The 112,884-nt window shown below is 71.6% G+C and carries 105 protein-coding genes (1 of these 105 only partly in view); 37 read left to right on the top strand and 68 right to left on the bottom strand.

The features are described 5' to 3' along the window. Nucleotides 1–378 carry the 5' end (the start) of a DUF5107 domain-containing protein gene (locus CG740_RS12705; protein WP_100575193.1) on the bottom strand. It extends 1,590 nt beyond the left edge of the window, so 378 of the gene's 1,968 nt are visible here — the first part of the coding sequence; its start codon is at nt 376–378; the stop codon falls past the left edge of the window. Between the two features lie 102 nt (nt 379–480). Beyond that, the gene (locus tag CG740_RS12700; protein ID WP_100575423.1) at nt 481–1,377 is read right to left on the bottom strand and encodes an arginase family protein; all 897 of its coding nucleotides are present in this window, start codon (nt 1,375–1,377) and stop codon (nt 481–483) included. Between the two features lie 191 nt (nt 1,378–1,568). Between CG740_RS12700 and CG740_RS12695 the strand changes: the two genes are divergently transcribed. Continuing rightward, on the top strand, nt 1,569–1,910 hold the full coding sequence (locus tag CG740_RS12695; RefSeq protein WP_100575192.1) for a DUF6204 family protein: 342 nt from the start codon (nt 1,569–1,571) through the stop codon (nt 1,908–1,910). Here the strand turns inward: CG740_RS12695 and CG740_RS12690 are convergent. Further along, nucleotides 1,907–2,563: a GNAT family N-acetyltransferase gene (locus CG740_RS12690; RefSeq protein ID WP_100575191.1), complete on the bottom strand. Its 657-nt coding sequence runs from the start codon at nt 2,561–2,563 to the stop codon at nt 1,907–1,909. The two genes, CG740_RS12695 and CG740_RS12690, sit on opposite strands and share 4 nt — an antisense overlap. A gap of 31 nt (nt 2,564–2,594) precedes the next feature. Beyond that, on the bottom strand, nt 2,595–2,834 hold the full coding sequence (locus CG740_RS12685) for a LapA family protein (protein ID WP_100575190.1): 240 nt from the start codon (nt 2,832–2,834) through the stop codon (nt 2,595–2,597). 226 nt (nt 2,835–3,060) lie between these two features. Here CG740_RS12685 and CG740_RS12680 point away from each other — a divergent pair, with 226 nt between their 5' ends. Further along, nucleotides 3,061–3,792 (top strand): GntR family transcriptional regulator, encoded by a 732-nt coding sequence (locus CG740_RS12680; protein WP_100575189.1) that lies wholly within the window; start codon nt 3,061–3,063, stop codon nt 3,790–3,792. Between the two features lie 44 nt (nt 3,793–3,836). Beyond that, complete coding sequence (locus CG740_RS12675; RefSeq protein ID WP_100575188.1) at nt 3,837–4,937, top strand: adenosine deaminase; 1,101 nt, start codon at nt 3,837–3,839, stop codon at nt 4,935–4,937. Here CG740_RS12675 and CG740_RS12670 read toward each other — a convergent pair. The 5 genes from CG740_RS12670 to CG740_RS12650 form a co-directional block, all read right to left on the bottom strand. Next, nucleotides 4,918–6,717: a CocE/NonD family hydrolase gene (locus tag CG740_RS12670; protein ID WP_199846425.1), complete on the bottom strand. Its 1,800-nt coding sequence runs from the start codon at nt 6,715–6,717 to the stop codon at nt 4,918–4,920. The two genes, CG740_RS12675 and CG740_RS12670, sit on opposite strands and share 20 nt — an antisense overlap. Before the next feature lie 112 nt (nt 6,718–6,829). Continuing rightward, nucleotides 6,830–7,765 (bottom strand): S66 peptidase family protein, encoded by a 936-nt coding sequence (locus tag CG740_RS12665; protein WP_100575187.1) that lies wholly within the window; start codon nt 7,763–7,765, stop codon nt 6,830–6,832. Further along, a complete protein-coding gene (locus CG740_RS12660; RefSeq protein ID WP_100575186.1) occupies nt 7,762–9,741 on the bottom strand; it encodes a prolyl oligopeptidase family serine peptidase in 1,980 nt (659 codons plus the stop codon). The genes CG740_RS12665 and CG740_RS12660 overlap by 4 nt, the downstream gene beginning before the upstream one ends. Before the next feature lie 22 nt (nt 9,742–9,763). Then, the gene (locus tag CG740_RS12655) at nt 9,764–11,095 is read right to left on the bottom strand and encodes a M20/M25/M40 family metallo-hydrolase (RefSeq protein WP_100575185.1); all 1,332 of its coding nucleotides are present in this window, start codon (nt 11,093–11,095) and stop codon (nt 9,764–9,766) included. Further along, on the bottom strand, nt 11,088–11,921 hold the full coding sequence (locus CG740_RS12650) for a M55 family metallopeptidase (RefSeq protein ID WP_100575184.1): 834 nt from the start codon (nt 11,919–11,921) through the stop codon (nt 11,088–11,090). The genes CG740_RS12655 and CG740_RS12650 overlap by 8 nt, the downstream gene beginning before the upstream one ends. Nucleotides 11,922–12,038: 117 nt before the next feature. Between CG740_RS12650 and CG740_RS12645 the strand changes: the two genes are divergently transcribed. Next, nucleotides 12,039–12,644: a flavin reductase family protein gene (locus CG740_RS12645; RefSeq protein ID WP_100575183.1), complete on the top strand. Its 606-nt coding sequence runs from the start codon at nt 12,039–12,041 to the stop codon at nt 12,642–12,644. Nucleotides 12,645–13,060: 416 nt separating this feature from the next. Here the strand turns inward: CG740_RS12645 and CG740_RS12640 are convergent, their stop codons facing one another. Further along, nucleotides 13,061–14,245 carry a hypothetical protein gene (locus CG740_RS12640; RefSeq protein ID WP_199846424.1) on the bottom strand — a complete coding sequence of 395 codons (1,185 nt, stop codon included), beginning with the start codon at nt 14,243–14,245 and terminating at the stop codon, nt 13,061–13,063. Nucleotides 14,246–14,476: 231 nt separating this feature from the next. On the opposite strand from CG740_RS12640, the gene CG740_RS12635 reads away from it, so the two are divergent. Both CG740_RS12635 and CG740_RS12630 read left to right on the top strand, forming a co-directional pair. Beyond that, nucleotides 14,477–15,196 carry an alpha/beta hydrolase gene (locus CG740_RS12635; protein WP_100575181.1) on the top strand — a complete coding sequence of 240 codons (720 nt, stop codon included), beginning with the start codon at nt 14,477–14,479 and terminating at the stop codon, nt 15,194–15,196. A gap of 319 nt (nt 15,197–15,515) precedes the next feature. Next, nucleotides 15,516–15,908: a hypothetical protein gene (locus tag CG740_RS12630; protein WP_159030284.1), complete on the top strand. Its 393-nt coding sequence runs from the start codon at nt 15,516–15,518 to the stop codon at nt 15,906–15,908. Between the two features lie 79 nt (nt 15,909–15,987). On the opposite strand, the gene CG740_RS12625 is transcribed toward CG740_RS12630, so the two are convergent. The 4 genes from CG740_RS12625 to CG740_RS12610 form a co-directional block, all read right to left on the bottom strand. Then, a complete protein-coding gene (locus CG740_RS12625) occupies nt 15,988–16,710 on the bottom strand; it encodes a class I SAM-dependent methyltransferase (RefSeq protein WP_100575179.1) in 723 nt (240 codons plus the stop codon). A gap of 186 nt (nt 16,711–16,896) precedes the next feature. Then, nucleotides 16,897–19,323, bottom strand: a complete 2,427-nt coding sequence (locus CG740_RS12620) for an ATP-binding SpoIIE family protein phosphatase (protein ID WP_100575178.1) — start codon at nt 19,321–19,323, stop codon at nt 16,897–16,899. A 134-nt stretch (nt 19,324–19,457) separates the two neighbouring features. After that, nucleotides 19,458–21,872: an MFS transporter gene (locus CG740_RS12615; protein ID WP_100575177.1), complete on the bottom strand. Its 2,415-nt coding sequence runs from the start codon at nt 21,870–21,872 to the stop codon at nt 19,458–19,460. Between the two features lie 188 nt (nt 21,873–22,060). Beyond that, nucleotides 22,061–22,504: an SRPBCC family protein gene (locus tag CG740_RS12610; protein ID WP_100575176.1), complete on the bottom strand. Its 444-nt coding sequence runs from the start codon at nt 22,502–22,504 to the stop codon at nt 22,061–22,063. Nucleotides 22,505–22,665: 161 nt separating this feature from the next. Here CG740_RS12610 and CG740_RS12605 point away from each other — a divergent pair, with 161 nt between their 5' ends. Further along, entirely contained in the window at nt 22,666–23,703 is a 1,038-nt protein-coding gene (locus CG740_RS12605) for an Rv2578c family radical SAM protein (protein WP_100575175.1), read from the top strand. Between the two features lie 68 nt (nt 23,704–23,771). Beyond that, nucleotides 23,772–24,182 (top strand): RidA family protein, encoded by a 411-nt coding sequence (locus tag CG740_RS12600; RefSeq protein WP_100575174.1) that lies wholly within the window; start codon nt 23,772–23,774, stop codon nt 24,180–24,182. Between the two features lie 46 nt (nt 24,183–24,228). On the opposite strand, the gene CG740_RS12595 is transcribed toward CG740_RS12600, so the two are convergent. Next, complete coding sequence (locus tag CG740_RS12595) at nt 24,229–24,810, bottom strand: adenylosuccinate lyase (RefSeq protein ID WP_100575173.1); 582 nt, start codon at nt 24,808–24,810, stop codon at nt 24,229–24,231. A gap of 93 nt (nt 24,811–24,903) precedes the next feature. Between CG740_RS12595 and CG740_RS12590 the strand changes: the two genes are divergently transcribed. The 10 genes from CG740_RS12590 to pssA all read left to right on the top strand — a co-directional run bounded on the left by CG740_RS12590 (nt 24,904) and on the right by pssA (nt 37,649). Further along, nucleotides 24,904–26,376, top strand: a complete 1,473-nt coding sequence (locus tag CG740_RS12590) for a hypothetical protein (protein ID WP_100575172.1) — start codon at nt 24,904–24,906, stop codon at nt 26,374–26,376. Between the two features lie 428 nt (nt 26,377–26,804). Next, nucleotides 26,805–28,586 (top strand): 3-hydroxyacyl-CoA dehydrogenase family protein, encoded by a 1,782-nt coding sequence (locus CG740_RS12585; protein WP_100575171.1) that lies wholly within the window; start codon nt 26,805–26,807, stop codon nt 28,584–28,586. A gap of 91 nt (nt 28,587–28,677) precedes the next feature. Beyond that, nucleotides 28,678–29,484 carry a TetR family transcriptional regulator gene (locus CG740_RS12580; RefSeq protein WP_234376214.1) on the top strand — a complete coding sequence of 269 codons (807 nt, stop codon included), beginning with the start codon at nt 28,678–28,680 and terminating at the stop codon, nt 29,482–29,484. A 402-nt stretch (nt 29,485–29,886) separates the two neighbouring features. Beyond that, nucleotides 29,887–31,224 (top strand): crotonyl-CoA carboxylase/reductase, encoded by a 1,338-nt coding sequence (gene ccrA / locus CG740_RS12575; RefSeq protein ID WP_100575169.1) that lies wholly within the window; start codon nt 29,887–29,889, stop codon nt 31,222–31,224. 14 nt (nt 31,225–31,238) lie between these two features. After that, entirely contained in the window at nt 31,239–33,266 is a 2,028-nt protein-coding gene (locus CG740_RS12570) for a protein meaA (RefSeq protein ID WP_100575168.1), read from the top strand. Beyond that, nucleotides 33,263–34,231: an HpcH/HpaI aldolase/citrate lyase family protein gene (locus CG740_RS12565; protein WP_100575167.1), complete on the top strand. Its 969-nt coding sequence runs from the start codon at nt 33,263–33,265 to the stop codon at nt 34,229–34,231. The genes CG740_RS12570 and CG740_RS12565 overlap by 4 nt, the downstream gene beginning before the upstream one ends. Nucleotides 34,232–34,236: 5 nt before the next feature. Continuing rightward, nucleotides 34,237–34,761: a MaoC family dehydratase gene (locus tag CG740_RS12560; RefSeq protein WP_100575421.1), complete on the top strand. Its 525-nt coding sequence runs from the start codon at nt 34,237–34,239 to the stop codon at nt 34,759–34,761. Between the two features lie 2 nt (nt 34,762–34,763). Next, complete coding sequence (locus tag CG740_RS12555; protein WP_100575166.1) at nt 34,764–35,978, top strand: acyl-CoA dehydrogenase family protein; 1,215 nt, start codon at nt 34,764–34,766, stop codon at nt 35,976–35,978. A gap of 173 nt (nt 35,979–36,151) precedes the next feature. Next, nucleotides 36,152–36,808, top strand: a complete 657-nt coding sequence (locus CG740_RS12550; protein WP_100575165.1) for a phosphatidylserine decarboxylase — start codon at nt 36,152–36,154, stop codon at nt 36,806–36,808. Further along, the gene (gene pssA, locus CG740_RS12545) at nt 36,795–37,649 is read left to right on the top strand and encodes a CDP-diacylglycerol--serine O-phosphatidyltransferase (protein WP_199846421.1); all 855 of its coding nucleotides are present in this window, start codon (nt 36,795–36,797) and stop codon (nt 37,647–37,649) included. Before CG740_RS12550 ends, pssA begins: the two co-directional genes overlap by 14 nt. A gap of 646 nt (nt 37,650–38,295) precedes the next feature. On the opposite strand, the gene CG740_RS12540 is transcribed toward pssA, so the two are convergent. Further along, nucleotides 38,296–39,831 carry an MFS transporter gene (locus CG740_RS12540; RefSeq protein ID WP_100575163.1) on the bottom strand — a complete coding sequence of 512 codons (1,536 nt, stop codon included), beginning with the start codon at nt 39,829–39,831 and terminating at the stop codon, nt 38,296–38,298. 165 nt (nt 39,832–39,996) lie between these two features. Beyond that, nucleotides 39,997–41,151: a glycerate kinase gene (locus CG740_RS12535; protein ID WP_100575162.1), complete on the bottom strand. Its 1,155-nt coding sequence runs from the start codon at nt 41,149–41,151 to the stop codon at nt 39,997–39,999. 142 nt (nt 41,152–41,293) lie between these two features. On the opposite strand from CG740_RS12535, the gene CG740_RS12530 reads away from it, so the two are divergent. Genes CG740_RS12530 through CG740_RS12520 form a run of 3 tightly spaced genes read left to right on the top strand, consistent with a single transcriptional unit; the run spans nt 41,294 to nt 44,351 of the window. Continuing rightward, the gene (locus CG740_RS12530) at nt 41,294–43,009 is read left to right on the top strand and encodes a BCCT family transporter (protein ID WP_100575161.1); all 1,716 of its coding nucleotides are present in this window, start codon (nt 41,294–41,296) and stop codon (nt 43,007–43,009) included. Nucleotides 43,010–43,068: 59 nt separating this feature from the next. Then, nucleotides 43,069–43,563 (top strand): NUDIX domain-containing protein, encoded by a 495-nt coding sequence (locus CG740_RS12525; RefSeq protein ID WP_100575160.1) that lies wholly within the window; start codon nt 43,069–43,071, stop codon nt 43,561–43,563. Between the two features lie 59 nt (nt 43,564–43,622). After that, nucleotides 43,623–44,351 carry an SIR2 family NAD-dependent protein deacylase gene (locus CG740_RS12520; protein ID WP_100575420.1) on the top strand — a complete coding sequence of 243 codons (729 nt, stop codon included), beginning with the start codon at nt 43,623–43,625 and terminating at the stop codon, nt 44,349–44,351. Nucleotides 44,352–44,419: 68 nt separating this feature from the next. Here CG740_RS12520 and CG740_RS12515 read toward each other — a convergent pair whose 3' ends face one another. The 4 genes from CG740_RS12515 to CG740_RS12500 all read right to left on the bottom strand — a co-directional run bounded on the left by CG740_RS12515 (nt 44,420) and on the right by CG740_RS12500 (nt 48,547). After that, on the bottom strand, nt 44,420–44,965 hold the full coding sequence (locus CG740_RS12515) for a methylated-DNA--[protein]-cysteine S-methyltransferase (RefSeq protein WP_199846420.1): 546 nt from the start codon (nt 44,963–44,965) through the stop codon (nt 44,420–44,422). After that, a complete protein-coding gene (locus tag CG740_RS12510; protein ID WP_100575419.1) occupies nt 44,962–46,431 on the bottom strand; it encodes an AlkA N-terminal domain-containing protein in 1,470 nt (489 codons plus the stop codon). Before CG740_RS12510 ends, CG740_RS12515 begins: the two co-directional genes overlap by 4 nt. Nucleotides 46,432–46,598: 167 nt before the next feature. After that, nucleotides 46,599–47,126, bottom strand: a complete 528-nt coding sequence (locus CG740_RS12505; RefSeq protein WP_100575158.1) for an O-acetyl-ADP-ribose deacetylase — start codon at nt 47,124–47,126, stop codon at nt 46,599–46,601. Then, complete coding sequence (locus CG740_RS12500) at nt 47,123–48,547, bottom strand: phytoene desaturase family protein (RefSeq protein WP_199846419.1); 1,425 nt, start codon at nt 48,545–48,547, stop codon at nt 47,123–47,125. The genes CG740_RS12505 and CG740_RS12500 overlap by 4 nt, the downstream gene beginning before the upstream one ends. An 80-nt stretch (nt 48,548–48,627) precedes the next feature. Here CG740_RS12500 and CG740_RS12495 point away from each other — a divergent pair, with 80 nt between their 5' ends. Then, complete coding sequence (locus CG740_RS12495) at nt 48,628–49,446, top strand: nucleotidyltransferase domain-containing protein (protein WP_107488362.1); 819 nt, start codon at nt 48,628–48,630, stop codon at nt 49,444–49,446. A gap of 29 nt (nt 49,447–49,475) precedes the next feature. On the opposite strand, the gene CG740_RS12490 is transcribed toward CG740_RS12495, so the two are convergent. Next, entirely contained in the window at nt 49,476–50,300 is an 825-nt protein-coding gene (locus CG740_RS12490; protein ID WP_100575156.1) for an inositol monophosphatase family protein, read from the bottom strand. 121 nt (nt 50,301–50,421) lie between these two features. Between CG740_RS12490 and CG740_RS12485 the strand changes: the two genes are divergently transcribed. Continuing rightward, on the top strand, nt 50,422–51,477 hold the full coding sequence (locus tag CG740_RS12485; RefSeq protein ID WP_199846418.1) for a lipoate--protein ligase family protein: 1,056 nt from the start codon (nt 50,422–50,424) through the stop codon (nt 51,475–51,477). Between the two features lie 56 nt (nt 51,478–51,533). Here the strand turns inward: CG740_RS12485 and CG740_RS12480 are convergent, their stop codons facing one another. From CG740_RS12480 to ggt, 11 genes are all read right to left on the bottom strand, one after another. After that, the gene (locus CG740_RS12480) at nt 51,534–53,048 is read right to left on the bottom strand and encodes an NCS1 family nucleobase:cation symporter-1 (protein ID WP_100575154.1); all 1,515 of its coding nucleotides are present in this window, start codon (nt 53,046–53,048) and stop codon (nt 51,534–51,536) included. A gap of 66 nt (nt 53,049–53,114) precedes the next feature. Then, nucleotides 53,115–54,116, bottom strand: a complete 1,002-nt coding sequence (locus tag CG740_RS12475) for a TIGR03842 family LLM class F420-dependent oxidoreductase (protein WP_100575153.1) — start codon at nt 54,114–54,116, stop codon at nt 53,115–53,117. 12 nt (nt 54,117–54,128) lie between these two features. Continuing rightward, complete coding sequence (gene hydA / locus CG740_RS12470) at nt 54,129–55,532, bottom strand: dihydropyrimidinase (RefSeq protein ID WP_100575152.1); 1,404 nt, start codon at nt 55,530–55,532, stop codon at nt 54,129–54,131. 83 nt (nt 55,533–55,615) lie between these two features. After that, nucleotides 55,616–56,899, bottom strand: coding sequence for an aspartate aminotransferase family protein (locus CG740_RS12465; RefSeq protein WP_100575151.1), 1,284 nt, complete (start codon nt 56,897–56,899; stop codon nt 55,616–55,618). After that, nucleotides 56,896–57,738, bottom strand: a complete 843-nt coding sequence (locus CG740_RS12460; RefSeq protein ID WP_100575150.1) for a nitrilase-related carbon-nitrogen hydrolase — start codon at nt 57,736–57,738, stop codon at nt 56,896–56,898. Before CG740_RS12460 ends, CG740_RS12465 begins: the two co-directional genes overlap by 4 nt. 135 nt (nt 57,739–57,873) lie before the next feature. Then, nucleotides 57,874–58,413, bottom strand: a complete 540-nt coding sequence (locus CG740_RS12455; RefSeq protein WP_100575149.1) for an HAD family hydrolase — start codon at nt 58,411–58,413, stop codon at nt 57,874–57,876. Nucleotides 58,414–58,486: 73 nt separating this feature from the next. Then, nucleotides 58,487–59,737 carry an alginate lyase family protein gene (locus CG740_RS12450; protein WP_234376213.1) on the bottom strand — a complete coding sequence of 417 codons (1,251 nt, stop codon included), beginning with the start codon at nt 59,735–59,737 and terminating at the stop codon, nt 58,487–58,489. Nucleotides 59,738–59,822: 85 nt separating this feature from the next. Further along, entirely contained in the window at nt 59,823–60,338 is a 516-nt protein-coding gene (locus CG740_RS12445) for an NUDIX hydrolase (protein ID WP_100575148.1), read from the bottom strand. Continuing rightward, on the bottom strand, nt 60,335–60,595 hold the full coding sequence (locus CG740_RS12440) for a helix-turn-helix domain-containing protein (protein ID WP_100575147.1): 261 nt from the start codon (nt 60,593–60,595) through the stop codon (nt 60,335–60,337). The genes CG740_RS12445 and CG740_RS12440 overlap by 4 nt, the downstream gene beginning before the upstream one ends. Before the next feature lie 79 nt (nt 60,596–60,674). Next, the gene (locus CG740_RS12435) at nt 60,675–61,394 is read right to left on the bottom strand and encodes a glycoside hydrolase family 75 protein (RefSeq protein ID WP_100575146.1); all 720 of its coding nucleotides are present in this window, start codon (nt 61,392–61,394) and stop codon (nt 60,675–60,677) included. Between the two features lie 179 nt (nt 61,395–61,573). Then, nucleotides 61,574–63,388, bottom strand: coding sequence for a gamma-glutamyltransferase (ggt, locus tag CG740_RS12430; RefSeq protein WP_100575145.1), 1,815 nt, complete (start codon nt 63,386–63,388; stop codon nt 61,574–61,576). A 104-nt stretch (nt 63,389–63,492) separates the two neighbouring features. On the opposite strand from ggt, the gene CG740_RS12425 reads away from it, so the two are divergent. Then, nucleotides 63,493–64,236 carry a hypothetical protein gene (locus CG740_RS12425; RefSeq protein WP_100575144.1) on the top strand — a complete coding sequence of 248 codons (744 nt, stop codon included), beginning with the start codon at nt 63,493–63,495 and terminating at the stop codon, nt 64,234–64,236. Here the strand turns inward: CG740_RS12425 and CG740_RS12420 are convergent. The 8 genes from CG740_RS12420 to CG740_RS12385 form a co-directional block, all read right to left on the bottom strand. After that, complete coding sequence (locus CG740_RS12420; protein ID WP_100575143.1) at nt 64,233–65,465, bottom strand: cytochrome P450; 1,233 nt, start codon at nt 65,463–65,465, stop codon at nt 64,233–64,235. The two genes, CG740_RS12425 and CG740_RS12420, sit on opposite strands and share 4 nt — an antisense overlap. A gap of 11 nt (nt 65,466–65,476) precedes the next feature. Further along, entirely contained in the window at nt 65,477–66,250 is a 774-nt protein-coding gene (locus tag CG740_RS12415) for an alpha/beta fold hydrolase (RefSeq protein WP_100575142.1), read from the bottom strand. 115 nt (nt 66,251–66,365) lie between these two features. Further along, nucleotides 66,366–66,968 (bottom strand): hypothetical protein, encoded by a 603-nt coding sequence (locus tag CG740_RS12410; RefSeq protein WP_159030283.1) that lies wholly within the window; start codon nt 66,966–66,968, stop codon nt 66,366–66,368. Between the two features lie 154 nt (nt 66,969–67,122). Continuing rightward, complete coding sequence (locus CG740_RS12405; protein ID WP_100575140.1) at nt 67,123–67,617, bottom strand: hypothetical protein; 495 nt, start codon at nt 67,615–67,617, stop codon at nt 67,123–67,125. Beyond that, the gene (locus CG740_RS12400) at nt 67,614–69,080 is read right to left on the bottom strand and encodes a sensor histidine kinase (protein WP_100575139.1); all 1,467 of its coding nucleotides are present in this window, start codon (nt 69,078–69,080) and stop codon (nt 67,614–67,616) included. Before CG740_RS12400 ends, CG740_RS12405 begins: the two co-directional genes overlap by 4 nt. Beyond that, the gene (locus tag CG740_RS12395) at nt 69,077–69,766 is read right to left on the bottom strand and encodes a response regulator transcription factor (RefSeq protein WP_100575138.1); all 690 of its coding nucleotides are present in this window, start codon (nt 69,764–69,766) and stop codon (nt 69,077–69,079) included. Before CG740_RS12395 ends, CG740_RS12400 begins: the two co-directional genes overlap by 4 nt. Nucleotides 69,767–69,800: 34 nt before the next feature. Next, nucleotides 69,801–71,441 (bottom strand): murein biosynthesis integral membrane protein MurJ, encoded by a 1,641-nt coding sequence (gene murJ / locus CG740_RS12390; RefSeq protein WP_100575137.1) that lies wholly within the window; start codon nt 71,439–71,441, stop codon nt 69,801–69,803. Continuing rightward, the gene (locus CG740_RS12385; RefSeq protein ID WP_100575136.1) at nt 71,438–72,598 is read right to left on the bottom strand and encodes a lipid II:glycine glycyltransferase FemX; all 1,161 of its coding nucleotides are present in this window, start codon (nt 72,596–72,598) and stop codon (nt 71,438–71,440) included. The genes murJ and CG740_RS12385 overlap by 4 nt, the downstream gene beginning before the upstream one ends. A 179-nt stretch (nt 72,599–72,777) precedes the next feature. Between CG740_RS12385 and CG740_RS12380 the strand changes: the two genes are divergently transcribed. Both CG740_RS12380 and CG740_RS12375 read left to right on the top strand, forming a co-directional pair. Continuing rightward, a complete protein-coding gene (locus CG740_RS12380) occupies nt 72,778–74,097 on the top strand; it encodes a L,D-transpeptidase (protein WP_100575135.1) in 1,320 nt (439 codons plus the stop codon). A 111-nt stretch (nt 74,098–74,208) separates the two neighbouring features. After that, a complete protein-coding gene (locus CG740_RS12375) occupies nt 74,209–75,828 on the top strand; it encodes a CocE/NonD family hydrolase (protein ID WP_100575134.1) in 1,620 nt (539 codons plus the stop codon). Between the two features lie 36 nt (nt 75,829–75,864). Here the strand turns inward: CG740_RS12375 and CG740_RS12370 are convergent, their stop codons facing one another. The 11 genes from CG740_RS12370 to CG740_RS12320 all read right to left on the bottom strand — a co-directional run bounded on the left by CG740_RS12370 (nt 75,865) and on the right by CG740_RS12320 (nt 85,591). Then, nucleotides 75,865–76,737, bottom strand: coding sequence for an amino acid ABC transporter permease (locus CG740_RS12370; protein ID WP_100575133.1), 873 nt, complete (start codon nt 76,735–76,737; stop codon nt 75,865–75,867). Further along, nucleotides 76,734–77,378: an amino acid ABC transporter permease gene (locus CG740_RS12365; protein WP_100575132.1), complete on the bottom strand. Its 645-nt coding sequence runs from the start codon at nt 77,376–77,378 to the stop codon at nt 76,734–76,736. Before CG740_RS12365 ends, CG740_RS12370 begins: the two co-directional genes overlap by 4 nt. Before the next feature lie 7 nt (nt 77,379–77,385). Next, a complete protein-coding gene (locus CG740_RS12360) occupies nt 77,386–78,291 on the bottom strand; it encodes a glutamate ABC transporter substrate-binding protein (RefSeq protein WP_100575416.1) in 906 nt (301 codons plus the stop codon). A 19-nt stretch (nt 78,292–78,310) separates the two neighbouring features. Beyond that, entirely contained in the window at nt 78,311–79,054 is a 744-nt protein-coding gene (locus tag CG740_RS12355) for an amino acid ABC transporter ATP-binding protein (RefSeq protein ID WP_100575131.1), read from the bottom strand. 165 nt (nt 79,055–79,219) lie between these two features. Then, nucleotides 79,220–79,654 (bottom strand): DUF6278 family protein, encoded by a 435-nt coding sequence (locus CG740_RS12350; protein ID WP_100575130.1) that lies wholly within the window; start codon nt 79,652–79,654, stop codon nt 79,220–79,222. Between the two features lie 84 nt (nt 79,655–79,738). Further along, nucleotides 79,739–80,518: an exodeoxyribonuclease III gene (locus CG740_RS12345; protein ID WP_100575129.1), complete on the bottom strand. Its 780-nt coding sequence runs from the start codon at nt 80,516–80,518 to the stop codon at nt 79,739–79,741. Nucleotides 80,519–80,548: 30 nt separating this feature from the next. Then, nucleotides 80,549–81,187 carry an MBL fold metallo-hydrolase gene (locus tag CG740_RS12340; protein ID WP_100575128.1) on the bottom strand — a complete coding sequence of 213 codons (639 nt, stop codon included), beginning with the start codon at nt 81,185–81,187 and terminating at the stop codon, nt 80,549–80,551. Between the two features lie 44 nt (nt 81,188–81,231). Then, the gene (gene pcaDC / locus CG740_RS12335) at nt 81,232–82,596 is read right to left on the bottom strand and encodes a bifunctional 3-oxoadipate enol-lactonase/4-carboxymuconolactone decarboxylase PcaDC (RefSeq protein WP_100575127.1); all 1,365 of its coding nucleotides are present in this window, start codon (nt 82,594–82,596) and stop codon (nt 81,232–81,234) included. Nucleotides 82,597–82,972: 376 nt separating this feature from the next. Beyond that, nucleotides 82,973–83,590 carry a helix-turn-helix domain-containing protein gene (locus CG740_RS41725; protein ID WP_107488363.1) on the bottom strand — a complete coding sequence of 206 codons (618 nt, stop codon included), beginning with the start codon at nt 83,588–83,590 and terminating at the stop codon, nt 82,973–82,975. Nucleotides 83,591–83,976: 386 nt separating this feature from the next. Next, the gene (locus CG740_RS12325; protein ID WP_234376212.1) at nt 83,977–85,248 is read right to left on the bottom strand and encodes a hypothetical protein; all 1,272 of its coding nucleotides are present in this window, start codon (nt 85,246–85,248) and stop codon (nt 83,977–83,979) included. Between the two features lie 34 nt (nt 85,249–85,282). Then, a complete protein-coding gene (locus CG740_RS12320; protein ID WP_100575124.1) occupies nt 85,283–85,591 on the bottom strand; it encodes a chaplin family protein in 309 nt (102 codons plus the stop codon). A 458-nt stretch (nt 85,592–86,049) separates the two neighbouring features. Here CG740_RS12320 and CG740_RS12315 point away from each other — a divergent pair, with 458 nt between their 5' ends. From CG740_RS12315 to CG740_RS12300, 4 genes are all read left to right on the top strand, one after another. Further along, nucleotides 86,050–86,847, top strand: a complete 798-nt coding sequence (locus tag CG740_RS12315) for a hypothetical protein (RefSeq protein WP_100575123.1) — start codon at nt 86,050–86,052, stop codon at nt 86,845–86,847. A gap of 7 nt (nt 86,848–86,854) precedes the next feature. Further along, nucleotides 86,855–87,589, top strand: coding sequence for a class F sortase (locus tag CG740_RS12310; RefSeq protein ID WP_100575122.1), 735 nt, complete (start codon nt 86,855–86,857; stop codon nt 87,587–87,589). 23 nt (nt 87,590–87,612) lie between these two features. Next, nucleotides 87,613–88,281, top strand: coding sequence for a hypothetical protein (locus CG740_RS12305; protein ID WP_100575121.1), 669 nt, complete (start codon nt 87,613–87,615; stop codon nt 88,279–88,281). Between the two features lie 90 nt (nt 88,282–88,371). Continuing rightward, complete coding sequence (locus tag CG740_RS12300) at nt 88,372–88,791, top strand: cupredoxin domain-containing protein (RefSeq protein ID WP_100575120.1); 420 nt, start codon at nt 88,372–88,374, stop codon at nt 88,789–88,791. 100 nt (nt 88,792–88,891) lie between these two features. Here CG740_RS12300 and CG740_RS12295 read toward each other — a convergent pair whose 3' ends face one another. The 3 genes from CG740_RS12295 to trpS form a co-directional block, all read right to left on the bottom strand. Then, nucleotides 88,892–89,554: a pyridoxamine 5'-phosphate oxidase family protein gene (locus tag CG740_RS12295; protein ID WP_100575119.1), complete on the bottom strand. Its 663-nt coding sequence runs from the start codon at nt 89,552–89,554 to the stop codon at nt 88,892–88,894. A gap of 67 nt (nt 89,555–89,621) precedes the next feature. Continuing rightward, on the bottom strand, nt 89,622–91,430 hold the full coding sequence (locus CG740_RS12290; protein WP_100575118.1) for an FUSC family protein: 1,809 nt from the start codon (nt 91,428–91,430) through the stop codon (nt 89,622–89,624). Continuing rightward, nucleotides 91,430–92,512: a tryptophan--tRNA ligase gene (gene trpS / locus CG740_RS12285; RefSeq protein WP_100575117.1), complete on the bottom strand. Its 1,083-nt coding sequence runs from the start codon at nt 92,510–92,512 to the stop codon at nt 91,430–91,432. Before trpS ends, CG740_RS12290 begins: the two co-directional genes overlap by 1 nt. Nucleotides 92,513–93,077: 565 nt before the next feature. Here trpS and CG740_RS12280 point away from each other — a divergent pair. Further along, complete coding sequence (locus CG740_RS12280) at nt 93,078–94,403, top strand: peptide MFS transporter (protein ID WP_100575116.1); 1,326 nt, start codon at nt 93,078–93,080, stop codon at nt 94,401–94,403. A gap of 8 nt (nt 94,404–94,411) precedes the next feature. On the opposite strand, the gene CG740_RS12275 is transcribed toward CG740_RS12280, so the two are convergent. Next, entirely contained in the window at nt 94,412–95,167 is a 756-nt protein-coding gene (locus tag CG740_RS12275; RefSeq protein ID WP_159030282.1) for a GntR family transcriptional regulator, read from the bottom strand. 330 nt (nt 95,168–95,497) lie between these two features. Between CG740_RS12275 and CG740_RS12270 the strand changes: the two genes are divergently transcribed. Genes CG740_RS12270 through CG740_RS12260 form a run of 3 tightly spaced genes read left to right on the top strand, consistent with a single transcriptional unit; the run spans nt 95,498 to nt 98,723 of the window. After that, the gene (locus tag CG740_RS12270) at nt 95,498–96,151 is read left to right on the top strand and encodes a response regulator transcription factor (protein WP_100575114.1); all 654 of its coding nucleotides are present in this window, start codon (nt 95,498–95,500) and stop codon (nt 96,149–96,151) included. After that, nucleotides 96,142–97,410 carry a sensor histidine kinase gene (locus CG740_RS12265; RefSeq protein WP_100575113.1) on the top strand — a complete coding sequence of 423 codons (1,269 nt, stop codon included), beginning with the start codon at nt 96,142–96,144 and terminating at the stop codon, nt 97,408–97,410. Before CG740_RS12270 ends, CG740_RS12265 begins: the two co-directional genes overlap by 10 nt. 38 nt (nt 97,411–97,448) lie before the next feature. Continuing rightward, complete coding sequence (locus CG740_RS12260; protein WP_100575112.1) at nt 97,449–98,723, top strand: COG4705 family protein; 1,275 nt, start codon at nt 97,449–97,451, stop codon at nt 98,721–98,723. A gap of 521 nt (nt 98,724–99,244) precedes the next feature. On the opposite strand, the gene CG740_RS12255 is transcribed toward CG740_RS12260, so the two are convergent. The 4 genes from CG740_RS12255 to CG740_RS12240 form a co-directional block, all read right to left on the bottom strand. Continuing rightward, nucleotides 99,245–99,415 carry a hypothetical protein gene (locus tag CG740_RS12255; protein ID WP_159030281.1) on the bottom strand — a complete coding sequence of 57 codons (171 nt, stop codon included), beginning with the start codon at nt 99,413–99,415 and terminating at the stop codon, nt 99,245–99,247. A gap of 152 nt (nt 99,416–99,567) precedes the next feature. Beyond that, nucleotides 99,568–100,317: a TetR/AcrR family transcriptional regulator gene (locus CG740_RS12250; protein ID WP_100575110.1), complete on the bottom strand. Its 750-nt coding sequence runs from the start codon at nt 100,315–100,317 to the stop codon at nt 99,568–99,570. Nucleotides 100,318–100,509: 192 nt separating this feature from the next. Next, nucleotides 100,510–101,241 (bottom strand): ABC transporter permease, encoded by a 732-nt coding sequence (locus CG740_RS12245; protein WP_100575415.1) that lies wholly within the window; start codon nt 101,239–101,241, stop codon nt 100,510–100,512. 70 nt (nt 101,242–101,311) lie between these two features. Further along, nucleotides 101,312–102,301: an ATP-binding cassette domain-containing protein gene (locus CG740_RS12240; protein WP_100575109.1), complete on the bottom strand. Its 990-nt coding sequence runs from the start codon at nt 102,299–102,301 to the stop codon at nt 101,312–101,314. Between the two features lie 165 nt (nt 102,302–102,466). Between CG740_RS12240 and CG740_RS12235 the strand changes: the two genes are divergently transcribed. Next, a complete protein-coding gene (locus CG740_RS12235) occupies nt 102,467–102,670 on the top strand; it encodes a phosphopantetheine-binding protein (RefSeq protein ID WP_100575108.1) in 204 nt (67 codons plus the stop codon). 205 nt (nt 102,671–102,875) lie between these two features. Here the strand turns inward: CG740_RS12235 and CG740_RS12230 are convergent, their stop codons facing one another. The 7 genes from CG740_RS12230 to CG740_RS12200 all read right to left on the bottom strand — a co-directional run bounded on the left by CG740_RS12230 (nt 102,876) and on the right by CG740_RS12200 (nt 109,614). Beyond that, a complete protein-coding gene (locus tag CG740_RS12230) occupies nt 102,876–103,463 on the bottom strand; it encodes a hypothetical protein (protein ID WP_100575107.1) in 588 nt (195 codons plus the stop codon). Further along, nucleotides 103,463–104,632, bottom strand: coding sequence for an ROK family glucokinase (locus CG740_RS12225; RefSeq protein WP_053725755.1), 1,170 nt, complete (start codon nt 104,630–104,632; stop codon nt 103,463–103,465). Before CG740_RS12225 ends, CG740_RS12230 begins: the two co-directional genes overlap by 1 nt. Before the next feature lie 75 nt (nt 104,633–104,707). Further along, on the bottom strand, nt 104,708–105,562 hold the full coding sequence (locus CG740_RS12220; RefSeq protein ID WP_100575106.1) for an ATP-binding cassette domain-containing protein: 855 nt from the start codon (nt 105,560–105,562) through the stop codon (nt 104,708–104,710). Then, the gene (locus CG740_RS12215) at nt 105,559–106,596 is read right to left on the bottom strand and encodes an ABC transporter permease (RefSeq protein ID WP_100575105.1); all 1,038 of its coding nucleotides are present in this window, start codon (nt 106,594–106,596) and stop codon (nt 105,559–105,561) included. The genes CG740_RS12220 and CG740_RS12215 overlap by 4 nt, the downstream gene beginning before the upstream one ends. After that, nucleotides 106,593–107,606, bottom strand: coding sequence for a sugar ABC transporter substrate-binding protein (locus tag CG740_RS12210; RefSeq protein ID WP_100575104.1), 1,014 nt, complete (start codon nt 107,604–107,606; stop codon nt 106,593–106,595). The genes CG740_RS12215 and CG740_RS12210 overlap by 4 nt, the downstream gene beginning before the upstream one ends. 98 nt (nt 107,607–107,704) lie before the next feature. Beyond that, nucleotides 107,705–108,718 carry a substrate-binding domain-containing protein gene (locus CG740_RS12205; protein WP_100575103.1) on the bottom strand — a complete coding sequence of 338 codons (1,014 nt, stop codon included), beginning with the start codon at nt 108,716–108,718 and terminating at the stop codon, nt 107,705–107,707. Between the two features lie 146 nt (nt 108,719–108,864). Further along, on the bottom strand, nt 108,865–109,614 hold the full coding sequence (locus CG740_RS12200) for a GntR family transcriptional regulator (protein WP_199846437.1): 750 nt from the start codon (nt 109,612–109,614) through the stop codon (nt 108,865–108,867). Nucleotides 109,615–109,738: 124 nt separating this feature from the next. On the opposite strand from CG740_RS12200, the gene CG740_RS12195 reads away from it, so the two are divergent. Next, nucleotides 109,739–110,755, top strand: coding sequence for a Gfo/Idh/MocA family protein (locus tag CG740_RS12195; protein ID WP_100575102.1), 1,017 nt, complete (start codon nt 109,739–109,741; stop codon nt 110,753–110,755). A 1-nt stretch (nt 110,756) separates the two neighbouring features. Here CG740_RS12195 and CG740_RS12190 read toward each other — a convergent pair whose 3' ends face one another. After that, a complete protein-coding gene (locus CG740_RS12190; protein WP_199846416.1) occupies nt 110,757–111,848 on the bottom strand; it encodes a cytochrome P450 family protein in 1,092 nt (363 codons plus the stop codon). Between the two features lie 207 nt (nt 111,849–112,055). Here CG740_RS12190 and CG740_RS12185 point away from each other — a divergent pair, with 207 nt between their 5' ends. Then, nucleotides 112,056–112,826: a hypothetical protein gene (locus CG740_RS12185; protein ID WP_159030280.1), complete on the top strand. Its 771-nt coding sequence runs from the start codon at nt 112,056–112,058 to the stop codon at nt 112,824–112,826. Nucleotides 112,827–112,884: the final 58 nt, after the last annotated feature.

The raw sequence follows: 112,884 nt of genomic DNA, 5'->3' as shown, positions 1-112,884 counted from the left end.
GTTGAGGGCGAAGTCGGCGGGCTGGAACACCGGGTTGGTGTAGAGGAGTTCACGTCCGGTGGGCTTGTGGAACAGGGAGTGGACGCGACCGCCGAGGCCCGGCAGCACGGTGGCGCGCAGCCGGTCGTTCTCGATCACGACGGTGCCGAGTTCGACGGTGGCGCGCTCGCGCCCGTAGCCGTCGAGGACCCGCACCGGCAGCAGGGTCTCCAGCGGCGCGTAGCCGATCTGGCGGGCCATGTCCCGCGGCAGGCCGTCGCGTGCGCGCTCGTCCAGCTGGTGCAGTTCGTCGCGCGGACGCAGCGCGGGCAGCGGGTTCGCCTCGCCCAACGGGGCGCCGGGCAGGGTCAGTACGGCACGTCGCACGGTCGTGGCCAAGGCAACCTCACTCCCTCGTTCGGGGCTTCGGCGGCTCTTTCGGCCGATCCCCCGATGACCATGGAACACCGCGCCACTGACAACGGCCAGGGGCTACCCCGGTCACGGTTGCGCAAAAGCCGCCACGACGAGGTCGGCGAGCAGCGCGCCGGCCGTTCCGTCCGGGTCCAGATCGGGGTCGTAGATGGTGAGGTTGAATCCGACGCAGCGCTCGGACCGCACCAACTCCGCGAGCAGCGGGCCGAGTTCCTCGGGCATCAGCCCGCCCGGGTCCGGGCTGTCGACGGCGGGCATGACGGAGGGGTCGAGCACATCGGCATCCAGATGCACCCAAAACCCGTCGAGCACGGGCACTTCGAGGCTCTGCCGGAATCCGGCCGCGAGCTCGGCCGGGCCCCACTGCCGGAGTTCGCCGACCGTCGCGGTCGGGATCCTCAGCTCGGCGAACTCGGCGCGGTCCTCGTCGTCGTCCCGCATGCCGAAGATCCGTACGTCCTCGTCCCGTACGTAGGGGCGCAGTCCTTCGAGGTCAGTGAGGTCGGCCTGGCCGCGGCCGGTGGCGAGTGCCAGCTCCTCGCCGCCGGCCGCGCCGATGCGGTCGGAATTGCCGGGGTGGCGGAAGTCCGCCGAGCCGTCGACGACGGCTATGCCGTAGCGGCCGATGCGGCGCAGGGCGAGGGCGGCGCCGAGCTGGATCGAGCAGTCCCCGCCGAGCACCACGGGGAAGTCCCCGGCGCGGACGTGGTGTTCGACGCGGTCGGCGAGCTTGCGGGTGTACGCGGCGATGGCCCCGGCGTTGAACACCCCGTCGCCCTCCCGCCAGTCCCCCCGGTCGTAGCGGGGCGGCACCACGACCCCGCCCTCGTGTGCGCCGAGCCTTCGTACGATGCCCTGCTCCCGCATGGCTCCGGCGAGCTTGTAGCAGCCGGGCACGGTGGCGGGGGCGGGCGGGCGCAGGCCGAGGTTGGAGGGGGCGTCGATGACCACGAGGCGTCGCATCCGGCCCATCGTGCTGGACGAGCTCCCGCCGATCAAGACCCCGGGGAGCCCGCCCGTCCTTGGGCCGCGGGGGGGGCGCCGGGGGTCGTGGGGGGGCCGGCCGGGGGGCGCCGGAATATCGATCGACACGTCCCGTCCCATGGGGGACGATCGGCCCGCAACGGACGTGCGGTACGGAAGGACAGCGGGACATGAGCGAGCAGCACACCTACCGGGTCATCGTGCGCGGAGTGTGGGACGGCCTGAGCGAGGGCTCGCGCGCGAGGCTGCTGGCGGAGGTCGACGACCACGGCCTGACCGCGATGGCCTTCACCGAGGAGGGCTCGCTCGCCTACGACCGGGTCCTGAAGCACTTCTCGTGGCGCTTCACGGTCGTCTCGGACGCCGCCGACGGCGAGGAGATGGCCGCCGCGATCGCCGAGGACCGGGCGCAGTCAGCGCTGGCCGCGCAGGGCCACGGGTTTCGCGATCTGCGCTCGACGGTCACGGACCTGGACACGATGAAGATCAACCACAAGGTCCGGCGGCGCTAGCCGGCTTCCGCCGTCAGCCCAGCGGCTCCGGCCGCGCCGGCATCCCCGGTGTCCCTGGCGGGCCCGGCATCCCCGGTATGCCTGGCGGGTCCGGCATCCCCGGTTCTCCTCGCCCGCCGCATCTCCTTGGTGATCGCCCACCGCTCGTGGTCGCGCCACGCCCCCTCGATGAAGAGGAAGTCCGGCGAATAGCCCTCCAGGCGGAAGCCGGCCCGGCGGACCAGGTTGATCGAGCCCGTGTTGGCGGGCTGGATGTTCGCTTCCAGGCGATGCAGACCGATGGCCATGAAGGCGTACCGCAGCACCAGGTCGAGGCCTTCGCTCATCAGGCCGCGGCCGGCCGCGTGGGCGAAGGCGCCGTAGCCGAGGGCGCCGGACAGGAAGGCGCCCTCCACCACGTTGTTGATGTTGATGAATCCGGCGATGCGGCCGTCGCCCCGCTCGCAGACCAGGAAGCCGTGCCGGGTCGGATCGGTGATGAGCCGCTGTGCGTACGTCGCATAGGACTCGGGGTCGGCGGGCGGGGCCAGCCAGGGGCCGTGCAGGGTGCGGCTCGACGCGGCACGGGCGGTGAATTCCGCCGCGTCCTCCAGGGTGAAGTGGCGTATGCCCGCGCGGGGGCCCTCGGCCAGGAACTCGGCTTCTGTACGCATCGGCTCAGATTACTGATCCACTGCGGACGCGCTATCGGTTCCGCCTTCTCAGGAAGTAGCCGCAGCACAGCCCCACCACGAACACCGCGAGCAGCGCGAGGTACAGCGGCATGGTGACCTCGGGGATCAGCAGCCGGATCTTGACGTGCCGGGTGTTCTCGAAGATGAAGACCAGGGCCAGGATCGCGAGGATCAGGACCGCGATCCGGCTCGGGGTGATGACACCGCCCGCCCTGCGTTGCGTGCTGCTCGTCTCGCCCTTGGGGCTCATGGTCCGGCCCTTCCGTTCGTGCCGCGCCGTCGCGGCTCCCCTCGTCCCAGGGTGCGGGACGCGACACTCCGGCGTGCGGTCCTGCGGGCCGTCCGGGTGAGGGCGAGCGGGCTCGGCGGGCGCGGTCGCACCGCTGCGCGCGAGGACGACCTCCCGCGCTTGTCAGACAAGTGAGGGCGGGGCATGCTGGCCCTCCGATGCGTCGAGGTACGTCGAGGGCGGGATCATGGCAGTGGGCGGACAGCAGCGCAGGCCGGTCGTGGCGCTGTACGAGCGGATCGCGGACGCGATCCACGACGGCACCTATCCCCCCGGCTCCACACTGCCGTCGGAGCCGAAACTCGCGGGTGAGCTGGGGGTGGGCCGCCCGGCGCTGCGCGAGGCACTGCTCCTGCTCCAGGAGGACGGGCTGCTCTCGGTGCGGCGCGGGGTGGGCCGGACCGTGAACGACCGCCCGCCCCGGCGCGGCTTCGAGCAGCTCCAGCCGCTCGACGACCTGCTCGGGCCGGTCCGCGTTCGGGCGCTGCTGCGCAGCCGGGAGGAGCCGACCGACTTCACCGCCCAGCATCTGCTCGCGCCCGCCGGCTCCGAGCTGCGGTTCTGGGAGTCCGTGCTGGTCGGGGAGTCGCTCGCGGTGGCGCTCAGCCATGAGTGGGCGGCCCCCGAGGATGTCGTCGCGCGACTGCACCCCGCGTTCGCCGAGGCGCTGCGCGCCGAGCCCGCCGCCTCCATGCTCGGCGTCCTCGCCGAGGCGTCCCGGGGCGTCCAGCTCACCGCGCACAGCGCGATCAGCGCGACCCTGCTCGGCCGGCGCAGGGGCGCGCAGCTGGACCGCCCGGCCGACACCCCGGCCGTGCTCATCACTCAGGTCGTGCGCGTCGACGGCACTCCGCTGATGGCCGCCAAGCACATGCTGCCGACGGGGGCCCCGGCGCTCCCCCTGCACCAGTCCTGTTAGCACCGCACCGGGCCGCTCCCGGGCACGCTGTACACTCCCGCCTCATGCACTTGTCAGACAACCCTGCCGCCGCTTCGGTCATCCCCGCCGAGTGGATCCGCCGCGCCCCGAAGGCCGTCCTGCACGACCACCTCGACGGCGGTCTCCGCCCCGCCACCATCGTCGAGCTGGCCCGCGCCTGCGGGTACACCGCCCTGCCGGCCGAGGACCCGGCCGAGCTCGCCCGCTGGTTCCGCGACGCGGCCGACTCGGGCTCCCTTGAGCGCTACCTGGAGACCTTCGCCCACACCTGCGCGGTGATGCAGACCCGCGAGGCGCTGCACCGGATCGCGGCGGAGTGCGCCGAGGACCTGGCGGCCGACGGCGTCGTCTACGCGGAGGTGCGGTACGCGCCCGAGCAGCACCTGGAGGGCGGCCTGAGCCTCGACGAGGTCGTGGACGCCGTCAACGAGGGCCTGCGCGAGGGTGAGCGCCGCACCGGCGGGCGGATCACCGTCCGCGCGCTGCTCACCGGCATGCGGCACACCCGGCGGTCCCTGGAGATAGCCGAGCTGACCGTCGCCCACCGCGACCGGGGCGTGGCGGGCTTCGACATCGCGGGCGGCGAGATCGGCAACCCGCCGGCCGAGCACCTGCCCGCCTTCCAGCACCTCAAGCGGGCCAACTGCCACATCACCATCCACGCCGGCGAGGCCGTCGGGGCGGAGTCGGTGCACGAGGCGGTCCAGGTGTGCGGCGCCGAGCGCGTCGGGCACGGGGTGCGCATCACCGACGACATCGCCGCCGACGGCACGCTCGGTCACCTCGCCGCGTACGTCCGGGACAACCGGATCGCGCTGGAGGTCTGCCCGACCTCCAACCTCCAGACGGGCGCGGCCGTTTCGTACGAGAAGCACCCGATCGACGAGCTGCGCCGGCTCGGCTTCACGGTGACGCTGAACACCGACAACCGGCTGGTGTCGGGCACCACCATGAGCGAGGAGTTCCAGCACATGGCGGAGGCCTTCGGCTACGGCCCGGACGTCTTCGAGGAGTTCACCGTCGCAGCCGTCGAGGCGGCGTTCCTGCCGTTGCCGGAACGCCGTCGCATCATCGACGAGCTGGTGCGCCCCGGTTACGCGGCGATCAGTTCAACCTCCCGCTGACGAGCGGCAGTTGGAGCGTTCCCGTATCACCGGGCGCGCTCTCGACCGTCACCGGCTTGATGCCCTTGTTGCCGAGGTAGGCGTCGTCGCTCGCGGCGATCGCGAACTCGATGCGGTGCCCGGCCTCGTAGCGGTGCGCGATGCCGGGCAGCGCGACGGTGAACGGCTTGGTGACGTCGGGCACCCGCACCGGCGCGACCAGGCGCCGGACCAGTGTCCTGGTGCCGTCGGGTGCCACGTCGTACAGCTTGGCGAAGAGCACCAGCTTGTCGGCCGCGTCGCCCAAGTTCTGGGTGGCGCGCGCGGCGGGCGAGGAGACCTTGAGGGTGGCCTTCGCCGAGCCGACGAGGTCGACGGGTGCCTTCAGCGGGTCGGTGTCCCAGCCGAGGTAGGTGCCGGGGGTGTCGTACGGCGCCGGGTCCGGCAGCCCGATCATGCCGGCCAGGGAACTCTCCGAATGGCTCGTCGGCACAAGGGAGTTGGTGTAGGCGCGGCTGCCGCGCGCCACCTTCGCCCGGTTGTCGACGAGCTTGCCGTCGCCGGACAGGTACACCTGCTGCGAGAGCGGCGGCACCTTGGACGCCTCGCCGTAGCCGCTCTGCCAGTCGCGGTAGTAGGCGAACGCGGGCCCGGTGTCGGTGTGCCTCTGCTTGCGGAGATAGCGGTCGAACCAGGCCAGGATGCGCTGTCCGGTGTAGCTGGTCTCCAAGTTGCCCTGGGAAAGGTCGAGTTCACCCGGAGCCTGGCCGCCGCTGTGGCCCCAGGACTGCCAGATCATCTTGGTCGTGGTGCCGTTGTCCTTGAGTGCCTTGTAGGTGGCCGTCGCCTCGTTGAGGTTGAAGAGGCTGTCCGTCTGGCCCTGAATGAGCAGGGTGGGCGCCTCGACCCGGTCGAGGTAGCTGACCGGGGAGACGCTCCGGGCGTACCGGAGCATCGCGGCAGTGGGCGCGGCGGGGTAGCTGCCCGAGTTGAGCAGGCCGATCGTCTTGCAGGCGTCGGACACGAAGTGCACACAGCCGAGCGTTCCCCAGCGGGACGGGTCGAGGTTCGCCGGCGTGATGGGTTGGCTCTCACCTATGAGGTAGAACCCGTTGGTCCACTGCCATTTGAAGGCGCCGGGCACCTTGCGGTCGGCCACGTTGTTGGGGTCGAGCGCGTAGGACAGGTCGTTCCAGGTGATCATCGGGACGAGGGCGTCGACCCGGTGGTCGACGGCGGCCGTGGCCATCTGGATGGCTCCGCCGTAGGAGCCGCCGATCATGCCGACGCGCGGGTCGCCCGGGCGGTCCCTGGTGACGTAGTCGACGCGGGTGCCGTCGTCGGCGGCACGGGTACCGGCGAGGAAGTCGATGAGGCGGGAGGCCGCGCGGCCGTCGATCTCCGGGTCGTCGAGGGAGATCGGACAGCCCGACTTGCCGAAGCCGAGCCCCGAGTAGGCGAGGGCCACATAGCCGCGGGCGGCGAACGCTTTGGCCGTACCGGCGGTCGAGCCGTCCGCCTTGTTGCCGCCGAAGCCGTTGGTGGTGAGCACGGCGGGCGCGGGGTGTGCCCGGTCGACACCGGCCGGGCGGTAGAGGTCGGCGTCCACGGCACAGCTGCGGCCCCCGGCCCGTACGGTGAACTTCAGTGCGGTGACCGTGACTTGGCCGTCGGCGGCGCTCTGCGCGGCGCCGGGCGAGGCGACGGCGGGCGCGGCGGCGAGCAGGGTAACGGCGAGCGCCGCGCCGAGTGCGGCCGCCAGCGGCTTGCGGGTTCTGGGCACGGTACGGCGACGGGTCACGGCGTCCTCCACGGCACGGCGGGCCTACCGATCGGTAGGCCCGCCTCATGCTGTGACACGTGAAACTCCGCGTCAACGGCTGCGGCACAACCTTCTCGCCGCGCGCGGGAGTTCACGCCAGAGCGGGCACCTCAAGGGTGAGCGTGCCGGCGTCCGCGTCCAGGACCGCGGGCACCCCGAGCGGCATCGTCAGGGCGGCCTCGCAGTGGCCGAAGCCCAGGTTCTCCACGACGGGCACGCCGAGCCGGCCGAGCCGCTCGCGCAGCACGGGGCGCACCCGTTCCTCGTACGGTCCGCAGTCCTTCCAGGAGCCGAGCGCGACCGCGGTGACGCCCTCCAGCCAGCCCGCGCGCAGGAGTTGGGTCAGCGTGCGGTCCAGGCGGTAGTCCTCCTCGCCGACGTCTTCGAGCAGCAGCAGGCCGCCGGCCGCGGACCGGCGGCCGTACGGGGTGGCGAGATCCGCGGCGAGCAGGGACAGACAGCCGCCGAGGGTGACGCCGCGGGCCCGGCCGGGCACCAGGGGCCGGGCGCCGGGCAGGCCGAGGGTCAGGGCGGCCTCGGGCTCGAACAGGGTGGTGCGCAGGGACTCCTGGGTGGTGGCGTTGCCGATGAAGGCGACCGTGGAGGCCATCGGGCCGTGCAGGGTGGAGAGGCCGAGCCGGACGGCGAACGCCTCGTGCAGGGCGGTCACATCGCTGTAGCCGATGAGCACCTTGGGTCCGGCCGCCCGCAGCGCCTCCCAGTCGAGCAGGTCGACCATGCGCTGGACGCCGTAGCCTCCGCGGCCGCACATCACGGCATCGACGCCCGGGTCGCACCACGCGTCCTGGAAGTCACGGGCCCGTTTCTCGTCCTCGCCCGCGAGATATCCGAACTGCGGGTGCCGGTCGGTGACTTGCGGGGTGGCGACGGGGTCGAGACCCCAGCCGCGCAGGACGTCGAGCCCCTCCTGGAGACGTTCCTCGACGACGGGTCCGCTGGGCGCGACCACGGCGATCCTGGCGCCGGGGCCGAGGCGGGCCGGGCGGGTGAGTCCGGTGGCGCTCACTTGGTGAGCTCCAGGAGCGGGATGTCGTCGCGGTCGATGGCGAACACCTGCGCGTACAGGGAGAGTTCGGCCTCCAGTGCGCGGATCACGGTGTCCGCGCGGCGGAAGCCGTGACCCTCGCCCGCGAAGGAGAGGTAGGCGTGCGGAATGCCGCGCCCGGTGAGCTTCTCCAGGAACTGCTCGCACTGCACGGGCGGGCAGATCGCGTCGTCCAGGCCCTGGAGCAGCAGGAAGGGCGCGGTGATGCGGTCGGTGTGCTGGGCCGGCGAGCGGTCGCGGTAGCGGTCGGGCACCTCGGTGTAGGGGCCGATGAGGCTGTCGAGGTAGCGCGATTCGAAGTCGTGGGTGACGTCGAGCCAGCTGGTGAGGTCGAGGACGGGGTAGAGGATCGTCCCGCAGGCGTAGACGTCGGTGCCGGCGAGGGAGGCGGCCGTGGTCCAGCCGCCCGCGCTGCCGCCGCGGATCGCGAGGCGGCGGGGGTCGGCGGTGCCGTCCTCGGCCAGGGCGCGGGCCACGGCCGCGCAGTCCTCGACGTCGACGATGCCCCACTGTTCGCGCAGCCGGTTGCGGTAGGCGCGCCCGTAGCCCGTGGAGCCGCCGTAGTCGACCTTGACGACGCCGATGCCGCGCGAGGTGAAGTAGGCGGTCTCCAGGTCGAGTGCGAGGGACACACATCCCGTGGGGCCGCCGTGTGCCCAGACCACATAGGGCGGGAGTTCGTCGGCGGGGGCGGTGCGGTCGGGGTTGTGCGGCGGGTAGACGTGGGCGTGGATCTCGCGGCCGCCCGGTCCGGGGTAGGTGCGGACCAGCGGTTCGGGGTAGTACGCCGGGTCGACCGCGTCGGTGTGGGCGCAGCCGATCACGCGGGCGCGGCCGGTGGCGGTGTCGAGTTCGACGAGTTCGGCGGAGGTGCGCGGGCTCACGGCCACGCCCACGACGCGGCTGCCGTGGGCGGCGAGCGTGGACGCCCACTGCGTCCAGGGGCCGGCGGCGTCGACCAGCTCGCCGCTCTCGGGGTCGAGTATGCCGAGCGTGGTGGTGCCGGCTCCGTGCACGACGGCGATCAGGCCGTTGTCCAGGGGCTGGAACCAGCGCCGCCCGGCCTGCCACAGGGGACCTGCGAACTCCTCCTCGCGGGGGCACAGCGCAAGCGCCGGGCCCTCGGCGGGCTCGGCGCGGTACAGGTTCCACCAGCCGCTGCGGTCGGAGGCGAACAGGAGCCTGCCGTCGGCGGCCCAGTCGGCCTGCGCGATGGATTCCTCGGGGCCGCCCGCCACGGTGCGGGTGCGGCGCAGATCGCCGTCCGCGCCGACCTCGGCGACGATCAACTCGCTGCCGTCCCACGGCATTCGGGGGTGGTCCCAGCCGATCCAGGCGGCCCGGCTGCCGTCGGGGGAAAGCCGGGGGCCGGTGACGAAGTGGTGCCGCCCGTCGCTCAACTCCCGTACGGCTGAGCGCTGTTCGGCGGCCGAGCCGTCCAGCGGCACGGCCACGACGACACGGCGTACGTCCGTGGGCGCCTCGCCGGTGAACTCCTCCAGGACGCACCACACTTCGTCCCGGTCGAGGTCGATCCGAGGGTCGACCCAGCGCAGCCCCTCGCCGACCGGGGAGAGCGGGGTGAGCGGCCTCGGCGCGGCGGTGCCGTCCGGCTCGTAGGCGTAGAGGCGCTGGTCGGTGAAGTGCGCGAAGACCACGAGGGGGCCGTCGGCGCCGCGTTCCACGCCGTCCCAGGGCCGCCCTCCGTACTCCATGACCCTGCTGCGCACGTTCCACGGCTCGGGCAGGACCTGCCGCGCCTCACCGTCCGGGCCCCGGCGCACGAGGGTCCGCCTGCCGCCCTCGGCGGAGCGTGGCTCGGTCCACCACAGGTCGTCGCCGACGAAGGCGACATCGTCGGCGCGGCCCTCGTGGGCGGCGGCGAGCGCCGCGTCGATCGGTGACGGCCAGCTTCCGTAGGGCGCGGTGGGCACCATGGTGGGGACTCTCCTCGGGAGGCTAGGCGGAGCGCAGATAGTGGTCGAGGACGCGGACGCCGAAGTGCAGCGCGTCCACGGGGACCCGTTCGTCGACGCCGTGGAACAGCGCCTGGTAGTCGAGGCCGGGCGGCATGCGCAGTGGTGCGAAACCGTATCCTGTGATGCCGAGCCGGGAGAACTGCTTGGCGTCGGTTCCGCCCGACATGCAGTACGGCACCACGTGGCCCTCCGGCGCGAACCGCTCGATGGCGGCCTTCAGCTTGAGGTACGTCGGCGAGTCGACGGGGGCTTGGAGCGCGACCTCGCCGTGGTCGAAGTCCCAGTCGACGTCCGGACCGGTCAACCCGTCCATGGTGGTGCGGAATTCGGCCTCGCCGCCGGGCACGGTGCGCCCGTCGACGTGCGCGGTGGCGTGCCCCGGAATGACGTTGACCTTGTAACCGGCGTCCAGCATCGTCGGGTTGGCGCTGTTGCGGATCACGGGCTCGACCAGGGCGGCGGCGGGCCCGAGCTTGCCGAGCAGTTCGTCGGCGTCGAAGTCCGGGGCGTCGGGGTCGGTGTCGATGCCGTGCAGGGCGGCGAGTTCGACGAGGCTCGCGCGGACCGTCGGGGTGAGCCGGACCGGCCACTCGTGCTCGCCGATGCGGGCGACGGCGGCGGCGAGCCGGCTGACCGCGTTGGCCCGGTTCACCTTGGAGCCGTGGCCCGCGCGGCCGTGTGCGGTCAGGCGCAGCCAGGCGGTGCCGCGCTCCCCCGCACCCACCGGGTAGACCTCCAGGCCGCGGCCGGCATGGAAGGTGACGCCGCCCGACTCGCTGATGCCCTCGGTGCAGCCGTCGAAGAGCTCGGGGTGGTGGTCGGCGAGGAAGCCCGAGCCGTCGACGGCGCTGGCCTCCTCGTCGGCGGTGTAGGCGAGGACGATGTCCCGCCTCGGCCGCACTCCGTGCCGGGCCCAGGCACGTACGACCGCCAGGACCATCGCGTCCATGTTCTTCATGTCGACGGCGCCCCGGCCCCAGATCACCCCGTCGGCGATCTCGCCCGAGAAGGGGTGCACACTCCAGTCGGCGGCCTCGGCGGGCACCACGTCGAGGTGTCCGTGCACGAGCAGCGCGTCGGCCGACGGGTCGGTGCCCTCGATCCGGGCCACCACGTTGGTCCGCCCCGCGGTGCGCTCCAGCATGCGGGGTTCGAGTCCGGCCGCCGCGAGGCGTTCGGCGACGTACTCGGCGGCGGGGCGCTCCCGGCAGTCGCCGCCGCCGCGGTTGCTGGTGTCGATCCGGATCAGCTCGGAGGTGAACGTCACCGCCTCGTCGAGCGCCACCTGATCGGCCGTCTCCACCTCAGCCATACTGTTCCTCCACCGCGGACGAGGCGATCGTGGTGACCGCCTTGAAGGTGCGGATTCCCTGATACATCGTCACTTCGCTGTAGGAGACGCGCCGTTCACCCGTACGCTGCACTCCCGGCACCACGGTGGCCGCGTCCGCCAAGTGCTCGGCGTCGAACTCGATCTCCACGGTGAACGGCCCGCCGTCCACCGGCGCGGCCCGGCCGGCGAGGGCACAGGCCTCCTTCGCGGCGGCCCTGATGTCCCCTGCGGTACGGGCCGGGGTGCGGCACACCGCCGCATACCGCGACACATGGTCCTTGACGGCTACCTTGCGGGCCGCCGGCGCATAGCCCTCGGCGTCGACGCAGGTGAGGTCGTCGCCGGTCACCAGGACCACGGGCACCCCGTACTCGGCGACGACATGCGCGTTGAGCAGGCCCTCGCTCGCGCGGGCGCCGTTGAGCCACACCCCGGTGATGGAGTTGGCGAGGTAGGTGTGGGCGAGCACCCCCGGCGTGCCGGCGCCCGTGTGATAGCCGACGAAGGCGATCCCGTCGACGTCCCCGTGCTGGACGCCCTCCACCATGGACAGCGACTTGTGCTTGCCGGTGAGCATCTGCGCCCGCTCGTCGAGCCGTTCGAGCAGCAGGTTGCGCATGGTCCAGTGCGCCTCGTTGATGAGGACGTCGTCGGCGCCCCCGTCGAAGAATCCCAGCACCGCGGCGTTCACGTCGGACGTGAACATGCCCCGGCAGCGCTCCCACTGCGGCGTACCGGGCAGCACGTCGGCCGGCCAGGTGACTCCGGTGGCGCCTTCCATGTCCGCACTGATGAGGATCTTCATGGCGCCCCACCGTACCCGCCGGGGAATACCCGGGCCAGGGACCGCACGGACGCCAGAGGTCCATACCTGTGAGCCGGGCCGGGCGGCGCGCGATCGGCCCGCTGGATACTGGGCCCCATGCGTATCGACTTCGATCCCGCCACCGTCGCCCCCCAGGACTTCTACCGGCTGCTCACCGCGACCGTGGTACCGCGGCCCATCGCCTGGGTGTCCACGGTGGCCCCGGACGGGACCCCCAATCTGGCCCCGCACTCCTTCTTCACCATTTCCTCCGTCGCACCGCCCGTCGTCCAGTTCACCTCGGTCGGGCGCAAGGACTCGCTGCGCAATGTGGAGGCGACCGGTCAGTTCGTGGTCAACTTCGCCCCCGAGCCGCTGTTCGACGCGGTCAACGGCACCGCGACCGATTTCCCGCCCGGAGTGAGCGAGTTCGAGCAGGCAGGTCTGGCCACCGAGCCGAGCCTGCGGGTGAAGCCGCCGCGGGTGGCGCAGTCGCCGGTGGCCCTCGAATGCGAGGTGCACACCACGCTCGGCATCGGGAACTCGACCGTCGTGTTCGGACGGGTGGTGCACGCGGTGGTGTCGGAGGAGGTCATGGTCGACGGCCATCCCGAGATCACCCGCCTCCTCCCGCTGGCCCGGCTCGGCAAGGACGAGTGGAGCACCCTGGGCCAGGTGCGCGAGCTGGCGCGGGTGCCGTACGCGGAGCACGGGCGCGGCTGAGGGAACACCGCGGGCCGAGCCGAGGGAACATCCCGGCGTGCCGGGGCCGGCCGGGCCGGATCCGAGGTGCCCGGCCGGTGGCCCGGCGTGCGCGGGCCGAGCGGACGGACCACCCTGGGGGCATGGGTAATCCGAGGACATGGGGCTCGCTGCCTCGCGTACGGCCCGGTCGGCTGCGGGCCCGGGCCCGCCGAGCGGGGTGGGCGGCCCGCTGTGCGCGCCGCTCCGCCCGCCGTGTCTACGCGGCCGGGCGCCTCACGGGCCGCTGGCAGGAGCGACTGCGCCGCCTCCGGCGTTAGCGCCGTTGGTGGGGCGCAGCCGTTCGTTCCCCCGGCGCCGATGCGTGCGCGGCTCCTTCGCGGCGCGGGCCACCCTGACCTGTCTAGCGGCCCGCGGCGAGGGCCACCCGGACCTGTCTAGCGGCCCGCGGCCGGGACCGCCTCCAACTGCTCGATCCGTCGCTGCACGGCTTCGAGGGCCCCGCGTCGGCGGCCCGCGACCTGGCGGCGCAGGGTGACCAGGGCCGGGCCGAGGGAGCGGGCGCGGTCCGGGTCGCGAAGCTGCTCCCACTGGTGGTGGGCCCGGTCGACGGCCGCCTGGACGTCCGTGTCGTCGGTGCTCTGGTGCCGGGCCAGCCGGGCCTGGGCCGCGGCCATCCACAACTCGCAGGAGCGGGCCGGCTCCAGGGCGAGTCGGGCGAGGTCGGCGCGGACCTCCAGCCAGTGGACGGCCTCCAGGGATCCGGGTCCGTACGTCCGCATCGCCTCGCTCTCCCACACCGCCGCCATCGACGCCGCCTCGCCGTGCCGCCCGGCTTGGGCGGCGGCCAGGATCGCCGGATGGGGGTCGGACTGGACAGCGGGCACGGCAGGCGCCTGGACCGGAACGGGTGCGGCCCCCGGTACGGGTGCGGCCCCTGGTACGGGAGGCGCCTGGACCGGGGCGGCCCCGCCGCCTGAGGGCGTGCCGTCGAGCGCCAGGTAGCGGGCGTTGTCGTGGCCCGCCCGGTCCGCGGCATACGCGTGGAGCTCCGCGAGCGAGGGGCGCGCCCCGCCGCGCCACACCTCGGCGTACGTCTTCAGATAGTCCGGGGTGGCGACCTGCCGGCGCGGCGCGGGGGCCGCCCTGCCGTACAGGAGGACGCCGGGCCCGAGCGCGAGGCCGTCCTGCGCCCCGCGCTCCCAGGCCGTCGGATCGCAGACCAGGTCGACGAGCACGGTGGTCGTGCCGGGTGCCCGCACCTGGAGCTCATGCGCCAGCCACGCCCACGGCAGTGCCGTGTAGCGCAGGCTCGCCGGTGTGGTGCGGGCGAGCGCGAGATGGACCTGGTGCTGCTTGCCGTCGAGGTGCAGCTGGCCCGCCACGTACAGGAACAGCGGGCCCGGCGCGGCGGCCACGGCACGGATCCGGGTCAGTACGGTCTGCGGGTCCACCGGGTCGGCGAGCTCCACGACGGTGGCCGCGGCGGTACCGGCGAGCACGGCCGGGGCGACCGCGGCCAGGCCCGGCAGCACCGAGGCCGCGTCGACGAGACGGCTCTTGTTCGCGGGGGCGGCCGCCAGCAGCAACGCCGTCCCCGGGTCATCCCCCTTGATCAGCACACCAGCACCGTATCCGGTCGACGGCCCGCACCGCCCCACGCGTGCCCCAACTCCCTTCCGGGGAACGGCAATTACCGGAAAGGGTGACAATTGGGTGCGGAAATGCGCAATTCCGGCCCCGCCCGGCCCCGCCCCGTCAGCGCACACACCTGCCGTAAGGACAACCGCACGGACACCCTTACGGTGTAGATCACTTCAGCGGTGCCGAGCCGCACGACCCGAGGATGCCGCATGCCGATCAGCACAGTCCGGACCGTCACTCACCAGGAGGCCGGGCAGACCCCCCAACTCTTCGACGTGTACGGACCCGAGGACGCCCCGGCGGTGCTGCTGTGGCACGGCATAGGCCCGGCCACCCGGTTCGAGGTCGCCACGCTCGCCGCGGAGACCGCCTCGCACGGGCTGACCGTCTTCGTGCCCGACTGGCGTTCGGACGCGCCCGACGGCGGCCGCGCACAACTCGCCGCCTCCCTGCGGTACGCACGGGAACGCGCGGCCGGTACCGACGCCGGCGCGGGCCGGCTCGTGGTGGCGGGCTGGTCGGCTGGGGCGGGCTCCGCGATCAGCACGGCACTGCGCCCCGACCTGATGGACGGCTTCGCGCCGAAGGCGGTCGTGGGCATCGCCGGCCGCTACGAGCGGCCCGCGTTCAGCACCGGTTCCGTACCGCTGGCGGACCTGGCGGCGGCAGCGGGGCCGGGCGTGCCCGTCACGCTGATCCACGGCACGGCGGACACGGTCGTGGAGTGCCACTATTCGCGCGACTTTCGTGTCGAGCTGGAGAAGCGGCAGTGGCAGGTGAGCCTGCACGAGCTGGACACCGACCACGCGGGCATCATCATGTCCGGCTACGACCCCGCCCTCGGCCACTGTGTACCCGCGACCGGCAGCGACGCGCTGCGGGCGGGGCGTGAGACTGCCCGGCTCATCGCGGCGGCGGCCCTCGCCTGAGGGCCCGGACCCGCAGGGTGGCGGCCCGCGCCCGGGCGCCCGGACCACGCGGCGTCGCCGACCCCGGTCGCCATCGCCATGCTCCGGCCTCCCCAGCCTGCCGCCTCCCGCCCGGCCCGCACCCGGCCCGGCTCCGTCTGCCTCCGTACGGCGTGCGGTCCGTTTCGGCGCGCGGTCCCGTTACGGCATACGGTCCCCGTTACGGCATATGGCCCCGTTACGGCATATGGCCCCGTTACGGCTTACGGTCCCGTGTCCGGGCGGGGCCGGGTCGGCGTCTCGCCTGGCTGGGGGCGGCCGCTTCGCCCATGCTGGATGCGTGATGACCGTCCTGCTCGTAGCCACCGACGACGAAGCCGCGCTGTTGCGTGAGCGCATTCACCACAACCGCCACTTCCGCGTCATCTCGCACACCCCGAGCCCCCGGCTCGCCCTCGCGCAGGCCCATGTCCTGCTGCCCGATGTCACGGTCCTGGATCCGAGCATGCACGGCGACAGCGATCCGGCCGCCCTGTTCCTGGGGCTGCGCTCGCTGGCCCCGCCCAGCGGAGTGATCCTGCGGACGACTCCCGCCACCGCGGTGCTGCCCGAACTGCACGCCGTCCTGGAGGAGGGCGCCGTGCATCTGGCGGCGCGGGACGACCAGGACGCGCTCATGAACGCCCTGATCACGATCGGGCGACGCCGGGAGAGCTGCGACCCCGACCAGTGAGCCCGTCCGCCCCCCGTACGCCTCGGGGCGTCGCCCACCGGGACCCGGGTCCGGCTCAGCGACCCGGGCGGCGCCGCCTTCACCCTCGGCCCACGACCAGCCATCTCGCCGGCAGCTCGATGCGACGGCCGTCGGGGGTGTACTCCGTTGTGATGAGCGGGAGTTGCCCCTCGGCCAGCACGCTCAGGCCCGCCTCGGCGAGCAGCTGGTCGAGGGCGGCGTCGGAGACCTCGGCCGGGGTGAGGCCGTGCGCGAAGACCGGGCGGAGCTTGGGCGGCGGCCCCTGCGGGCGCTGGGCGAGGCCGGTCAGGACCGCCTTCGCGGCCTCGGCGAGCTCCAGCACGAAGGCTCGTCCGTGCTCGCCGAGCAGCGTGGCGACCGCCTCGGCCACGGGCAGCCGGTCGGCGGGTTCGCACTGGTGCAGTACGCCGCGTACATACACATTGGCGTCGCCGAGGCGGCCGTGCAGCTCGTGCACGGCCTTGGGGTCGGTGGCGTCCAGCTGCTCGAACTCGGCCTCGCCGTCCCGGTCTTGACTCCGGGCCTGCTCGACGGCGGCGGGCGACAGGTCGACGCCCACGACCTTCGGATAGCGGGCGGCGAGGTAGCGCGTCTGGGTTCCGTTCCCGCAGCCGAGATCCACCAGGGGCAGCTCGGGGCGGTCGATGCGGGCGGCGAAGTGGGCGAGATGACGGGCCGCGGTGAGCGCGGGTTCCGCGTCCCAGAAGACCGCGCCCTGCTCGTCGGGCGCCTCGCGCCAGAACTGTTCCCAGGCGTCCAGATACTTGCTCGTCACGCTCATGACCGACTCCCCAGGCAGCGCACGCACAGTGTCAAGATCGGTGTACCCCGCGGGGCGTACGCCGGACAAGAACCGTGCGGATACCTTCACCTGCCCTTCCAACAGAGGGAGTTGAGGCACGCCGGGGCGGACCCGAGGCGGCGTTCACCCCCTCGTGCAACCGCATCCCGCACGACCGGAGCGGTGTCAGCGCGCGCGGCGTCCCGTGTTCGGGAGCGCCACGTCGAACCAGACGGTCTTGCCGCCGCCGGTGCGGCTGGTGCCCCACTCGCGGGCGAGCGCGTCGACGACGCGCAGGCCCCGGCCCGCCTCGTCGCCCGGGCCCGCGCTCAGGAGCGTCGGCAGGGCATGGTCGTCGTCGACCACCTCGCACAGCAGCGCTTCGCTGCGTACCAGGCGCAGCTCGACCCGGTGGCCGTGGGCGTGCCGGACACCATTGGTGACGACCTCGCTGACCAGCAGCTCCACGGTCTCGGCGACCTCCGAGAGACCCCACAGCGCGAGCTGTTCACGGACCAGGCGGCGGGCCCGGCCGACCTCGCGCGGGTCGGCGTCCAGGCGCCACTCGGCGACGTCCTCGCGGGCGATGCCATTGAGCCGGGCCAGGAGCAGGGCGACGTCGTCCTTGCGGCCGCCGCGGGTGTTGAGGGCGCGGATGATCGTGTCGCAGGCGTCGTCCATGGAGGCCGCGGGGTGGGCGGCCGACTCGGCGAGCGTGGCGAGGCCGACCCCTATGTCCTCGCCACGCACCTCGACGAGCCCGTCGGTGCACATGACGAGCCGGTCGCCGGGTTCCACCTTGATCCTGGCCGTCTCGAACGGCACTCCGCCGACGCCGATCGGTGCTCCGGTGGGCAGTTCGAGGAGTTCACTGCGGCCGTCCGCGGACCGTACGATCACCGGCGGCACATGGCCCGCGTTGGCCATCAGGAGTTCGCCCCTGATCGGGTCGTAGACCGCGTACAGGCAGGTGGCCAGGTAGTGCTCGCCGAGACGCTGCGCCAAGTCGTCCAGATTGCGCAGGAGTTGATCGGGCGGCAGGTCGAGCGCGGCCATGGTCTGCACGGACGTACGCAACTGGCCCATCATCGCTGCCGAGTTGAGGCCGTGGCCCATCACGTCGCCGACCACCAGGGCGGTGCGCGAGCCGGGCAGTTTGATCGAGTCGAACCAGTCGCCGCCGACCCGGCCCAGCAGGGTGCCGGGCAGATAGCGCGTCGCCGTGTCGCAGCCGGGCAACCGCGGGGTGACCTGCGGCAGCATCGAGTCCTGGAGGGTGTCGGCGACGCTCTCCTGGTAGGTGTACATGCGGGCGTTGTCGAGGACGAGCCCGGCGCGCGCGGCCAGTTCGGCGCCGGTGACGCGGTCCATGTCGTTGAACTCGGCCCGCTCGGCGTGCCGCAGCAGGACCATGAAGCCGAGCACGACGTTGCGCGCCTTGAGCGGCACCACCAGCATCGAGCGGCCGTTGATGAGCGGGCGGATGTCGCGCTTCTCGAACTGCGAGGCGATGGCGGTGCCCATCTGCTCGCTGATCCGCGGCACGAGCACCGGATCGCCGGACGTCATGCACTGGAAGAACGGGGTGTGCGCGGGGAAGGGCATGGACTCGCCGACCGGTACGACGTCGTCCCAGCGGCCCGGCTCGTCGACGTGCTCGACGGCCACCCGGTGCCACAGGGTGCGCTCGTCGGGCGGCCCGTCGGGGAAGCCCTCGCCGGCGATGACCTGCTCGCGCAGATAGGTGCCCGCGACGTCGGTGAAGCGCGGCACGACGGCGGCGCTGACTTCCTGGATGGTGCGGGACAGATCGAGCGAGGAGCCGATGCGGCCGCTGACCTCGTTGAGGAATTCGAGCCGCTCGCGCACCGCCGCGTATTCGAGGTCGGCGGCGAACTCGGGTGCGGGCGGCTGGGGTTGACCGACCGGCTCCAGGGGATGGCGGCGCCGCGCGGCCCGGTGCTCGGCGCGCCGGGGCACGCCCCAGTCCGGAGTGACGGGCACCCGGTCGTGCTGGCTGAACTCCAGTACCGGATAGCCCAATTCCAGCACCTGGGCCACTATCCGGGAGCTCTCGCCGACACTCATGCTGGGCAGGATCTCCGGCAGCCGCCGGGCCAGTTCGTCGGCGCCGGGGAAGTCGGTGTGCAGGGCGAAGCCGGGAGCTATCCGCTCGACCGAGCCGTCGTCGCCGTCGTCCTCCTCCTGGAGCTGGCGGGCGTCCGCCGCGAGGACCAGGAGCCGCTCGGGCCCCGGGCCGACCAGCGGATAGGCCCACCACAGCACATCCGCGCGCTCGCGGCCCGGTTCGGACAGAGTGGCCCGCCCCGCACTGGGATAGGCGGTGCGGCCGGCGAGCGGTGCGTCGAGACCCGGGCCGAGCTCGTCGAACACGTCGTAGTCGTCGTAACTCTGTTCCAGGGCACCGGAGACGGGCAGCAGATCGGCGGCCGGCCTGCCGACCGCGTCCTCCTTGCCGGGGCCGAACAGCCTGCGGGCACCCGAGGACCAGTGCGACACGAGGCCGTCACCGTCCACGACGATCACGGCGAGCGGGATCCGGCCGGCCGCGGCGACCTGGTGCGGCAGCTTCGGCGGAGTACCACTGTCCATGGGTGGAAGGCTCCTTCCCCGCCGCGAGAAACGGCGGCTGTCCCACCACCGTACGGGGTTCGCGGTGCCGCGCGGGAGCCAACCTGTGAATGGGCGTGCGCCCGCGCGCACATGCCACCCGCATTGACCAAAGGTCAGTCCTCGTGCCCGAGTTGAAGATCCCGCTCGGTCCGCCCCCCGCCCGCGACCTGGAGCACCGTGGCCACCGGCGGGTAGCCCGCCGCGATCACCGTGTATTCGCCCGAGGACAGGTCCACGAAGCGGAAGGTGCCGTCGGGGCCCGTGGTGAGGGTGTCGACCACGTTGCCCGCGGCGTCGAGGAGGGTGACCCTCGCGTCCTCCACCGGGCGGCCGCCGCCCGCGCGGACCGTGCCGCGCAGGACCGCTCCCCCGGCCAGCTCGATGTCCTGGCGGGTCTCGCGGGAGGCCTGCACGCTGACCGGGAGGGCGGCGGGGCGGAAGGCGGGGGCGCTGGCGGCCAGGGTGTACTCGCCGGCCACCAACTCTCCGATGACGTACGTCCCTTCGCGTCCGCTGCGGGTCGCGGAGACGACCTCGCCGCGCACGTCGGTGAGGGTGACGGCCGCGTCCCGCACGGGGGTGCCGTCGGCGGTGACCACCGTGCCGGCGAGGCGGCCCGCGCCGCCGAGCACCACGTCGAGGTCCACCGGGCGCTCGCCCACGGTCACGGCGACGGCCTGCGGCTGGTGGCCGCCGGCCGCGGCGATCAGGACGTAGGAGCCGGCGCCGGGCACGCTCAGCGCGTACCGGCCGTCCGCGCCGCTGGCGCCGCGTCCGACCTGCTGGCCGCGGACGTCGACGAGGGTGAGGGCGGCGCGCGGCACGGTGCTGCCGTCGTGGTGCTGGACGGTGCCGGTGACCGGAACGCCGCTCACGTAACCGGAGAGGGGCGCGGTGCGGGCGTGGGGCAGGGGTGCGGTGTCGCCGACGGGGGCGTTCTCGGTGGCGGGGGCGTTGTGGGACACCAGCGGTTTCTCCTTGAGGAAGAAGGCGAGGACGAAGCCGAGCACGAGCACCGGCACGAGGTAGAGGAAGATCCGCGGCATGGCGTCGGCGTACGCCCGGATGTAGCCGTCGCGCAGCGCGGGCGGCAGTGCGTGCACCAGTTGCGGGGTGATCGACTCGGGGTCGGGAAGGTGCGCTCCGGCCGGGAGCCGTTCGGTGAGCGCGTGGGCGAGGCGATTGGTGAACAGGGTGCCGAAGATCGCCGCGCCGACGCTGCCGCCGATCTGCCGGAAGTAGTTGTTGGCGCTGGTGGCGGTGCCGAGGTCGGCGGGGTCCACCGCGTTCTGCACGGCGAGGACCAGGACCGGCATGACCAGGCCGATGCCCGCGCCGAGCACGGCCATCCAGAGGCTGTAGTCGAGCCGCGGGGTGTCGGTGCCGAGCTTGGAGAGCAGCCACATGCCGACGGCGGAGATCGCGCCGCCGAGGATCGGGTAGATCCTGTAGTGCCCGGTACGGCTGATGAGCTGCCCGGAGATGATCGAGGCGCCGACGATGCCGCCCATCATGGGCAGCACGAGCAGCCCGGACTCGGTGGCGCTGGCGCCGTCGACCATCTGGAGGAAGGTCGGCAGATAGCTGGCGGCGCCGAAGAGGGCGACGCCGATGACCGCGCCGACGAGGCCCGAGATGTTGAAGATGGAGTCGCGGAACAGCCGCAGCGGGATGACCGGTTCGGCCGCGAAGTTCTCAACGAGCAGGAACAGCAGGGTCGTTCCGGCGGCGCCCGCCGCGAGACCCAGGATGGTGCGTGAGCCCCAGGCGTATTCGGTGCCGCCCCAACTGGTCAGCAGGACCAGGCAGGTCGAGGCGGTCGCGAGCAGCAGCATGCCGAGGATGTCGAGCCGGGGCCGCACGCGGGGCCGGGGCAGTTTCAGGACGACCGTGATGACGGCGAGGGTGACCAGGCCGAACGGCACGTTGATGTAGAAGCACCAGCGCCAGGAGGCGTGGTCGGTGAAGAAGCCGCCGAGGAGCGGTCCGGCCACCGAGGCGAGACCGAAGACGGCACCGATCAGGCCCATGAACCGGCCGCGCTGCCGGGGCGGCACGATGTCCGCGATGATCGCCTGGACGCCGATCATGAGGCCGCCGCCGCCGATGCCCTGCATCGCGCGGAAGGCGATCAGCTCGTTCATCGTGCGCGACCAGCCGGCGAGCGCGGACCCGATCACGAACACGACGATCGCGAACTGGAAGACGGGCTTGCGCCCGAAGAGGTCGCCGAGCTTGCCGTAGATCGGCAGTCCGATGGTGGAGGCGAGGAGGTAGGCGGTGACGGCCCAGGAGACCTTGTCGAGGCCGTGCAGATCGCCGACGATCTTGGGCAGCGCGGTCGCGACGATCATCTGGTCGAGGGCCGCGAGCAGCAGGGTGAGCATCAGGCCGAGGAAGACCATCCGCACCCGGCGCGGGTCCAACGCGACCTCGGGCGAGGGGAGTTGGTCCTCCGGTGGCGGCGCCGCGACCGCGGCGGGCCCGACAGCCCGCTCGTCGTCCTTCACCAGAGTGATCCCGCCCACGTAACTCTCCCCTCGTCGCGCTTGCGCCGAGGCATTTCTCGCATTGGCCGACATCCGGGGCAAGCGAGACGAGGGGGGCGACGGGCGTGCGCCGGGGGCTTAAGCGCTGGCGGGAGCACCTACGGCGCACAACGGACCGGAACGGAAATCCACCCGAACCGGTGACCGTACGACGGGGTTCGAGCGGGCTACTTCTCGACCTCGGCGGCGAGCTTGGCGAGGATCGCGTCGTAGATGCGGCCAAGTCCCTTGGGCGCGAAGGTCCTTTCGAAGAAACCACCGATGCCGCCCGCCCCGTTCCACACGGTGCTGACGACGACCTTGGAGCGGCCCTCGCCCGCGGGCGTGACCGTCCAGGTGGTGACCATGGAGGAGTTGCGGTCCTTCTCCACGAGCTGTCCGTCGGTCGGCTCGGTGACCTCCAGGAGGCAGTCGCGGACGCGCTTGCTGGTGGCCTGGAGCTTCCAGTGGACGAGGGTGCCCTCGCCGTCGCCGCCCTCGCGGACCTCGTACTCGCTGAAGTGCTCCGGCAGGAGCTTGGGGCGGCCGTCCTTGTAGTCGGCCAGCATGTCGAACACGGTCTCCGGATCCGCCGCGACGATCCGCTCCGTCGTGGCCTCGACCTGCGCCATGGCATTTCCTCCAGCACTTGTGTTTCCGGGGTTCGGGGTGGGCCAAGCCAACCACCTCGGGGTCTCCGGTCCTAATCCGGGTTGCGATCAAGAAGGGAACATGTGTTCTATTCAGGGGTGGGCGGGACCGAACAGGGCCCACGGGAACCAAGGAGGCGTTCATGCGCTGGGAGAATCTCGCCGATGACGACGCCTCGGAGGGCGCGAGCCGCACGGCCGCGCTGTTCGCCGCGGACGCGGTGACCACCCGGACGTTCGACACCCCCGAGTTCCGCGGGATCACCTTCCACGAGATCCGGGCCCGCTCGATCGTCAACCGGGTGCCGGGCGCCTCGCGGATGCCGTTCGAATGGACCGTCAACCCCTATCGCGGCTGCTCGCACGCCTGTGTGTACTGCTTCGCCCGCAAGACGCACAGCTATCTGGATCTGGACACCGGCCTCGGCTTCGACTCGCAGATCGTGGTGAAGGTGAACGCGCCCGAGCTACTGCGGGGACACCTGGCCTCGCGCCGCTGGCAGGGCGCACACATCGCGATGGGCACCAACGTCGACTGCTACCAGCGCGCGGAGGGCCGCTACCAGCTGATGCCGGGCATCATCGCGGCGCTGCGCGACCACGCCAACCCGTTCTCCATCCTGACCAAGGGCACGCTCGTCCTGCGCGACCTGGAGCTGCTCAAGGAGGCGGCCCGGGTGACCGAGGTGGGCATCTCGGTCTCGGTGGGCTTCGTCGACCGCGAGCTGTGGCGCACGGTCGAACCGGGCACCCCCGCCCCCGAGCGCCGCCTGGACGTCGTGCGCACACTGACCGAGCACGGCATCGGCTGCGGGGTCCTGATGGCGCCCGTGATCCCCTTCCTCGGCGACCACCCCGACCAGCTGCGCGCCACCGTCCGCGCGATCGCCGCCTCCGGCGCCACCTCGGTGACCCCGCTGGTGCTCCATCTGCGGCCGGGCGCGCGCGAGTGGTTCATGGCGTGGCTGGGGCAGCACCATCCGCATCTGGTGCGGCGCTACGAGCGGCTGTACGCGGAGGGGGCGTACGCGCCGAAGTGGTACCAGCGCCGGATCACCGGCCAGGTGCACGAGCTCGCCACCGAGTTCGGCATCGGCCCGGCGCATCGGGGCGCCGCCCGGCGCATTCCGGCGGCCCAGGCGCCCGCCGAGCCCGAACCGACCCAGCTCACGCTGCTCTGAGCAGGACGGATGCCCTCAACTCCGGGGTCCGGGCCCGATTGTCAGTGCCGTGCGCGAGGATGGTGACCATGACTTCACCGACTCGCATCCTGGCCCCCGAAGGCGTCTCCCCCGGCAACGGCTACAGCCATGTCGTCTGGGGCACCGGCCGGTTCGTGGCGATATCCGGGCAGTGCGCGCTGGACGAGAAGGGCGCGGTGGTCGGTGAGGGTGATGTGCGGGCCCAGGCCGACCAGGTCTTCGAGAACCTGCGCCGCTGCCTGGCCGCCGCGGGCGCCACGTTCGAGGACGTGGTGAAGCTGACCTATTTCGTCACGGACATCGCCCACCTGCCGGACGTCCGCGCCGCCCGTGACGCCGTCCTCACTCCCGAGCAGTTGCCGGCCAGCTCCGCGGTCCAGGTCAGCGCCCTGTTCCGGCCCGAACTCCTGGTGGAGATCGAGGCGTTCGCGGTCACCGACCCGGCCGGTCACGCCTGAGCGACGCGGCCGCACGACCCGGCCCGCCCCGAGTGGAGCCGATGGGCTAACGCCCCCGGCCCGCCTGGATCCGGCGCAGCGCCCAGGCCGCCGAGCGGGCGAGCCTTGGGTGGGCCAGGGCCTCCGTGAGCACCTCCACGGCCTGCTTGTCACCCAGCTCGCCCAGGCCCTCGATACAGGCCGTGGCCACCCGCCCGTACGGATTGTGCGGCGAGAGCAGTGGCCGCAGCGTCTTGATCAGGGCCGGTACGGACTCGGGGGCGCGCAGGGCGGTCAGCAGGCGTACGGGGTGCAGCGCGTAGGCGGTGCGCAGCTCGTTGGTGGCGAGGGCCGCCGCGGCCCGTGCGGTGCGCGGATCGCCGAGTCTGGCCAGCGCGTGCGCCGCGGTCACACAGCGTTCCGGGTCGCGGTGGTTGAGCAGCAGGATCAGCGACTCGAAGGCCCGTCGGTCCCCCGCGACCCCGAGCCGGAACGCCGCGATCTCCCGTGCCCAGAGCGGGCGTTCGGGCTCGATGAGCACCGCCGCCAGTTCGCTCTGGTCGACGGTGGCGATCAGCCGCTCGTACGCCGGTGATCCGCCGCTCTCGGCCCGTACCCGGTCCAGCAGGGACCGGAACTCCTCATCCATGTCCAAAAGCCTAGTAGCGCAAGGGCGTTGGCACCTCAAGGATGATCGGATCCCGGTGCCCGCCGGGAATTGCCACGGGCAAGGAGCGGTGCCATGGAGCCCAACGGTGTCCCCGCGCGGGGTGAACCGCCCGCGCGCCCCCGGTTACCCGGCCGCCGGGCCGAGCCCGGCCCGGACCGGACGACGTGCCCGGACGCGAGCAGCGGACCCGGCACCCCGCCCTCCGACGCCGAGGTGCTCGGACTGTGCGCCGCCGCCGAGCGGGCCTTGCCCGGTGGCGCCCCGCCGCTCGCGCCCGACCTCCTGCTCGCCGCCGCGCAGCTCGGCTGGCGGGTGCAGGCGGGGGCGGCGGCGCGCGAGCGCATCGTCGCCCTCGCCGCGCCGCCGGCCGGGTCGGAGTGCGAACCCCGCCGGATCGCGACCCTCGCGCTGGCTCAGCCGGTGCGCCAAGCCGCCCTGGTGACCGCCCAGTTGGGCCGGTTCCACACGGAGAGGGTGTCCGATGCCGACGACCTGTGGATGCTCGGGACGGCCGCGCACGCGGTGGGCGAACCGGTGCTCGCGGTGGACTGCATCGACCGCGCGGAGACGCTGCTGCGCGATCAGGGCCGGCCCGGCCCGCCGCCCCACGCGCTCGTCGTCCGCGCCCAGGCCCTGCTCGACCTCGGCGACTGGCACCGGGCGGCCCGAACCACCGAGGAGATCCGCCGCCTCGCCGCGGACGACCCGGAGCCCCCGGAGTGCGTGGCGGACGCGCTGACGGTCGGGGCGCAGGCGGCGGCCCTCAGCGGGGACACCGCGGCCGCGCTGCGCCTCACGGACCGGGCCGGGTCCCTCCGCTCCGAGGGGCCGAGCGCCGTTGCGGCCACCCGGGCGCGCCTCGTCCGTGCAATCGCGGCCTGCTCGGACGAGCGTCATGACGACGCGTACGCGCTGCTGCGGGCGCTGTTCACCGAAGAGCGCGGCATCGTTCCCGACCCGCCCGACCCGCCCGGCCCGTCCGACCCGTCCGAGCGGGACCGGCGCGACCCCTGCCCGCCCGACCGGCACGGTCCCGCCCTCCACGCGCCCGACCCGAACGGTCCCCAGCCCCGCCCACCCCACCGGTACGGGTTCGACCTCAACCCACCCGCGCCGGACGGCGGTTCCGGGTGCCGGGAGAGCTTCGGGGCGATCGGATTCCTGGCCGAGGCCGCCGTGGCACTGGACCGGCGCGGTGAGGCCGCGGCGGTGGTCGCCTCCCTCACCCGGCGCACCGCGGGGTCCCCGGCGTCCCTGCTGCGCGTCCAGTTGCGGTACGCGGCGGCGGTGCTTGCCGACGACATGGAGGCCGAGACCCTGTTCCGGCGGGCCCTCGCGGACAATCTGGCCCGCTGGCCGTGGCCGCGGGCGCGCGCCGAATGCGCGTACGGCAGCTGGCTGCGCGCCCAGCGCAGGACCGCCGAGGCGTGTCCGCTGCTGCGCTCCGCGCGCCTGGGCTTCGAGCGGATCGGCGCCCGGCCGTGGGCGGAGCGGGCCGCCGAGGAGCTGCGGAACGCGGGTGGGTCGCCGCGCAGGCCCGGCTGAGCGGATCCCCGGCGGCCACGCACCGGCCCACCGCGGCGGGGCGCGCCGGATCACTCCGCCCCTCGGCGGCGGGGCGGGCCGGTGGCGGGGCGAGCCGGTGGCGGGGCGAGCCGGTGGCGGGGCGAGCCGGTGGCGGGGCGAGCCAGATCACATGGACCGATGACGCCTCGGGTCTGGCGCGCTCGTTACTCGCCAGTTAATCTCAGGTGAGCGGGTAACCCCCCGCGACTCCGGTGGCCTGGTGACGCAGCCACCGCGAGTGATCGTCGGTTCGGCAGTTCTGTACGACGTGCCCCGGGACAGGGCCGTCGGCCCTTGCACCACGACTCAACTCCCGCACGCCGTGCGCCCGTTGGCGTATTCGAGCGCCCCCTGATGCCGGTCGCGTGCGCCCTCTCTCAGTCGTCACTCATCCCTGGAGTCCCGTGATGGACGTCCCCCTGAACACTGTCGCCGTGGTCGGACTCGGCACGATGGGCACCGGCATCGCCGAGGTCCTGGCCCGCGCCGGCCGCGAGGTCATCGGCATCGACATCAGCGAGCGCGCAGGCCGCCAGGCGGTGGCCGCCCTGGAGGCCTCCACGGCCCGCGCGGTGGCCCGTGAGCGGATCACCCCGCAGGAGCGCGGCGACATCCTCGCCCGGTTCCGTACCTTCACCGACCTCCAGGCCGCGGCCGAGGCCGAGCTCGTCATCGAGGTCGTGCCCGAGTCCTACGAGCTCAAGCAGCAGGTCTTCCACGCGCTCGACTCCATCGTGGCTCCCACCGCGATCCTGGCGACCGGCACCAACGCCCTCTCGGTGACCCGGCTCGCCGCCGACTCCGCGCACCCCGAGCGCGTCATCGGCCTGCACTTCTTCAACCCGGCGCCCGCGATGAAGCTCGTCGAGATCGTCTCGTCGGTGCTCACCGCTCCCCCGGCCGTGGACGCGGTCACCGCGCTCGCCCTCGACCTGGGCAAGGAGCCCGTCGCGGTCGGCGACCGCCCCGGTTTCGTCGCCGACGGACTGCTCTTCGGCTACCTCAACCAGGCCGCCGCGATGTACGAGTCCAAGTACGCCTCGCGCGAGGACATCGACGCCGCGATGAAGCTGGGCTGCGGGCTGCCGATGGGCCCGCTCGAACTGCTCGACCTGATCGGCATCGACACCGCGCGGACCGTCCTGGAAGCGATGTACGCCTCCTCGCAGGACCGGCTGCACGCGCCCGCCCCCATCCTCGGCCAGCTCGCCGAGGCCGGGCTCACCGGCCGCAAGCGGGGCCGCGGCTTCTACACCTACGAGGGCGAGGGCAGCCCGGTCGTGGTGCCCGACGCCCAGACGCCGGACGCCATCGCGGGCGCCGGCGGCGGCCGGGAGGTCCGCTCGGTCGGCGTGGCCGGCTCGGGCACCATGGCCTCCGGCATCGCCGAGGTCTTCGCCAAGGCCGGCTACCACGTGGTGCTCGCGGCACGCAGCCTGGAGAAGGCGGAGACCGCCAAGTCCCGTATCGGCAAGTCGCTTTCACGCTCCGTCGACAAGGGCCGGCTCACCGCCGAGGCACGCGAGGAGACCCTGAACCGGATCACGGCCGCCGGCGCCCTGGAAGCCTTCGCCGAGGTCGACCTCGCGGTCGAGGCGGTCGCCGAGGACCTGGAGGTCAAGCAGCAGCTCTTCGCGGCCCTGGACAAGATCTGCAAGCCGGGCGCGGTGCTCGCCACCACCACCTCCTCGCTGCCCGTCGTCGCCTGCGCCCGCGCCACCGCGCGCCCGCAGGACGTCATCGGGATGCACTTCTTCAACCCGGCCCCGGCGATGAAGCTGGTCGAGGTGGTCCGCACGGTGCTCACCTCCGACGAGGTGCACGCCACCGTCCGGGACGTCACCGCGAAGATCCGCAAGCACCCGGTGGACTGCGGCGACCGCGCCGGGTTCATCGTCAACGCGCTGCTCTTCCCGTACCTCAACAACGCGATCAAGATGGTGCAGGAGCACTACGCGACCCTGGACGACATCGACGCCGCGATGAAGCTGGGCGGCGGCTACCCGATGGGCCCGTTCGAACTGCTCGACGTGGTGGGCCTGGACGTCTCCCTGGCCATCGAGAAGGTGCTGCACGCCGAGTTCCGCGACCCGGGTCTGGCCCCCGCGCCACTGCTCGAACACCTCGTCGCGGCCGGCTGCCTGGGCCGTAAGACGGGCCGCGGATTCCGCGAGTATGCCCGGCGCTGATCCTGAGGCGGGGTGGGGCGGGCTGCTGGAACCTCCGGGCAGCCCGCCCCCGTGGGCGCGACTTCCTGCGAACATGCAGTACGTTCGGTCCATGCCCCAGCCAGCCAGGTCCTCCCGTACGAACGCTGTGCCCGACGCCCCGGAAAGTGCCGCGGGCAGCAGGGCGGCCGCACAGCGCCTCAAGATGCGCCGTGAACTGGCGGCCGCGGCGATGGACCTGTTCTCCGCGAAGGGGTACGAGGCGACCACCGTCGACGAGATCGCGGCCCGCGCCGGGGTAGCCCGGCGGACCTTCTTCCGGCACTTCCGCTCCAAGGAAGAGGCGATCTTCCCCGACCACGACGACACCCTGGTGCGCGCCGAGTCGGTCCTCAACGCCGCGCCCCCGCACGAGCATCCGCTCGACACCGTGTGCCGGGGCATCAAAGAGGTCATGAAGATGTACGCGGGCTCGCCCACGGTGTCCGTGGCCCGCTACAAGCTGACCCGTGAGGTGCCGACGCTGCGGGAGGCCGAGATCGCCTCGGTCGCGCGCTACGAGCGCCTCTTCACGCGCTATCTGCTCGGCCACTTCGACGAGCACGACCACCAGCCGGGGAACGACGACCCGCTGCTCGCGGAGGTGGCCGCCTCGGCGGTCGTCACCGCGCACAACCACGTACTGCGCCGCTGGCTGCGGGCCGGCGGCCAGGGCGACGTGGAGAGCCAGCTCGACCACGCCTTCTCGATCGTGCGCGAGACCTTCGGCTCGGGCATCGGCGCGGGCCGTACGGCAAAGCCGAAGGCGGCCGCGGCCTCGGTGTCGACCAGCGACGAGGTACTGGTCGCGGTGGCCCGCACGGACGCCCCGCTCGACGAGATCATGCAGAGCATCAAGCAGGCCCTCAGGACTACGTAGCAGCCGCACCGCATGACGTCGGCCGCACCCCTCATCGGGGGGTGCGGCCGTTCGCGTTCCCGGGCGAGGCGCTGACCTGCAACGATCGATCATCGCTCATCTGCGCGGGGCATTCCGCAACTGAGAGAAACTCTTGGCACGCAGTGTCTTGTCACTTGGCACCGGGTGCCATACGTTGATGTTGTCCGGGTGGTCGGCAGCCGGCGAATCCGCCGTACGCCGACTGTCCCCACGAGCCGCCACTGGCGCGTGCGCCCGGACGCCTGCGTCACAGGCAACCCTCCCGCGCCCACCCGGCGCTGCCGCACTTGAACCACACCGCCGAACCGACGGCACACCTCCACAGCACCACCCCCGAAGACCCTCAACGCCCCTCAGGGGCGCTTCGACGGAGGCAACACCGTGAAGGAAATCCTGGACGCGATCCAGTCGCCGGAGTCCACCTCCGCCGACTTCGCCGCTCTGCCGCTCCCCGAGTCCTACCGTGCGATCACCGTGCACAAGGACGAGGCGGAGATGTTCGCCGGGCTCAGCACCCGCGACAAGGACCCCCGCAAGTCCCTGCACCTGGACGAGGTCGCGATACCCGAACTCGGCCCGGGCGAGGCCCTGGTGGCCGTCATGGCCTCCTCGGTCAACTACAACTCGGTCTGGACCTCGATCTTCGAGCCCGTCTCCACGTTCAGCTTCCTGGAGCGCTACGGAAAGCTGAGCGAGCTCACCAAGCGGCACGACCTGCCGCACCACATCATCGGCTCCGACCTCGCCGGAGTCGTGCTGCGCACCGGCCCCGGCGTCAACGCCTGGCACCCCGGCGACCAGGTCGTCGCGCACTGCCTGTCGGTCGAGCTGGAGAGTTCGGACGGGCACAACGACACGATGCTCGACCCCGAGCAGCGCATCTGGGGCTTCGAGACCAACTTCGGCGGCCTGGCGGAGATCGCGCTGGTCAAGTCCAACCAACTCATGCCCAAGCCGAAGCACTTGAGCTGGGAGGAGGCCGCCGCTCCCGGTCTGGTCAACTCGACCGCGTACCGACAGCTGGTCTCCCGCAACGGCGCCGGCATGAAGCAGGGCGACAACGTCCTCATCTGGGGCGCCAGCGGCGGACTCGGCTCCTACGCCACGCAGTTCGCGCTCGCGGGCGGCGCCAACCCGATCTGCGTGGTGTCCTCTCCGCAGAAGGCGGACATCTGCCGCTCGATGGGCGCCGAGGCGATCATCGACCGCAACGCCGAGGGCTACAAGTTCTGGAAGGACGAGCGGACCCAGGACCCCCGGGAGTGGAAGCGCTTCGGCAAGCGCATCCGCGAGTTCACCGGCGGCGAGGACATCGACATCGTCTTCGAGCACCCCGGCCGCGAGACCTTCGGCGCGAGCGTCTACGTCACCCGCAAGGGCGGCACCATCACCACCTGCGCCTCCACCTCGGGCTACATGCACGAGTACGACAACCGCTACCTGTGGATGTCCCTGAAGCGCATCATCGGCTCGCACTTCGCCAACTACCGCGAGGCGTGGGAGGCCAACCGCCTCATCGCCAAGGGCAAGATCCACCCGACGCTCTCCAAGGTGTACGCCCTGGAGGACACCGGACAGGCCGCCTACGACGTGCACCGCAACCTGCACCAGGGCAAGGTCGGCGTGCTCGCGCTGGCTCCGCGCGAAGGCCTCGGCGTCAGCGACCCCGAACTGCGCGAGAAGCACATCGACGCCATCAACCGCTTCCGTAACATCTAGGCCCAGGACGATTCATGACAGAGCGTCAGAAGGATTGGCCGTGGCTCATGCGGACCTACGCGGGTCATTCGACCGCCGAGGCGTCCAACGAGCTCTACCGCCGCAACCTCGCCAAGGGTCAGACGGGTCTGTCGGTCGCGTTCGACCTTCCGACGCAGACCGGATACGACCCCGACCACATCCTCGCCCGCGGCGAGGTGGGCCGGGTCGGGGTCCCGGTGTCCCATCTCGGGGACATGCGGCGGCTGTTCCAGGACATCCCCCTGGAGCAGATGAACACCTCGATGACGATCAACGCCACCGCCATGTGGCTGCTCGCCATGTACCAGGTGGTGGCCGAGGAGCAGGGCGCGGACATCACCAAGCTCCAGGGCACCACCCAGAACGACATCGTGAAGGAGTACCTCTCGCGCGGGACGCACGTCTTCCCGCCGGAGCCTTCGCTGCGCCTGACGACGGACATGATCTGCTACACCGTCAACAACATCCCCAAGTGGAACCCGATCAACATCTGTAGCTACCACCTCCAGGAGGCGGGAGCCACCCCGGTCCAGGAGATCGCGTACGCGATGTCCACCGCGATCGCCGTGCTCGACTCGGTGTTCGCGTCGGGCCAGATCCCCGAGGACCGCAAGGGCGATGTGGTCGCCCGCATCTCCTTCTTCGTGAACGCGGGCGTCCGCTTCGTCGAGGAGATGTGCAAGATGCGCGCCTTCGGCCGCATCTGGGACGAGATCACACGGGAGCGGTACGGGATCGAGGACGCCAAGCAGCGCCGCTTCCGCTACGGCGTCCAAGTCAACTCGCTCGGTCTGACCGAGGCCCAGCCGGAGAACAACGTCCAGCGGATCGTGCTGGAGATGCTGGCCGTGACGCTGTCCAAGGACGCCCGCGCCCGCGCGGTCCAACTCCCGGCCTGGAACGAGGCGTTGGGTCTGCCGCGTCCCTGGGACCAGCAGTGGTCGCTGCGCATCCAGCAGGTCCTGGCGCACGAGAGCGACCTGTTGGAGTACGAGGACATCTTCGCCGGATCACACGTCATCGAGGCCAAGGTGGACTCCCTCGTCGAGGAGTGCCTGGCCGAGATCGGCCGGATCCAGGAGATGGGGGGCGCGCTCGCGGCGGTCGAGTCGGGCTATCTGAAGTCGCAGCTCGTCTCCTCGCACGCCGAGCGCCGGGCCCGGATCGAGGCCGGCGAGGAGAAGATCGTCGGCGTCAACTGCTACGAGTCCACCGAGCCGAGCCCGCTCACCGCGGATCTGGACGGGGCGATCATGACGGTCGATCCGGCCGTCGAGGCCCGGGTGGTCGCCGCCCTGAAGAACTGGCGCGACACCCGCTACCAGCCTCCCTTCAACCACCCGCGGCCCTGCAAGGCGCTGGAGAAGCTGAAGGAGGCGGCCCAGGGCACCGGCAACCTGATGGAGGCCACCCTGGAGTGCGTGCGCGCCGGTGTCACGACCGGCGAGTGGTCCGAGGCGCTGCGGGAGGTGTTCGGCGAGTTCCGGGCGCCCACCGGTGTGTCCTCGGCCCCGGTCGCGGTCACCGCCGAGGAGGGCACCCCGCTGGCCGCCGTCCGCGCGAAGGTGGCCCGAACCGCCGCCGACCTGGGCTCGGGCCGGCTGCGCCTCCTGGTCGGCAAGCCGGGCCTCGACGGCCACTCCAACGGGGCCGAGCAGATCGCGGTGCGTGCGCGGGACGCCGGCTTCGAGGTGGTCTACCAGGGCATCCGGCTCACCCCGGAACAGATCGTGAGCGCCGCCCTCGCCGAGGACGTGCACTGCGTCGGCCTGTCCATCCTGTCCGGCTCGCACGCCGCGCTGGTGCCGGACGTACTGGTGCGGCTGCGCGAGGCCGGGGCCGGCGACATCCCCCTCATCGCCGGCGGGATCATCCCGCCCGCGGACGCCGAGGAGTTGCGCAAGGCGGGCGTAGCCGCCGTTTTCACTCCCAAGGACTTCGGTATCACGGAGATCATCGGCCGTATCGTCGACGAGATCCGGAAAGCGAACAAGCTCGACCCGTTGGAGGTCCCCGCATGAGCACCACCCCCGTCAACCGGCTCCGCCCCCGCCGCTCCTGCCTCGCGGTCCCCGGGTCGAACCCCCGCTTCCTGGAGAAGGCCCAGGGCCTGCCGGCCGACCAGGTCTTCCTCGACCTGGAGGACGCCTGCGCCCCGCTGGCCAAGCCCGAGGCGCGGCACACCATCGTCAAGTTCCTCAACGAGGGCGACTGGACGGGCAAGACGCGGGTGGTGCGCGTGAACGACTGGACGACCGAGTGGACGTACCGCGACGTCGTCACGGTCGTCGAGGGCGCGGGCCAGAACCTCGACTGCATCATGCTGCCGAAGGTGCAGGACGCCCAGCAGGTCGTGGCCCTCGACCTGCTGCTCACCCAGATCGAGAAGACGATGGGCTTCGAGGTCGGCAAGATCGGCATCGAGGCGCAGATCGAGAACGCGCGCGGCCTCAACAACGTCAACGCGATCGCAGAGGCCTCGCCGCGGACCGAGACGATCATCTTCGGCCCGGCCGACTTCATGGCGTCGATCAACATGAAGTCGCTCGTCGTGGGCGAGCAGCCGCCCGGGTACGGCGCCGACGCGTACCACTACATCCTCATGAAGATCCTGATGGCCGCGCGCGCCAACGACCTCCAGGCGATCGACGGCCCCTACCTCCAGATCCGCAACGTCGACGGCTACCGCGCGGTCGCCCAGCGTGCGGCCGCCCTCGGCTTCGACGGCAAGTGGGTGCTGCACCCGGGCCAGGTCGAGGCGTCGAACGAGATCTTCTCGCCGTCGCAGGAGGACTTCGACCACGCCGAGCTGATCCTGGACGCGTACGAGTACTGCACGTCGGAGGCGGGCGGCAAGAAGGGCTCGGCGATGCTCGGCGACGAGATGATCGACGAGGCCAGCCGCAAGATGGCCCTGGTCATCTCCGGCAAGGGCCGGGCGGCGGGCATGCAGCGCACGTCCAAGTTCGAGATCCCGGAGGCGTGAGCACCATGCAGTTCGGCCGCACCTATGAAGAGTTCGAAGTCGGCGCCGTCTACAAGCACTGGCCCGGAAAGACGGTCACCGAGTACGACGACCACCTGTTCTGTCTGCTCACCATGAACCACCATCCGCTGCACTTGGACGCCAACTACGCCGAGAACACGACCGACTTCGGCAAGAACGTCGTGGTGGGCAACTACATCTACTCGCTGCTGCTCGGCATGAGCGTGCCGGACGTCTCCGGCAAGGCGATCGCCAACCTGGAGATCGAGTCGCTGCGGCACGTGGCGCCGACCTTCCACGGCGACACCATCTACGGCGAGACGACGGTCCTCGACAAGACGCCCTCGAAGTCGAAGAACGACCGCGGAATCGTCCATGTCGAGACCAAGGGCTACAAGCAGGACGGCACCCTGGTCTGCGTCTTCCGGCGCAAGGTGATGGTGCCGACCGAGACGTACATCAAGGAGCGCGGCGGCGAGCAGCCCGGCCGGCCCCAGCTCGTCGAGCCCGCCAAGAAGACGGAGAAGTAGCCATGGCCCGTCTCGCGCAGACCGCCGGTCTGACCGACGTCCAGCAGGAAATCCTTTCCACCGTGAGGGACTTCGTCGACAAGGAGATCATTCCGGTCGCGACCGAGCTGGAGCACAAGGACGAGTACCCGACACGGATCGTCGAGGGACTCAAGGAGTTGGGCCTGTTCGGCCTGATGATTCCCGAGGAGTACGGCGGTCTCGGGGAGTCGCTGCTCACCTACGCCCTGTGCGTGGAGGAAATAGCGCGTGGCTGGATGTCGGTGTCCGGCATCATCAACACGCATTTCATCGTGGCGTACATGCTGAAGCAGCACGGCACCCAGGAGCAGAAGGACACCTTCCTGCCGCGCATGGCGCTCGGCGAGGTGCGCGGCGCGTTCTCGATGTCGGAGCCGGCGCTCGGTTCGGATGTGTCGGCGATCACGTCGAAGGGCGTCAAGGACGGTGACGAGTACGTCCTGAACGGCCAGAAGATGTGGCTGACCAATGGCGGAACGTCATCACTGGTGGCCGTTCTGTGCCGGAGTGACGAAGGACACTCCCCTTCCGAGGTGGCCGCCGCACCCCACAAGTCGATGACGACCTTCCTGGTGGAGAAGGAGCCGGGCTTCGGCGAGGTCCGGCCGGGCCTGACGATTCCCGGCAAGATCGACAAAATGGGATACAAGGGTGTCGATACCACCGAACTGGTCATGGACGGCCTGCGAATTCCGGCCAATCGCGTGCTCGGCGGGACCACCGGCCGAGGGTTTTACCAAATGATGGACGGCGTCGAGGTCGGCCGGGTCAACGTCGCGGCACGTGGCTGCGGAGTCGCTCAGCGTGCATTTGAGCTGGGTGTCTCCTATGCCCAGCAAAGGCACACTTTCGGAAAGCCGATCGCCCAGCACCAGGCGATCCAGTTCAAGCTCGCCGAAATGGCTACCAAGGTCGAAGCGGCGCATGCGATGATGGTGAACGCAGCACGCAAAAAGGACTCCGGGGAACGAAACGACCTCGAAGCGGGGATGGCGAAGTATCTCGCCTCCGAGTACTGCAAGGAGGTGGTGGAAGACGCGTTCCGCATTCACGGCGGTTACGGCTTCTCCAAGGAGTACGAGATCGAGCGCCTGTACCGCGAGGCGCCGATGCTGCTCATCGGTGAAGGTACCGCCGAGATCCAGAAAATGATCATTGGACGCCGACTTCTTGAGGAGTACCGGTTCCAGGGTTGATTGTCGCTTTTGAGTCGGTATGGCCGCGAAGAACATCACACCCTGTCATCGCCTTCCGGCCGCCGACTCGGCTTCTGGCTTGCCCAGTTGCGGCTCGCAACCGATACCATCGCCGGTAAACCTGCCGCCGTCCCCCGTTGCCAGCGCGGCATCATCCGCTACGAAGGTCATCCATGCCCCACAGCCAAACCTCTGCACCACGCGACGGCTTCCTCAAGGGACGCCTTGCTCGCGGAGCATCGCCGTGGCTTCTGCCGACCGTCGCCACCGCAGCCCTCAGCCTGGCCCGCTCGCGCCGCTCCAAGGGCGCCGCGATCGTGGCCGTGCCCACCACCGCTCTCGCGGCGGGCATGCTGTGGTTCTTCCGCGACCCCGAGCGTGAGATCACGCAGGGGCGGGTCATCTCCCCCGCCGACGGTGTGGTGCAGAGCATCATGCCGTGGAAGGACGGGCGTACCCGCGTCGCGATCTTCATGAGCCCGTTGAACGTCCACGTCAACCGTGCGCCCCTCGCGGGCACGGTGACTTCGGTGGAGCACATCCCCGGTGGCTTCGTTCCGGCGTTCAACAAGGAGAGCGAGAACAACGAGCGCGTCGTCTGGCACTTCGACACCGAGCTCGGTGACATCGAGATGATCCAGATCGCCGGCGCGGTCGCGCGCCGCATCGTGCCGTACATCCCCCAGGGCACCAAGGTGGAGCAGGGCGAGCGCATCGGCCTCATCCGCTTCGGCTCGCGGGTCGACATCTACCTCCCCGAGGGTGTCGAGGTCGCGGTCGAGGTCGGTCAGGCGACCACGGCGGGGGTGACTCGAATTGACCGTGATTGATCCCGAGACGCAGGCCGGCTGGGTCCCCGAGGCGGAGTCCGAGGACGACGTCGAGGACATGCCGCTCTCACTGAGGCTGTCGATAGCGGACACCCTCACACTGGGCAACGCCACGTGCGGCTTCATGGCGGTGTACTTCACCACCACCGGCATCCTCATCCCGCACCTCTCCGGCAGCCAGGAGACCGGCATGGCGCGGCACTCCGCCGCGACCGCCGTGATCCTGATGCTGCTGGCCGCGATCTTCGACCTCTGTGACGGTCTGGTCGCGCGCAAGCTGCGCAGCTCCCCGATGGGTGCCGAGCTGGACAACCTCTCGGACCTCATCAGCTTCGGGCTCGCCCCGGCCTATTTCGTGCTCGTGTACGGCATGGTCGCGGACGACGCCCACCAGCGGGTCGCCGCGGTCGCGGCGATCACGGTGCTGCTCGCCGTGGTGCTGAGACTCGCGCGCTTCTCGTGCGTGACGATGAAGGACGGCATGTTCCAGGGCATGCCGAGCCCGTTCGGCGCGCTCACGGTCGTCTCGATCGTCCTGCTTGAGCTGCCGTTCGTTCCGACGCTGCTCGCCGTCATCGGGGTCGCCTGGCTGATGGTGAGCCGGGTCGAGTACCCGAAGCCGCGGGGCATCCTCGCGGTGGCGATGCTCAGCTGGATCATCGGGGCGATGGGTCTGCTCGCGGCATGGGCGTTCGACGCGCCCGGCGGTCAGGCGCTGCTCCAGACCGGCTGTGCGCTCCAGATCGTCCTGGCCGCCACGATCCCCCTCTTCGCGACGGCCCGCCGGGTGAACAGCTTCCGCGACAACCGCCGCGAGGCGCGGGCGGCGCAGCTGCCCTAGTTCCTCACGGCGCTGGAAAGGGGCCCCGGGTTCTCGAACCCGGGGCCCCTTTTCGTGCCCTCAACCTGCGGGGCGGGGTGCTTGCCGGGCTGCTTACTCGGCTGCGCGTGCCGTGAGGGCCGTTCGCGCAGTTCCCCGCGCCCCCAACCCCGCTTTCGACCTCGCACCGTGCGTGGTTGCTCGCGCCGTTCCCCGCGCCCCCAAAAACCCGACGTCGGCAGCGGACCGCGGGTGGCTGGTCGCGCAGTTCCCCGCGCCCCCAACCCCACTTTCGGCCTCGCACCATGCGTGGTTGCTCGCGCAGTTCCCCGCGCCCCCAACCCCGCTTTCGGCCTCGCACCGTGCGTGGTTGCTCGCGCCGTTCCCCGCGCCCCCAAAAACCCGACGCCGGCCGCGGACCGCGGGTGGCTGGTCGCGCAGTCCCCCGCGCCCCTGAAGGATTCGGTGCTGGGCAGTGCAGGCATCTTCAGCCCGTCCGGCGATTGAGGACGAGCGCCGTTCAGGCGCGAACGGGGGTGCAGGGGGCGGAGCCCCCGCCCCGGGTCTGGGGCGCAGCCCCAGGGCTCAGCTCATCCAACCCGCCGCACGGGACGGGGGTCCCCCCTGCTCATTAAGAGCTTAGGGGAGGGTGGGCAGACCCCCGGGGTCAGTGCGCGTTCTCCGTCGGGCGGAGGTCGGCCGGGATCTTCGCCCAGGCGAGGACCGCGGCGGCCAGCGGCAGCGCAGAGGCCAGCAGGAAGGTCGGGGTCATGCCCGCGGTGAAGGCCGCCGAGGCCTTCTCCAGGAGCAGCGCCCCGGCCGGGCCGCCGAGCGAGGAGGCCACGTGGGCCGCCTCGCCGACCGAGTCGTGTACGGACGCGGTCGCGGCCCCGTCCAGGCCGAGCTCGGGCAGCTTGGCCCGGTACAGGGCCGCCGCGATGCTGCCGAGGATGGCGACGCCCATGGCCGCGCCCAACTCGTAGCAGGTCTCCTCGACCGCGGCCGCACCGCTGACGTGCTCCTTGGGCGCGGAGGCCATCAGCGTCACCGAGGCCGCCGTGGTCGCGATGCCGACGCCACAGCCGAGTACGCCGAGCGCCACGGCGACGCCGGGGTAGGCCAGCGGACCGGACTGCTGGAACAGCCACGGCAGGGCGAGCCCCGCGGTCATCAGGAGCAGCCCGCCGCCGATGACGTGCCGGATCGGCAGCCGGTGCATCAGGGCCGGGGTCACCAGCGAGGTGACGACCAGGCCCAGCGGCGCCGGAAGCAGCCGTACCCCGGCCTCCAGGGGGCTGTAGCCCTGGCCGTACTGGAACCACTGGGTGACCAGGAACAGCGCCGAGCCGAGCGCGATCATCCCGAGGAAGATCGAGGCGGCGGCGATGCTGAAGGAACGGTTGGTGAAGAGCCGTACGTGGAAGAGCGGCTGGGCCAGGCGCAGCTGGCGGCGGACGAACACGGTCAGCGCGACGGCCGCCACCACCAGCAGCACCCAGGCGACGGGGTCGGCGGGGCCGCCCTTGCCGAGCTGCTTGATGCCGCCGGCCAGGGCGAGCATGCCGACGACGGACTGGCCCACGCCCCACCAGTCCCAGCGGCCCTCGCGGGGCTGACGCGACTCGGGCAGGATCCAGGCGCCGAACGCGATGATCACCAGGGCGACCGGGATGTTGATCAGGAACGCGGACTGCCAGCCGTTCTGCTCCACGAGCAGCCCGCCGACCACCGGGCCCAGTGCCATGCCGCCGCCGAAGACCGCCGCCCACACCGCGTAGGCGAGGGCGCGCTCACGGGCGTCGGTGAAGACGTCGCGCAGGATCGACAGGGTGGACGGCATGATCGCCGCGCCACCGACGCCGAGCAGCGCGCGGGCGGCGATGACCTGCCAGGCCGCGGTCGCGAAGACCGCCATCAACGAGGCGAGCGCGAAGATCGCGAAGCCGGTGAGCAGGAGTCGCTTGCGCCCCCAGCGGTCGCCGAGCGCGCCGGCCGTCACCAGGAGGCCCGAGAGCGCGAGCGCGTACACGTCGATGATCCACAGCTGCTGTACGGAGCTGGGCTGGAGGTCGCTCACCAGGGAGGGGAAGGCGACGTTGAGGATCGTGGTGTCCATCGCGATGAGCAGCAGGCTGCCGGACAGGATCGCGAGGACGAGCCAGCGCCGGGGGTCGAGGGCCGGCGTGCCGAGGGGCGACGTCATGAAACACTCCAGTATCGAATGAGACACAAGTGTCTCATGGCTGGAAAGGGCTCGCACACGCGGTCGCATGGACAGCGCATGCACACCGCCGGCAGCTTCAGGGAACGACAGAACGGCCCCCCTCGCGAGTGCGAGGGGGGCCGCTGCGATCGGGCGGTCCGGGTGCTAGCGCAGGAAGTCGTTCGCGATGTTCTCGGCGACCTGTTCCAGGAGCGGGCCCGCGTTCGCCATCGAGCGGGCCGGGTCGGACTCCAGTTCCGTCAGCGCGTAGGCGCGGCGGATGCCCGCCTCGCCGAGCTGGCCCGGCTGGAGCAGCAGTCGGCCGCACACCGCGACGACCTCGATGCCGGCCGCGCGGGCCGCCGCCGCGACGCCGGCCGGAGCCTTGCCGTGCAAGGTCTGCTCGTCCAGCGAGCCCTCGCCCGTGATGACCAGGGTGGCCCCGGCGAGCGCGGGCGCGAAGCCGAGGACGTCCAGCATGACCTCGATGCCCGGCCGGAAGGCGGCGTCAAGCGCCACGAGCGCGCCGTAGCCGATGCCACCGGCGGCCCCGGCGCCCGGGGCCAGCGCGGCCTCGGCGGCCTTCGCGCCGAACGGGCCCTCCAGGACCTTGGCGTAGTGGGCCAGGGCCGCGTCCAGGGTCGCCACGTCCTCGGGCGAGGCGCCCTTCTGCGGACCGTAGATCGCCGGGGCGCCCTTCGGGCCGGTCAGCGGGTTGTCGACATCGCTGGCGAGGACGAGCTCCACGTCCTTGAAGCGGGCGTCGAGACCCGAGAAGTCGGCCGTCACGAGGTCGGCGAGCGCGCCGCCGCCCGGGCCCACCGGCTCGCCCGAGGCGTCCAGGAAGCGGACGCCGAGCGCGGCCAGCATGCCGGCGCCGCCGTCGGTCGTCGCACTGCCGCCGACGCCGAACACGACGGTCCGCGCGCCCGCGTCGAGTGCGGCGAGCAGCAGCTCGCCGGAGCCGTACGTGGTGGCGGTGAGCGCCGCGAAGACGCCCTCGGGGAGGTGCTGGAGCCCGGAGGCCTCCGCCATCTCGACCACGGCCACGCCGTCACGCACCGCGTACGCCGCGGTCACCGGGGTGCCGAGCGGGCCGGTCACCGGCACCTCGCGGCGCTCGAATCCGGCCGCCACCGCGGCCGCCACCGTGCCGTCGCCGCCATCGGCGACCGGCAGGGTGTCCACCCGCAGATCCGGGACGACCCGCCGCAGCCCGGCCGTCACCCGCTCCGCGACCTCTACGGCCGTGAGCGAGCCCTTGAACTTGTCCGCCGCCACGAGTACGCGGGCGGTCTCCAAAACTGCGCCGTCCGTCACCTTGCTATCCCTTGCTTTCGAACAGGCAGTCGCGCCGCTTGAGACCCTATCCGCCCGGCGCGCGCCTGCCCATAGCCACCGGGGTCCGCGGACGGCGCGCCACCCCACAAAATGCGTACATCCCACACCATAGTGGGGCGGCATGAGTATGGATTCGATCGATCATTCCGCCTCGGGTCCCCCGCCGGGAGAGACGTCCGCGGCCCCCGACCCCTCCCCCGACCACACCGTGATCGTCATCGGGGTGCTCGCGGTGGTGGCGGCGGTCGCCTGGGCGGCCCTCGGCAAGAGCTCCTTCGACAGCGCCTCCTCGACCGCGCTCGCCTGGGTCCTGAACAACTTCGCCTGGCTCTTCGTGGTCGCCGCCGACACCTTCCTGGTGCTGTGCGTGGTCCTGGCGATCAGCCGGTACGGGCGGATCAGGCTGGGCGCGGACGACTCCGAGCCCGAGTTCACCAACCTCGCCTGGATCGCGATGATGTTCAGCGCGGGCATGGGCATCGGCCTGATGTTCTACGGCGTCGGCGAACCGCTCACCCACTTCCTCAGCCCGCCCCCGGCCAGCGGCGCCCAGCCCGGCACGGGCGATGCGGCGCGCACCGCCCTGGAGTACTCCTTCTTCCACTGGACGCTCACCCCCTGGGCCATCTACGGCATCGCCGGCCTCGCGCTGGCCTACGCGGGTTTCCGCAAGGGCCGCGGCAACCGGCTGTCCTCGGCGTTCGTGCCGCTGCTCGGGGCGCGCCGGGCGGACGGCTGGCCCGGCAAGTGCATCGATCTGCTGGCGGTCTTCGCGACCGTCTTCGGCACCGCGACGAGCCTGGGCCTCGGGGCCCTCCAGGTCGCCGAGGGCCTCCACATCACCTCGAACGTCGCCAATTCGCAGACCACCCAGCTCGTCATCATCGCCTCGCTCTCGGCGGCCTTCGTACTGTCCGCCTTCTCGGGCCTGCACAAGGGCGTGAAGTGGCTGTCCACGATCAACATCGTGCTGGCCGCCGTCCTGATGGTCTTCGTGTTCGTGCTCGGCCCCACCGTGTACGTCCTCGACACCATTCCCGCGTCCATCGGCGGCTATCTGCACGATCTGCTCCCGATGGCCAGCCGCACCGGCGCCTTCAGCGACCGCGACTGGCTGGGCGCCTGGACGATCTTCTACTGGGCCTGGTGGCTGTCGTGGGCGCCGTTCGTCGGTACCTTCATCGCCCGGATCTCGCACGGCCGCACGATCCGCGAGTTCCTCGTCGGGGTGCTGCTCGTGCCCAGTGGCGCCACGGTGATCTGGTTCTGCGTCATGGGCGGCACGGCGATCCGGATCGCCTCCACCGGCGCGGCCGACCTCGCCGGGGCGGTGAAGGACGGCGCCGAAGCCTCGCTCTTCGCGATGCTGGACGCACTGCCGATCGGCTCGGTCACCTCGTACATCGCGATGGTCCTGGTGATGACGTACTTCATCACCAGCGCGGACTCGGCGTCCCTGGTGATGGGCTCGCTCACCAGCCGGGGCTCGCTGCACCCGCCGACCTGGCTGGTGGTGATGTGGGGCGTGCTCATGGCGGCGGTCGCCGCGGTGCTGCTCGTGGCGGGTGGCCTCAAGTCGCTCCAGACGGCGACGATCCTGGTCGCCCTGCCCTTCGTCGTGGTGATGCTCGGCCTGTGCTGGTCGCTGGTGAAGGAACTGCGCGAGGACCCGGGCGCGGGACCGTCCCGGCACGGCGCGCTGCACGGAATGCGCGACGCGGTACGGACGATGGTCGGCGACGCGATCAGCGAGCAGAGCGGCGCCCGGCACCACCGGCTGCGCCGGGCCGCCAAGTCCCGTACGGGTGACGACGGTTCGGGCCCGGCGCAGCCCTGACAAGGCCGGGACCCGGAGCGCCCCAGCACGTGCTGACCTGGCCCCCTACGCTTCACTCCATGACGACCGACAACGATTACGCCGCCTACATCGCCGGCCTCCCCCGGGTGCTGGCCGGCGCGGCCATGCTGTTCCGGGACGGCGACGGCCGGGTACTGCTCGTCGAGCCCAACTACCGCGAGGGCTGGGCCCTGCCCGGCGGGACCGTGGAGTCGGACACCGACGAGACCCCGCGCCGCGCTGCCCGCCGGGAAACCCTGGAGGAGATCGGGCTGGACCTGGAGCCGGGCCGGCTGCTCGCGGTGGACTGGGTGCACGGCGCGGCCCGCCCGCCGATCGTCGCCTATCTCTACGACGGCGGCGTACTCGACGAGAAGGCCCTGGACTCGATCCGCATCCAGGAGGAGGAACTCCTGTCCTGGCGCCTGGTCCCCCGCGAAGACCTGCCCGCCCACCTGCTGGGCGCCCTGAGCCACCGGGTCATGACGGCGCTCGACGTCCTGGCGGAGGGCCACGGCACGGCCGAGCTGGAGAACGGGCACCGGGTGGGGTGAGCCGGGGGCGGCGCGGAAATCCGGTCGCCGCCCGCGCCGGTGCCGCCTACGCTCCCGGCATGGGCAAGCCACTCGTCGCGATTCTCTCCGGTGCCGGGCTCTCCACCGACTCGGGCATCCCCGACTACCGCGGGCCGAACGGCCTGTGGCGGCGTGACCCCGAGGCCGAGCGGCTCGTGACGTACTCCTCCTACATGGCCGACCCGGACATCCGGCGCCGGTCCTGGCTGATGCGCCGCGACAGCCCGGCCGTCAAGGCCGAGCCGAACGCCGCGCACCACGCGATCGTCGCCCTGGAACGGTCCGGGGTGCCGGTCCGGGTCATCACCCAGAACGTCGACGGGCTGCAGCAGCGGGCGGGCTTCCCCGAGCGCAAGATCCTCGAACTCCACGGCAGCGCACGGGCGGTGACCTGCACCCGGTGCCACGCCCGATCCTCCATGGACGAGGCACTGGCCCGGGTGACGGCGGGCGAGCCGGACCCGGCGTGCGAGGCGTGCGGGGGAATCCTCAAGGCGGCGACGGTCATGTTCGGCGAACGGCTCGACCCGGAGGTACTGGCCCGGGCCATGGCGATCGCCAAGGCGTGCCAGATCCTCGTCGCGGTCGGCACCACCCTCCAGGTCCAGCCCGCCGCCTCGCTGGCCGGCCTCGCCTCGGAGGGCGGCGCCCGCCTGGTCATCGTGAACGCCGACCCGACGCCGTACGACCCGCTCGCCGACCAGGTGGTGCGCGAGCCGATCGGTACCGCGCTGCCCCGGCTCCTGCGCGAACTCCCCCGGGATTGAGGCCCGGGGGCCCCGGGCCGGCCGGCCGCCGCGGGGCGCGGACGCCTGGTGGCCGACCCGGGCCGGTGCTAGAACAGCGCGTCCGCCGGCTCGCCCCGCTCGAACGCCAGGAGGCGCTGCTTGCGGTCGAGGCCGCCGCCGTAGCCGGTCAGGCTGTCGTTGGCTCCGATGACGCGATGGCACGGCACGATGATGCCGACCGGGTTCTTGCCGTTGGCCAGCCCCACGGCGCGTGAGGCGTTCGGGCTGCCGAGAGCCTCGGCGAGTTCCCCGTAGGACCGGGTCTCGCCGTACGGGATCTGCTGGAGCTGGTGCCAGACGCGCTGCTGGAACGGGGTGCCCAGCATGGCCAAGTCCAGCTTGAACTGGGTCAGTTCGCCCGCGAAGTAGGCCTCAAGCTGACGGATGACCTCGGGGAAGGGCCCGTCGTCGGCGCGCTCGCCGAAGGTCTCCTGCGGCGGGCGGTGGCGCTGGCCCTCCATGTAGAGCCGGCTCAGGACCCCGTCGGCGGCGACGAGGGTGAGCGGGCCGTACGGGCTCTCGATGACGGTGTGCGTGATGCGCACGGCTGAACTCCCTTGCACAGGGCGGTGGTTGAGGGCTCGGCGATTCATGCGGGAAGGTGGTTGATGGCGTGGTCCTCGGTCGCCCAGAGGTACTGGACGGCGTAGGCGCGCCAGGGTCGCCAGGCGGCGGCGCGCGCGGTGAGAGCGGCGGGGGTGGCCGGCAGCCCGAGGTTCTGGGCGGCCCGCCGCATGCCGAGGTCGGTGGGCAGGAAGGCGTCCGGATCGCCGAGCGCCCGCATGGCGATCGCCTCGACCGTCCAGGGCCCGAAGCCGGGCAGCTCCATGAGCTGGGCCCGGGCCCGGTCCCAGTCGCTGTCCAGGCCGAGCTGGAGAGTGCCGTCGGCGAGGGCGGCGACGAGCGTGGTGAGGGTGACGCGACGGCTGCGCGGCAGCGCCAGCGTCTCCGGGTCGATGGCCGCGAGCTGTTGCGGCGTCGGGAAGAGGTGGGTGAGACCGCCGGTCGGGTCGTCGACGGCCTCGCCGTGCGCGAGGACGAGCCGGGCCGCGTGGGTGCGGGCGGCGGCCGTCGAGACCTGCTGGCCGAGGACCGCACGCACCGCGAACTCCGCCGCGTCCACCGTGCGCGGCACCCGCCGCCCGGGCGCCTTGTCGACCAGCGGCGCGAGCAGCGGGTCGGCGCGCAGCCGGTCGTCCACGGCGACGGGGTCGGCGTCCAGGTCGAGCATCCAGCGGCAGCGGCTGATGGCGATGGTCAGGTCGCGCAGATCGGTGAGGTGCAGGACGCAGCCGATGTGCTCGGGCGCCGGGGTGAGCTCGGCGATGCCGTGTCCGTACGGCAGGGACAGGGTGCGGCGGTACGCGCCGTCGCGCCACTCCTCCACCCCGGGGACCCCGGTCGCGGCGAGGTGGCCGAACAGATTGTCCGGGGTCAGGGGGGCGCGGAACGGCAGCCGCAGCGTGATCGCGCCCGGCGTCTGGCGGGCGATGCCGCGTGCGGCGCGGCTGCGCAGCTCGGTCGGGGCGAGCGCGAACACCTCGCGGACGGTGTCGTTGAAGGTGCGGATCGAGGAGAACCCGGCGGCGAAGGCGACCTCGGCCATGGGCAGCGGGGTGGTCTCGATGAGCAGCCGCGCGGTCTGCGCGCGCTGCGCCCGGGCCAGGGCGAGGGGGCCCGCCCCCAGCTCGGCGAGCAGCTGGCGCTCGATCTGGCGGGCGCTGTAGCCGAGGCGGGCCGCGAGCCCGGGGACGCCTTCGCGGTCGACGACTCCGTCCCTGATGAGGCGCATGGCGCGGGCGACGGAGTCGGCGCGGGCGTTCCACTCCGGGGAGCCGGGGGTGGTGTCGGGGCGGCACCGCTTGCAGGCCCGGAATCCGGCCTGCTGGCAGGCGGCCGCGCTCGGGTAGAAGGTCATGTTCTCGACCTTCGGCGGCACGACGGGACAGCTCGGCCGGCAGTAGATGCGGGTGGTCAGGACGGCCGTGAAGAACCAGCCGTCGAAGCGGGCGTCCTTGGACTGGACGGCGCGTACGCAGCGCTCGGTGTCGTGGTGCATCGGGGCGGGGGCGACGGGGGCCATGCGTCAAGGATCCGGCACGGGGCGCTCGGGCGCTGGCGAGAATCCGACATCGACCTCGCGCGACCGGGGCGACCGCCCCCTCACCTCAGCGGGGCTCCGCCCCACACCCCGGTTCGCGCCTTGAGGGCGCTCGTCCTGACTTCCTACTTCTGGAGCGCCCGCTCGAAGGCCTGGTAGGCCTCCGTGTCGAACAGGACGAAGCGGATCTCCTTCAGCGGCGGCCCGCTGTGGGCGCGGGCGACACGGACGGCGATGCCCGCTCCGCTGTCGAGGGGCCAGCCGTAGATGCCCGTCGAGATCGCCGGGAAGGCGATGGTCTCGGCGCCCAGTTCCCGCGCGAGCGCCAGGGACTGCTCGTAGCAGGAGGCGAGGAGCGCGCTGCGGTCCTCCTCCTTCGACCACACCGGACCCACGGTGTGGATCACGTGCCCGGCGCGCAGCCTTCCCGCCGTGGTGGCGACCGCCCTGCCGGTGGCCAGGCCCTTCCCGTAGTGGGATGCCCGGAGCCTGCGGCAGTCCTCCAGGATCTCGGGGCCGCCCCGGCGGTGGATCGCGCCGTCCACTCCACCTCCTCCGAGCAGCGAGGAGTTCGCGGCGTTCACGATGACGTCGACCGTCTGCTCGGTGATGTCACCGCGCACCAGGACGATGTCTACGGGCGTCGTGGTCATCGGTGGTCGGCCTTTCTGAGCGTTCGCCACGCCGCCTTCGCCGCGTTGTGGCCGGACATGCCGTGCACGCCCGGGCCCGGCCACGCCGCCGAGGAGCACAGGAACACCGACGGGTGCCGGGTCGCGTACGGGAACAGGGAGACCTTCGGGCGGAGCAGCAGCTGGAGGCCGCGGGCCGCGCCGCACGCGATGTCGCCGCCCACGTAATTGGCGTTGCGCGCGGCGAGTTGGGGCGGGCCGGCGGTCGCCCGGGCCAGGACCCGGTCCCGGAAGCCGGGCGCGAACCGCTCGATCTGCCGCTCGATCGCGTCCGTGAAGTCGCCCTCCCAGCCGTTGGGAACGTGCCCGTACGCCCAGAACACGTGCTTGCCCTCGGGTGCGCGGGACGGGTCGACGAGGCTGGGCTGGGCGGTGATCAGGAAGGGCGTGTCGGGGGCCGCGCCACCGGAGGCCTGGGTCAGGGCGGTGGCGATCTCGCGGCTGGAGGGGCCGATCTGGACCGTCCCGGCCCGCTGCGGCTCCTTCGCCGTCCACGGGACCGGGCCGTCCAGGGCGTAGTCGATCTTGAAGACGGCGGCGCCGTACTTGTACCCGTCGTAGGCGCGGCCCAGGCCCGCGATCCGGGCGAGCGCGGTGGGCGAGGTGTCGAAGAGGTAGGTGCGGGCCGGCGGCAAGTCGTCCAGGCGCTTGACCTCGAACCCGGTGTGCACCTGGCCGCCCAGGTCGCGCAGATACGCGGTGAGCGCGTCGGAGATGGACTGGGAGCCGCCGCGCGGCAGCGGCCAGCCGTTCTCGTGCGCGGCCAGCGCGAACAGCATGCCCACGCCTGCGGTGGCCACCCCGCCCAGCGGGGCGATGACATGGGCGACGAGCCCGGCCATCAGGGCGCGCGCCCGGTCGTCCCGGAAGCGGCGCATCAGCCAGGTGTACGGCGGCAGGCCCACCGCCCCGAACCGCGCGAGGCCGACCGGGTCGCGCGGCAGCGCGGTCAGGGGCAGCGACATGAAGTCCCGTGCCAGGACGTCCCACTTGCCGAGGAAGGGGGCGATCAGACGTCGGTACGCCCCGGCGTCGTGCGGCCCGAAGGACGCGGCGGTCTCGGAGACCGAACGGGAGAGGACCGCGGCCGTGCCGTCGTCGAAGGGGTGCGCCATCGGCAGTTCGGGGTGCAGCCATTCGAGCCCGTACCGGTCGAGCGGCATGTCACGGAAGGCGGGCGAGCCGATGCCCAGCGGGTGGACGGCGGAGCACGGGTCGTGGCGGAAGCCGGGCAGCGTCAACTCCTCGGTCCTCGCACCGCCGCCCACGGTGTCCTTGGCCTCGAAGACCTCAACACGCAGTCCCCTCCTGGCCAGTTCGACGGCGGCGGTCAGCCCGTTGGGGCCGGCCCCCACCACGACGGCATCGAGCATCGACGGCACTTCGGACTCCTCACGCCACGGCCAGGAACCCCAGGATATTCCGGTGCACCGACAATCCCGCGCCCGGTAGCGTCCGGCCGGTGAACCCGCCCGTGGACCCCGCCTTCAGCGCCCGTATCGCCGCCGTCGCCGAGCGGCTCGTCGAAGTCCCCGGGGTGGTGGCCGTCGCCCTCGGCGGCAGCCGCGCCCGCGGGACGAACCGGGCGGACTCCGACTGGGATCTCGGCCTCTACTACCGGGGCGAACCGGATGTCGCGGCCCTGGCCCGGCTCGCCGAGGAATTCACGGGCGTCCCGGTCGAGGTCGCGGGCCCCGGCGGTTGGGGCCCGTGGGTGAACGGCGGCGCCTGGCTGGTGGTCGACGGCTTCGCGGTGGACTGGATCCTGCGCGATCTGGACCGGGTCGAACGCGTTTGGTCGGACTGCCGGGGCGGCCGTTACGAGGTCGCCACCCAGCCCGGACATCCGCTCGGCTTCTGGTCACCGGTCTACCCCGGCGAGGTGGCTCTGGGCCGCGTACTGGCGGATCCCCAGGGCGAGTTGACGGAGCTTCAGCGGGCGGTGCGGCATTATCCCGAGCCGTTGCGGGCGGCGCTCACCGCCGCGTCGTGGGAGGCGGAGTTCTCGGTGGTGGGCGCCCGCAAGGCGGTGGGGTCGGGCGATGCCCTGTACGTCTCACTCTGCCTGTCCCGGGCGCTCGGGATCCTCACCCAGTCCTTGCACGCCCACCACCGGCGGTGGCTGCTCAACGAGAAGGGCGCGCTGGCCTCGGCGGCCGCGCTCCCGGCGGCCCCGCCGGATTTCGCCGCGCGCGTGTCGGCCGTCCTGTCCGGGCTGGACGCCGGGGCGGTCGAGCTCGCCGCCGGTCTGGTCGCCGACGTACGGGCGGTGCTTCGGTGAGCTGGGCGCTTCGGTGAGCTGCCCGCCGCTCACTCCCCCGCGAGCAGGCGCCGCAGCCGCTCGGCCGTCGCCGCGTCGCGGGCCGCGGTGAAGGGCAGCGCGTTGCCTCCGGCGATGCGGAACGGCTCGCCGGCCACGGTGGTGTGGGCGCCGCCCGCCTCGGCGACCAGGAGCAGCCCCGCCGCGTGGTCCCAGGCGTACTCCCACGAGAAGGCCAGGCCGTCCAGCTCACCGCGGGCGATCGCGAGGTATTCGAGACCGGCCGAGCCGCAGGGCCTCGGCCGGACGCCGTCGGTGTCGAGGGCGAGCAGAGCGCGCTTCTGGTCGGGTGTCGTGTAGTCGGGGTGGGAGGTGGCGACGTCGAGGACGGCATCGGGCGCGGGTGAACCGGCGTGCAGGGGCTTGCCGTTGAGGGTGGCGCCCCGGCCCCGGACCGCCACGGCCAGCTCGTCGAGCGCCGGGGCGAACGTCCAGGAAGCCAGCACTTCGCCCCGGTGGGCCAGGGCGACCAGGGTGCAGAACCCGGCTTCGCCGCGGACGAACTGGCGGGTTCCGTCCACCGGGTCGACGATCCACACCGGCGCGTCCTCGCCCAGTGCCCCGTACACCGCCGGGTCGGCGTGCACGGCCTCCTCGCCGACGACGACCGACCCGGGAAGCAGCGCGGTGAGGGCCGCCGTCAGATGCTCCTCGGCGAGCCGGTCGGCGACCGTCACCAGGTCGTGCGGGCCGTTCTTCTCGACGATCTCGTGCGCGGCGAGCTGCCGGAACCTCGGCATGATCTCGGCCGCGGCCGCCTTGCGGACCGCCTCTTCCACTACTGCCAGGTCACCTGCGAGAAAGTCGTCGATCATGCGTCCAGCAAAACACGCGCCACTGACAATCGGCGAGCCGCTTTCGGAGCGGGTGGCCCGGCGCGGGAATGCGGCCCGGGGATCTACCGTTGGACCGCGCGGAACAAATGGAGGCACAACGGTGCACGGCGAATACAAGGTCCCCGGCGGCAAGCTGGTGGTCGTCGATCTGGACAGTCGCGACGGGGTCCTGCGGGACGTGACGGTCGCAGGCGACTTCTTCCTCGAACCCGACGAGGCGATCCTGGCGATCAACGCGGCCCTCGAAGGCGCCCCGGCCGACACGGGCGCGGCCCAGCTCGCGGCCCGTATCGACGCGGCGCTGCCGCCGGGCACCACCATGTACGGGCTGACCTCGGAGGGCGTGGCGGTCGCCGTGCGCCGGGCGCTGGCGCACGCCACGGACTGGACCGACTACGACTGGCAGCTGATCCACGAGGCCCCGCAGTCCCCCGCCCTGCACATGGCGCTCGACGAGGTGATCACCGCCGAGGTCGCGGCCGGCCGGCGCCCGCCGACGCTGCGGGTGTGGGAGTGGGCCGCGCCCGCCGTCGTCATCGGCAGCTTCCAGTCGCTGCGCAACGAGGTCGACCCGGCCGGCGCCGAACGGCACGGGATCACCGTCGTGCGCCGGATCAGCGGCGGCGGCGCCATGTTCATCGAGCCCGGCAACACGATCACGTACTCCCTCTCCGTGCCCGATGCCCTCGTGCAGGGCCTGTCCTTCGCGGACAGTTACGCCTATCTCGACGACTGGGTGCTGAGCGCGCTCGGCGACATGGGCGTCAAGGCCTGGTACCAGCCGCTCAACGACATCGCGACCGAGGCCGGCAAGATCGCGGGGGCGGCGCAGAAGCGGATGGTCGCGGACGACGGCGCGGTGCTGCACCACGTGACGATGGCGTACGACATCGACGCGGACAAGATGCTGGACGTGCTGCGCATCGGCAAGGAGAAGCTCTCCGACAAGGGCACCCGCAGCGCGAAGAAGCGCGTCGACCCGCTGCGCCGTCAGACCGGGCTGCCCCGGGAGGCCGTGATCGAGCGGATGATCGCGTCGTTCCGCTCCCGGTACGGGCTGGCCGAGGGCCGTGTCACGGACGAGGAGATGGCCCGGGCGCGCGAACTCGCGGCGACGAAGTTCGCCACCGAGGAGTGGACGGCGCGGGTGCCCTAGGGTCGTACGGCTCGGTGCGGGCGGCCGCCTGGCGGGGCCGCCCGCCAGGACGCGATCTAGGCCCGGGTCGCCTCGACCTCCCTGATCCTGGCGGCAGTTGAAGCAGACAGCACGACGTACAGGAGCAGTGCCGAGGCGAGTCCCACCGCCCAGCCGTAGTCGGCCAGGGGCTTGAGGAAGGGGATGAGGCCGTCCGTGGGGAACGGGCCGGCCTTCGCGCCCTTGTCGTCCAGGGTGGAGTACGAACCGCCGATCGCGAGCACCCCGCCGACCAGGAACGCGGCCACCGCCCGCCAGTTCCAGCCGGCGGTGTACCAGTAGCGGCCGCCCGGTCGGTACAGGTCTGCGACGTCCAGGACCGTGCGGCGCACCACCCAGTAGTCGGCGATGAGGATCCCGGCGACGGTGCCGAGCAGGCCGCCCACCACGCCGAGCCAGGTGAAGATGTACAGCTCGGGGGTGGAGGTCAGCTTCCACGGGAACATCAGCACCCCGACGACACCCGTGATGAGCGCGCCCCGGCGGAAGTTGATGACCTTCGGCGCGAGGTTCGCCAGGTCGTAGGCGGGTGACACGACGTTCGCCGCCACGTTCACGGAGATCGTCGCGATCAGGACGGTGAGCAGCGCGAAGAGCAGACCGAAGACGTTGTCGGTCTTGGCGACCAGGTCGACCGGATTCCAGATCGGCACCCCGTACACCGCCTGGGAGCCGGAGGTGACCAGGACGGACAGGAGCGCGAACGCGGTCATGGTGGTGGGTAGGCCGAGCGTCTGACCCCGGACCTGGGCGCGCTGGCCCCGCCCGAAGCGGGTGAAGTCGGGGATGTTCAGGGACAGGGTGGCCCAGAAGCCGATCATGCCCATGAGGGAGGGGAAGAACACCGGCCAGAAGCCGGGGCCCCAGCCGTGTTTCGAGGGCTGGTCGAGGAGCGGCCCGAAGCCGCCCGCCTTGTGGGCGATCCAGATCAGCAGCACGAGCGCGCCGACGAGGACGAAGGGCGCCGCCCAGTTCTCGAAGCGGCGCAGCGTCTCCATCCCCCGGTATATCAGGGCGAGTTCGAGGATCCAGAACACGATGAAGCACAGCCAGAGCGTCCAGGGCTGGCCGCCGATGCGGGAGGCGTCGGTCCAGCCGCCGAAGATCTTGCCGAGCAGCACGAAAATGCCCTGGCCGCCGATCCAGGTCTGGATGCCGAACCAGCAGCAGGCCACCGCGGCACGGATCAGCGCGGGCAGGTTGGCGCCGCGCAGCCCGAAGGACGCGCGGGCGAGCACCGGGAAGGGGATGCCGTACTTGGGGCCGGCGTGTCCGGTCAGGAGCATCGGGACGAGCACGATCAGATTGGCGAGCGCGATGGTGAAGACGGCCTGCTTCCAGTCCATGCCGAGCGCGACGAGACCGGAAGCAAGCGTCCAGGAGGGGATGTTGTGGGCCATGCCGACCCACAGCGCCGCGAAGTTGTACGTCGTCCAGGTCCGCTCCTCCGGCGGTACCGGGCGCAGGTCCACGTTGGCGAACCTGCGGTCCTCGGTTACGGCGGTGGCGGCTGTCGCGGTGGTGTCGGTCATGGGCAGGCCATTCGTTCGGGGAGGGCGAGGGGGGCGAACGGGCCGTGCGGGTACGGGAGTTGGCGCCTATCGGGTCAGGGCGGGGATGATCTGCTGCCCGTAGGCGTCGATCACGGCCTCGCGGGCGTCGTGCATGGCGTACACCGCGAACTGGTCCACGCCCAGTGCCTTCAACTCGCGCAGTTTCGCGATGTGCTGGTCCGCGGTGCCGAGCAGGCAGAAACGGTCGACGATCTCGTCGGGCACGAAGGCGGTGTCGGGGTTGCCGGTGCGGCCGTGGTGGCTGTAGTCGTAGCCCTGGCGCTGCTTGATGTACTCGGTGAGCGCCTCGGGCACGAGGCCGGAGTGCTCGCCGTAGCGGGACACCAGGTCGGCGACGTGGTTGCCGACCATGCCGCCGAACCAGCGGCACTGCTCGCGGGCGTGCGCGAGGTCGTCGCCGACGTAGGCGGGGGCGGCGACGCAGATGGTGATCGAGGCGGGGTCGCGGCCCGCGTCGGCGGCGGCCTTGCGCACGGCCTTGACCATCCACTCCGTGAGGAACGGGTCGGCGAGCTGGAGGATGAAGCCGTCCGCCTTCTCGCCCGCGAGCGCGAGGGCCTTGGGGCCGTAGGCGGCCATCCAGACGGGCAGCCTCCCGTCCTTCACCCAGGGCAGTCGCAGGCGCTGCCCGTCGACGTCGGCCTCGCGGCCCTCGGCGAGGTCGCGGATGACGCCGATCGCCTCGCCGAGCCGGGCCAGGGTGTTGGGCTTGCGGCCGGCCACCCGCATGGCGGAGTCGCCGCGCCCGATGCCGCAGACGGTGCGGTTGCCGTACATGTCGTTGAGCGTGGCGAACGTGGAGGCGGTGACCTCCCAGGTGCGGGTGCCGGGGTTGGTCACCATCGGGCCGACCGTGAGCCGCTGGGTGTTCGCCAGGATCTGGCTGTAGATGACGAAGGGTTCCTGCCAGAGCACGGCCGAGTCGAAGGTCCAGCCGTAGCGGAAGCCGTTGCGCTCGGCGCGCTTCATGAGGCTGATGACCTGGGCGGCCGGCGGGTCGGTCTGAAGGACGAGTCCGAAGTCCATGGTGCGGTGCTCCTAGCCGAGGTACTGACAGGTGGCGCGCGGGACGTAGCCGCCGTGTCCGGCCCGGCCCGTGAACTTCCGTTGCTCGATGACGAGTTCACCGCGCGAGAGGACCGTTTCGACCTGCCCGGTCAGCCGCTTGCCCTCATACGCCGAATAGTCGACGTTCATGTGGTGCGTCTCGGCGGAGACGGTCTGCTCGGCGTGCGGGTCGTAGATGACGACGTCCGCGTCGGCGCCGGGGGCGAGGGTGCCCTTCTTCGGGTAGAGGCCGAACATCCGGGCCGGCGTGGCGCAGGCGATCTCGATCCAGCGGCGGCGGGTGATGTGGCCGTCGACGACCGCCTGGTGCAGCAGGTCCATGCGGTTCTCGACGCCGGGAAGGCCGTTGGGGATCTTGGAGAAGTCGCCCCGGCCCAGTTCTTTCTGCCCCGTGAAGCAGAACGGGCAGTGGTCGGTGGAGACCACCTGGAGGTCGTTGGTGCGCAGCCCCCGCCACAGCGCGGCCTGATGTTCCTTGGGCCGCAGGGGAGTTGAGCATACGTACTTGGCGCCCTCGAAGTCCGGCTCGGCGAGGTTGTCGGTGGACAGGAAGAGATACTGCGGGCAGGTCTCGCCGAAGACCGGCAGCCCCTTGTCGCGGGCGGTGGCGAGTTCGGCCAGGGCCTCCTCGGCCGATACGTGGACGACGTAGAGCGGGGCGCCCGCGACCCGGGCGAGCTGGATCGCCCGGTGGGTGGCCTCGGCCTCCAGGAGGGCTTTGCGGACCTCGCCGTGATAGCGGGGATCCCTCTCGCCCCGGGCGAGCGCCTGCTCGACCAGGACGTCGATGGCGATGCCGTTCTCGGCGTGCATCATGATCAGGCCGCCGTTGGACTCCGCGCGCTGCATGGCGCGCAGGATCTGCCCGTCGTCGCTGTAGAAGACCCCGGGGTAGGCCATGAACAGCTTGAAGGAGGTGATGCCCTCCTCGACCAGGCGGTCCATCTCCTTGAGGGAGCCCTCGTTGACGTCGGAGAGGATCATGTGGAAGCCGTAGTCGATGGCGCACTGGCCGTCGGCCTTGGCGTACCAGGCGTCCAGGCCGGCCCGCAGGGGCTGGCCCTGCGACTGCACGGCGAAGTCCACGATGGTGGTGGTGCCGCCCCAGGCGGCGGCGCGGGTGCCGGTCTCGAAGGTGTCGGAGGCGAAGGTCCCGCCGAAGGGCAGTTCCATGTGGGTGTGGGCGTCGACGCCGCCCGGGATGACGTACCGGTCGGTGGCGTCGATGACCCGGTCCGCGGTCCAGCCCTGCGCCACGGTGGAGCCGTGTGCCGCTATGGCCGCGATCCGGCCGTCCTCGATCAGTACGTCGGCGTGCGTCTCGTCGGCGGCGGTGATGACCAGGCCGCCTCGGATGAGGGTGCGGGTACTCATGGGTGGAGCTCCCTTTCGTACACGTGCAAGTGCTCGTACTCGTGCTTGTTCACGTCCCGCTGGGCGATCAGCGGGACGCCCAACTACACAGTGCGCAGGGCGCGTTCGAGGATGGCCGCGCCTTCTTCGGCCTCCGCGACGGTGAGGGTGAGGGGTGGCGCGATGCGCAGCACGCTGGTGTCGTGGCCGCCGCCCTTGCCGATGAGGAGGCCGCCTTCGCGGGCGGCTTCCAGGACCGCTGCGGCGGCCTCGGGGTTGGCCCGGTCCGTGCCGGGATGCACCAGCTCGATGCCGGCCATCAGGCCCCGGCCGCGCACCTCGCGGACCACGGGAAGCTGGGCGCAGATGGCGCGCAGCCGCTCGATGAGCAGTCCGCCGACGCGGCGGGCGTTGCCCTGGAGGTCGTGTTCGAGGACGTAGGAGAGGTTGGCGAGGCCCGCGGCCATGGTGACCGGGGAGCCGCCGAAGGTCGAAATGGAGTTGCTGTCCAGGCAGTTCATGACCTCGGCGCGGGCGACGACGCCGCCGATGGACATGCCGTTGCCGATGCCCTTGGCGAAGGTGAGCAGATCGGGCGGCCCGCTGCGGCCGTGGGCCTGCCAGCCCCAGAAGTGGTCGCCGGTGCGGCCCCAGCCGGTCTGCACCTCGTCGGTGATCCACAGGATGCCGTGCCGGTCGAGGACCTCGCGGAACGCGGCGTACAGGCCGTCGGGCGGCGAGGTGAAGCCGCCGACGCCCTGGATGGGCTCGGCGATCAGGGCCGCCACGTTGCGGGTGTGGCCGAGGAGGTCTTCGAGGTCCGCGACGCAGGCCTCGATGAACTGGCTGTCGCTGAGGTGCGCGTAGGGTCCCCGGGCGCGGACGCCGCCGTGCACGTACAGGGTCTGGAGCGGCGAGAGGCCGGTGGGCGACCAGGCGTGGTTGCCGGTGATGCCCACCGCGCTGAAGGAGCGGCCGTGGTAGCTGTTGCGCATCGCGAGGATCTGGTTGGAGCCCCGGTAGGCGGTCGCGAGCAGCAGCGCGGTGTCGTTGGCCTCGGTGCCGGAGGTGGTGAAGAAGACCCGCGCGTCGGGGATGCCCGACAACTGGGCGATCCGCTCGGCGAGTTCGACCATCTGCCGGTTGAGGTAGAGGGTCGAGGAGTGGATGATCCGGCCGGCCTGTTCGGCGACGGCCTTGGTGACCTCGGGCAGCGCGTGGGCGGTCATCGTGGTGAGGATGCCGCCGAAGAAGTCGAGGTACTTGTTGCCGTCCGCGTCCCAGACGTGGCGGCCCTCGCCGTGGGTGATCTCGATGGGCTGCCGGTAGTAGAGCGCGAGCCAGTCGGGCAGGACGGCACGGTGGCGGTCGTACAGGGGGCGGGTCACGGCTTCACCAGGCCTTCGTAGGCGTCGGGACGGCGGTCGCGGTAGAAGGCCCACTGCTGACGGACCTGCTCGATGAGCCCGAAGTCGAGGTCCCTGACGAGGAGTTCCTCCTCCTTGTCGCTGGCGACCTCGCCGACGAACTGGCCCCGCGGGTCGACGAAGTAGCTGGTGCCGTAGAAGTCGTTGTCGCCGTACTCCTCGATGCCGACGCGGTTGATCGCGGCGACGAAGTACTCGTTGGCGACGGCCGATGCGGGCTGCTCCAGCTGCCAGAGGTATCCCGAGAGCCCGCGCGAGGTGGCCGACGGGTTGTAGACCAACTGGGCCCCGTTGAGGCCGAGTTGGCGCCAGCCCTCCGGGAAGTGGCGGTCGTAGCAGATGTACACGCCGACCTTGCCGACGGCCGTGTCGAAGACCGGCCAGCCGAGGTTGCCCGGTTTGAAGTAGTACTTCTCCCAGAAGCCCTTGACCTGGGGGATGTGGTGCTTGCGGTACTTGCCGAGGTAGCTGCCGTCGGCGTCGATGACGGCGGCGGTGTTGTAGTAGAAGCCCTCGCCCTCGATCTCGAAGACCGGGACGACGACGACCATCCCGGTCTCCCGGGCGAGTTCCCTCATCCGGGTGACGGTCGGGCCGTCCGGGACGGGTTCGGCCCAGCGGTAGTGCTCGGCCTCCTGCACCTGGCAGAAGTAGGGGGCGTTGAACACCTCCTGGAAGCCGATGATCTTCGCGCCCTGCCGGGCCGCCTCGCGGGCGTGTTCCTCATGCTTGGCGATCATGGATTCGGTGTCGCCGGTCCAGGTCGCCTGAACCAGTGCGGCGCGCACGACATTGGCCATGAGCTGCTCCTTCGACGGGTCGTCAGCCAGCCAAATCCACACGCGTAGATCCGCGTGTGGATGAGACCGTAAGGCGCGTTACGCACCGTGGCAAGACCATCGCGGCTTCGGCGAGGCCAATCGTGGCGACACAGGTCAGCCAGGGGTGGGCCGATCCCCCAGAGCTGACACGGCGTCACTTCGTGCGGCACTCGGCCCCGGCAGGCGCCCCCAGTTGCCGCGCCGGGCGTGGCGGAGCAGTACCGGGTCGTCGCCGACCACCACGGGGTGCCCCACCTCCGCGAGCAGCGGCAGGTCCGCCGCCTCGTCCGCGTACGCATGGCAGCGCCTGGCCGGGATGCCGTGCTCGCGCAGCAGGGCGCGGGCCGCGTACCCCTTGCCCTGGCCGATCATGGGGGCCCCGGGGCGGGAGCAGAGCACAGCGTCGGGGGCGAGCTGACGCGCTATGGGGCCCAGCTCGGCGGCGCCGGCGAGGGCGACGAGCACCACGAGGTGCCCGAGCGCGGCATGGGCGTGCAGGGCGGCGAGCACCGGCGGGTGCCAGAGCCGGCCGAGCGGCCCGGCGAGGCCGGCCAGGCCCGGCACGGCGAGCAGGGTGCCCTCCACGTCGAAGAAGGCGGCGGCGCTGGGCCGGCGCGGGCGGTCGTCTGGCCGGGTGCGGCGGGTCGTGTCCATTGCTCGGGACCATTCCCAGGCCGCCCGGCAGCTCAATCCCCAATCTTCAACGTTCTGTTGAATCCGGCTGGAATCAGACGGGTGTGCCCGGATTCTGTGCGTGGGTCAGCGTCTCCCAGGCGACGAAGAGGTCGTCGGTGCCGGCCGGGCGCTGCTGCTCGGCCAGCCTGCGCGTCTCGGGGAGCGTCATATGCAGCCGGTTCTGGAGGTGGTTGAGCAGCACCTCGACGTCCGGGCCCATGGTCCGCTCGATCTTTCCGGCGCACAGCCAGCTCGGGGCCGGCTCGCCCAGCTGGTAGCGGGCGTGGAACTCGGCCGCCGCCTTGAGGCGCTCGGCCGTCGGCCCGTACAGGTCGATGCCCTGCTGCCAGGCCGTCTCGGCGATATGGGCGGAGGCGGCGAGGGAGTACCCGACGTGCATGAGGTTGCGGCAGGTCTCCTGGCCGAGCCCGTCCGCGTAGGTGCGCTGGCCGAACCAGTACGTCGCCAGCTTGTCAGGGGTGGTCATCGAGCCGCCGGGCGGCGGGTTGGGCAGCTTGCCGTCGGAGCTAAGGTAGAAGTAGGCGGGCACCCGGGCCCGGTAGCGGTCCAGGGCGTCCTTGAAGATCTGGTGGTCCTCGACGAACACGGCGATGCCGATGGCCGCGTCCGTCATCGCCAGTTCCCAATTCCCGTTGTAATCGGGGACCTTGGCGGTGACGGCGGGCAGGTACGCCTTGCGCAGCATCCATTTGAAGCGCTGCACGGCCGGGGCCTGCCACTGCGGATAGCCCGCGTGCACGATGTCGGCGGCCCGGGCCCAGGTGGAGCCGGCCCAGGCGGTCTGGAGGTCGGCGTTGCCCTCGGTGTGCCGCTTCATCACCTGCGCCCAGCCGTCCATGATCTCCACGGCCTTCCGGGCGTGGGCCTCGTCGCCGTTGACCGACCACAGCAGGGCCTGGGTGTACGCGGCGATGGCGTCCTCGCGCTCGGCGAGGCAGGCGGGCGGCCCCGCGTTCGGCGGGCAGGGCACCACCTCGGCGGGGTGCGGGACATAGCGCAGCGAGCCGTAGCGGCTGGCCCGCATCTTCTCGAACGCCGAGCTCCACGGCTCCTGCCCGGCCCGCACCTTCTGCCGCACGGTGTCGAGCTGGCCTCGGCCGACGACGACGCCGGGGTGGTGGAACACCAGCGTCGCGGGGTCCGGGTGCCCGGCGGCGGAGGCCGCGGCATGCGGGTCGGGGGTGCAGGCCGCGAGCAGCGCGAGCGCGCCGAGGGCCAGGACGGCGGTCGCCCGCAGCGGACGGCGGCGCCGGCGGCGGGGGGACTGAGACGGATTGACCACGCTCCCACGGTCGCCCGGGGCACGCGTCGGCGCAGGATCTGTTGCGCCGAACAGGCAGCCCGCTCCCGGCGGGGTGGGCCGGGTGTCAGCCGACGGTGTCCGACAGGCCGTGGACGGGGACGTAGCCGAGCTCCACCGGCGGATCGCCGGGCGTCCAGCCGTCGAGCAGGGCGTGCAGCTGGGGCGGCCAGATCTGCTCGTCGGTATGCCTCAGTTCCTCCGGCGCCCACCAGCGCCAGCCGAGGATGCCGTCCGCGCGGTGTTCCTCCGCCAGGCCGGGGCCGATCTCGCGACGGATGTCCGGGGCGTCGGCGAGATAGATGTGCTCGAACTGGCGCACCGGCACTCCGGCCCGGGTGAAGTCATGGGTCCAGGTGCACAGCGCAGGGCCCGGTTCGAGGTCGGCCCAGCCGGTCTCCTCGCGCAGCTCGCGGCGGGCGCCCTCGCGCGGGGACTCCCCCGCGTCCAGGCCGCCGCCGGGCGTCGCCCAGTGCGGGCCGACCTCTTCGTTGTCGTACCAGAGCAGGAACACCGCGCCGAGCGCGTCGCGGACGACGATCCGCGCGGCGTCCCGGGGGGTCCGTGTCTTCGCCGGGCTCATGCGGCGACCGCCGGGGGCATCGCGCACATGCTCACGATCTCGTCCATGGACAGACCGAGGACCGAGGCGAGGGCGGCCACGGTGAAGAAGGCGGGGGTGGGCGCGCGGCCCGTCTCGATCTTGCGGAGGGTCTCGGCGGAGAGGCCCGCCGCCGCCGCGATCTCCGTCATGCTGCGATCCCCGCGCGCCGAACGCAACAGGCGGCCGAGCCGCTCGCCTCGTTCGCGCTCCGCGGGGGTGAGTGGGGTGCGGACCATACGGCCGAGTCTAGGGCCTGTCCGGCGGAGTCCGGTCGGGGTGGGCTGCGGGACGGTGATCGACGGCTGGAGCGGGGAGTCAGTTGGCGGCCACGAACCGCCGGGCCAGGTCCTGGCCCAGGGTCACCGCCTCCTCGTGGCTCTCGATCGGCTCGGCCCGGGAGTTCTGGAACAGGATGTAGGTGACGCCGGATTCGGCGCCGCCCGTCTTCGGGCTCGGATCCATGCCCAGCGCCTTGGCGGTGGCGTAGGACGCCTCGCCGATGACGGATTTGGGGCCCGTGTCGCCGACGACCGCGTACTCGACCCGGTTGCCGTAGACGACCGCGGCCACACCGCCGCCCTTGATTCCGGAGGCGCTGTAGTTCCAGAGCGGGCTCGCGTTCGGCACCACCACGTACGACACCTTCTCCGCGTCGAGGGGCTTGTCGTTCGACTGGTGGAAGCGGGTGTCGGGCTGGAACCACGGGTCCGTCGCCTTGTTGCAGGCGGCCGTCGCCCGGCCGTCGCAGTCGACGTCCAGGTCGGCCTGCCAGAACACCGCCCCGTTCTTGCCGCAGACCGGGACGGTGGCCTCTGCCTTGGGATCCGTCCGGTACTTGCCGTGGGAGATCTGGGCACAGGTCTGCACCTTGGCGAGGAGCTCGGCCGCACCGACCGGGCCGGCGGGCGTCCGGCCGGACGGGTCGGCGGCGCGGCCGGCGGGCGCGGTGGCGGGCTGCGCGGTCGCCGGGAGCGCGACCGCACAGAGCAGAGCGACGCCGGATGCCGCGGCGAGGGCGAGCGTTCTGGAGCGCACGGAAGAACCCTTCTGTCAGGAATGCGTTCTTGGCCGTTTGTCAGGAATGCGTCCTTACCCGTTGTGCGACCGATCCGATCTTCGGCCCGCACCGCTGCCGCCCCGCCCACGACAAGAGGCCCCTGGCTCCCGGCCGTTCAGGTCGGGGCCATGGGCCTCCTGGGCGGCTTCAGCCGCGGCTACTGCTTTCCACTCGGATGGACCACGAGCGCCGAGCCGCCGCCGCGCCGCACGGTCTCGGCCGCCGCGAGCCAGCGGCCGTCGGGCAGCCGCTGCACTCCGGTCGCGGCCCCGATCTCCGGGTTCAGCGTGAACGAGTGGCCGAGCGCCTCCAACTGCGCCCTCAACGGGCTGTTGTAGAGCGCCGGTTCGAGCTCGGTCCGTGCCGCGTTGCGCTGGCTCGCGCGCGGCGCCGCGATCGCGGCGACCAGCGGCATGCCCCGGTCCAGGTGGTTGACCAGGGTCTGGAGCACGGTGGTGATGATGGTCGCGCCGCCCGGCGAGCCGAGCGCGAGCACCGGCTTGCCGTGCCGGTCGAGCACGATCGTCGGCGAGATGGACGAGCGCGGCCGCTTGCCCGGGCCCGGCAGGTTCGGGTCGTGGACGGCCGGGTTGGCCGGGGCGAAGGAGAAGTCGGTCAGCTCGTTGTTGAGCAGGAAGCCCCGGCCGGGCACGGTGATCGCGCTGCCGCCGGTCTGCTCGATGGTGAGCGTGTACGCGACGACGTTGCCCCACTTGTCGGCGACGGTTAGATGCGTGGTGTTGTCGCCCTCGTACGTGGTCGGGGACGCGGCGCCGGACGTCCCGCACGCCTGCGGGTCGCGGGGGTCACCGGGCGCGAGCGGGCTGGTCAGGACCGCGTCGTCCTTGATCAGGCAGGCCCGCGAGTCGGCGAAGCGCTGCGAGAGCAGCCCCCGGGTCGGCACCTTCTCGAACGCCGGGTCGCCGACCCAGCGCCCCCGGTCGGCGAACGCGATCCGGCTGGCCTCGATGTAGTGGTGCAGGAACTGGACGTCCGAGGCCTTCGACAGGTCGGTCCGCTCCAGGATGTTGAGCGCCTCGCCCACCGAGGTGCCGCCGGAGCTGGAGGGGGGCATGCCGTAGACGTCGAGCCCGCGGTAGCCGACCTTGGTGGGCGCCCGGAACTTGGCCTGGTAGGCGCGCAGGTCCTGCCGGGTCAGATCGCCACTGCGCACCTTGCGGGTCGACTTGGGGTCGACGGGGGGCTTGCGCACGGTACGGACGATGTCCGCGCCGAGGTCGCCCCGGTAGACGGCGTCGACGCCCTTGCGTCCCAACTCCTCGTAGGTGCGCGCCAGATCGGGGTTCTTGAAGGTGGAGCCGACCACCGGGAGCTGCCCGCCCGGCAGGAACAGCTTGGCCGTGTCGGGGAAGTCGGCGAACCGGGCCTGGTTGTCCTTGGTCTGCGAGCGGAAGGTGTCGTCGACGGTGAACCCGCTCCGTGCGAGCCGTTCGGCGGGCTTGAGGAGCGTGCCGAGCGATGTGCTGCCCCAGGCGTCCAGGGCCCGGTCCCAGGTGGCGGCGGTGCCCGGGGTGCCGATGCTGAGCCCGCTGGTCACCGCGTCCGCGAAGGGCAGCGGCTTGCCGTTCTCCAGGAACAGTGAGGAGGTGGCGGAGCCGGGCGCGGTCTCGCGGCCGTCGAGGGTGTGCACGGATCGGGAGGCCGCGTCGTAGTAGACGAAGTAGCCGCCTCCGCCGATGCCCGAGGAGTACGGCTCGGTGACGCCGAGGGCGGCGGCGGTGGCGACGGCAGCGTCCACCGCGTTGCCGCCGTTCTTGAGGACCTCCAGGCCGGCGGCGGACGCGTCGGCGTCCACGCTCGACACCGCTCCCCCGTAGCCGACCGCCTCCGGCACCTTGGCGGGGGTACGGCCCGGCGGCGCGGCCGTCGTGGGCGGGGCGGCCGCGACCGAGGCCGCCACCGCGGCCGCCGCGGCGAGGAGGGACAGGGTGCGGACAGCAGGACGACGCATGCATACCTCCCGTTGGCGAACGTCCGCGCAGCGTAGCGCCGTCCCTCGGGTGACGTCATGAGCACGTCGAACGAGCGGGCGAACTCCCGCTAGCATGCGCGCCCATGAATGACGACGTACGCAACATCGTGCTCGGCGTGGTGGCCGCGGGCATAAGCGCCGCGTTCGGGTGGCTCACCCGCACCTACCTCTGGAAGCGGAAGCTCCGACGCAAGCAGGCGTTCTTCGGGCTGCCGGGAAATTCGGAGTGCCTTCTCGTCGTCAACCGGGAGGCTGGGCTCGACGGGGCGGTGCACCGCTACGACGTGTTCGCGCTGCTCGAACTCTCCTCGCTCATCAAGGACTGCGGGGCCCACACGCAGATCATCCAGGGTGAACTCGCCCAGCAGGGCTTCGGTGAACGCACCGAGTTCTGCGTGGGGGGTCCGTACTCGAACCGGCGCACCGCGGCGCACCTCGCCTCACTGCTGCCTGGCGTGAAGGTCAACGTGGACACCGAACCGGGGCCCCATCGGGGCTCGTTCCAGGTCGGCACCGAGCGCTACACGATGGACCACGGGGTCGCCGAATACGTACTCCTCGCCCGGATCACGGTGGGCCAGGAAGCCCGGCCGGTGTTCCTGTTCTGCGGCCAGCGCGCGATCAACAACCAGGCCGCGACCCGCTATCTCGCGCGGAACCACGCCCAGTTGGCACGCAAGCACGGCAACGGCTCGTTCTGCCTGCTCCTCAAGGTCGTCAACTCCCAGGCGTACGGCCCCGATGTGGTCGAACTCGTCGCCGATGTGACCCGGGCGGCCCAGGAGCCCGCCCCGGCCATCCGCACCTCGCACCGTGCCACCGGCTAATCCACCCGCACGAGCAGCGACTTGACGCCGTTGATGAAGTGGGAGACGAGCCGGCGCGGCGGCGCCGCGAGTTCCGTGCGGGGCAGGACGCGCAGCGCCTCCTCGTGCAGCACCCTCAGTTGCAGCCTGGCGAAGTGCGCGCCGAGGCAGACGTGCGGGCCGTCCCCGAAGGAGACGTGCGGGTTCGGGCTGCGGGCCAGGTCCAGGCGGTGCGGGTCGGCGAAGACCCGCTCGTCGTGGTTGGCGGAGGCGTGGAAGACGACGACCTTGGCGCCCGCCGCGATGCGCTGCCCGGCCAGGACGGCGTCGCGGGCGGCGGTGCGCCGGAAGCTCAGCACCGGCGGATGCCACCGCAGCAGCTCCTCGACCGCCGTGTCCACCGGAACCTGACGCTCCATCAACGACAGTCGTGCGGACGGATGTTGGGCCAAGGCGAGCAGCCCTCCCGGGGCCGCCGAGCGGACGGTGTCGTTGCCCGCCACGGTCAGCAGGAAGAAGAACATCTCCAGCTCCGCGTCGGCCAGCCGGGAATGTGCGAGCGAGGTCATGATGTCGTCGGCGGGCCGCTCGCGCTTGTAGGCCGCCAGCTCCTGCGCGTACGCGAACATCTCCGCCAGCATCGCGGGCGAGCGCGGGTTGACCGGCCTTCCGTCGGGGCCGCGCACGGGGGGCACGTCCGGGTCCTGGTAGGCGATGACCCGCTCGGTCCACTCCAGGAGCAGGCCGCGGTCGCCGGGCGGAACGCCGAGCAGGTCGGTGAGGTTGAGCAGCGCGTAGTCGTCGGTGACGTCGGCCACCAGGTCGATGACGCCGTCCTCGGCTCCGGCACGGGCGCCGGTGAGCAGGGCACGGGCCCGCTCGCGCGCGAGGGCCTCGAAGCGCTCGACGCGTCCCGGGGTGAAGGCGCGGCTCACCAGGCGGCGCAGCACGCCGTGTTCGGGCGGGTCCTGGTTGAGCATCATGCGGCGGATGAACGGCAGGTCCGCCGGGTCGGGGTCGCGGATCTGGGTGGCACCCAGCGTCGAGGAGAAGGTGCCCGCGTCCTTGAGGACGCGTACGACGTCCGCGTGCCGGGTGACCGCCCAGAAGCCGGGCCCGGCGGGCCAGCCGAGCACCTCGGGCTCGGCCTGCCACGCGACCGGGTGACGGTCGCGCAGCTCGCGGTAGGCGGCGTGCGGCGGTCCTGCCGCGTAGGGGCGGGGATCGAAGACGTCGGGGAACTCAGCCATGGCGGACCGGGTCAGACATGGTCGGCCCGCAGAAAGTCCTCGACGGTACGGATCAGGTCGAGCGGGGCCTCGTCCATGGCGTGGTGCCCGGCGAGGGGCAGTTCGACGAGCTGGCCGGCCGGGTACCAGCGCAGCCAAGTGCCGCGCAGGAACTCGGCGTTGATGGCGGGGTCGAGCGCGCCGGTCACCGCGAGGGCGGGCACCGGGGAGCCCTCGGTCTCCTCGTGGAAGTCCTCGCCCGACCAGGAGTCGAGCCAGGCACGGAATGCCTTGGGGTCGCTGCGCTCCATCGAGCGCCGGGTCATCCGGTCGAGCCAGGCGTCGGGGCGGTCGCCGCCGGTGGTGAGGTCGATGATCGCCCGGCGCTTGGCCGGATGCTCGGCGGCCCCGGTGAACAGGGCGCGGGTCTTCTCGTCCATCGGCATGCCGCTGGCCGGGACCGGCGATATGCCGACCATGCGCCGCACCCGGTCGGGGGCGGCGGCGAGCACGCGCTGCACGACGGCGCCGCCCATCGAGTGCCCGATCAGCGAGAAGCGGTGCCAGCCGAGCCGGTCGGCGAGACCGAGGACGTCCTGGGCCCCCTCGCTCGTGGTGAACGCGCCCGAGGCGTTCCTGGCCTCCCCGTAGCCGCGCAGGTCGACGAAGGCGTAGGTGAACACGGCGGCGTCGAGGTCGGGCAGCACGGCGGCGTAGTCGCCGCGGTCGGCGAGCCAGCCGTGCACGGCGACGACCCGGTGCGGGCCGTCGCCGTGGAGGGTGTGGGGCAGCGTGAATCCGGCCATGGGCACTCCGATTCCGGGCAGCGGTCGTCGGCGTACGTGCTCGCGGTGGTGCTGTCGGCGTGCGAGACGTACGCGTACACGGTGGCGGTCGCCCTGCCACGAGGCAAGAAGCCGGTCAGAACTGCCAGTGGGTGTCGGCCGGTTCCGCCGTGCGGTCCTCGACGACGACCTCGGCGGGCGCGAACCGGCCCACTACCGTGAGGACTTGGGCCGCGTCGAAGTCGAAGAGCTGCTCCTCGAAGCAGAGTCCGTGCGCGCCCTTCGCGCGGCCGAGCACGGGGGCCAGGCGCCGGTACATGGACCGGGGGCGGCTGACGTGGGGCAGCGCCGGTGAGCGCAGGTCCACGACGAGGAAGCGGCGGACGTGCCGGCCGGTCCGCACGGCGACGGCGGTCACGGCGCTCACCTCGTCCCAGTCGACCCGTCCCGCGAGCCAGGTCGGCAGCCGCACGGTGAGCGCGTCGATGTCCACGTCGATGCGCAGCGGGCGCAGCAGATAGCCCACGAAGGTGACGGCGACGACCAGCAGGGCCACACCCGAGACGGCCATCACCGGGCCCGCGACGCCCCCGTTGGGGCCGTCGAAGATCGCGGCGACCGCCAGGTACCAGGCCCCGAGCGCCACGACCGAGGCGAGCGGGATCCACCGCAGGGCGGGGCGCAGCCCGAGGACGATCGGGGCGGCCGTGGGCCGCGCGGCGTTGGCTGAATTCTCCACACGCAGAGCTTGGTGGGTCGGCGGCCCCGGCGCCAGAGTGTTACCCATGGGTTTACTGAATTGAAGTCAACCGATCCGTGCCTCGTTCACCGGCCCGGCGCGGTCACGGCGTGGCGCGGTCACGGCCCGGTGCGGTCACGGCCCGGCGGCCGGCTCAGGGTGAACAGGCGAGCGGGCTGAGCGAGCTCGGGGATCCGTTGCCGAGGATCGTCGCCCGCAGACCCGGGCCGCGCGCCGACACCTGGAGCGCTGTGCAGGCGATCTGGCGCTGTGCGGTCGGGGTGAGGCCCGATACGTCCTGACCGAGCACCAGGGTCACGCCGCCCTCGCCGACGGTCATCTTCAACGGGCCCCGCAGCGGCGGCAGTTCACTGCGCAGACCGACCGCCCGCTCGTCCTGGTCCGGGCCCGCGAAGAGCAGGGGCAGAAGCGGCTGGGAGGCGCCCGGGCGCACGACGGGCATCAATCCGTCGGGGCCCACGAAGTAGAGCACGGTCGATCCGTCGGGGGGCGGCATCGCCTGCGCGGTCGCGGGGTCGCCCACCGCGACGACATCGGTGGACTGGATGCCGCAGCCCGCCGCGAGCAGCCCGGCGGGCAGCAGGGCGAGTGCGGCGAGCGCCCGAAGGCCGGCGAGCCTCGACCTCATCGGGCGGCCTCCACGGGGGCGGCGCCGAGCACACCGGCGGGCAGCTCGACGGTGAACACCGCGCCGCCCTCCGGCCCGTTCGCGGCCCGGACCGTGCCGCCGTGCAGCCGTACGTTCTCCAGCGTGATCGCGAGCCCGAGGCCGCTGCCCGCCGAGCGGGTACGGGCCGCGTCCGCCTTGTAGAAGCGGTCGAAGATGTGCGGCAGCACCGCCGCGTCGATGCCGGGCCCCCGGTCGGCGACCTCCACCACCAGGGGGCCGTCGCCGGACCCCGGTCGCAGCCGTACGGTCACCGGCTCCGAGCCGTGCCGCAGGGCGTTGCCGACCAGGTTGGCCACCACGATGTCGAAGCGCCGCGGGTCGATCATCGCCCTTACGCCGTCCGGGAGTTGGGTGATCACACGGTCCTGCCAGTGCCGTCGCTGAAGGGTCTTGCGGATGGTCTCGGCGACGTCCACCTCATCGGCGTTGAGCTCGGCCGCCTTGGCGTCGAAGCGGGAGATCTCCATCAGGTCCTCGACGAGGTTGGCGAGCTTGCCGGTCTCGGCCGAGATGAGGCGCACCGCGCGTGCGGTGTCGGGGTCGAGCCCGTCGGCGTCCTCGTCGAGGACCTCGGTCACCGCGAGCATGCCGGCCAGCGGGGTGCGCAGTTCGTGCGAGACGTCGGAGGCGAAGCGCCTCGCCCGGGCCTCCGCCTTCTGCAACTCCTCGACGGAGCGCTCCAGTTCCTCCGCCGACTCGTTGAACGTCCAGGCCAGATCGGCGAGTTCGTCCGAACCCTTGACCTCGATGCGGGTGTCGAGCCGGCCCTTGCCCATGCTGCTGGCGGCCCGCCGCAGATCGCGCACCGGGCGCAGCACGCTGCGGGCGGCGAGCAGGGCGGGGACCACGGCGATCGCGAGGGCGGGCAGCGCGCCGTTCTTGGCCGCCGTGACCATGGCCTGGATGGTGACGCCCTCGGCCTTGAGGTCCATCACGGCGTACAGATAGACCCCGCTGCGCTGCTCGGTGAAGCTGTCGAACATCACCGGCATGCCGATGGTCAGATACGGGGTGCCGTCCCGGATCACCCGCTGGAACGAGCCGTGCGCGTTCGCGTGCGTCTTGCGGCGCAGCTCGTCGGTGATCACGGTGGAGGTGGGCCGGTTGGTGGAGGAGGCGCGCAGGGTGCCGTACTCCGCGAACACGAACCAGGGGTGCGGCTTTCCGGCCCGGGCCAGGGTGCGGCAGGCGTTCTGCAACGCGGCGGTGGAAGTGGGCAGCGAGAAGTACTCGTTGGCTATCTGCTCGCGGAACTGCTCGACGGCCTGGTCCTGGGCCTGCTTGAGGATGGCGGAACGGGCCGACTGGTAGGTGAGGGCGGCGGTGGTGACCGCGCTGATCGCGGCCACCAGGAGGAAGGCCGCGATCAGACGCGTGCGCAGTCCGGGGCGCAGGCCGCGGCGGCGGAGGGGGAACCTCACAGCGGCCCGAAGCGGTAGCCGAAGCCGCGCACGGTCTGGATGTAGCGGGGCGCGCCGTCGGGTCCCGCGGTGTCGCCGAGCTTCTGGCGCAGCCGCCGCACGCAGGCGTCGACCAGTCGGGCGTCGCCGTGGTAGCTGTGCTCCCACACCGATTCGAGGAGCTGCTGGCGGCTGAAGACCTGCTCGGGCGAGGCGGCCAGGTGGAGCAGGAGCTTCAGCTCGGAGGGCGCGAGCGCGAGGCGTTCACCGTTCCTGGCGGCGGTCAGACCCGCCCGGTCCAGGGCCAGCTCGCCGTGGAACTCCGGTCCCGAGCGGGTGACGGGGTCGGCGAGGCGGCGCAGTACGGCCCGGATGCGGGCCTCGATGACCTCGGTCCGTGCGGGCTTGACGATGTAGTCGTCGGCGCCGGCCTCAAGGCCGATCACCACGTCGAAGTCGTCGCCGCGCGCGGTGAGCATGATGATCGGCAGCTGGCTGGTCTCGCGTATCTTCCGGCAGACCTGGACTCCGTTCATGCCGGGCAGCATCAGGTCGAGCAGCACCAGATCCGGGTGGAAGGACTTGAGCGAGGCGAGCCCGGCCTCGCCGGTCCCGGCGGCCAGCACCTCGTGGCCGCGCCTGCGCAGCCCGAGCTCGACCCCTTCGCGAACGGAGGGGTCGTCTTCTATGAGGAGCACGCGAGGCATAGGCGTCAGTATCCCAACCGTCTCATTTGTCCCGTCACCGGGCTCGGTGTCTGCCGCCGCCGCGCACCTTGTCGAGCACGGCGTTGATGTCGGTGAGCCCCAGCGGCCGGGCCAGCAGCGCGAGCGCGACGACGAGCGTCATGGTTCCGGCGCCGGCCGCGGCGACACTGCCGAGCCCGTCGGCGCAGCGGGCCGCCGCGTGGCCGAGCGCCGCGGCGGGCACGGCACCGAGCAGCAGCCGCAGATGCGCGAGGAGCGCCGGCGAGCGCAGCAGCGGACCCCCGCCGAGCCTGCGGTTGAGGGTGTACGCGGTGGCCGCGAGCCCGGCCAGGAGTGCCACGGTGTAGGCGCCGGCGATGCCCGTCACGGCCCAGCGCGGGGGCAGCGCGAGGTAGGCGACGACGGTGAGGGCCGCGTTGACCCCGGCGATGACGAGGTTGAGCAGGAACGGGGTGCGGGTGTCGCCGAGCGCGTAGAAGCCGCGGGACAACACGTACTGTCCCGAGAGCGCGATCAGTCCGGGGGCGAAGGCCATGAGCATGCCCGCCATGACCGTGATGTCGGCGGCGCCGGTCCTGCCGTACTCGAAGACCGAACCGAGGATCCAGGGCGCGAGCGCGAACAGCGCGCAGGCGGCGGGGACGATTATCGCGCCGCAGGTCCGCAGGCCGTAGGAGACGTCCGCCCGTACCCCCGCGAGGTCGCCCTCCGCCGAGGCCCGGCTCATCCGCGGCATCAGCGCGGTGACCAGGGAGACGGTGACGATGCCGTGCGGCACCATCCAGAGCACATAGGCGTTGGTGTACGCGGTGTATCCCGCTCCCCCGGCGATTCCCTCGTGCTCGGCGCGGTGCCCGGCCGTGGTGGCGAGCCGGGTCACCACCCAGTACGCGAGCTGGTTGGAGACGACGAGCAGCACCGCCCAGCCCGCCGAGCGCAGCGGCCGCCCGAGTCCGCTGCCGCGCCAGTCGAAGCGGGGGCGCCAGCGGAAGCCGGCCGAGCGCAGCGAGGGCACGAGGGCGAGGGCCTGGACCACGATGCCCGCGGTGGTGCCCCAGCCGAGCAGCCGGGCATCGCCCGCGCTCAGCGTGCCCGAGCCGCCTGCGGCGAGGGCGAGGTAGAGCCCGAACACCCCAATGACGACAAGGTTGTTGAGCACCGGCGTCCACATCATGGCGCCGAACCGGCCGCGCGCGTTGAGGACCTGGCCGAACAGGGTGAACAGGCCGTAGAAGAGGATCTGCGGCAGGCAGTACCGGGCGAGCGCGATCGTGAGGTCGGCCTGGCCGCCGCTGTAGTCGGTGTACGCGCCGACGATCCAGGGGGCCCCGACCACCGCGAGCGCGGTGACGGCGACCAGCGCGGTGGTGCAGGCCGTCATGAGGCGGTCGGTGTAGGCGGCCCCGCCGTCGGCGTGCTCCTTGGCGGCGCGCACCAGCTCGGGCACGAAGACCGCGTTGAGGGTGCCGCCGATGAGGAGCATGTAGAGGATGTTGGGGACGTTGTTGGCGACCGCGTAGCCGTCGCCGAGCAGTCCGACGCCGAGCGCCGCCGCGACGACCGCGGAGCGTACGAAGCCGGTCGCGCGCGAGACGACGGAGCCCGCCGCCATCAGCGCGCTGCTGCGCAGGAGGGCGGATCCCTTGCCGACGGCGGCCGTCGCGGTCGCGGTCACCGGCGCGCCAGATACGCCTGGAAGGCGCGGTACAGCGCGTTGTTGGTGGTCCCGCCCATGGATGTCTCCCACTCGCCCAGCGTCTCGACGACCTGCCCGCCGGTGCCGAGTTTCCAGCGCAGGAGGCCGAAGGGCCGGTCCTGCGGATCAAGAGTGGAGGGTACCCCGCGCATGTCGTACACCTCGGCGCCGAGCGCGTGGGCGTCCTGGATCATCTGCCACTGGAGCGCATTGCTGGGGCGGACCTCGCGGCGGTGGTCGGCGGAGGCGCCGGTCTGGTACCAGGCCCGCCGCCCCACCGTGATCATGGTGTGCGCGGCGAGCACCTCGCCCCGGTGGACGGCCAGGTACAGCCGCATCCGGCCGGGCTGCTCGGCGTTGAGGGCCTCGTACTGGCGCTGGAAGTACGCGAGCGAGCGGCCGAGCCGGAAGCCGTCGCGCTCCTCGGTGATCCGCAGGAGCCGGTAGAACTCGGGGAGGTCGGCGGCGGTCCCGGTCACGGTCCGCACCCCGGCCTTGTGCGCGGTGCGCACATTGCGGCGCCACTCCTGGTTGAGCCCGGCCCACAGCTGCTCGGTGCCGCGCCCCGCGAGCGCCAGCCGGAAGACGTGGCGGGGCTGTGCGTCGGCGTCGCCGTCGTCGTCCCCGCCGCAGCGTCGCCAGCCGCGGGTGCGCAGCCGCTCGGCGACGGCGGAGCCGAGCGGGTCCACCTCGGTGGCCAGGATGTCGCCGATCCGGCGGCCGGCTCCGGTGGCGGCCTTGAGGCGGGCGGCGTCCCAGCGCCGGTAGGCGGGCGTGGGCCCGATCCGGACCGCGAAGGCGCCGGCCCTGCGCAGATGGCGCAGCAACGGCTGGAGCCAGCGGTCGATTTCGGGGTCGGCCCAGTCGGCCACCGGGCCCTCCGGCAGATAGGCGAAGTATTTGCGGGTGCCGGGGAATTGCCGGTAGAGGATCTGGGCGGCGCCGGTCAATTCGCCGTTGTCAAGGGACCATCCGACCCTTTCCGCAACCCATTGGTCCTTCACGTCGGACCACGAGGGACATTGCAGAAAACTGACGTCGGCGCGGCTCGCGAGAAACGAGCGGTACTCGGCGGTGCCGAGGCCGCGGACCCCGGCGTCCTGGTCCCGGTCATCGGTCACCAGCAGTGCGGACACGTCCGTGGCCTCCCAAGTGCGCCCCGTCGTCGGTCCTCCGGGGGTGCACAGGATGCTCACAGCGGTCCGTGACGGGTTCGCGCGGTGTATGTGACGGGACGATGACCGTTCCTCTGCGGTCCTCGTCACACAACGAATTACGAGTTTCCCGGCGAGTCTCGCAACCTAAAGTCCGAGCGATGACTCTCACCTACGGAAAAGCATTTGCAACGGAGGTTTTCCAGTTGAGCCGCATACGCCGTCACACCCTGCCCCGCCGCCCGGCCCGGATCGCCGCCATCGCCGGAACGGCGGTCCTGGCCGCGGCGCTGACCGCCTGCGGCGGCGGCGACTCCTCGTCCAGTGACGCGAAGTCCGATCTCAAGGCCCAGAAGAAGACCGAGATTTCGGTGAATCTGACCGGCCAGCAGGCGAAGGCCGGCGAGCCGGTGAAGGTCACGCTCGCCGACGGCAGGCTCCAGACGGTGACGGTCACCGACGCCAAGGGCGGCAGGCTCGACGGGAAGCTGTCGGCCGACGGCAAGTCCTGGACCTCGCTCCGTACGGCGGCGCCCGGCACCTCGTACAGCGTGGAGGCCAAGGACGACAAGGGCGGCAGCGCGAAGACCGGGTTCGCGACGGCGGCCCCCGACAAGGTCAACAAGCTGACGCTCGCGCCCGGCAAGGACACCACCGTCGGCGTCGGCCAGCCGCTCTCGATCGTGTTCGACCACCCGGTGAAGAACAAGAACAAGGCCGAGGTCGAGAAGCAGCTGAAGGTCACCACGTCGAACAACACCGAGGGTTCGTGGGGCTGGATGGAGGACTATTCGGGCAAGTCCCGGGTGGACTGGCGCCCCAAGGACTACTGGAAGCCCGGCACCAAGGTGACCCTGGAGGCGAACCTCAACGGCGTCGACTCGGGCCCCTCCGGCGGCTGGTTCACCAAGGACTACAAGACCGGCTTCACCGTCGGCAAGAACCAGCTCGTCAAGATCGACCTCGACAGCCACCACCTGAAGCTGTACCGCGACGGCGAGTTGGTCAAGGACATCCCCATGTCGGCCGGCACCCCCGGCGGCGACAAGGCGTCCTGGCGCGGCAAGACCGTCCTGATGGCGAAGGAGGGGACGATCAACATGAACTCGGAGACCGTCGGCCTCGGCAGCTCCTACAACAAGATGGTCGACTACTCGATGCGGCTCACCTGGTCGGGCATGTACGCCCACGCGGCGCCGTGGAACGCCTCGTACTTCGGCTCCGCCAACAAGAGCTCCGGCTGCATCGGCATGAGCGACGCCAACGCCAAGTTCGTGTACGACTCGGTGCAGGTGGGCGACCCGTTCGAGATCACGGGCGACGACGCCAAGGGCACCCAGGCCGTCAACAACGGCTACGGCGAGTGGAACCTGACGTACGACGCCTGGAAGGCGAAGAGCGCGCTCTCCGGGACGGGCACGGGCACGGGGAACACCGGCACCACGGGGAACACCGGCACCACTGGCACCACCGGCAACTGACACGGCGTCCAATAATCGTTACCCTCGCGTAACTTACCGACCAGTTACCCCAGGTAAGCCTTCGCGGTTACCGTCGGGTCACTTTGCACCGGCGCGAGCGAGGAGCGATTCATGGCCCCCCACCATCTGTCCGGCCGCCCCACCAGGACCACGGCGGTGGCGATCACCGCCGCGGCCCTGTTCGCGGGCGCCGCCTTCGGCCTCGCCCCGGCGGCCACGGCGGCCCCGGCGGCCCCGGCGAGAGCCACCGCCGCCGCTTCGGCGAGCAGCAGCAGCGTGAAGTTCTACGACATCCCCGGCTCCGGCGGCATCACCCTCAAGGGCAATGTGTTCACCCCCGCCGGGGCGAAGGCCGGCGACAAGTACCCCCTCATCGTCTTCCCCACGAGCTGGGGCGTGCCGCAGATCGAGTACCTCGCGCAGGCCCAGAAGCTCGCCGACGCGGGCTACACGGTGGTCAGTTACACCTCGCGCGGCTTCTGGCTCTCGGGCGGCAACATCGAGGTCGCGGGCCCGCCGGACATAGCCGATGTGTCCTCGGTCATCGACTGGGCACTCGCCAACACCCCCGCCGACCCGTCCCGGATCGGCATGGGCGGCGTCTCGTACGGCGCGGGCATCAGCCTGCTGGCGGCCGGACACGACAAGCGGATCAAGGCAGTTGTGGCGATGAGCGGCTGGGCCGACCTCATCCAGTCCATCTACAGCGGCCGCACCCAGCACCTCCAGGCCGCGGCCCTGCTGGGGGTCGCGGGGCAGATCACCGGGCGCCCGAGCGCCGAACTCAACCAGATCCTCAAGGAGTTCCTCGGCTCCGACCTGGCCAAGGAACAGGACATGATCGACTGGGGGTGGAAGCGCTCGCCCGCCGCGTACGTCGACCGGATCAACCAGAACGGCGCCGCCCTCATGCTGGGCAACGCCTGGGGCGACAGCCTCTTCCCGCCCAACCAGTACGCCGACTTCTTCGGCAAGCTGACAGGCCCCAAGCGCCTGGAGTTCCGCCCCGGCGACCACGCCACCGCCGAGGCGACCGGTCTGCTCGGCCTTCCCAACGACGTGTGGACGGACGCCCACCGCTGGTTCGACCACTATCTCAAGGGCGCCGACAACGGCATCGACAAGGAGCAGCCGGTCCAGCTCAAGTCCCGTACCGACGGCTCCTACGAGGGCTATCCCAGCTGGCAGGCGGTCGGCCCGGCCAAGGAGGACCTGGCGCTGTCCGGCACGCAGAAGATCACGGCGAACGTCGACTCGGGTGCCGACGGCGGGCTCGTCTTCCTGTCCAGCCTCCTGGACCAGTTCGCGAAGCTGCCGCCGATGGCGTCCATCCCGCTGCTGCCGCGGTCCTTCGCGGCGGTGTGGCAGTCGGGCACGTACGGCGAGGACCGCAGGATCCGCGGGACCGCGAAGCTGCACACGACGCTCACCTCGACCAAGGAGAGCGGCACCCTCGTCGCATACCTCTACGACGTGGGCCCGCTCGGCCTCGGCAAGCTGGTCAGCAACGCCCCCTACACCTTCCACGGCCAGACGCCCGGCCGGCCGTTCCCCGTCGACCTGGAGCTCTCCTCCACGTCGTACGACGTACCGGCCGGCCATCATCTGGCACTGGTGGTGGACACCGTCGACCCGCTCTACATCGAGCACAACCCGCTCGGCGCGCAGCTGACCTTCTCCTCGCCCGCGTCAGACCCGTCGCATCTGACGGTCCCTCTCCGCGAGAAGTGATCACCGGCTGCTGCCGGGTGGGTTCTTGCCCCTCAGCTACTGCACACCCGGCAGCAGCGTCCCTGGTTCGGCCGGTGCGACGTCCACGGCCTCCGTCTTGGGATTGCGCTTCTGTCTCCTGGCCATCCAGGTGGCGAACCAGGAGAGCAGCATGCACATCCCGATGTAGATCGGCGAGATCACCATCACCACGGGGATGAACGGCAAATCGTAGTCGAGATTCGACGCGATGAGCTTTCCCGCGTGCAGAAACTCCTCATAGGTGATCAGATAGCCCAGCGAAGTGTCCTTCAGGGCGACCACCAGCTGGCTGATGATGGTCGGCAGCATGGCCCGGATCCCCTGCGGGACCAGCACGTACGTCATGACCTGCGTCTTGCGCATACCGAGTGAGAATGCCGCCTCCTTCTGGCCGCGTTCCACGGAGTTGACGCCGGTCCTGAAGACCTCGGCGAGCACCGACCCGTTGTAGAGCGTGAGCCCGGCCACCAGGGCGGGCAGCGGCTGCACCTTGAGCGCCACGAAGATGAAGAAGATCATCACCAGGACGGGCATCGCGCGGAAGAACTCCACGAGCACGGTGGCGATCCAGCGCAGCGGCCGGTGGTCGGAGAGCCGGCCGACCGCGAGCACCGCACCCAGCGCGATCGAGAGCACCGAGGCGAACGCGAAGGCCCGCAGCGTGTTGCCGAGCCCGCGCAGGAGCAGCTCCTGGATGCCCTTGTACTCGAAGGGCCGCCACTTGGCCGCGGTGAACTGGTCGGTGTCGAACAGGAGATGGACGAGCCAGCCGAACAGGGCGAGGATCAGGATCGTCGAGATGATCCCGTACACCAGGTGCCGCTGCTGGGTCCTGGGTCCGGGGATGTCGTAGAGGGCGGTGGATTCCGTGGCCAGTGGCGCGGTCATCGGGCGACTCCCCAGCGCTTTTCGAGGACGTTGAAGACGGCGCTGATGAAGAGGGTGATGATCAGGTAGCCGATCGCGATCCAGACGAACGTCCAGATGATGTTGTAGCCGAGTTCGCTCAACGTCTTGTACGTGCCGAGGAGTTCAGTGACGCTGAACGCCCCGGCGATCGCGGAGTTCTTGGCGAGGGCGATCAGCGTGGAGCCGATCGGCGGGATCACGGACCGGAAGGCCTGCGGAAGCACCACCGTGGACAGGGTCTGCCCGAAGGTCATCCCGAGGCTTCTGGCCGCCTCGCCCTGCCCCTTGGGCACGGTGTTGATGCCGGAGCGCAGCGCCTCGCAGATGAACGACGAGGTGTAGCAGCCGAGCGCGATCACCGCGAAGAGCTGGAAGGGCAGCACCAGGCCGAAGCGCGGCAGGCCGAGCAGGACGGCGAAGAACAGCAGCGTCAGCGGGGTGTTGCGCAGCACGGTCACCCACACCGTGCCGAGCACCCGGAACGAGCCGACCGGCGAGACCCGGCAGGACGCCATGACGAAGCCGAGCACCAGGGCCAGGACCGAGGCGTAGACGGTCAGTTCGACGGTGCCGAGGAAGCCCTTGCCGTACAGCGAGAAGTTCTTGGTGAGTACGTCCATTGCGGCCTCAGCTCGCCGGGTAGCGGTCGATGGGCGGGGCGGGGGCGGGCGGCCGGCCGGAGAGGCCGAGCGTCGCGTCGTACGCCTTCTTCCAGTCGCCGTTCTTCTCGTGGGCCTCGATGGCGTCGTCGAGCGCGAACCGCAGGGTGTTGTCGCTCTTGGGGACGCCGATGCCGTAGGGCTCCTTGGAGAACGGCTTCCCGACGACCTTGAGCTGGTCGGGCACCTTGGCCGCGTAGCCGCTCAGGATGGTGTCGTCGGTGGTGACGGCGTCGACCTGGAAGGTGAGCAGGTTGTCCACGCACACCGAGTAGGTGTCGTAGGCGACCATGTCGACCTTCGGATAGTCCTTCTCCATCCGCTGGTACGGGGTCGAACCCGCCGCCGAGCAGACGCGCTTGCCGTCGAAGTCCTGGGGCGTGGTGAGCCCGTTCTCGTCGGTGCGTACGAGCAGGCCCTGGCCCGCCAGGTAGTACGGGCCCGCGAAGCCGACCAGCTTCTTGCGGTTGTCGTTGATGGTGTAGGTGCCGACGTAGTAGTCGATCTGGCCGTTCTGCAGGGCGGTTTCGCGGTTGGCCGAGGCGATCGTCTTGAACTCGATGGTCGCGGGGTCGAAGCCGAGCGAGGCCGACATCATCTTGGCGATCTCGATGTCGAAGCCGGTGTAGACGCCGGTGGCCGGGTCCTTCTCACCGAGGTAGGGCTGGTCCTCCTTGGCGCCGACGATCAGGTGGCCGCGGTTCTTGGCCCGCTGCCAGACCGGGGAGCCCGGCAGGCTGAAGCCCTTGGCGACCGTGTAGTGCGGCAGCAGTTCGGCCTTCGGGCCCTTCACCGGCGGGCTGCCCGACTTGCCGCAGCCGGCCAGGGCCAGTGCGAGCACCAGGGCGGCGAGCGCGCGTCGTGTGGCCATCATCGTTGCGTACACCCCCCGTTCAGTGCTTGAGGATCTTGGAGAGGAAGTCCTTGGCCCGGTCGCTCCGCGGGTTGGTGAAGAAGTCGTCGGGGGTGCGGTCCTCGACGATCCGGCCGTCCGCCATGAACACCACGCGGTTGGCGGCGGAGCGGGCGAAGCCCATCTCGTGGGTGACGACGACCATGGTCATGCCGTCGCGGGCGAGCTGCTGCATGACTTCGAGCACCTCGTTGATCATCTCCGGGTCGAGCGCCGATGTGGGCTCGTCGAAGAGCATGACCTTGGGGTCCATGGCCAGGGCGCGGGCGATGGCCACGCGCTGCTGCTGGCCGCCGGAGAGCTGGGCGGGGAGCTTCTCGGCCTGGGAGGCGAGACCGACCCGGTCCAGGAGCTCGTGCGAGCGCTTGTCGGCCTCCTCCTTCTTGCGGCCGCGGACCTTCGTCTGGGCCAGCGAGACATTGGCGAGGACGGACTTGTGCGCGAAGAGGTTGAACGACTGGAAGACCATGCCCACTTCGGCCCGGAGCTGGGCGAGTCCCTTGCCCTCTTCCGGCAGCGGCCGGCCGTCGATGGCGATCGTGCCGGACTCGATCGTCTCCAGGCGGTTCATCGTCCGGCAGAGCGTCGACTTGCCGGAGCCGGACGGCCCGATGACCACCACCACCTCCCCACGGCCGACGGTGAGGTCGATGTCCTGGAGGACGTGCAGCTTCCCGTAGTACTTGTTGACGCCACGCAGCTCGATCAACGGATCGACGGCCATACGCTGTCCTGCCCACTCATCGCTGTGTCGAGGTCAGCGCAAACTATCCAGCCGGGTAAGGGACTTCATCTCGACACGCACGAATAGGGCATAAACCGTATTTTGACCGAATGGGCCCGCGTCGCTCCCACGCGGGCCGGGAGGGCGCCGGGGAACGGCCGCCCGTCAGGCCTCCGAGGCCTCGGCGTACACCTGGTACAGCTCGGGGGCCCCGGTCGTGGCCCAGGTCAGGCCCGCGTCCACGACGTCGATCTCCCGGCCGGAGGCGAGCCGCACCACCGGCCGGCCACTGGGCCACACGTCCCAGAGCGCACCGGGGACGGTCCGGACGATGACCGTCCCCAGATACAGGCCCGCGTCGTTGCCGAGCCAGGGCAGCTCCTCCGGGTCGTCGCGCCAGCGCGGCGGCAGCTGGTCCAGGGCCTGCAACGAGAGCGGGGAGTCGTCCAGTTCGAGCTTGCTCTGCCAGGCCCGGGTCCGCAGCAGCTCGCACTCGGAGAGCAGCTCGGCGACGCCCTCCGGGTCTTCCCTGACGGCCTCCGAGACCGCCACCCCGCTTGCCGCCGAGTGCCGCTTGCGCCAGTTCTGGAGGAAGTTCATACGATCCAGAGTCCCACTCGGTGGCTTGATCGCACCACAGGGCACGCGGCGGGTCACGTCAACCCCGGGCTGACGGCGCGGGGCTCAGACCTCCAGGTCCACCACGACCGGGGCATGGTCCGACGCGCCCTTGCCCTTGCGCTCCTCGCGGTCGACATAGCTGTCCTTGACGGCCTTGGCGAACGGCTCGTTGCCGTAGACCAGGTCGATGCGCATGCCCCGGTTCTTGGGGAAGGCCAGCTGGCGGTAGTCCCAGTAGGTGTACGGGCGGTCGTACTTCAGCGGGCGGGGCACCACGTCGGACAGGCCGGCCTCGCGCAGGGCGGCGAGGGCGGCCCGCTCGGCGGGGGTGACATGGGTCAGGCCCTCGAAGACACTGGGGTCGTAGACGTCCTCGTCGGTGGGGGCCACGTTGTAGTCGCCGAGCACCGCGAAGGGGCGCCCGCCCGCCGCGTCCTCGGCGACGGCCGCCTTCAGGGCCGCGAACCAGGCCAGCTTGTACGCGTAGTGGTCGTGCTCGACCTCGCGGCCGTTGGGTACGTAGACCGACCAGAGGCGGACTCCGCCGCAGGTCGCCGAGATCGCGCGGGGCTCCTCCACGCCCTCGTAGTCGGGGCCGCCGGGCAGCCCGAGCACGACGTCGTCGAGGCCGACGCGGGAGACCAGGGCCACCCCGTTCCACCGGCCGGTGGCGTTGACGGCGGACTCGTAGCCGAGCTCGCGCAGCTCGGCGGCGGGGAAGCCCTCGGCCGTGGTCTTGGTCTCCTGGATGCACAGCACGTCCGTGCCGGTGCTCTCCAGCCAGGCCAGCAGGCGGGGCAGCCGGGCGGTGATCGAGTTGACGTTCCAGGTGGCGATGCGCATGGATCCCAACCTACCGCCCGGCTGTGACACTCACAGTTCCGTCGAGTCCCCCGGCGTCAGACGCTGGTGCTCGGCCCCGCCGAGGCCGCCGATCTGCGAGTCGTAGATGGGCCGGGCGAGGTCGGTGAGCAGGGCGTCGTGGATGTCGATGGCGCGGCGCGGCTTCACCTCGCGCACGTAGTCGATGACCTCGGAGATCTTGTTCCAGGGAGCCATCACCGGAACCATCAGGGTGTCCACGGCACGGTCCGGGACGGTGAGCGCGTCGCCGGGGTGGAAGACCGAACCGTCCACCAGGAAGCCGATGTTGGTGATGCGCGGGATGTCGGGGTGGATCACCGCGTGCAGCTCGCCGTACACCTGGATGTCGAAGCCGGCCGCGCTGAAGGCGTCCCCGTGGCCCACCGTGTGGACGCGCCCCGGGAAGGCTGCCGAGATCTTCTCCGCGACGCTGCGCAAGGTCCAGATCTCGGCGGCCGGGTTGGCTTCGAGGCCGGTCCGCAGCCGCTCCTCGTTGAAGTGGTCGAGGTGCTCGTGGGTGACCAGGATGGCGTCGGCGCCGAGCGCAGCGTCGCTCTCGCTGAACGTGCCCGGGTCGATGACGAGCGTGCGGCCGTCCTTCTCCAGCTGGACGCAGGCATGGGTCTTCTTGGTCAGTTTCGGATTCATGCCTCCATCCTGCTCCCGGGGCCGCGCCGCGGCACGGAATCAGGTCATCCGCGGGGCGTCGTCTCCTCCCGGATGACCGCGCCCGCGACCCTGAAAGCGGCGCTCGCGGCGGGGGTGCCGCAGTACACGCCGGTCTGGAGCAGCACTTCCTTGATCTCGTCCGGGGTGAGCCCGGCGCGCAGCGCGGCCCGGGTGTGGGACGCGAGCTCGTCCAGGTGACCGCCCGAAGCGAGCGCGGCCAGGGCCACCGCGGCCCGGGTGCGCCGGTCGAGGCCCTCCCTCGCCCACACCTCGCCCCAGGCGTGCCGGGTGGTGAGCTCGTCGAAGTCGCGGCCGAAGGCGTCGGTGCCTGCGGTCTCCGCGTCCACGTGGGCGTCGCCGAGCACCTCGCGCCGGATCTTCATGCCGCGCTCGTACGCGTCCGGCACCGCATGCGGCTCGACCTCGGCGGGCTGGTCGGGGGCCCGCCGATCGAGGGCCGGGGCCGCCGTCTCGGCCGGGGCCTCGGGCGCGAAGGGAGCGCTGGGAGCCGGCGGCGCGAGCGGGGGCACGGGGGCGGGCGGTGCCATCGGTGTGACGGGGGCCGGAGCCGGCATAGCGGTGAGCCCGGTCGTCGAATCGGGCGCGGGCTGCCATGCGGTGGAGAAGTGGCGCACCAGGAGATCGGTGACGGCACCCGGCTGTTCGACCGGGGCGAGATGGGCCGCGCCCGGCACCACGGCGAGGCCGGCGCCCGGAATGCCCGCGACCAGGGTGCGCGCGTCGCCGGGCCCGGTCACCCGGTCCTCGGCGCCGACCAGGGCGAGCGTGGGCACGGTGATGCGGCCGAGCTCGGCCCGGACATCGAAGGCGGCCAGCGCCTCGCAGGCCGCGATGTAGCAGGCCGGGTCCGTGGTGCGGACCATCTGTACGGCCCACTCCACGATCGCGGGCTGGGCCGCGGCGTAGGCGGGCGTGAACCAGCGCTCGGGCGCGGAGCGTGCCATCGGGTCCATGCCGTTGGTACGGACGATCACGCCGCGCTGGCGGTATTCGTCGGCGGTCCCGAACCGGGGCGCGGCGGCGACCAGGGCCAGCGAGGCGAGGCGGTGCGGGTGGCGCAGGGCCAGATCGGCGCCGATCGCGCCACCGATGGAACAGCCGGCGTAGCCGAAGCGCTGCACGCCGAGCCCGTCCAGCGTGGCGATCAGACGGTCGGCGAGCTCGGCGACGGAGTGCGCGGGGCTCGCGGGCGCGCCGCCGTGCCCCGGCAGGTCGAACCGGACCACCCGCCAGGTCTTGGCCAGCTCCGGTATCTGGCGATCCCACATGTGCCAGGTGGTCCCGAGGGAGGGGCCCACGACCAGGACCGCGGCGTCCTCTGGGCCGTCACAGCGGTATTGCAGGGTGTCCGGTGGTATCTCGCTCACCCGTCCGACCCTCTCATCCGTCCCCCGCGGTCCCACAGGCAGGGTCAGAAGGCGGGGGGGGACGTGAGCACGCACGCCATGTGGTCCACTCCCATGGCCAAGGTGACCGGCTCCGGTGTCGACGACCCGGAGACCCGGACATCACCGGCTGCCCTCCGGGACGGGAAGGTGACCCCTCGGCGGTCCCCTTGCCCTCACGCCCTCCTGCGACACCCCGTGCGGACCGGCCGACGGCCTCGCGAACCGGTCCCGTCGGCCGCGCTGCCGCGCCGTCGTGGACATCTCCGCCGCCCCCTCAGGTACGTCCGGGGGCGGCAGGAACCGCTGTCGCGAACGCTCGGCGTCGACGATGGGACGGCTCGACCAGGGCGACGGGTCATCTTGTCGGCGGACAGGTGACGATGACCCACAGGGCCAGTGACCACAGGCTTGCTGCGGCACCGGCGAAGCGTCCCCACGACAGTCCGGGGGCAGGGGCCGTGGAGTGTCGCCGGGCAGTGTCGACATGGGCGACGCGGACGCGCGCCGCCCGTGTCGCGGCAGGGCGGCTGCGCGGCGCGGGCGACCGCTGGTCCGGGACACCGCAGGCTTCGTTCGCCGTTCCGGCGAGGGAGGAGTCTTGCTGGTCGGCTGCAGCGACCGCTGTCTGTGCGGGGGGCGACTTGTCGGTACGCGCATCGGTACGCGCATCCGTACGCGCGGGTGGCTCGTGCGGCGGCACATCGGGACGCGCGGAGATCGGCAGGGCGTGTTGGGCGAGGCCCGCCAGGAATCGCCCGTAGGCAGCCCCGCGCCGCCCGCGCGGAGAGGTGCGTCCGGCCTCCCAGCTGCGCACCGTGGCGGGAGTCACCTGGAACGCGGCGGCGACTTGCCGTGTGGTGAGCCCCCACTGCTCGCGCAGCCGTCGGCGTTCGGCCGGTGAGGGGAGACGGTGGTGCCTGCCCGGGCGGCCGGTGCGGGCAGCCCGGGCGGCGGGGACGGCAGGTCGCGACATCATCTGATGGTCTGTCATGCAAGTAGGACAAGCTGCCTTGACGGCTGTGTTGCCGTCGAGGCCGAGATCACCCGATTGGCCCGGGGCTCGGGGCTCGGGGCTCGGGTTGAAGGACGTCGTCGACCCGGACCGCAGCCACAAGGCGCGGCCGGCGCGGTGCTCGCGGGCACGGGTGATCTCCGCGTGCCAGGTGGCGAGAGCATCGAGCGGGGTGGCGCCCTAGGCCAGGCTCCCGGGGCCGGGTGCTGGTGCGGGTCGCGGATGGGACCGGCTCATGGATGGAACCGGGTCATGGATGGAACCGGGTCATGGATGGGACCGGGTCATGGATGCGCCGGCGGCCTTCTCATCGTCCGGGCCGGACCCCTGCTGCCCGTTGGCGAGGATCAATGGGCGCCAGCCGCAGCGGCCGCAGCGGCCGCAGTACGTGAGGCCAGGAGGAGGTCCTCGTAGGTGTGGTGGCGGCGGGTCGTGGTGCGGTGATGGAGCAGCTGGGCCGCGCGCGCGTGTTCTCCCGTGTCGACCAGGGCGCGGGCGAGGGTGTCCTGGATGATTTCGCGCTCGACCCGTACGCCGCCGATCCGTTCCGTCTTCTCGCCCAGACCGGTGAGCAGTTTCACGGCGGCACGGGGGTGGCCCGCGGTGATCTCCGCCAGCGCTTGGGCGACGGGGGCCAGGACATCGCGGTAGTCGGGGCGTTCGTCGGCGGCGGCCCGGCGGGCCAGGGTGTGCAGGTCGTCGGTGGCAGCCTCCACGGCCAGGGCCAGGGCGAGGTTGAACGTGTGGAAGACCTCCGCCATCCCACCCGGCGCGGCCAGCAGTTCCCGTACCTGCTCCGGGTCGCTTCGACCGGCGGGAGTCTGTCCTGCCAGGAGCAGGCGCCAGTTCGTCGCGGCGCGCATGCCCACATCCGTGTGCGCCAGTGCGGTATCCGCCCGTCGGCGCGCGTCGGGAAAGTCGCCGCAGGCGATGGACTGGAGCGCGGCATGCCAGTTCAGGTGTCGTGACTGCATCGCCCCGGGGTCCGCCCGCAGCCACTGGTCCAGGAAGCCGGTTGCGGCGGGACCGCCTCCCAGCTCGTGCTCGGCGTGCGCGAGAGCGTGCGCGGCCACACCGGAGCGTGGGTACAAGTCCAGTGCGCGGAGCGCCAGTTCGTGCGCTTCACGGGTCCGGCCCTGCTCTGCTCTGGTCGCGGCAAGCCAGCTCTGCCACGGCCAGCTGTCCGGTCCGGCCACCGACGCCTGCTCCTCCGTCAGGGCATCGCCGTGCGCACAGTAGGCGGCATCGGCGCAGGAGGAGAACGCTCCCAGCATCAGCCCGGCCTGCTCATCGGCGGGCCACCGGGCGAAGTGCTCCACCAGGTGATCGGCGGTCAGCCGATACTGCCGGTGGGTGTGGAGGAAGATCCCGTACACCAGACTCGCCTCCCGCTCTCCGGCGGCCAGCGCGTCGCGGTGCGCGATCGACAGTTGCTCCTTCAGAACGGCGTCGTCCCAGCGGTCTCCGGTTGCCAGCGCCAGCAGCGCCCGCGCCACACCGCAGCTCTCGTCCGAGCCGACCCACTGACGCAGCAGCGGCAGCACCTGCCCGCTCAGCGACAGAAGCGCCTCCACGGCCCGCTCCGCCACCGGGCTGCCCGCCGCCGTGCGGTTTTCCACTGTTCGGCCACTCATCTCGCGCTCGCCGGCTCGTTCACACGCTGGCGGGGATCAGCGCCGTGCAGACGATGCCGCTGTTGCCGCAGTGATTGCGCGGCAGGTCCAGCGGCAGGCCGGTCTGATTGCCGCTCGCCACCCCGCTCCCGGTCACGGTGGATCCCACCGTCCGTGCGGTGCCCTGGCTGACACAGGTGTTGCCGAACACCGCGTTCCCGACTCCGATCACGCTCGCCTGGGCGGCACCGGCCGGGAGCAGCGCCGCCCCCGTCGCCGCGCCCAGTACTGCCGCCCGCGCTCCCGCACGCCGCACGGCACCGCCCGCACTCCGCGTCCCCACGCTCATGGCGCTCCTCCTCCATCCGGCACCCGCATCCCGGTGCCCGTACAGACCAGTGCGGCCGGACAACCCCGGACCGCACCCCACCAACGAGGAAGTCCGGCATATGACACGCGGATACACCGCAAACCGTACGGAGGCGACCGAGAGGATCACCAACTCCGCCTGGCGGAACGGGTGTTGTCCCGGCCAATGCCGCTCCTGTCGCGCCGCTGCCGCCACCGCTCCTGCCGCCACCGCGACGCGCCTCGACGAAGCGAATGCCCGGGCCAACCAATCCGCCCGGCCTCCGGCCACGAATCCATCTTCAGAAGCCTTCTTCCAAGCGCCCCGGACCCGGCGCCGGGTTTCTCATCACCACTGCCCCAGGCAACCGGCCCACCCTGCCCGGCATGCGGGCCGGGCACCGCCCTGGAGGAGTCATCGCACGTCCGAGCACCGCCACGCAGTTGGAGGAGAGCACGATGACGCACACGAGGAAGACAACGGCCAGGGTGTTGGCCATGACGGCCCCGGTGGCGCTTCTCGCGCTGCCGCTGGCCCTCACCGGCCCGACGGCGAGCGCGCAGTCGAGCGACAGCACGACTTACATGGCGACGCTCAAGCCGCTCAACCACGCAACCGGTTCAGGGATGTTGATGCTTCAGCTGACCGGCTCCAAGGCTGTGATCACCGAGGACGTGAAGGGTCTTGCCGGGACGTTCATGAAGGCACCGTTCCCGCACGTACAGCACATCCACATCAACGGGATGGGCATGTGCCCCGACACCTCGGCGGACAAGAACGGCGACGGCGTCGTCAGTACGACCGAGGGCGGCCCGGCCTACGGTGCGATCGGCACCACGCTGGGCAAGACCGGCGACACCAGTCCGGCGGCCGGCACGGACATCAAGATCGCACCGTCCGGGTCCGAGTTCCACTACTCGCGGACCATCACCCTGGACGCGGCGACCGTGGCCTCGATCAAGGACGGCAAGGCCGTCATCGTGGTCCACGGCATCGACCCCACGACACTGAGTGCCAAGGCCCAGGCGGAGCCCAGCGACCTCGTGCCGTCGCTGCCGCTGGCCGCGACCTCCCCGGCGCTGTGCGGGCCGCTGGCCACCTCCCAGATGGCCATGGTTCCCGGCGGTGGTGTGAACACCGGCGGTGGCGGGACCTCCGGCGTACAGGACTCGTGGATGTTCGTGACCGCCGCGGGCCTGACGGCAGCCGCCGGTGGCGCGATGGTCCTGCGCCGACGGACCGCCGTCGAGAAGTAACCCCGTCATGTCCTCGTCGACACGACTGTTCGGTAGCGGCCGCCGGCGCCTGCTGGCGTCGGCGGCCACCGTCCTCCTGCTGGCCGCGGGAGGGTCCCTGGCCGTGGGGGCATCCAGTCAGCACCACGCGCCCCGGCCTCCGGCCTCGGCCGGGTTGCCCCCTGCGGGCCCGGCCACGGCCCCCGCGGCCGGGAGCCACGCGCCGGACCCGGCCGGCAGCCCTTCCGGCGTCACGGCGCCACCCGCACCGTCCGCTCCCGCGGACTTGGCCGCCCGGGCGGTGACTCCCACCGCGATCAGCATCCCGGCGATCGGCGTGCACCACACGCTGCTGAGCCTGGGACAGAACCCCGACGGCACCCTGGAAGTCCCGCCGATGTCCGACGTCGCGGCGCCGGGCTGGGACCGGAACTCACCGGTCCCCGGCCAGATCGGGCCGGCCGTGGTCCTGGGCCACATCGACGGAACGACCGGAGCCAGAGGCGTCTTCTACGCCCTCGGCGCGCTGCGCCCGGGTGACACCGTCAGCGTCACCCGCAGCGACGGCACCGTGGCGGTGTTCCGGATCGACGGCGTCGACACCTACCCGAAGGACGCCTTCCCGACCCTGACCGTCTACGGCAACACGGCCGACCCCCAGCTCCGCCTGATCACTTGCGGGGGCCGCTTCGACCGCGCCACCCAGCACTACCTGGACAACACGGTCGCGTACGCCACCCTCACGGGCACCCACCGCGGCTGACCGCACCAGCACGAGGAGGGACGATGAAGAACCAACAGCAGGCCGGCAACGCAGCCGGACCGCGCGGTGGACGGCCCAGGAGCCGCCGACTGCTCGCGATCGCCGCCGCCGGGGCGGTCGCGGCGCTGGCCGGCGGATGTGCCACCAGCGGTGCGGCCACCCCTGCCGCATCCACCCATGCGACCGCACCCACGGCCATGACGGCCACCCCGGACACGCCCATGCGGCCCGGCATGAAGATGCCCGGCACGACACGGGCCGACGCGCCTTCGGCATCCGCCCTGATGGTGTGCGGACCGGAGATACGCGGGGACGTCACAAAGATCCTGGCTCCCGCACACCCGCCGGCCACGACCACCACATGGACCGACCACCTCTACACCTGCACCTACCACCTGCCCGGCGGCCAACTCGTCCTGTCGGTGAAGGAATCACCGAACACCGCCTCCGCGAACGCCTACTTCGAGTCGGTCCGCAAGCAGTTGGGCACCACCACACAGCTGACCGCCGCCCAGGGCCTGGGCAACCCCGGGTACGAGTCGCCGGGCGGCACCGTCGTCATCCTCAAGGACGGCAAGACCCTTCGCGCCGACGCCACCGGGATGCCTGCTGCCTCGGGACCGCACGAACTCTCCCGGGCCGATCTGGCCTACGAGATCGCGAGCGACATTCTCGGCTGCTGGAGCGAATAAGCGAAGAGCCGTCGAGACCAACAGCCAGAAGCGAGGCAGGCAGCTTTCGCTCCGCAGTGACCGCGCCACCGCCTCAGACAAGGACAGGGCATGTCCAGATTCCCGACACGCGTTGCGCTTTCGGCGGCCGTGGTGCTGCTGGCCGCGGCAGGCTGCTCCTCGGCGGCAACTCCGTCCGCGCCGGCCGCACCCACAGCGACGACGGCGCACAGCGCGCCCAGCAGCAAGGCCCCGTCACCTTCGGCGCCCACAGCCGCGGCAGCACGGATCACGATCGACAACTTCGCTTTCAGCCCGGCGAAACTCACTGTGCACCCCGGGGAGACCGTCACCGTGGTCAACCACGACTCCGCGACGCACACCGTCACCGCGAGCACCGGCAGTGCCTTCGACACCGGCCCCATCAACCCGGGCAAGTCGGCGACGTTCAAGGCTCCCGCCACAGTCGGCGCCTTCGCCTACGTCTGCTCCATCCACGCGTCCATGCACGGCACACTGACGGTCGGGTAGGGGGCCCTCCACGGCCGGCATCCCCTTCGTCGTGTTCGTCGTGTTCGTCGTGCGAGGTGCGGTCGAGGCCGCCGCCGCCATCGTCGCGGCGCGGGGAAGGTCAGTCCTGACGGAAGCGGTGGACGGCCGGGTCGTAGGCGGGCGGCGGGAAGCGGGTGCCGGTGATGGCGTCCGGTACCGGCTCGCCCGGGGTGGTGGTCAGCGGGATCCAACCGGCCCAGGCTTCGACGTGGTCGTCCTTGGGTTCGTCACGGGCGAAGCCGGCTCTCACCTTCATCGAGAACTCCTCGATGGGCAGAGTCAGGCACGCGGTGTAGTGGGCTTCGTCGACATGGGGGCGGCGCGCGGCGTACGGGCCGGACAGCCGACCGGGGATGACACTCTCCACGACCTGCGCCAACGCGTCGGCCCGCTCCTGCTCGTCCTCGATGGGGGCGGCCTGCCCGAAGATCATGACGGAGCGGTAGGCGGCCGAGTGGTGCGAGGAGGCCCGGCCCAGGATCACGCCGTCGATCAGGGTCGCGGTCACGCACAGGCGTGCGCCGGCGGCCGCGGTGGTGATGAAGCGGCCGAAGGCCGACCCGTGCAGAAGCAGTTCGTCGCCCACCCGCATGTGCAGCGTGGGAATGACCACCGGGCCGAGATCGGTGTTGAAACCGACGTGGACGGCAAGGGCTTCGTCCAGGACGGCGTACACCGCCTCCCGGTCGTAGGTGACCCGATCGGGGTAGCGCTCTGCCGTGGTCCGCGCGGTGGGTGACATACCCGCCACCGTAGATCGCCGATCGCGGCGCCATCCGCAGCAACGCCGTTGCCCGTACCGAGGTGGCCTAAGGCGCAGGGCCGGGCGGGGGTTCGCGCAGTCGCTCGGCCCGTCGGAGCAGTTGGGCGACCATGTGCTCGGTCGAGTCCCGGGAGGCGGCCACGGCGTCGCCGTGACCGGTGACGGCCGTGGTGGTGAGGCGGGCCATGACCTGCTCGCCGTGGGCGAGGTCTTCGCTCCAGGTCTCCAGCGCGTGGTGGTGGCGCGGGTCGGTGCGCAGACGTGTCAGTTCGGTGCGTACCGCGGCCAGGTCGGCGTGGATACGACGGCGCAGGGTGTGCGGGGTTCCGGTGTCGCCGGCGGCATTGAGGGCGTGGTCGGCGTACGCGGCGATGGCCGCGTAGGCGTCGGCCAGCCGGTCGGGGACCAGGGCGCGGGTGTCCTCCGGCCAGAGCAGGTAGCCGCAGACGAGGGCGACGGCGCAGCCCGCCGCGGTGTCGAGCAGGCGGGCGGCCGGCACGGCGGCGCCAGCCTGGCCCAGCGGGTCGGCGAGCAGCAGCATGACCGGGGTCAGGAAGAGGGTCTGCAGGGTGTAGTTGCGACGTGCGTACGCCTGGAGCAGGCCGGTCAGGAGGACCACGGCTGAGATCCGCCACCACCCGGGTGGCAGCACGGCGATGACGGCGAGGCCGATCAGGACCCCGGCCGTGGTGCCGAGGGCACGGGTCACCAGCCGTGCGGGCACGGTGCCCAGACCGGGCCGGACCACGAGGGCCACGGTCAGTACCAGCCAGCCGGAGCGCGGCAACCCGCTGAAGGAGGCGAGGGCCTGGGCCACCGTCAGGCACATGGTCAGGCGCAGGGCGCAGCGTCGGCCCGCCGGATCGCGCAAGCGGTCGGCCACGGCCCCGGTGAGCCTGCGCAGCGGCGCCGGGTGCGCCGGCAGCAGCCGGGACCGGCCGTCCGCGGCCTCCTCGCCGGCGGAGGCGAGTGCGGCGACGGCGGTGCGCAGCACGCGCCCCGCCCGGTCCCGCGGGGTGGGCGGCAGCGCAACCGTTGCCGGGGTCCGCGTCTCGACGGCGTCGGCGACCCGGCGCACCGCGTCGGCGTACGCGGCGGCGTGCTCCCGGGCCGCAGTGGTGCGGACGGCGGGAGCCGCGGCGACGACCTCGACCAACCGGTCCAGGTGAGCGGCCAGTTCAGCCGCGGTACTCCCCGGACGGGGCGGGGACAGCCGACGCAGGACGACGGTGTCGTACGCGGCGTCCATGGCCGCGGTCACCTGGTGGCGGCGCTCGGCCCACGTCCCGTCGGTGGCCTCCAGGAGATCGGCGACAGCCCGCAGGGCGGTGGCGGCGGCCCCTCGTTCCCTCAGCCCGGGGTGGCGCAGCGCGTCGGTCAGGGACAGCAGGACGAGCGGGATGCCGCCGAGGAGGAACAGCAGGGGTACGTGCCACCAGGGCTGGGTGGTGGGCAGTCCCAGGCCCATGGCGGTGGCGAGCAGCAGGACCAGGGCGGCCATGTCGCTGATCCGGCCGATGGACGACACCAGCCCGGAGATCAGGGCGACGACCGCCACGAGCAGGATCTGCGCCCAGGCCCGGCCGTCGGTGGCGCGGCCCAGGGCCAGTCCGGTGGCGCCGGCCAATTGCGGGAGCAGCAGGGTCAGGGCTCGGGTGCGCCAGGGGGCGGCGGTGTCGTCGACGGCCGCGCCGTACGCGCCGAGCCCGGCCGCCGCTCCCAGGTCGGGCCGCCCGGCCAGCTGGCCGATGGCGAGCGGGACCAGCATGCCCAGGGCGCCGCGCGCGGCCAGGGCGCGGTCGACGGGGACGGCTCGGATTTCGGCGGTGTGCCGCAACCAGGCGGGGCCGGGCATCAGTACGCCATGCCCATCGTCGCCCGGACCTCGGCGAGGGTGGCCTCGGCGATCGCGGCGGCCCGCTCGTTGCCGCGGCGCAGGACTTCGCGCACGTAGCCGCCGTCGGCCGCCAGCTCGGCGCGGCGCGCCCTCATGGGTGCGAGGTGGTCGTTGACGGCCTCGGTGACCGCCTTCTTCAGCTGGGCCGCACCGCCGTCGCCGATCTCCCGCGCGACCGTGACGGGGGCGCGGTCCTGGCACAGGGCGGCGAGCTGGACGAGGCTGGAGACTTCCGGGCGGGTGGCCGGATCGTAGGTGATGGCGCGGGTGGCATCCGTCTTGGCACCCCTGATCAGCCGGGCAGTCTCGTCGGCGGTGGCCGACAGGGCGATGGCGTTGCCGCGCGACTTGCTCATCTTGGTGCCGTCGGTGCCGAGCAGCAGCGGAGCCGCGGACAGCAGGGCGTCGGGCTCCGGGAAGACCGAATCGCCTTGGCCGTAGCGGTCGTTGAAGCGGCGGGCGATGGTACGGGTGACCTCCAGGTGGGGCAGCTGGTCCTGGCCGACCGGCACCAGGTTGGCCTTGCAGAACAGGATGTCGGCGGCCTGGTGCACGGGGTAGGTGAACATCAGACCGCTGACCGAGGCCTGCCGGGAATGGGCGATCTCGTCCTTGACGGTGGGGTTGCGGCGCAGCTCCGCCACCGACACCAGGGAGAGGAACGGCAGCAGCAGCTGGTTCAGGGCGGGCAGCGAACTGTGGGTGAAGATCGTGGACCGATCGGGGTCGATCCCGGCCGCCAGATAGTCGAGGACCAGGTCCTCGACGTGCTCGGCGAGGTGTTCGGCGACGTCCCGGTCGGTGAGGACCTGGTAGTCGGCCACGATGACGAAGGTGTCCACGCCCAGGTCCTGGAACCGTACCCGGCCCCGCAGGGTGCCGAAGTAGTGCCCCAGGTGCAGCCGCCCGGTCGGCCGGTCGCCGGTCAGCACCCTGAACCGGCCCGGGTCGGCGGCGATCGAGCGCTCCAGCTCGGCGCTGCGCCGGCGTGCCACCGCCAGGTCGGGGGCCGGGGTCGTCGCCGAGTCGTGCGTACTCATGGGGATCTCCTGGTCGGTGTCGGGTGCTCGGCGGCCGGGCCGCGGGCCATCGCCGGTGAGGTCGGGCCCCTCGTCCTACAGGGCTGCCCGTCTCGTCCGGCGTGCCGACCCGCGGAGGTACGCGTTCGCACCGGTGGCGGAATCCGGCGGCCACGTCCGATGCGGGGGTCGGGCGGACGGCACCGGAGTTCCCGGACCGGCCGCACCTAAACCAGATGCATACCAGTTGGTTACATGTATACGCCCCCTGGGCGGGCGATCCAACACCCGGGAGGGATAAGGGGGCCTTCGGCCCGGGGTTCTCGACGGACGGCCCGCACGACACAGGACGCCCGGCCGGCCGAAGGACCCGGGATTCGACTGGTATCCCTCTGGTACACCTGAAAGGGGGCGGAAACGCTCCGCCCCCGTACCGGAGACCCACCGAGCAGCTGGAGCGCCACGATGTCGACGTCCGTCGAGCCCAGGACGGAGGTGATCGCAGAGAACCGCACCCGCAAGGGTCTGCTGCCGCTGTGCCTCAGCGAAGCGGCGGAGCGGTTCTCCTTAACGGTCCTTCTACGGCATGCGCGCGGTCCTCGCGCTCTTCCTGATCGACAGTGCCGACGGCCTCGGAATGCCGAAGACCGTCGCGGTCGGCCTCGTCGGGGCCTACCTGTCCGCCTGCTACCTCGCCGCCCTGCCCGGCGGCTGGATCGCCGACCGGCTGACCGGCGCCCGTAGGGCCGCCCTGGTCGGCAGCGTCGCCATCCTGGCCGGACACATCGCGCTCGCCCTGGAGGCCGGGGCCGGCGGGGTGTACGCGGGGCTGCTCCTGATCGCGGCCGGTACAGGCCTGCAGAAGCCGAACATGACGGCCATGGTGGGCAAGCTGTACGCCGACCGGTCGGACGGGGAACGCGACGCGGCCTACAGCCGGTTCTACGCCAGCATCAACGCCGGCGGCCTCGTCGCCACCCTCCTGGTGGGCTGGCTCGGCCTGCACTTCAGCTGGCACCTCGCCTTCGGCGCCGCCGCCCTCGCCATGGCCTTCAGCCTGGTCTCCTTCGCCCTGTCGGGCAGCCTGCGGGAACTCGCGGACGAGCCGGAGCGCCCGCTGAGCCGCCCCGAGGCACGCGCGCTCACCGTCCGGGTCCTGCCGGCCGTCGCCGCCGTCCTCGCCATCGCTGTCGCGGCCCGGTCCACCGGCGTACTGACGCTGGACCACACGCTCACCGCGTTCGCCGCCCTGACGGTGGTGGTGCCCGCGCTCTGCATCGGCCGACTGCTGCGCCGCAAGGACATCGACGCGCGGGACCGCGCGGGCCTGCGCGCCTACGCCGGGCTCTTCGCGGCGGCCATCGCCTTCTTCTGCATCCTCGACCTGGCCGCGTCCAATGTGCAGCTGTTCGCCGCCGACCACGTCGACATGATGGGCCTGCCCGTCACCTGGCAGGCGGCCCTGAACCCGATCGTGACCGTCGCCTTCGCCGGCGTCCTGGCCGCCGTGTGGCGCAGGGTCAAGGTCTCCTCCCCCGCCAAGTTCTCCACCGGCCTCGTGCTGGGCGGTTCGTCCTTCCTCCTGCTCGCCCTCGCGGCGACCCGCGCCGCGGGCGGCACGCACATCTCGCTGCTCTGGCTGGTGGGCCTCTACGTACTGCTGAGCACGGGCGAGCTGTTCCTGGCGCCGACCGGACTGTCCATCAGCCACAAACTGGCCCCGGCCGGCGCGGGATCCCAGCTCACGGGGATCTTCTTCCTCGCCGTGGCCGCGGGCGACGCGATCGGCAGCCAGGTGGCCACCCACCTGACCGGCGCCGTGCTCTACCTGGCCCTCGGCGGGTTCGCCGTCCTCGCCGGACTCGCCATGACCGCGGCAACTCCCCGACTCCGTCTCCTCACCGGCGAATAGCCCGACGGTCAGCCGAGGGTCAGGCGCACCTCGTACCGGTCGGCCCGGTACGTCTCGCGGGTGTCGGCGCAGGGAACGCCGTCGGTGTCGAGCGAGAGACGGCTCGTGGTCAGGACGGGCGCCGCCGCCCGCGGCTCCAGGTCGAGCAGGCGCTTGTGCTCGGCGTCGGCGAGTGCGGCGCGGGCCGTGTAACGGGCGCCGGCGGGAATGTGGCCGGCGCCCGCCAGGATGCCGAAGAGCGAGGCGGTGGTGAAGTCCGCCTCCGTGACGGCCGGTGCGACGGCGAGCGGAACGAGGTCGTGGGTCACGCACACCGGCAGGCCGTCCAGGAAGCGCACCCTGCGCAGCTCGAAGACCTCGTCCTTGGTGGCGACCTGGAGCCGGTCGGCCTCCTGCGAGGTGGCCGGCCGGGTGCGGGCAGCCAGCACCCTGGCGGTGACCGTGCGGCCGAGGTCGCGGTTCACCTCTCCGAAATCCGCCAGGGTCGCGCCGTCCACGGCGCGACTGAAGCCGACCCGCCGCACCCGCCAGCCGCGCCGCTCGGAGGACTCGACCAGGCCGTCCTCCTCCAGCGCCTTCAGGGTGCGGCGCAGGGTGGAGCGGCTGATGCCGAGCTGCTCGCACAGATGCCGCTCGGAGGGCAGCCGCTGGTCCGGCCCCAGGATGCCGGCCGCGATGGCGTGCGCCAGGGCCTGCTGGGCCAGGACGTACGGAGGCTGCGCGCCGTTGGGCGACACCGGGGCGAAGGCGGGCTCCACGGACACGAGACTGGCTCCCAGAGGGTCGAGGCGGACTTCGCCCCGGAGGACCGGGACGGCACGGAACAGCCCAGAAGCGTCCATCCTAGAACCGGCCCGCTCCGGCACGGGCCGCCGTCGCCCGGCACGCCACGGGCTCCGCATCCGATCCATCGACGAGGCCTCCCCTTCCCGGGTCGCTCCGGCATGCGGGCGACCCGAACGGGAACGTCCTCGGCCACTCGGGCCGCCGACGACCGTGCGACCGACCCGGCTCGGGCGACCCGGCGTATGCCGTGTCGCCCGAGTTGACCTGGGCGGATGGAGATACGGGACGGGAGTATCTAGGGTCGGCACGTGGCTCTCATCATGGTGTGCGAAGACGACGCGGCTGTACGCAGCGTCCTCAAGCGCGCCCTGGAGCACGACGGCCACACCGTTTCCGTCGCCGCCACCGCCGAGAGCCTGCTGCGGCAGCTCGAACGGGCTCCGCGCCTGATCGTCCTGGACCTCGGGCTTCCGGACGCCGACGGGCGCGACGTCTGCGTCGCCCTTCGGGCCCGCGGAGTCGACGTGCCGGTGCTGATGCTCACCGCCCTGGACGGAATGCACCACAAGGTGGGCGGCTTCGAGGCGGGCGCCGACGACTACCTGACCAAGCCCTTCGACGTCCCGGAGCTGCTGGTCCGCGTCCGTGCGCTGCTGCGCCGGGCCACCGTGCCGCCCGCGGTGCGGGAGGTCGTGCTCGATCCGGCCAAGCACGTGGTGACCTACGGCTCGGTGAGCGAGAGCCTGACTCCGACGGAGTTCCGGCTGCTGGGCCGGCTGATCGCCTCGCAGGGGGACGCGGTCCGCCGCCACGCCCTCATCGCCGCGGGCTGGCCGCACGGAGCGCAGGTCAGCGACAACACCCTGGACTCCTTCGTGCGACGGCTGCGGACCAAGCTCGGTCCGCTGGGTGTGGCCGGGCATCTGGCGACCGTACGCGGCGTGGGCTACCGATGGCAGTGACGGGGTTCCGCAGAAGGGTCGTCGCGCTCACCGTCGTGATCGCCACCGCCGTGGTCGCGACGCTGGTCGTGGTCTCGCACGTACTGCTGAGCCGAGTGACGGACGCCGACGCGCACAGCCTCGCGCGCACCCGCGCCGACGCGGTGGCGGGGAACGTCACCACGGCGGGGGGCCGTGTCGTAGTGACGGAGAACAGCAGCGAGGCACTGGACGAGGTCGCCTGGGTGTACGCCGACGGCCGCCTGATCGACGGGAACGTGCCGGCGAGTGTGGTCGGGTGCGTCGAAGCCCTGGCGGATTCGGGGCGATCGCAGACCGCCACCGTCGGCAGCTACCTCCTGTACGCGCAGAGGATCCCGGTCGACGGCCACCGGGTCATGGTGGTCGTCCGGGTGGACCTCACGCCCTACGAGACGTCCGAGCAGCACAGCCTGACCTTGTCCCTGATCCTGGGCGGCCTCGCCATCCTCCTCGCCGGCGGTGTCGCGCACCTCGTGGTGCGCCGCGCGCTGCGGGTCGTGCACGAGATGGCGGCCCTCGCCGACGACTGGGGCCATCACCAGCCCGGGCGCCGCTTCGACCTCGGAGTGCCGCGGGACGAGTTCGGGGAACTGGGACGGACCCTGGACCACCTGCTGGAGCGCGTCGACCGCGCGCTGGCGGACGAGCGCCGGCTCACCGACGAGATCGCCCACGAGCTGCGGACCCCGCTCACGGTCCTGCGGGGCGAGGCGCAGCTGGCGCAGCTGTGCGGCGAGTCCGTGGCGCCGGATGCGGTGCTGGGCGAGGTCGACCGCCTCGACGCGGCGATCACGACGATCCTGAGCGCCGCGCGCACCCGGGTCGCCGCTGGTAGCCGGTGCGATCTGCGATCCGCCGCGCGGCAGGCGATCGCCGGGCGCGCGGTCGAGGTGGCCCTTCCCGAGAAGGTCGAGGTCGCCGTGGCGGCCGACGTCGCCGTGTCGCTGCTGTCCCCCCTGCTGGAGAACGGCCTGCGGCATGCGCGGTCGCGCGTATGGATCACCGCACGGGTCCAGGACGGGGCGATCGTGGTCGATGTCCTGGACGACGGCCCCGGCTTCGACCCCGCGGAGGTCGACCGGGTCTTCGAAGCGGGTGTGAGCGGCGGCGACGGGTACGGCCTGGGGCTTCCGGTGGTCCGGCGCATCGCCGCCTCCGCCGGCGTGGAGGTCCGCGCGATCGCGGACGGCCGCGGTCACATCGAACTCACGCTCCCCGCCGGCCGGCCGGCCGCCTAGTCAGGTTGTGTGCAGGTTCCCCGCGCGAACCTCACCGCATGACAACGACAACCGAGGCACGCCCCCGCAGCGGGCGGCTCATGCTCAACAAGGTCCCCGAGGTCACCGTCTGGTTCTGGGTGATCAAGGTCCTGTGCACGACGGTCGGTGAGAGCTTCGCCGACTGGATCAACACCCAGCTGGGCGTCGGCCTGGTGAACACGTCCTGGATCTTCACCGCGGTGCTGGCGGTGCTCCTCACCGTCCAGCTGCGGCTGAAGCGGTACGTCCCCTTCCCGTACTGGCTGACCGTGGTCGTTGTCAGTGTCACGGGCACCTTGTACACCGACATCCTGACCGACCAACTGAACGTGCCGCTGTGGATCAGTTCAGCGGTCTTCTCGGTGCTGCTCGCGGTGGTCTTCGGTGCGTGGTGGCTGCGCGAGCGCACGCTGTCGATCCACTCGGTCACCACGCTGCCGCGCGAGTCGTTCTACTGGCTGACGGTCCTGGTCACCTTCGCGCTCGGCACCGCTACCGGCGACTGGACCCTGGAACTCACCGGCTGGAGCCCGGGCGTCTCGGTGCTGCTGCCGCTCGGTCTGATCGCGGCGATCACAGCGCTGTGGCGGTCCGGCGCGAACCCCGTGCTGTCCTTCTGGCTCGCCTACATCCTGACCCGCCCGCTGGGCGCCAACATCGGCGACTGGCTCGCCTCCCCCAAGGCCGCGCAGAACCCGGGCGACCCGACCGGTCTCGCCCTGGGCACCTTCACCACCAGCGTGATCTTCCTCGGCCTGATCCTGGCGACCGTCGTCTACCTCACGGTGACGCGCTCGGACGTGACCGAGGCCCATGAGACCGCCCGCGGCGCACAGGTCGCCGGCGACCCGCGCAGGGAGCGCGTCGCGCTGGCCGGATTCGGAGTGCTGGCCGTCGCCACCGCGGCCCTGCTGGCCTGGGCCCACGCCCAGCCCCACACCGGCCCGGCGCCGGAAACCGACACCACCTCCGCGGTCCGGTTGGCCCCGGGCCAGGCGGCGAAGAACTTCCCGCCCGCGAAGGTCGGCGCGCTGCGGACCCTCGCGTCGACCTCGCTCAAGGACGCACGCGCGGGAGACGCCGCCGGCGCCCACGCGGCCGCCCAGTCGCTGCGCGACCTGTGGGACGCCGACCAGGATGCGCTCCAGGCGATGGACACCACCGGCTGGACCTCCATCGATGCCCAGATGGACAAGGTGCTCAAGACCTTCGGCATCGATCACCAGAACGCCCCGATGCCGGCGGCACAGCAGGAGAGCGAACTCAACGCCCTTTTGACGGACCTGGGCTGACGGTTTATCAAATTCGCGCGACAGCAGCAGTGGTCGTGCTCACCTCCCCCGGCCCGGCCACCTCGCCTCGCCGGGCTTGCTGCCGGGGCGACCAAGGCGACGGCCGGCAGGTCCAACGACGCCTTGGAGGCCGCGTACCACGAGCCGGGTGCCCAAGATGGGGGAACTTGTCGAGGACGACCCCGGAGGCATGGCGCCGGTGTCGAGCTGGGCGAAGCCTCGGCCCGGGACCGCCAGGCGGGGCAGGCCTTGTTCCGGATAGACAGTGTTGATGTCCGTGATCTCCCGTTCGCCGGGGCTCCGAGGCCCGGCGACTCGGTGCCGGTGCCGGTGCCGCCATGGTGATCAGCACCACGAGGAGGCCGTCGATCGGCGGCGGCAAATCGCCCCTGTGGGCACGGTCATTGACGCAGGGGGCGGCGAAGCCGAAGGTCTCGTCGAAGGTGGCACCCTCGCACTGGGACTGCCGCGGCAGGTAGACCAGCGCCAGTTGGCGGAGAGGAACTCACCGGCCGGGGTGGTCACTTGGTGCGAGGCGAGCACCCCGGGGAGCGCCGCGAACCACACCCATGCGCCACGAGGGTGTCGGGCTTCTGCTCCTCCTGCTCGGCGTCGGCCGCGGGCGGAGCGTCGTGCATGACCTTGTGCAGCGAGAAGTGCCTGGTGCTGGCGAACAGAGGGTTGAGCCGCACGGCCGACACGCCCCACGGGCACGTATCGCCCCTCGCGCGAGGTCGGCCCGTCTTCGTCTTTTCTACCCTGCATTGCCAACGTGAAGGGATTCCGTGGGCCCCTATCAACGCCTTTTCTGGCCGGCCCTCTCTATTCGACTCTCTCTATTCGACTAGGGGCGGTCTCGAATAAGTGCGTCGACGCCATCGAGAACTCGGTCGAGGGCAAACGTGAATTCGGTGTCCTGGTCATCGGCGGCGTCGAACACGCCGGCCTGGATGACCCGGTTGATGGCGGGGAAGTGCTCCTTGTCGGCCAGCCGCTCGATCAGTCGGCGGTAGTCCATCATGATCTCGTCGCCCGAGGCGCCGGCCTTCGCGAAGGCCTCGTACGTACTGGCCAGCATCGCGTCGTTGCGCACGATCCCCGCCAGCAACAGAATCGTCGACATCTTCTCCGATTCGCGCAGCTTCGCGTCGACGAGGAACGAAAGACCCTGCTCGACCCAGGCGACCTGGTTGGGCGTGGACGGCGGGCCGCCGATGGGGACATGGACGACCCAGGCATGGCGACGCAGCACGGCGAGATACGACCAGCTCCAGTGTTCGAGGCCGGCCCGCCAGCCCTCGCACTCCTTCTCCGGTGCGACCGGAGGACCGAATGCCTGGTCGACCATGAGGGGAAGCAATTCGTCCTTCGCCGACACATACCGGTAGAGCGACATGGTCGAGGATTTCAGTTCACCGGCGATACGGCTCATCGAAACAGCGCCGAGACCCGCTTCCTCGGCGATCTTCATGGCCGTTCCGACGATCCGCTCAAGACTCAGGACTCGTTTAGGGCCCTTGGTGACCGGCTCTCGCAGCCCCCAGGCCACTTCAATACTCGCCGGCAGGCCCACTCCGGTCTCCTTGTCCATCATCCCTGCTTTCTCTTCTTCAGTTTCCCGATGTGCCAGTCATGCCGTCCTCAACTTATCCCGAGCGAGCGGCCGGAGGGACACGGCTGTCACAGTTGTCAACGACAACAGCACCGGTCGTCCGCGACGGGGGGCGCGGACGACCGGTGGTCTATGGGGGCGCACTTACCTACAGCGCGCCGGGCAGGGTATGTGTTACGCGACCCGCTTCCGGAAGAGCACGTTGGCGAGCACGGTGGACACCACGAGGATGCCGGCGCACCAAGCCACGGCCAGCCAGCCGCTGTTGCCGAGCGGCTCATTGTTCAGCAGGGCCCGCAGGGACTCGATGACCGGGGTGACCGGCTGGTGTTCGGCCACCCCGCGCAGCCAGGACGGAAGGGTGGAGACGGGCACGAAGGCGCTGCTGACGTACGGGACGAACATCATGATGAAGGAGAACCCGCCGGCGGCCTCGGCCGACTGGACCAGGAGTCCGAAGACGGAGGCGAGCCAGGAGACGGCCAGCATGAACATCAGCAGGACGCCCACCGCGCCGAGCCACCCCATGAGGTTGGCGTCGGAACGGAACCCGATGAGCAGGGCGACACCGAAGACGATCAGGGTCGAGACGACGTTGCGCGCGACGCTGGACACCACATGCCCGGCGATCACGGCCGTGCCGCCGACGTCCATCGACCGCAGCCGGTCGACGATGCCGCCGTTCATGTCCATGTTGACGTTCACGGCCGTGGCCGCCCCGCCCCAGCCGGCGCAGAGCAGGAGCACGCCGGGGACGACGTAGTTGACGTAGTCGCCGCCGGTGGTGTTCTTGATGGCGCCGCCGAAGAGGTAGACGAAGACCAGCATCAGCATGACCGGCATCATGACCGAGGTGATGATGGCGTCCAGGGCGCGCGAGCTGAGGCGGATGCACCGGCCGCTCATGGTGATCGCGTCCTGGACGGTGGCGAGCGACCTGCTGCGGGGCCGCACCGTGCCTGCGGAAAGGGCCAGTTCAGACACCGGCGGTCTCCTTGTCGGTCTCGTTGGAGTTCTCGTTCTGGCCGCTCTGCGCGGGGCGGCCCGTCAGGGCGAGGAAGACGTCGTCGAGCGTGGCCGTGTGCACGGAAAAGCTGCTGACCAGGCGGGCCTGCGGGTCGATCTCGTCGAGCAGCGAGCGCACCTGCGCCGCGCTGCCGTCGGTGGGCACGCCGATCGTCAGCCGGGCGCGGTCCTCGGTGGAGATCCGGCCGGGCAGCAGGCGCAGCCCCTCGTCGTAACCGGCGTCGTCGCCGAAGACGAGGTCGAGGCGCTGGCCGGCCACGCGGCGCTTGAGCTCGGCGGGGGCGCCCTCGGCGACCACCCGGCCGCCGTCGAGCACCGCGACCGAGTCGGCGAGCTGGTCGGCCTCCTCCAGGTACTGCGTGGTGAGGAAGATGGTGACGCCCTCGCCCAGCAGGCCCGTGATGACGTCCCACATCGAACGGCGGCTGCGCGGGTCGAGTCCGGTCGTGGGCTCGTCGAGGAAGATGACCGAGGGGCGGCCGACGAGGCCCGCGGCGAGGTCGAGACGGCGGCGCATGCCGCCGGAGTAGGTCGCCACCCGGCGGTTGCCGGCCTCCGCGAGGTCGAAGCGCTCCAGCAGCTCCTGGGCCCGGCGCTTGGCGTCGCGTCGTGAGACACCCGCCAGACTGGCCGTCATCCGGAGGTTCTCCTCGCCGGTCTGCAACTGGTCCACGGACGCGGACTGCCCGGTCAGACTGATGATCCGTCGCACATCGCGCTGCTGTCGGTCGACGTCGAACCCGCCCACCCGCGCCTGCCCGCCGTCGGCGCGCAGGAGCGTCGACAGGATCCGTACGGTCGTCGTCTTGCCCGCGCCGTTCGGACCGAGCAGCGAGAACACGCTGGCTGCCGGGACTTTCAGATCGATACCGGCCAGGACGTCGATTTTTCCGTACGACTTCCTGAGTCCAGCCGCCTCAACGGCCCAGTTACCGCTCATTTTCCGCCTCCGTGACGCGGGCCGCCCCGCTCTTCTGCGTGCGACGCACACTAAAAAGTGTGCGACGTACGCTATCTTGCGTACAACGTACACAGTAGCTTCTGGGGCCGTCAAGCAAGGCTCCGCCAGGGGCAGTTCGGCGGAGGGAAGGCAGTCCGGACATGGGTGGCCGACACCGATCTGCGCGACGCGGGTCTGGACTCGCTCGGCACCGTGGAACTGCTCGGCAGGCTGGAGGCGCGCTACGACATACGGTTCGTCGACGAGGCGCTCAGCCGGGAGACGTTCGGCACGGCCGGCACGCTGTGGGCGGCGGTGGCCCGGCTGGCGGCCGGCGTGGGCTCCGGGGACCTCGAAGGGGTGGCGTGACCGCCGACCGCGAAGGGGCGCCCTGACCGTCCCGACCTGCGCGGCAAGACAAGTGACGGTACGTCAATTCCGTTGCCCGCAGGCCTGGTTGCGGATCTCGTCCGCGGCCTCAAGGAGTCGGCGGCAGCGCCGTCCGAGGCGGGTGGGCCGACGGGCCCGGGGCCGCGCCGCGTGCCCCGGCACAGCCCGTCGGCATGTCGGCCCGTCAGGGAGTCGCCGTGGACACCACGTAGACGACCGGCCGGTCCGGGTCGGTCTCGTCGACCGTGATGTTCCGGGTCGGCAGCGGGTCCTTCTGGGTGTGGGTGGTGCCCGCCCAGTCATGGCCGGGGGCGAAGGGCCAGCCGACCCGCTTGGCGTCCGCCGCGGAGACCGTGACATCCCCGGGCTTGAGCGCGGCGGTGCTGGTGCCGCTCTCCTTCATGAACTCGGCCAGGCCCGCCGCGCTGGTGCGGAAGTTGACGAACAGCTTGCTGACGTTCCAGGTGTTCGACTCGAAGTAGTCGACACCGACGGCGTCCGCCGGGATCGGCACGTTGTAGATGCGCCGCTGGGTCTTGGAGGGCCAGTCGTGCCGGAGGCCGGTCGGCGAGGCGGTGGCCTCCTTGTCGCGGCCGCTGGTGCGGCTCTGCTCGGCGGAGATCGCCAGGTAGCCGGCGGGTACGCCGATGAGCAGCACGATGATCACCGCGGTGATCCAGCGCCGCCGGACCATGTGCTGGTGGCTCTCGGGCGGCCGCTCGTCCGGCGGCGGGGACTGGCGCGGCACCGCGGGGCGGTCGGACGGTGTCATCAGTCGGATCCCTGGGTGGTGCGGGTGGTGCCCGTCCTGCGGACGGCTTCTGCCGCCTTGGCGTAGCGCTCGTAGCGCTCGACCCGGCGGCGGTTGGCCCGGCGGAAGCGGCGGGCCACCAGACGGGCGAGGTCTGCGGCGCCGACCATACCCGCCTCGGGGCCGAGCTGGGCCTTGGCGATCCTGGCCTCGGGCCGGTAGCCGCGGCCGGTGAGGTGGCGCCGGAAGGCGTCCCGCGCGGGCCCGATCAACAGGTCGTCGGCGGCGCTGACACCGCCGCCGATCACGAAGCAGGAGGGGTCGAGGGCGGCGGCCAGGTTGGCGATGCCGACGCCGAGCCACTGCCCGATGTCCTGGAGCAGCTCGACGCACATGGCGTCGCCCTCGCGGGCCAGCTCGGTGATGAGCGGCCCGGTGATCTCGGGGATGTTCCCGCCGACCCGCTCGATGATGTTGTACGCGACCGGGGAGTCGGCGGTCGCCAGTTCGCGGGCCTCGCGCACCAGGGCGTTCCCCGAGCTGTACTGCTCCCAGCAGCCGCGGTTGCCGCAGGCGCAGCGGTGTCCGCCGGGCACGACCTGCATATGGCCGAACTCGCCGGCGACCCCGTACTTGCCCCGCTTGACCTGCCCGTCCTCCAGGATCGCGCCGCCGATGCCGGTGCCGAGCGTGATCATGACGAGGTGGTCCTCGCCGCGTCCGGCGCCGAAGCGCCACTCGGCCCAGGCGGCCGTGTTGGCGTCGTTGTCGACCATGACCGGGACCGCGAGGCGGGCCTGGAGGGCGTCGCGCAGCGGCTCGTTGCGCCAGGCGAGGTGCGGGGCGAACAGGATGGTGGAGCGGTCGGCGTCGACCCAGCCGGCCGCGCCGATGCCCACGGCGTGCACATCGTGCCGGTCGGAGAGGTCGAGCACCAGCTCGGTGATGGTGTCCTCGACGACCTTGGGGCTCTTGGACTTGTCCGGGGTCTCCGTGCGGAGCTTCTCCAGGATGTTCCCGTCCGCGTCGACGACCCCGGCCATCACCTTCGTACCGCCGATGTCGATGCCGACGGTCGGGACCCGGGGCGCCGTCAGGTGCGAGCGGCGTTCCCGGGTGCCTACGGTGCGCAGCACGGTGGCCCGGGCGGAACCCCGGTGGGCTAGGGCGAAGTCGCGGTACGTGGTCATCGGGGCCGATTCTGCCACTCCTGGGGGACCCGGACCCTGCGCGAGGGGCCGCCCCGGTGGGCCGGGGCGGCCTGCTCACTCCTTCTCGGCGGGGCCGCCCAGGTGGCCGGGGGCGGGTGCGCGCCGGAGCTCGTGGCTGAGCTCTTCGAGCTCGCTGCCGCCCGCCATCTGGCGGGTCAGCTCGTCCAGGGTGATCTCCGAGCGCAGGTGGCTGCCGGTCATCGTGCCGCGCTTGAGGAGCACGAAACGGTCGCCGACGAGGTACGCGTGGTGCGGGTTGTGCGTGATGAGAACCACGCCGAGTCCGGCGTCCCGGGCGGCCGCCACGTACTTCAGGACGACGCCGGACTGCTTCACGCCGAGGGCCGCGGTGGGTTCGTCGAGGACCAGGACCTTGGCACCGAAGTAGACCGCGCGGGCGATCGCGACGCACTGGCGCTCGCCGCCGGACAGGGTGCCGATCGGCTGGTCCACGTCCCGCAGGTCGATGCCCATGCGCAGCAGCTCGGCGCGGGTGGTGGCACGCATCCTCTCGACGTCGAGCCGCCTGAAGGGGCCCTTGCCCTTCGTGGGCTCGGAGCCGAGGAAGAAGTTGCGCCAGACCGGCATCAGCGGGACCACGGCCAGGTCCTGGTAGACGGTGGCGATGCCGCGGTCCAGGGCCTCGCGGGGGTTGCTCAGCGAGACGTCCTCGCCCTCGATGCGGAAGGTTCCGGCGTCGTGCCGGTGGAGCCCCGCGATGATCTTGATGAGGGTCGACTTGCCCGCGCCGTTGTCCCCCAGTACGCAGGTGATCTCCCCGGCGTGGACCTCCAGGGAGACCCCTTCGAGGGCACGGATGTTGCCGTAGTACTTGCTGACGTCGTCGAGCTCGACGAGCGCGGTGCGCCCGTCCGTCGTGGCCGGCGTCGTCTGCGGGTTCGTCGTCATGCTGTCGCCTCCGCCCGCTTGCGCACCCATGCGTTGAGCAGGGTGGCGAGCAGGAGCATCGCTCCGAGGAAGAACTTGAACCAGTCGGGGTTCCACTCCGCGTACACGATGCCCTTGCTGGTCATGCCGAAGATGAACGCGCCGACCGCGGAGCCGATCGCCGAGCCGTAGCCGCCGGTGATCAGACAGCCGCCGATGACGGCCGCGATGATGTAGATCAGCTCGTTGCCGACGCCCTCGCCGGACTGCACCACGTCGAACGAGAACAGCAGGTGCTGGCCCGAGACCCAGGCGGCGAAGGCGACGCCCATGTAGAGGCCGATCTTCGTCTTGAAGACCGGTACGCCCACCGCACGGGCCGCGTCCGCCTCGCCGCCCACCGCGAAGATCCAGTTGCCGAAGCGGGTCCGCAGCAGGATCCAGGTGGCGATCGCGACCAGGGCGAACCACCACAGGATGGTGACCTTCAGACTGACCGAGCCGATGGTGAGCTGGGAGGCGAAGAGCTTCTTCGCCGACTCGAAGCCCTCCATGTCGGCGATGGACTTCGTCGAGACCGTGCCGCTGATCAGCTTGGTGAAGCCGAGGTTGAGGCCGGTCAGCATCAGGAACGTGCCGAGCGTGATGATGAAGCTGGGCAGCTTGGTGCGGGTCAGCATGAAGCCGTTGAACGCGCCGATGGCGACGGTGACGAGCAGCGAGACCAGCACGCCCACCCAGACGTTCGCCGTCATCTGGTAGCTGAACATCGACGAGACGAGCGCCGACGTCGTCACGAGGACGCCGGCCGACAGGTCGAACTCGCCGCCGATCATGAGCAGCGCCACCGGCACCGCCATGATGCCGATCGTCGAGGCCGCGTACAGGACGGTCGAGAGGCTGGAGGGCTGGAGGAAGCTGTCGGCGACGACCGAGAAGAAGAGGAAGACGGCCGCGGCCCCGACCACCGAGCCGAGTTCGGGACGGCCGAGGATCTTGCGCCAGACCGAGCGGCGCAGCAGGCGCTCGTCCCCGGCGATGTCGGTCGCGGTCATCGGGTCCCCCGCTTCGTGTACGCCTCCAGCGCGGCGGCCTGGTCCTTGGTGATGATCTGCGGTCCGGTCAGCACCGGGCGCCCGCCGCCGAGCACATCGGCGTTGTACTTGTAGAGCCAGAGCAGGTCCACCGCCTCGTACCCCTGGAGGTAGGGCTGCTGGTCGACGGCGAAGCCGAGGGTGCCGGCCTTGAGTGACGCGGCGACCTTCTCGTTGAGGTCGAAGGTGTCGATCTCGGCGGAGCTGCCGGCCGACTGCTTGGCCTTGACGGCGGTGTCCGCGAAGGGCGCGCCCAGGGTCACGACCGCGTCGATGGACGGGTCCGCCTGGAGCTTGGCCTCGATGGAGGACTGCACGTCGGGCATGCTGGTGCCGGTGACGTAGAGGTTCTGCACCTCGCCCTTGAACGCCTGCTTGGTGCCGGCGCAGCGCTGTTCGTGGCCGACGTTGCCCTGCTCGTGCAGGACGCAGAGCGCCTTCTTCCGGCCGCGCTTGGTGAGCTCCTCGCCGACGGCCTCGCCCGCGATGGTCTCGTCCTGGCCGATGTGGGTGAGCGCCCCGAACTCCTTGGACTTCTCCGAGCCCGAGTTCACCGTGATCACCGGGATGCCGGCCTTCTCGGCCTTGGCCACGACGTCCTTGAGGGCGTCCGGCTTTGCGAGCGTGACGATCAGGCCGTCCACCTTCTGGTCGATGGCCGCCTGCACGAACTGGGCCTGCTGCTGCCCCTGGTCGCTGTGCGAGTAGAGGAAGTCGATGTTGTCCTTGACGGCCGCCTGCTTGGCGCCGCTCTGCACGATGTCCCAGAACGTGTCGCCGTCGCCCGAGTGGGTGACCATCGCGAACTTCCAGTGGGGCGTGTTCACCGCGGCCCTGCCCTGGGCCTGCGCGGACTTGCGCGCGTCCTCGGCGCGCTTGCCGCCGGTGCTGCTGCACCCCGCCAAGGAGACTCCGAGCACCGCTGCCAGCACCGCGCCCATGACGCGTACCCCTGTCCGAACCCTTGCCACGACGCCGTGCCCTTCTTGCTGTACCACCGGGTGCCGCCGGGGCTGGTTCAGGCCTGCCCCGGCCGCCCAAGTATGGGTCACGCCGGGTCGGCGGGCGATCATCGGGTACCGCGGGCGGTGTACTTCTCCAGCGTCGGCACGTCCTTGCCGGTGACGATCGCGGGTCCGGTGAGGACCGGCCGGCCGCCGCCGATGACGTCACCGTTGGTCTTGTTCAGCCACAACTCGTCGACGGCGAGGTAGCCCTGGAGGTAGGGCTGCTGGTCGACGGCGAAGCCGATCTGCTGGGCCTTGAACTGCTTGATCACGGCCGCGTTCAGGTCGAAGGTGTCGATCTCGGCCGAGCTGCCCGCGTCACCCTTGGCCTGGACCGCGGCCGCCGCCATCGGCGCGCCGAGCGTGACGACCGCGTCGATGTCCTTGGCCGACTGGAGCTTCGCCTCGATGGAGGAGGTGGAGGCGGGCGTGTTGGTGCCGTCCACGTTCAGGTTCTCGACGCTGCCCCGGAACGTCTTCTTCACACCCGCACAGCGTTGCTCCAGGGAGACGTTGCCCTGCTCGTGGAGCACGCAGAGGGCCTTCTTCCTTCCGCGTCTGCTGAGCTCGTCGCCGACCGCCTCTCCGGCCACCTCCTCGTCCTGGCCGATATGGCCGAGGGCGCCGACGGCCCGGGAGTAGTCGGCCCCGGAGTTGATGGTGACGACGGGTATCCCGGCGGCGACGGCCTTCTTGACGACGTCCTTGACGGCCTCGGGCTTGGCGAGCGTGACGATCAGGCCGTCCACCTTCTGATCGATGGCGGCCTGCACCAGCTGCGCCTGCTGCTGGCCTTCCTTGTTCGCCGAGTACAGGAAGTCGACGTTGTCCTTGGCGGCGGCCTGTTTCGCGCCGCTCTGCACGATGTCCCAGAACGTGTCGCCCTCGCCGGAGTGGGTCACCATCGCGATCTTGAGACGGGGGGTGCCGACCGCCTTGCCCGCGCTCGCCGGCGCGGAGCCCCTGTCCTCGGAGCCCTTGCCCCCCGAACTGCTACAGCCACCGACCGTGAGCGCCAGTGCGGCGGCGGCCATGACCGCCGTGGTTGCCGTGGTTGCCGTGCGGGATGTGCGCATGGGTTCCGCCTTCTGTCCCGGCCGCCCGGTTGCGGCACGTGAGTTCTAGCGGCGGGCCCGTGGCACCGTCAATGGTTTGTCCGAACATTCTGACTCGGTACGCGGTCCGGGTGGCGGAAACCTCAGGGCCGTACCCAGGGCCGTACTCAGGGCCGTACGAGCAGCTGGAACTCGAAGGAGTAGCGCGAGGCCCGGTAGAGGTGCGAGCCGAACTCCACGGCCCGGCCGGTGTCGTCGAAGGTGGTGCGCTGCATGGTGAGCAGCGGGGCGCCCACCGCCTCGGTGAGCAGGTCGGCCTCCCGCGCGGTGGCCGCCCGCGCGCCCACCGTCTGACGCGCGCTGTGCAGGGTGATGCCCGCGCCCCGCATCAGCCGGTAGAGCCCGGTGCCCTCCAGATACTCGGTGTCCAGCGGCAGCAGCCCGGCCGGCAGGTGGTTGCGCAGCCGGGCCATGGGCTCGCCGTGCGCGTACCGCAGCCGCTCCACCAGGTGGACGTCGCTGCCCTCGGGCACCCCGAGCGCGGCCGCGACCTCGGCGGTGGCCGGCTCGAAGGTGTTGCGCAGGACGGTGGTGGCGGGCTTCTGCCCGGCCGCCTCCAGGTCGTCGAAGAGGCTGCTCAGCTCCAGCGGACGTTTGACCTGGCTGTGCACGACCTGGGTCCCGACGCCCCGGCGGCGCACCAGGAGGCCCTTGTCGACCAGGGCCTGGATGGCCTGGCGGACGGTGGGCCGGGAGAGCCCGAGCCGATGGGCGAGGTCGATCTCGTTGCCGAGGAGGCTGCCGGGTGTGAGGGTGCCCTTCTCGATGGCCGCCTCCAGCTGCTGCGAGAGCTGGAAGTAGAGCGGGACCGGGCTGGTGCGGTCCACGCTGAGCTGGAGCGGCTTCGGGAAGTCCATCGGCGGTCTGGGCTGCTTGGGCACGGGGCGAGCGTAGTGCCCGGGGATGTTGACGGGAAGTCGTGAAGTTCGATTGTCAGGACAAAGTCTTGACAGGACCAGCTGGCACGGCCACGGTGTGGCCATGCGCATCGCACTGATCGGGACGGGACGGATCGGCGCCTTCCATGCCGGAGTCCTGGCCCGCCACCCCGAGGTCGGGCAGCTGGTGGTCGTGGACGCCGACGCGGCGCGGGCCGCCGAGGTCGCGGCGCTCACCGGCGCGACGGCCGCCGCCACCGTGCCGGAGGCACTCGCCGCAGCCGACGCGGTGGTGATCGCCTCGGCGACCGCCGCGCACGCCGGGCTCATCGCGGACGCCGCCCGCGCCGGGCTCCCCGCGTTCTGCGAGAAACCGGTCGCCCTGGACGTGCCGGGCACCCTGACCGCGCTCGGCGCGGTCGAGGCGGCGGGCACCGAGCTCCAGCTCGGCTTCATGCGCCGCTTCGACGCGGGCTACCGGCGCGCCCGGGAGCTCGTGCGCTCGGGACGGCTCGGCCGGCTGCACACCGTACGGGCCGTCACCTCCGACCCGGCGCCGCCGCCCGCCGCCTATCTCCCGCTGTCCGGTGGGCTCTACCGCGACTGCCTGGTCCACGACTTCGACATCGTGCGCTGGGTGACCGGCCGCGAGGTCGTCGAGGTGTACGCGATGGGCTCGGACGCCGGGCCGGCGATGTTCCGCGCGGCGGACGACATCGACACGGCGGCCGTCGTCCTCACCCTGGACGACGGCACGCTCGCGACCGCGACGGCGACCCGCTGCAACGGCGCGGGCTACGACGTACGGCTCGAACTGGCCGGAGAGCGCGACCAGTTCGCGGTCGGTCTGGACGACCGCACCCCGCTGACCTCGGCCGAACCGTACGGCCCGGCCCGGCCCGAGAAGCCGTGGACCGGCTTCCTGGAGCGGTTCGCCCCCGCGTACGAGGCCGAACTGGACGCCTTCGTCCGGGTCGTACGGGGCGAGGCGGCGAACCCCTGCGACGGGCGGGACGCCCTGCACGCGCTGCGCATCGCGGAGGCGTGCGAGGTGTCACGCCGTGAGCGGCGGGTCGTACCGGTGGCCGAGATCCCGGGCGCGGAGGCCGCCGACGGCTGAACTACCAGCGCACCGGCAGCCGTTGGGGGCCTCGGATCATCATGCCGGTGCGCCACGGGAGTGCGGCCGGGTCGATGTCGAGAGCGAGGTCCGGGCACCGGTCGAGGAGGGTACGGACCGCGATCCGGGCCTCAAGGCGGGCCAGCGGGGCGCCCAGGCAGTAGTGGATGCCGTGCCCGAAGGCGACATGGCCCCGCGCGTCGCGCCGGATGTCGAAGCGGTCCGGCTCCGGGTAGCGGGCCGGGTCGCGGTCGGCGTCGGCGAGCGCCACGAGCACCAGCTCACCGCCGCCGGGGACGAGGGTGCCGGCGATGTCGACGGGCTCCCGAGTGAACCGGTACGTCGGTGTCTCGACCGGGCCGTCGTAGCGCAGCATCTCCTCGACCGCGTTGTCGATGAGGCCGTCGAAGTCGGCCCGCAGCGCGGCCAGTTGGTCCGGATGACGCAGCAGCGCGAGCATGCCGTTGGAGATGAGGTTGACGGTCGTCTCATGACCCGCGACGAGCAACACCCAGGCCATGCCGAGGAGTTCGTTCTGCGACAGACGGTCGCCGCCCTCCTGGTCGGCCGTGTGGATCAGTGCGCTGATCAGGTCGTCGCCGGGCTGGGCGCGCTTGTCCTCCAGGAGTCGCTTCAGATAGCCGTTGGTCGACCGGGAGGCGGCGAGCCGGTCTTCGAGCAGAGGCGCCGAGAGGGAGATGTTGGACCAGTGCCGGAAGGCGTCCTGGTCGAGGGCGGGCACACCGATGAGTTCGCAGATGACGGTGATCGGCAGCGGGAAGGAGAGCGCCTCGACGAGGTCGGCCCGGCGGTCCGGGGCGGCGAGCATCGCGTCCACGAACCCGTCGGTCATCTCCTGTACGCGCGGGGCGAGTTCATCCACCCGGCGAGGGGTGAACGCGCGGGTCACCAGCTTGCGCAGCCGGGTGTGGTCCGGGGCGTCGGAGCTGAGCATGGTGATGCCGGCCGAGACCGGTTTCACGCCGAGCCCGGGCGCGGCATTGCGCCACTCCTTGGAGAGCCGGCCGTCGGCGAGCGCGGCCCGGCCGGCCTCGTACCCGACCACGAGCCAGGCCTCCGCCCCCTCGGGCATCCGGATCCGGTGCACCGGCCCCTGGGTCCGCAGTTCCGCGTAGACCCGGTAGGGGTCACGGGTGAACTCCTCGCCGAGCGCCGGCGAGATCGACTATGACATCGCTGGTCAACGCGTGTCCCTTCACGAGGGTCGGGCGACTGCGGCGGCCCCTGCGGGGCCCCGACTCTCCAGTAGCTTAGGGCCCGTGGGGGCGAGGGAGGCAAGGTGCTGAGGCGTTGGTGGTTCATGGAGCGGCTGCGTCCTGCCGTGCCCGAGCGGCGGGCCGGGGAGCTGTCGAAGGAACAGCAGCAGCTGGTCCTCGACGAGTGGGCGGCGGCGCGTGAGCGGCTCGACCGGCTGGTGTCCGCGCGGGTGACGGCCGTCGGCGATGTGCTGCGTGCCACCGAACTCCCCTCCAGTACAGGACCGTTGACGCCCGGCGTCGCCGATCCGCGCGCCCAGGGCGACTGCGCCTGGGCCTTCGACGCCTTCCAGGCGGCGGGCAAACTGCTCGACGAGGCGGCCGATCTGCCCGACCTCGCGGCCGCGGCGGTGCTCGCCGACCGCGCGCTCGAACGGTTCGCGGCCGTCCATGCCCGAGCGGCCGGGCAACCCGTGCCGAAGCCTGCCGAGCGCTGCTTCTACAACCCGCTGCACACGGCGGCCGGCCGGACCCGCGAACCCGTCCGTCAGCAGCACCGCCGGCGCGCCAGGCGGCGCACCGGGCCGCGCGAGGCGGCGGCCGACCGGCGCCCTGCCTGCCCCTCGTGCCGCAGGGCGATCCTGGCCGGGCAGGCACCGGATGTGCTGCCCGCGCTGGTCCCGGTGAGGCTGTCGCGGCTGCGCACGGCGCGCGTGCTGGTGCCGTACTACTCGGTGCCCCAGCAGTGGTCGCTGTGGTCGGTCTGCGCCTGCGGGGCGTACGGCGACGAGTGGCCCTCGCTCGTGCTGCGCGGCGAGCACCGCAAGCGGGCGGCGGCCGCGCGCCGGGCCTAGGCCATTTCGTTTGGATCAGGCGGTCGTTGGTTTGGGTGTGCCGTTGACTGATGCGCAG

It is taken from the genome of Streptomyces sp. CB01201 (genome assembly GCF_002803085.1).
Classification (GTDB): domain Bacteria; phylum Actinomycetota; class Actinomycetes; order Streptomycetales; family Streptomycetaceae; genus Streptomyces; species Streptomyces hundungensis.
The sequence above is the reverse complement of the archived record's forward strand: the minus strand, read 5'-3'. Positions and strand labels throughout refer to the sequence as shown.

Bases quoted from the DNA above. Each gene is read 5' to 3' on its own strand.
- CG740_RS12565 (WP_100575167.1), top strand. From the start codon at position 33,263: ATGAGCACCACCCCCGTCAACCGGCTCCGCCCCCGCCGCTCCTGCCTC.
- CG740_RS12190 (WP_199846416.1), bottom strand. From the start codon at position 111,848: ATGCCCGAGGGGGCGGAGGCCTGGCTCGTGGTCGGGTACGAGGCCGGC.
- CG740_RS12690 (WP_100575191.1), bottom strand. From the start codon at position 2,563: ATGCGTACAGAAGCCGAGTTCCTGGCCGAGGGCCCCCGCGCGGGCATA.
- CG740_RS12560 (WP_100575421.1), top strand. From the start codon at position 34,237: ATGCAGTTCGGCCGCACCTATGAAGAGTTCGAAGTCGGCGCCGTCTAC.
- CG740_RS12205 (WP_100575103.1), bottom strand. From the start codon at position 108,718: ATGCGCACATCCCGCACGGCAACCACGGCAACCACGGCGGTCATGGCC.
- CG740_RS12290 (WP_100575118.1), bottom strand. From the start codon at position 91,430: ATGCCCGGCCCCGCCTGGTTGCGGCACACCGCCGAAATCCGAGCCGTC.
- CG740_RS12580 (WP_234376214.1), top strand. From the start codon at position 28,678: ATGCCCCAGCCAGCCAGGTCCTCCCGTACGAACGCTGTGCCCGACGCC.
- CG740_RS12440 (WP_100575147.1), bottom strand. From the start codon at position 60,595: ATGGTCCGCACCCCACTCACCCCCGCGGAGCGCGAACGAGGCGAGCGG.
- CG740_RS12295 (WP_100575119.1), bottom strand. From the start codon at position 89,554: ATGTCACCCACCGCGCGGACCACGGCAGAGCGCTACCCCGATCGGGTC.
- CG740_RS12260 (WP_100575112.1), top strand. From the start codon at position 97,449: ATGACAACGACAACCGAGGCACGCCCCCGCAGCGGGCGGCTCATGCTC.
- trpS (WP_100575117.1), bottom strand. From the start codon at position 92,512: ATGAGTACGCACGACTCGGCGACGACCCCGGCCCCCGACCTGGCGGTG.
- CG740_RS12510 (WP_100575419.1), bottom strand. From the start codon at position 46,431: ATGCACCACGACACCGAGCGCTGCGTACGCGCCGTCCAGTCCAAGGAC.
- CG740_RS12265 (WP_100575113.1), top strand. From the start codon at position 96,142: ATGGCAGTGACGGGGTTCCGCAGAAGGGTCGTCGCGCTCACCGTCGTG.
- CG740_RS12625 (WP_100575179.1), bottom strand. From the start codon at position 16,710: ATGAGCGTGACGAGCAAGTATCTGGACGCCTGGGAACAGTTCTGGCGC.
- CG740_RS12520 (WP_100575420.1), top strand. From the start codon at position 43,623: ATGGGCAAGCCACTCGTCGCGATTCTCTCCGGTGCCGGGCTCTCCACC.
- CG740_RS12280 (WP_100575116.1), top strand. From the start codon at position 93,078: ATGCGCGCGGTCCTCGCGCTCTTCCTGATCGACAGTGCCGACGGCCTC.
- CG740_RS12200 (WP_199846437.1), bottom strand. From the start codon at position 109,614: ATGGACTTCCCGAAGCCGCTCCAGCTCAGCGTGGACCGCACCAGCCCG.
- CG740_RS12650 (WP_100575184.1), bottom strand. From the start codon at position 11,921: ATGAAGATCCTCATCAGTGCGGACATGGAAGGCGCCACCGGAGTCACC.
- CG740_RS12240 (WP_100575109.1), bottom strand. From the start codon at position 102,301: ATGAGCGGTAACTGGGCCGTTGAGGCGGCTGGACTCAGGAAGTCGTAC.
- CG740_RS12605 (WP_100575175.1), top strand. From the start codon at position 22,666: ATGCGCTGGGAGAATCTCGCCGATGACGACGCCTCGGAGGGCGCGAGC.
- CG740_RS12445 (WP_100575148.1), bottom strand. From the start codon at position 60,338: ATGAGCCCGGCGAAGACACGGACCCCCCGGGACGCCGCGCGGATCGTC.
- CG740_RS12590 (WP_100575172.1), top strand. From the start codon at position 24,904: ATGGAGCCCAACGGTGTCCCCGCGCGGGGTGAACCGCCCGCGCGCCCC.
- CG740_RS12350 (WP_100575130.1), bottom strand. From the start codon at position 79,654: ATGAACTTCCTCCAGAACTGGCGCAAGCGGCACTCGGCGGCAAGCGGG.
- CG740_RS12310 (WP_100575122.1), top strand. From the start codon at position 86,855: ATGTCCTCGTCGACACGACTGTTCGGTAGCGGCCGCCGGCGCCTGCTG.
- CG740_RS12550 (WP_100575165.1), top strand. From the start codon at position 36,152: ATGCCCCACAGCCAAACCTCTGCACCACGCGACGGCTTCCTCAAGGGA.
- CG740_RS12420 (WP_100575143.1), bottom strand. From the start codon at position 65,465: ATGGCTGAGTTCCCCGACGTCTTCGATCCCCGCCCCTACGCGGCAGGA.
- CG740_RS12635 (WP_100575181.1), top strand. From the start codon at position 14,477: ATGCCGATCAGCACAGTCCGGACCGTCACTCACCAGGAGGCCGGGCAG.
- CG740_RS12610 (WP_100575176.1), bottom strand. From the start codon at position 22,504: ATGGCGCAGGTCGAGGCCACGACGGAGCGGATCGTCGCGGCGGATCCG.
- CG740_RS12600 (WP_100575174.1), top strand. From the start codon at position 23,772: ATGACTTCACCGACTCGCATCCTGGCCCCCGAAGGCGTCTCCCCCGGC.
- CG740_RS12360 (WP_100575416.1), bottom strand. From the start codon at position 78,291: ATGATGGCCACACGACGCGCGCTCGCCGCCCTGGTGCTCGCACTGGCC.
- CG740_RS12250 (WP_100575110.1), bottom strand. From the start codon at position 100,317: ATGATGGACAAGGAGACCGGAGTGGGCCTGCCGGCGAGTATTGAAGTG.
- CG740_RS12215 (WP_100575105.1), bottom strand. From the start codon at position 106,596: ATGACCGCGACCGACATCGCCGGGGACGAGCGCCTGCTGCGCCGCTCG.
- CG740_RS12555 (WP_100575166.1), top strand. From the start codon at position 34,764: ATGGCCCGTCTCGCGCAGACCGCCGGTCTGACCGACGTCCAGCAGGAA.
- CG740_RS12620 (WP_100575178.1), bottom strand. From the start codon at position 19,323: ATGGACAGTGGTACTCCGCCGAAGCTGCCGCACCAGGTCGCCGCGGCC.
- CG740_RS12315 (WP_100575123.1), top strand. From the start codon at position 86,050: ATGACGCACACGAGGAAGACAACGGCCAGGGTGTTGGCCATGACGGCC.
- CG740_RS12475 (WP_100575153.1), bottom strand. From the start codon at position 54,116: ATGGACTTCGGACTCGTCCTTCAGACCGACCCGCCGGCCGCCCAGGTC.
- CG740_RS12695 (WP_100575192.1), top strand. From the start codon at position 1,569: ATGAGCGAGCAGCACACCTACCGGGTCATCGTGCGCGGAGTGTGGGAC.
- CG740_RS12405 (WP_100575140.1), bottom strand. From the start codon at position 67,617: ATGAGGTCGAGGCTCGCCGGCCTTCGGGCGCTCGCCGCACTCGCCCTG.
- CG740_RS12655 (WP_100575185.1), bottom strand. From the start codon at position 11,095: ATGGCTGAGGTGGAGACGGCCGATCAGGTGGCGCTCGACGAGGCGGTG.
- CG740_RS12680 (WP_100575189.1), top strand. From the start codon at position 3,061: ATGGCAGTGGGCGGACAGCAGCGCAGGCCGGTCGTGGCGCTGTACGAG.
- CG740_RS12305 (WP_100575121.1), top strand. From the start codon at position 87,613: ATGAAGAACCAACAGCAGGCCGGCAACGCAGCCGGACCGCGCGGTGGA.
- CG740_RS12700 (WP_100575423.1), bottom strand. From the start codon at position 1,377: ATGCGACGCCTCGTGGTCATCGACGCCCCCTCCAACCTCGGCCTGCGC.
- CG740_RS12355 (WP_100575131.1), bottom strand. From the start codon at position 79,054: ATGGCCGTCGATCCGTTGATCGAGCTGCGTGGCGTCAACAAGTACTAC.
- CG740_RS12685 (WP_100575190.1), bottom strand. From the start codon at position 2,834: ATGAGCCCCAAGGGCGAGACGAGCAGCACGCAACGCAGGGCGGGCGGT.
- CG740_RS12540 (WP_100575163.1), bottom strand. From the start codon at position 39,831: ATGACGTCGCCCCTCGGCACGCCGGCCCTCGACCCCCGGCGCTGGCTC.
- CG740_RS12195 (WP_100575102.1), top strand. From the start codon at position 109,739: ATGCGCATCGCACTGATCGGGACGGGACGGATCGGCGCCTTCCATGCC.
- CG740_RS12455 (WP_100575149.1), bottom strand. From the start codon at position 58,413: ATGGACACGACCCGCCGCACCCGGCCAGACGACCGCCCGCGCCGGCCC.
- CG740_RS12345 (WP_100575129.1), bottom strand. From the start codon at position 80,518: ATGCGCATCGCCACCTGGAACGTCAACTCGATCACCGCCCGGCTGCCC.
- CG740_RS12245 (WP_100575415.1), bottom strand. From the start codon at position 101,241: ATGAGCGGCCGGTGCATCCGCCTCAGCTCGCGCGCCCTGGACGCCATC.
- CG740_RS12515 (WP_199846420.1), bottom strand. From the start codon at position 44,965: ATGAATCGCCGAGCCCTCAACCACCGCCCTGTGCAAGGGAGTTCAGCC.
- CG740_RS12460 (WP_100575150.1), bottom strand. From the start codon at position 57,738: ATGGCCAATGTCGTGCGCGCCGCACTGGTTCAGGCGACCTGGACCGGC.
- CG740_RS12425 (WP_100575144.1), top strand. From the start codon at position 63,493: ATGAATGACGACGTACGCAACATCGTGCTCGGCGTGGTGGCCGCGGGC.
- CG740_RS12370 (WP_100575133.1), bottom strand. From the start codon at position 76,737: ATGACCGCGCCACTGGCCACGGAATCCACCGCCCTCTACGACATCCCC.
- CG740_RS12490 (WP_100575156.1), bottom strand. From the start codon at position 50,300: ATGATCGACGACTTTCTCGCAGGTGACCTGGCAGTAGTGGAAGAGGCG.
- CG740_RS12340 (WP_100575128.1), bottom strand. From the start codon at position 81,187: ATGAATCCGAAACTGACCAAGAAGACCCATGCCTGCGTCCAGCTGGAG.
- CG740_RS12525 (WP_100575160.1), top strand. From the start codon at position 43,069: ATGACGACCGACAACGATTACGCCGCCTACATCGCCGGCCTCCCCCGG.
- CG740_RS12380 (WP_100575135.1), top strand. From the start codon at position 72,778: ATGACTCTCACCTACGGAAAAGCATTTGCAACGGAGGTTTTCCAGTTG.
- CG740_RS12375 (WP_100575134.1), top strand. From the start codon at position 74,209: ATGGCCCCCCACCATCTGTCCGGCCGCCCCACCAGGACCACGGCGGTG.
- hydA (WP_100575152.1), bottom strand. From the start codon at position 55,532: ATGAGTACCCGCACCCTCATCCGAGGCGGCCTGGTCATCACCGCCGCC.
- CG740_RS12225 (WP_053725755.1), bottom strand. From the start codon at position 104,632: ATGACCACGTACCGCGACTTCGCCCTAGCCCACCGGGGTTCCGCCCGG.
- CG740_RS12300 (WP_100575120.1), top strand. From the start codon at position 88,372: ATGTCCAGATTCCCGACACGCGTTGCGCTTTCGGCGGCCGTGGTGCTG.
- CG740_RS12365 (WP_100575132.1), bottom strand. From the start codon at position 77,378: ATGGACGTACTCACCAAGAACTTCTCGCTGTACGGCAAGGGCTTCCTC.
- CG740_RS12585 (WP_100575171.1), top strand. From the start codon at position 26,805: ATGGACGTCCCCCTGAACACTGTCGCCGTGGTCGGACTCGGCACGATG.
- CG740_RS12595 (WP_100575173.1), bottom strand. From the start codon at position 24,810: ATGGATGAGGAGTTCCGGTCCCTGCTGGACCGGGTACGGGCCGAGAGC.
- CG740_RS12320 (WP_100575124.1), bottom strand. From the start codon at position 85,591: ATGAGCGTGGGGACGCGGAGTGCGGGCGGTGCCGTGCGGCGTGCGGGA.
- CG740_RS12570 (WP_100575168.1), top strand. From the start codon at position 31,239: ATGACAGAGCGTCAGAAGGATTGGCCGTGGCTCATGCGGACCTACGCG.
- CG740_RS12230 (WP_100575107.1), bottom strand. From the start codon at position 103,463: ATGACACCGTCCGACCGCCCCGCGGTGCCGCGCCAGTCCCCGCCGCCG.
- CG740_RS12505 (WP_100575158.1), bottom strand. From the start codon at position 47,126: ATGACCACGACGCCCGTAGACATCGTCCTGGTGCGCGGTGACATCACC.
- CG740_RS12645 (WP_100575183.1), top strand. From the start codon at position 12,039: ATGCGTATCGACTTCGATCCCGCCACCGTCGCCCCCCAGGACTTCTAC.
- ggt (WP_100575145.1), bottom strand. From the start codon at position 63,388: ATGCGTCGTCCTGCTGTCCGCACCCTGTCCCTCCTCGCCGCGGCGGCC.
- CG740_RS12415 (WP_100575142.1), bottom strand. From the start codon at position 66,250: ATGGCCGGATTCACGCTGCCCCACACCCTCCACGGCGACGGCCCGCAC.
- CG740_RS41725 (WP_107488363.1), bottom strand. From the start codon at position 83,590: ATGTCGCGACCTGCCGTCCCCGCCGCCCGGGCTGCCCGCACCGGCCGC.
- CG740_RS12530 (WP_100575161.1), top strand. From the start codon at position 41,294: ATGAGTATGGATTCGATCGATCATTCCGCCTCGGGTCCCCCGCCGGGA.
- CG740_RS12660 (WP_100575186.1), bottom strand. From the start codon at position 9,741: ATGGTGCCCACCGCGCCCTACGGAAGCTGGCCGTCACCGATCGACGCG.
- CG740_RS12480 (WP_100575154.1), bottom strand. From the start codon at position 53,048: ATGACCGACACCACCGCGACAGCCGCCACCGCCGTAACCGAGGACCGC.
- CG740_RS12395 (WP_100575138.1), bottom strand. From the start codon at position 69,766: ATGCCTCGCGTGCTCCTCATAGAAGACGACCCCTCCGTTCGCGAAGGG.
- CG740_RS12220 (WP_100575106.1), bottom strand. From the start codon at position 105,562: ATGACGACGAACCCGCAGACGACGCCGGCCACGACGGACGGGCGCACC.
- CG740_RS12675 (WP_100575188.1), top strand. From the start codon at position 3,837: ATGCACTTGTCAGACAACCCTGCCGCCGCTTCGGTCATCCCCGCCGAG.